Origin of the sequence: Mycobacterium sp. 852002-51961_SCH5331710 (assembly GCF_001665535.1) — a bacterium.
In the GTDB taxonomy this organism is placed as follows: Bacteria; Actinomycetota; Actinomycetes; order Mycobacteriales; family Mycobacteriaceae; genus Mycobacterium.
On sequence record NZ_LZSQ01000100.1, the window covers coordinates 1 to 113,076 of the forward strand.

General features: G+C 68.2%; 110 protein-coding genes, 1 tRNA gene, 1 other RNA gene and 1 pseudogene (1 of these 113 only partly in view). 61 read left to right on the forward strand and 52 right to left on the reverse strand.

All coding sequences use genetic code 11. The features are described from left to right. Window position 1 precedes the first annotated feature (1 nt). Window positions 2-433 (forward strand): annotated as a pseudogene (locus tag A5752_RS28320) (DEDD exonuclease domain-containing protein); the annotation flags it as partial. A gap of 573 nt (window positions 434-1,006) precedes the next feature. On the opposite strand, the gene trpD reads toward A5752_RS28320, so the two are convergent. Next, entirely contained in the window at window positions 1,007-2,074 is a 1,068-nt protein-coding gene (gene trpD / locus A5752_RS27175; protein ID WP_068293137.1) for an anthranilate phosphoribosyltransferase, read from the reverse strand. A 67-nt stretch (window positions 2,075-2,141) separates the two neighbouring features. Between trpD and ctaE the strand changes: the two genes are divergently transcribed. Genes ctaE through qcrB form a run of 4 tightly spaced genes read left to right on the forward strand, consistent with a single transcriptional unit; the run spans window position 2,142 to window position 6,548 of the window. Next, window positions 2,142-2,753 carry an aa3-type cytochrome oxidase subunit III gene (ctaE, locus tag A5752_RS16725; RefSeq protein WP_082963929.1) on the forward strand — a complete coding sequence of 204 codons (612 nt, stop codon included), beginning with the start codon at window positions 2,142-2,144 and terminating at the stop codon, window positions 2,751-2,753. Between the two features lie 44 nt (window positions 2,754-2,797). Then, window positions 2,798-3,619 (forward strand): cytochrome bc1 complex diheme cytochrome c subunit, encoded by an 822-nt coding sequence (gene qcrC / locus A5752_RS16730; protein ID WP_502686745.1) that lies wholly within the window; start codon window positions 2,798-2,800, stop codon window positions 3,617-3,619. Then, a complete protein-coding gene (gene qcrA, locus A5752_RS16735) occupies window positions 3,616-4,839 on the forward strand; it encodes a cytochrome bc1 complex Rieske iron-sulfur subunit (protein ID WP_067087747.1) in 1,224 nt (407 codons plus the stop codon). The genes qcrC and qcrA overlap by 4 nt, the downstream gene beginning before the upstream one ends. Then, the gene (gene qcrB, locus A5752_RS16740) at window positions 4,836-6,548 is read left to right on the forward strand and encodes a cytochrome bc1 complex cytochrome b subunit (RefSeq protein WP_067087749.1); all 1,713 of its coding nucleotides are present in this window, start codon (window positions 4,836-4,838) and stop codon (window positions 6,546-6,548) included. The genes qcrA and qcrB overlap by 4 nt, the downstream gene beginning before the upstream one ends. A gap of 27 nt (window positions 6,549-6,575) precedes the next feature. Here the strand turns inward: qcrB and A5752_RS16745 are convergent, their stop codons facing one another. The 4 genes from A5752_RS16745 to ctaC form a co-directional block, all read right to left on the reverse strand. Next, window positions 6,576-7,235: a DUF2561 family protein gene (locus A5752_RS16745; RefSeq protein ID WP_067087751.1), complete on the reverse strand. Its 660-nt coding sequence runs from the start codon at window positions 7,233-7,235 to the stop codon at window positions 6,576-6,578. Continuing rightward, window positions 7,235-8,101 (reverse strand): MmpS family transport accessory protein, encoded by an 867-nt coding sequence (locus tag A5752_RS16750; RefSeq protein ID WP_067087754.1) that lies wholly within the window; start codon window positions 8,099-8,101, stop codon window positions 7,235-7,237. Before A5752_RS16750 ends, A5752_RS16745 begins: the two co-directional genes overlap by 1 nt. 222 nt (window positions 8,102-8,323) lie before the next feature. Next, entirely contained in the window at window positions 8,324-8,743 is a 420-nt protein-coding gene (locus tag A5752_RS16755; protein WP_067087756.1) for a cytochrome c oxidase subunit 4, read from the reverse strand. 9 nt (window positions 8,744-8,752) lie between these two features. Then, complete coding sequence (ctaC, locus tag A5752_RS16760) at window positions 8,753-9,820, reverse strand: aa3-type cytochrome oxidase subunit II (protein WP_067087758.1); 1,068 nt, start codon at window positions 9,818-9,820, stop codon at window positions 8,753-8,755. 165 nt (window positions 9,821-9,985) lie between these two features. Here ctaC and asnB point away from each other — a divergent pair, with 165 nt between their 5' ends. Next, window positions 9,986-11,917: an asparagine synthase (glutamine-hydrolyzing) gene (gene asnB, locus A5752_RS16765; protein WP_067087759.1), complete on the forward strand. Its 1,932-nt coding sequence runs from the start codon at window positions 9,986-9,988 to the stop codon at window positions 11,915-11,917. A gap of 15 nt (window positions 11,918-11,932) precedes the next feature. Here the strand turns inward: asnB and A5752_RS16770 are convergent, their stop codons facing one another. Further along, on the reverse strand, window positions 11,933-12,907 hold the full coding sequence (locus tag A5752_RS16770) for a carbohydrate kinase family protein (protein ID WP_067087761.1): 975 nt from the start codon (window positions 12,905-12,907) through the stop codon (window positions 11,933-11,935). A 133-nt stretch (window positions 12,908-13,040) separates the two neighbouring features. Here A5752_RS16770 and A5752_RS16775 point away from each other — a divergent pair, with 133 nt between their 5' ends. After that, on the forward strand, window positions 13,041-13,670 hold the full coding sequence (locus A5752_RS16775) for an Rv0361 family membrane protein (protein WP_067087763.1): 630 nt from the start codon (window positions 13,041-13,043) through the stop codon (window positions 13,668-13,670). 21 nt (window positions 13,671-13,691) lie between these two features. Here the strand turns inward: A5752_RS16775 and A5752_RS16780 are convergent, their stop codons facing one another. Beyond that, window positions 13,692-14,066: a HesB/IscA family protein gene (locus tag A5752_RS16780; RefSeq protein ID WP_067087765.1), complete on the reverse strand. Its 375-nt coding sequence runs from the start codon at window positions 14,064-14,066 to the stop codon at window positions 13,692-13,694. 183 nt (window positions 14,067-14,249) lie between these two features. On the opposite strand from A5752_RS16780, the gene A5752_RS16785 reads away from it, so the two are divergent. The 5 genes from A5752_RS16785 (at window position 14,250) to A5752_RS16805 (ending at window position 17,605) form a co-directional block, all read left to right on the forward strand. After that, the gene (locus A5752_RS16785; protein WP_231983442.1) at window positions 14,250-14,873 is read left to right on the forward strand and encodes a DUF3043 domain-containing protein; all 624 of its coding nucleotides are present in this window, start codon (window positions 14,250-14,252) and stop codon (window positions 14,871-14,873) included. Between the two features lie 5 nt (window positions 14,874-14,878). Further along, window positions 14,879-15,409 carry a bifunctional adenosylcobinamide kinase/adenosylcobinamide-phosphate guanylyltransferase gene (locus tag A5752_RS16790; RefSeq protein ID WP_067087768.1) on the forward strand — a complete coding sequence of 177 codons (531 nt, stop codon included), beginning with the start codon at window positions 14,879-14,881 and terminating at the stop codon, window positions 15,407-15,409. Next, complete coding sequence (gene cobT, locus A5752_RS16795) at window positions 15,406-16,461, forward strand: nicotinate-nucleotide--dimethylbenzimidazole phosphoribosyltransferase (RefSeq protein ID WP_067087770.1); 1,056 nt, start codon at window positions 15,406-15,408, stop codon at window positions 16,459-16,461. Before A5752_RS16790 ends, cobT begins: the two co-directional genes overlap by 4 nt. Continuing rightward, entirely contained in the window at window positions 16,458-17,180 is a 723-nt protein-coding gene (locus A5752_RS16800) for an adenosylcobinamide-GDP ribazoletransferase (protein ID WP_067087772.1), read from the forward strand. Before cobT ends, A5752_RS16800 begins: the two co-directional genes overlap by 4 nt. A 98-nt stretch (window positions 17,181-17,278) precedes the next feature. Beyond that, on the forward strand, window positions 17,279-17,605 hold the full coding sequence (locus A5752_RS16805) for a DUF732 domain-containing protein (RefSeq protein WP_067087774.1): 327 nt from the start codon (window positions 17,279-17,281) through the stop codon (window positions 17,603-17,605). Window positions 17,606-17,628: 23 nt separating this feature from the next. Here A5752_RS16805 and A5752_RS16810 read toward each other — a convergent pair whose 3' ends face one another. Beyond that, window positions 17,629-18,747, reverse strand: coding sequence for a branched-chain amino acid aminotransferase (locus tag A5752_RS16810; protein ID WP_067087776.1), 1,119 nt, complete (start codon window positions 18,745-18,747; stop codon window positions 17,629-17,631). A gap of 22 nt (window positions 18,748-18,769) precedes the next feature. Continuing rightward, window positions 18,770-19,864, reverse strand: a complete 1,095-nt coding sequence (gcvT, locus tag A5752_RS16815) for a glycine cleavage system aminomethyltransferase GcvT (RefSeq protein ID WP_067087778.1) — start codon at window positions 19,862-19,864, stop codon at window positions 18,770-18,772. A gap of 45 nt (window positions 19,865-19,909) precedes the next feature. Between gcvT and A5752_RS16820 the strand changes: the two genes are divergently transcribed. Both A5752_RS16820 and A5752_RS16825 read left to right on the forward strand, forming a co-directional pair. Further along, entirely contained in the window at window positions 19,910-20,995 is a 1,086-nt protein-coding gene (locus A5752_RS16820; protein WP_067088065.1) for an adenylate/guanylate cyclase domain-containing protein, read from the forward strand. Between the two features lie 17 nt (window positions 20,996-21,012). Then, the gene (locus tag A5752_RS16825) at window positions 21,013-22,539 is read left to right on the forward strand and encodes a leucyl aminopeptidase (RefSeq protein ID WP_067088067.1); all 1,527 of its coding nucleotides are present in this window, start codon (window positions 21,013-21,015) and stop codon (window positions 22,537-22,539) included. A 21-nt stretch (window positions 22,540-22,560) separates the two neighbouring features. Here the strand turns inward: A5752_RS16825 and A5752_RS16830 are convergent, their stop codons facing one another. Together A5752_RS16830 and A5752_RS16835 are read right to left on the reverse strand one after the other, a co-directional pair. Next, window positions 22,561-24,327 carry an SDR family oxidoreductase gene (locus A5752_RS16830; protein ID WP_067088069.1) on the reverse strand — a complete coding sequence of 589 codons (1,767 nt, stop codon included), beginning with the start codon at window positions 24,325-24,327 and terminating at the stop codon, window positions 22,561-22,563. A gap of 50 nt (window positions 24,328-24,377) precedes the next feature. Further along, window positions 24,378-24,734 carry an oxidoreductase gene (locus A5752_RS16835; protein ID WP_067087780.1) on the reverse strand — a complete coding sequence of 119 codons (357 nt, stop codon included), beginning with the start codon at window positions 24,732-24,734 and terminating at the stop codon, window positions 24,378-24,380. A gap of 158 nt (window positions 24,735-24,892) precedes the next feature. On the opposite strand from A5752_RS16835, the gene sucB reads away from it, so the two are divergent. The 6 genes from sucB to A5752_RS16865 are packed head-to-tail and all read left to right on the forward strand — an operon-like array spanning window position 24,893 to window position 31,964. Continuing rightward, entirely contained in the window at window positions 24,893-26,728 is a 1,836-nt protein-coding gene (gene sucB, locus A5752_RS16840; RefSeq protein ID WP_067087782.1) for a 2-oxoglutarate dehydrogenase, E2 component, dihydrolipoamide succinyltransferase, read from the forward strand. A 30-nt stretch (window positions 26,729-26,758) separates the two neighbouring features. After that, window positions 26,759-27,664, forward strand: coding sequence for a TIGR01777 family oxidoreductase (locus tag A5752_RS16845; protein WP_067087784.1), 906 nt, complete (start codon window positions 26,759-26,761; stop codon window positions 27,662-27,664). Between the two features lie 10 nt (window positions 27,665-27,674). Further along, complete coding sequence (gene lipB / locus A5752_RS16850; RefSeq protein ID WP_067087786.1) at window positions 27,675-28,379, forward strand: lipoyl(octanoyl) transferase LipB; 705 nt, start codon at window positions 27,675-27,677, stop codon at window positions 28,377-28,379. Beyond that, window positions 28,379-29,371, forward strand: coding sequence for a lipoyl synthase (gene lipA, locus A5752_RS16855; protein ID WP_067087788.1), 993 nt, complete (start codon window positions 28,379-28,381; stop codon window positions 29,369-29,371). The genes lipB and lipA overlap by 1 nt, the downstream gene beginning before the upstream one ends. 4 nt (window positions 29,372-29,375) lie before the next feature. After that, complete coding sequence (locus tag A5752_RS16860) at window positions 29,376-30,128, forward strand: DUF4191 domain-containing protein (protein ID WP_067087790.1); 753 nt, start codon at window positions 29,376-29,378, stop codon at window positions 30,126-30,128. 57 nt (window positions 30,129-30,185) lie between these two features. Further along, window positions 30,186-31,964 carry an amidohydrolase gene (locus A5752_RS16865; RefSeq protein WP_197500654.1) on the forward strand — a complete coding sequence of 593 codons (1,779 nt, stop codon included), beginning with the start codon at window positions 30,186-30,188 and terminating at the stop codon, window positions 31,962-31,964. 18 nt (window positions 31,965-31,982) lie between these two features. Here A5752_RS16865 and A5752_RS16870 read toward each other — a convergent pair whose 3' ends face one another. Beyond that, on the reverse strand, window positions 31,983-32,465 hold the full coding sequence (locus A5752_RS16870; RefSeq protein ID WP_067087795.1) for an RDD family protein: 483 nt from the start codon (window positions 32,463-32,465) through the stop codon (window positions 31,983-31,985). A 154-nt stretch (window positions 32,466-32,619) separates the two neighbouring features. Here A5752_RS16870 and glnA (A5752_RS16875) point away from each other — a divergent pair, with 154 nt between their 5' ends. From glnA (A5752_RS16875) to A5752_RS16885, 3 genes are all read left to right on the forward strand, one after another. Next, on the forward strand, window positions 32,620-34,056 hold the full coding sequence (gene glnA / locus A5752_RS16875) for a type I glutamate--ammonia ligase (RefSeq protein ID WP_067087797.1): 1,437 nt from the start codon (window positions 32,620-32,622) through the stop codon (window positions 34,054-34,056). Between the two features lie 88 nt (window positions 34,057-34,144). Further along, window positions 34,145-34,669 (forward strand): DoxX family protein, encoded by a 525-nt coding sequence (locus A5752_RS16880; protein ID WP_067087799.1) that lies wholly within the window; start codon window positions 34,145-34,147, stop codon window positions 34,667-34,669. 58 nt (window positions 34,670-34,727) lie between these two features. Next, window positions 34,728-35,693 (forward strand): asparaginase, encoded by a 966-nt coding sequence (locus tag A5752_RS16885; protein WP_067088071.1) that lies wholly within the window; start codon window positions 34,728-34,730, stop codon window positions 35,691-35,693. On the opposite strand, the gene A5752_RS16890 is transcribed toward A5752_RS16885, so the two are convergent. The 7 genes from A5752_RS16890 to A5752_RS16920 are packed head-to-tail and all read right to left on the reverse strand — an operon-like array spanning window position 35,690 to window position 44,884. Then, complete coding sequence (locus tag A5752_RS16890) at window positions 35,690-36,550, reverse strand: TIGR03619 family F420-dependent LLM class oxidoreductase (RefSeq protein ID WP_067087801.1); 861 nt, start codon at window positions 36,548-36,550, stop codon at window positions 35,690-35,692. The genes A5752_RS16885 and A5752_RS16890 overlap by 4 nt on opposite strands. Continuing rightward, a complete protein-coding gene (locus A5752_RS16895) occupies window positions 36,547-37,179 on the reverse strand; it encodes a PaaI family thioesterase (RefSeq protein ID WP_067087803.1) in 633 nt (210 codons plus the stop codon). Before A5752_RS16895 ends, A5752_RS16890 begins: the two co-directional genes overlap by 4 nt. 16 nt (window positions 37,180-37,195) lie before the next feature. Next, window positions 37,196-40,162, reverse strand: a complete 2,967-nt coding sequence (locus A5752_RS16900) for a bifunctional [glutamine synthetase] adenylyltransferase/[glutamine synthetase]-adenylyl-L-tyrosine phosphorylase (protein WP_067087805.1) — start codon at window positions 40,160-40,162, stop codon at window positions 37,196-37,198. A 53-nt stretch (window positions 40,163-40,215) separates the two neighbouring features. Continuing rightward, window positions 40,216-41,556, reverse strand: coding sequence for a type I glutamate--ammonia ligase (glnA, locus tag A5752_RS16905; RefSeq protein ID WP_067087807.1), 1,341 nt, complete (start codon window positions 41,554-41,556; stop codon window positions 40,216-40,218). 59 nt (window positions 41,557-41,615) lie between these two features. Further along, window positions 41,616-42,812, reverse strand: coding sequence for a hypothetical protein (locus tag A5752_RS16910; protein WP_067087809.1), 1,197 nt, complete (start codon window positions 42,810-42,812; stop codon window positions 41,616-41,618). 12 nt (window positions 42,813-42,824) lie between these two features. Further along, window positions 42,825-43,964: a sulfotransferase family protein gene (locus A5752_RS16915; protein ID WP_067088073.1), complete on the reverse strand. Its 1,140-nt coding sequence runs from the start codon at window positions 43,962-43,964 to the stop codon at window positions 42,825-42,827. A gap of 5 nt (window positions 43,965-43,969) precedes the next feature. After that, window positions 43,970-44,884: an NAD-dependent epimerase/dehydratase family protein gene (locus A5752_RS16920; RefSeq protein ID WP_082963931.1), complete on the reverse strand. Its 915-nt coding sequence runs from the start codon at window positions 44,882-44,884 to the stop codon at window positions 43,970-43,972. 26 nt (window positions 44,885-44,910) lie between these two features. On the opposite strand from A5752_RS16920, the gene A5752_RS16925 reads away from it, so the two are divergent. The 4 genes from A5752_RS16925 to A5752_RS16940 all read left to right on the forward strand — a co-directional run bounded on the left by A5752_RS16925 (window position 44,911) and on the right by A5752_RS16940 (window position 47,936). Continuing rightward, window positions 44,911-45,507 carry a VOC family protein gene (locus A5752_RS16925; RefSeq protein WP_231983438.1) on the forward strand — a complete coding sequence of 199 codons (597 nt, stop codon included), beginning with the start codon at window positions 44,911-44,913 and terminating at the stop codon, window positions 45,505-45,507. Window positions 45,508-45,545: 38 nt separating this feature from the next. Then, complete coding sequence (locus A5752_RS16930) at window positions 45,546-46,478, forward strand: acyl-CoA thioesterase (protein ID WP_067087812.1); 933 nt, start codon at window positions 45,546-45,548, stop codon at window positions 46,476-46,478. Next, window positions 46,479-47,081, forward strand: a complete 603-nt coding sequence (locus A5752_RS16935; protein WP_067087814.1) for a TetR/AcrR family transcriptional regulator — start codon at window positions 46,479-46,481, stop codon at window positions 47,079-47,081. 93 nt (window positions 47,082-47,174) lie between these two features. Further along, window positions 47,175-47,936, forward strand: coding sequence for a hypothetical protein (locus A5752_RS16940; RefSeq protein ID WP_067087816.1), 762 nt, complete (start codon window positions 47,175-47,177; stop codon window positions 47,934-47,936). Window positions 47,937-47,939: 3 nt separating this feature from the next. Here A5752_RS16940 and A5752_RS16945 read toward each other — a convergent pair whose 3' ends face one another. Together A5752_RS16945 and A5752_RS16950 are read right to left on the reverse strand one after the other, a co-directional pair. Next, window positions 47,940-49,457 (reverse strand): alpha/beta hydrolase, encoded by a 1,518-nt coding sequence (locus A5752_RS16945; RefSeq protein ID WP_067087818.1) that lies wholly within the window; start codon window positions 49,455-49,457, stop codon window positions 47,940-47,942. Between the two features lie 45 nt (window positions 49,458-49,502). Continuing rightward, window positions 49,503-50,894 (reverse strand): WS/DGAT/MGAT family O-acyltransferase, encoded by a 1,392-nt coding sequence (locus tag A5752_RS16950; RefSeq protein ID WP_067088077.1) that lies wholly within the window; start codon window positions 50,892-50,894, stop codon window positions 49,503-49,505. A 162-nt stretch (window positions 50,895-51,056) separates the two neighbouring features. Here A5752_RS16950 and panB point away from each other — a divergent pair, with 162 nt between their 5' ends. Then, on the forward strand, window positions 51,057-51,893 hold the full coding sequence (gene panB / locus A5752_RS16955; RefSeq protein ID WP_067087820.1) for a 3-methyl-2-oxobutanoate hydroxymethyltransferase: 837 nt from the start codon (window positions 51,057-51,059) through the stop codon (window positions 51,891-51,893). Here the strand turns inward: panB and A5752_RS16960 are convergent. Beyond that, window positions 51,890-52,669 (reverse strand): enoyl-CoA hydratase/isomerase family protein, encoded by a 780-nt coding sequence (locus tag A5752_RS16960; RefSeq protein ID WP_067087822.1) that lies wholly within the window; start codon window positions 52,667-52,669, stop codon window positions 51,890-51,892. The two genes, panB and A5752_RS16960, sit on opposite strands and share 4 nt — an antisense overlap. A gap of 64 nt (window positions 52,670-52,733) precedes the next feature. Between A5752_RS16960 and A5752_RS16965 the strand changes: the two genes are divergently transcribed. Beyond that, window positions 52,734-54,230: a CYTH and CHAD domain-containing protein gene (locus A5752_RS16965; RefSeq protein ID WP_067087824.1), complete on the forward strand. Its 1,497-nt coding sequence runs from the start codon at window positions 52,734-52,736 to the stop codon at window positions 54,228-54,230. 31 nt (window positions 54,231-54,261) lie between these two features. Here A5752_RS16965 and rnpB read toward each other — a convergent pair. Further along, window positions 54,262-54,680: RNase P RNA component class A (gene rnpB / locus A5752_RS16970), an RNA gene on the reverse strand. Between the two features lie 59 nt (window positions 54,681-54,739). Between rnpB and A5752_RS16975 the strand changes: the two genes are divergently transcribed. Genes A5752_RS16975 through A5752_RS16985 form a run of 3 tightly spaced genes read left to right on the forward strand, consistent with a single transcriptional unit; the run spans window position 54,740 to window position 56,152 of the window. Beyond that, entirely contained in the window at window positions 54,740-55,195 is a 456-nt protein-coding gene (locus A5752_RS16975) for a helix-turn-helix transcriptional regulator (protein WP_067087826.1), read from the forward strand. A 9-nt stretch (window positions 55,196-55,204) separates the two neighbouring features. Then, complete coding sequence (locus A5752_RS16980) at window positions 55,205-55,642, forward strand: VOC family protein (RefSeq protein ID WP_067087828.1); 438 nt, start codon at window positions 55,205-55,207, stop codon at window positions 55,640-55,642. Between the two features lie 3 nt (window positions 55,643-55,645). Beyond that, window positions 55,646-56,152 carry a methyltransferase family protein gene (locus tag A5752_RS16985; protein ID WP_067087830.1) on the forward strand — a complete coding sequence of 169 codons (507 nt, stop codon included), beginning with the start codon at window positions 55,646-55,648 and terminating at the stop codon, window positions 56,150-56,152. On the opposite strand, the gene A5752_RS27530 is transcribed toward A5752_RS16985, so the two are convergent. The 3 genes from A5752_RS27530 to A5752_RS16995 all read right to left on the reverse strand — a co-directional run bounded on the left by A5752_RS27530 (window position 56,142) and on the right by A5752_RS16995 (window position 58,749). After that, on the reverse strand, window positions 56,142-56,381 hold the full coding sequence (locus A5752_RS27530) for a hypothetical protein (protein WP_156613941.1): 240 nt from the start codon (window positions 56,379-56,381) through the stop codon (window positions 56,142-56,144). The genes A5752_RS16985 and A5752_RS27530 overlap by 11 nt on opposite strands. A 130-nt stretch (window positions 56,382-56,511) precedes the next feature. Continuing rightward, the gene (gene lpqN / locus A5752_RS16990) at window positions 56,512-57,201 is read right to left on the reverse strand and encodes an envelope biogenesis lipoprotein LpqN (protein ID WP_067087833.1); all 690 of its coding nucleotides are present in this window, start codon (window positions 57,199-57,201) and stop codon (window positions 56,512-56,514) included. Between the two features lie 99 nt (window positions 57,202-57,300). Next, the gene (locus A5752_RS16995) at window positions 57,301-58,749 is read right to left on the reverse strand and encodes an HNH endonuclease signature motif containing protein (RefSeq protein WP_067087835.1); all 1,449 of its coding nucleotides are present in this window, start codon (window positions 58,747-58,749) and stop codon (window positions 57,301-57,303) included. 126 nt (window positions 58,750-58,875) lie between these two features. Between A5752_RS16995 and A5752_RS17000 the strand changes: the two genes are divergently transcribed. After that, on the forward strand, window positions 58,876-59,592 hold the full coding sequence (locus tag A5752_RS17000; RefSeq protein WP_067087838.1) for a 2OG-Fe(II) oxygenase: 717 nt from the start codon (window positions 58,876-58,878) through the stop codon (window positions 59,590-59,592). 22 nt (window positions 59,593-59,614) lie between these two features. Here the strand turns inward: A5752_RS17000 and A5752_RS17005 are convergent, their stop codons facing one another. Together A5752_RS17005 and A5752_RS17010 are read right to left on the reverse strand one after the other, a co-directional pair. Next, window positions 59,615-60,241, reverse strand: a complete 627-nt coding sequence (locus tag A5752_RS17005) for a class I SAM-dependent methyltransferase (protein ID WP_067087840.1) — start codon at window positions 60,239-60,241, stop codon at window positions 59,615-59,617. Further along, entirely contained in the window at window positions 60,228-61,184 is a 957-nt protein-coding gene (locus A5752_RS17010) for an NAD(P)/FAD-dependent oxidoreductase (RefSeq protein WP_067087842.1), read from the reverse strand. The genes A5752_RS17005 and A5752_RS17010 overlap by 14 nt, the downstream gene beginning before the upstream one ends. Window positions 61,185-61,231: 47 nt before the next feature. Here A5752_RS17010 and A5752_RS17015 point away from each other — a divergent pair, with 47 nt between their 5' ends. After that, window positions 61,232-61,804: a helix-turn-helix domain-containing protein gene (locus tag A5752_RS17015; protein WP_067087845.1), complete on the forward strand. Its 573-nt coding sequence runs from the start codon at window positions 61,232-61,234 to the stop codon at window positions 61,802-61,804. On the opposite strand, the gene A5752_RS17020 is transcribed toward A5752_RS17015, so the two are convergent. Genes A5752_RS17020 through cobC form a run of 4 tightly spaced genes read right to left on the reverse strand, consistent with a single transcriptional unit; the run spans window position 61,801 to window position 65,763 of the window. Continuing rightward, window positions 61,801-62,889, reverse strand: a complete 1,089-nt coding sequence (locus tag A5752_RS17020) for a bifunctional RNase H/acid phosphatase (protein WP_067087847.1) — start codon at window positions 62,887-62,889, stop codon at window positions 61,801-61,803. The two genes, A5752_RS17015 and A5752_RS17020, sit on opposite strands and share 4 nt — an antisense overlap. Beyond that, window positions 62,886-63,623, reverse strand: a complete 738-nt coding sequence (locus tag A5752_RS17025; protein ID WP_067087849.1) for a zinc ribbon domain-containing protein — start codon at window positions 63,621-63,623, stop codon at window positions 62,886-62,888. The genes A5752_RS17020 and A5752_RS17025 overlap by 4 nt, the downstream gene beginning before the upstream one ends. Before the next feature lie 2 nt (window positions 63,624-63,625). Then, on the reverse strand, window positions 63,626-64,744 hold the full coding sequence (locus tag A5752_RS17030; protein WP_067087851.1) for a Nif3-like dinuclear metal center hexameric protein: 1,119 nt from the start codon (window positions 64,742-64,744) through the stop codon (window positions 63,626-63,628). Beyond that, window positions 64,741-65,763: an Rv2231c family histidinol phosphate aminotransferase CobC gene (gene cobC, locus A5752_RS17035; protein ID WP_067087853.1), complete on the reverse strand. Its 1,023-nt coding sequence runs from the start codon at window positions 65,761-65,763 to the stop codon at window positions 64,741-64,743. Before cobC ends, A5752_RS17030 begins: the two co-directional genes overlap by 4 nt. Window positions 65,764-65,818: 55 nt before the next feature. Between cobC and A5752_RS17040 the strand changes: the two genes are divergently transcribed. From A5752_RS17040 to A5752_RS17050, 3 genes are read left to right on the forward strand one after another with little or no spacing between them, the layout of a single operon-like run. Further along, window positions 65,819-66,523, forward strand: a complete 705-nt coding sequence (locus tag A5752_RS17040) for an HAD-IA family hydrolase (protein ID WP_502686743.1) — start codon at window positions 65,819-65,821, stop codon at window positions 66,521-66,523. Continuing rightward, window positions 66,516-67,010 carry a low molecular weight protein-tyrosine-phosphatase gene (locus tag A5752_RS17045; protein WP_067087855.1) on the forward strand — a complete coding sequence of 165 codons (495 nt, stop codon included), beginning with the start codon at window positions 66,516-66,518 and terminating at the stop codon, window positions 67,008-67,010. Before A5752_RS17040 ends, A5752_RS17045 begins: the two co-directional genes overlap by 8 nt. Beyond that, window positions 67,010-67,837, forward strand: a complete 828-nt coding sequence (locus tag A5752_RS17050; RefSeq protein ID WP_067087856.1) for an SURF1 family cytochrome oxidase biogenesis protein — start codon at window positions 67,010-67,012, stop codon at window positions 67,835-67,837. The genes A5752_RS17045 and A5752_RS17050 overlap by 1 nt, the downstream gene beginning before the upstream one ends. Here A5752_RS17050 and A5752_RS17055 read toward each other — a convergent pair. Further along, window positions 67,791-68,762, reverse strand: coding sequence for a cobalamin biosynthesis protein (locus A5752_RS17055; protein ID WP_067087858.1), 972 nt, complete (start codon window positions 68,760-68,762; stop codon window positions 67,791-67,793). The genes A5752_RS17050 and A5752_RS17055 overlap by 47 nt on opposite strands. Window positions 68,763-68,798: 36 nt before the next feature. On the opposite strand from A5752_RS17055, the gene A5752_RS17060 reads away from it, so the two are divergent. Further along, complete coding sequence (locus A5752_RS17060) at window positions 68,799-69,626, forward strand: oxygenase MpaB family protein (RefSeq protein WP_067087860.1); 828 nt, start codon at window positions 68,799-68,801, stop codon at window positions 69,624-69,626. A gap of 25 nt (window positions 69,627-69,651) precedes the next feature. Then, window positions 69,652-70,047 carry a VOC family protein gene (locus A5752_RS17065; RefSeq protein ID WP_067087862.1) on the forward strand — a complete coding sequence of 132 codons (396 nt, stop codon included), beginning with the start codon at window positions 69,652-69,654 and terminating at the stop codon, window positions 70,045-70,047. 22 nt (window positions 70,048-70,069) lie between these two features. Here the strand turns inward: A5752_RS17065 and A5752_RS17070 are convergent, their stop codons facing one another. After that, a complete protein-coding gene (locus A5752_RS17070) occupies window positions 70,070-71,104 on the reverse strand; it encodes a hypothetical protein (RefSeq protein ID WP_067087864.1) in 1,035 nt (344 codons plus the stop codon). 54 nt (window positions 71,105-71,158) lie between these two features. Continuing rightward, window positions 71,159-72,679 carry a sodium/proline symporter PutP gene (gene putP / locus A5752_RS17075; protein WP_067087866.1) on the reverse strand — a complete coding sequence of 507 codons (1,521 nt, stop codon included), beginning with the start codon at window positions 72,677-72,679 and terminating at the stop codon, window positions 71,159-71,161. A gap of 218 nt (window positions 72,680-72,897) precedes the next feature. On the opposite strand from putP, the gene A5752_RS17080 reads away from it, so the two are divergent. Genes A5752_RS17080 through A5752_RS17100 form a run of 5 tightly spaced genes read left to right on the forward strand, consistent with a single transcriptional unit; the run spans window position 72,898 to window position 77,102 of the window. Beyond that, on the forward strand, window positions 72,898-73,458 hold the full coding sequence (locus A5752_RS17080; protein WP_067087868.1) for a hypothetical protein: 561 nt from the start codon (window positions 72,898-72,900) through the stop codon (window positions 73,456-73,458). A gap of 5 nt (window positions 73,459-73,463) precedes the next feature. Continuing rightward, window positions 73,464-73,871, forward strand: a complete 408-nt coding sequence (locus A5752_RS17085; protein WP_067087870.1) for a YybH family protein — start codon at window positions 73,464-73,466, stop codon at window positions 73,869-73,871. Further along, a complete protein-coding gene (locus A5752_RS17090) occupies window positions 73,844-75,211 on the forward strand; it encodes a Dyp-type peroxidase (protein WP_156613943.1) in 1,368 nt (455 codons plus the stop codon). Before A5752_RS17085 ends, A5752_RS17090 begins: the two co-directional genes overlap by 28 nt. Further along, a complete protein-coding gene (locus tag A5752_RS17095) occupies window positions 75,208-76,212 on the forward strand; it encodes a hypothetical protein (protein ID WP_067087874.1) in 1,005 nt (334 codons plus the stop codon). The genes A5752_RS17090 and A5752_RS17095 overlap by 4 nt, the downstream gene beginning before the upstream one ends. 23 nt (window positions 76,213-76,235) lie before the next feature. Continuing rightward, window positions 76,236-77,102, forward strand: a complete 867-nt coding sequence (locus A5752_RS17100; RefSeq protein WP_067087876.1) for a bile acid:sodium symporter family protein — start codon at window positions 76,236-76,238, stop codon at window positions 77,100-77,102. An 18-nt stretch (window positions 77,103-77,120) separates the two neighbouring features. Here A5752_RS17100 and A5752_RS17105 read toward each other — a convergent pair. The 4 genes from A5752_RS17105 to A5752_RS17120 all read right to left on the reverse strand — a co-directional run bounded on the left by A5752_RS17105 (window position 77,121) and on the right by A5752_RS17120 (window position 78,751). Next, a tRNA-Val gene (locus tag A5752_RS17105) sits at window positions 77,121-77,192 on the reverse strand. Between the two features lie 44 nt (window positions 77,193-77,236). Beyond that, entirely contained in the window at window positions 77,237-77,701 is a 465-nt protein-coding gene (locus A5752_RS17110; protein ID WP_067087878.1) for a peroxiredoxin, read from the reverse strand. Beyond that, window positions 77,698-78,126 (reverse strand): DUF3052 domain-containing protein, encoded by a 429-nt coding sequence (locus A5752_RS17115; RefSeq protein ID WP_067087880.1) that lies wholly within the window; start codon window positions 78,124-78,126, stop codon window positions 77,698-77,700. The genes A5752_RS17110 and A5752_RS17115 overlap by 4 nt, the downstream gene beginning before the upstream one ends. Window positions 78,127-78,250: 124 nt before the next feature. Continuing rightward, window positions 78,251-78,751: an Rv2240c family protein gene (locus A5752_RS17120; RefSeq protein ID WP_067088081.1), complete on the reverse strand. Its 501-nt coding sequence runs from the start codon at window positions 78,749-78,751 to the stop codon at window positions 78,251-78,253. A 251-nt stretch (window positions 78,752-79,002) separates the two neighbouring features. Between A5752_RS17120 and aceE the strand changes: the two genes are divergently transcribed. From aceE to A5752_RS17155, 7 genes are all read left to right on the forward strand, one after another. After that, window positions 79,003-81,792 (forward strand): pyruvate dehydrogenase (acetyl-transferring), homodimeric type, encoded by a 2,790-nt coding sequence (gene aceE / locus A5752_RS17125; RefSeq protein WP_067087882.1) that lies wholly within the window; start codon window positions 79,003-79,005, stop codon window positions 81,790-81,792. Between the two features lie 68 nt (window positions 81,793-81,860). Next, window positions 81,861-83,150, forward strand: a complete 1,290-nt coding sequence (locus tag A5752_RS17130) for a PucR family transcriptional regulator (RefSeq protein WP_067087884.1) — start codon at window positions 81,861-81,863, stop codon at window positions 83,148-83,150. 124 nt (window positions 83,151-83,274) lie between these two features. Then, window positions 83,275-84,186: an ACP S-malonyltransferase gene (locus A5752_RS17135; protein WP_082963932.1), complete on the forward strand. Its 912-nt coding sequence runs from the start codon at window positions 83,275-83,277 to the stop codon at window positions 84,184-84,186. A 75-nt stretch (window positions 84,187-84,261) separates the two neighbouring features. Then, window positions 84,262-84,564, forward strand: a complete 303-nt coding sequence (gene acpM / locus A5752_RS17140) for a meromycolate extension acyl carrier protein AcpM (protein WP_064420504.1) — start codon at window positions 84,262-84,264, stop codon at window positions 84,562-84,564. Then, window positions 84,561-85,811 carry a 3-oxoacyl-ACP synthase KasA gene (kasA, locus tag A5752_RS17145; protein WP_067087888.1) on the forward strand — a complete coding sequence of 417 codons (1,251 nt, stop codon included), beginning with the start codon at window positions 84,561-84,563 and terminating at the stop codon, window positions 85,809-85,811. The genes acpM and kasA overlap by 4 nt, the downstream gene beginning before the upstream one ends. Window positions 85,812-85,834: 23 nt before the next feature. Continuing rightward, window positions 85,835-87,088, forward strand: coding sequence for a 3-oxoacyl-ACP synthase KasB (kasB, locus tag A5752_RS17150; protein WP_067087890.1), 1,254 nt, complete (start codon window positions 85,835-85,837; stop codon window positions 87,086-87,088). 35 nt (window positions 87,089-87,123) lie between these two features. Next, the gene (locus tag A5752_RS17155) at window positions 87,124-88,548 is read left to right on the forward strand and encodes an acyl-CoA carboxylase subunit beta (protein WP_067087892.1); all 1,425 of its coding nucleotides are present in this window, start codon (window positions 87,124-87,126) and stop codon (window positions 88,546-88,548) included. 9 nt (window positions 88,549-88,557) lie between these two features. Here the strand turns inward: A5752_RS17155 and A5752_RS17160 are convergent, their stop codons facing one another. Then, a complete protein-coding gene (locus A5752_RS17160) occupies window positions 88,558-90,093 on the reverse strand; it encodes a glycerol-3-phosphate dehydrogenase/oxidase (RefSeq protein ID WP_067087894.1) in 1,536 nt (511 codons plus the stop codon). Further along, window positions 90,090-90,668, reverse strand: a complete 579-nt coding sequence (locus tag A5752_RS17165) for a TetR/AcrR family transcriptional regulator (protein ID WP_067087897.1) — start codon at window positions 90,666-90,668, stop codon at window positions 90,090-90,092. Before A5752_RS17165 ends, A5752_RS17160 begins: the two co-directional genes overlap by 4 nt. Before the next feature lie 59 nt (window positions 90,669-90,727). Here A5752_RS17165 and A5752_RS17170 point away from each other — a divergent pair, with 59 nt between their 5' ends. Next, window positions 90,728-92,308, forward strand: coding sequence for an FAD-binding oxidoreductase (locus A5752_RS17170; protein ID WP_197500659.1), 1,581 nt, complete (start codon window positions 90,728-90,730; stop codon window positions 92,306-92,308). Further along, complete coding sequence (locus A5752_RS17175) at window positions 92,305-93,216, forward strand: diacylglycerol kinase (RefSeq protein ID WP_067087901.1); 912 nt, start codon at window positions 92,305-92,307, stop codon at window positions 93,214-93,216. Before A5752_RS17170 ends, A5752_RS17175 begins: the two co-directional genes overlap by 4 nt. Window positions 93,217-93,345: 129 nt before the next feature. Here A5752_RS17175 and A5752_RS17180 read toward each other — a convergent pair whose 3' ends face one another. From A5752_RS17180 to A5752_RS17195, 4 genes are all read right to left on the reverse strand, one after another. Beyond that, on the reverse strand, window positions 93,346-93,858 hold the full coding sequence (locus A5752_RS17180) for a DUF3145 domain-containing protein (RefSeq protein ID WP_067088084.1): 513 nt from the start codon (window positions 93,856-93,858) through the stop codon (window positions 93,346-93,348). A 118-nt stretch (window positions 93,859-93,976) separates the two neighbouring features. Then, window positions 93,977-94,801, reverse strand: coding sequence for a serine hydrolase domain-containing protein (locus tag A5752_RS17185; RefSeq protein ID WP_067087903.1), 825 nt, complete (start codon window positions 94,799-94,801; stop codon window positions 93,977-93,979). 10 nt (window positions 94,802-94,811) lie between these two features. Further along, window positions 94,812-95,888 carry a class I SAM-dependent methyltransferase gene (locus A5752_RS17190; protein ID WP_067088086.1) on the reverse strand — a complete coding sequence of 359 codons (1,077 nt, stop codon included), beginning with the start codon at window positions 95,886-95,888 and terminating at the stop codon, window positions 94,812-94,814. A 68-nt stretch (window positions 95,889-95,956) separates the two neighbouring features. Next, complete coding sequence (locus tag A5752_RS17195) at window positions 95,957-96,733, reverse strand: dioxygenase family protein (protein WP_067087905.1); 777 nt, start codon at window positions 96,731-96,733, stop codon at window positions 95,957-95,959. A 37-nt stretch (window positions 96,734-96,770) separates the two neighbouring features. Here A5752_RS17195 and A5752_RS17200 point away from each other — a divergent pair, with 37 nt between their 5' ends. Together A5752_RS17200 and A5752_RS17205 are read left to right on the forward strand one after the other, a co-directional pair. Then, the gene (locus A5752_RS17200) at window positions 96,771-97,871 is read left to right on the forward strand and encodes an S-(hydroxymethyl)mycothiol dehydrogenase (RefSeq protein WP_067087907.1); all 1,101 of its coding nucleotides are present in this window, start codon (window positions 96,771-96,773) and stop codon (window positions 97,869-97,871) included. Continuing rightward, window positions 97,868-98,497 (forward strand): MBL fold metallo-hydrolase, encoded by a 630-nt coding sequence (locus A5752_RS17205; protein ID WP_067087909.1) that lies wholly within the window; start codon window positions 97,868-97,870, stop codon window positions 98,495-98,497. The genes A5752_RS17200 and A5752_RS17205 overlap by 4 nt, the downstream gene beginning before the upstream one ends. Here the strand turns inward: A5752_RS17205 and A5752_RS17210 are convergent, their stop codons facing one another. Next, window positions 98,498-99,262 carry an SHOCT domain-containing protein gene (locus tag A5752_RS17210; protein WP_067087911.1) on the reverse strand — a complete coding sequence of 255 codons (765 nt, stop codon included), beginning with the start codon at window positions 99,260-99,262 and terminating at the stop codon, window positions 98,498-98,500. A gap of 136 nt (window positions 99,263-99,398) precedes the next feature. Between A5752_RS17210 and A5752_RS17215 the strand changes: the two genes are divergently transcribed. Then, window positions 99,399-100,487, forward strand: a complete 1,089-nt coding sequence (locus A5752_RS17215) for a class I SAM-dependent methyltransferase (protein WP_067088088.1) — start codon at window positions 99,399-99,401, stop codon at window positions 100,485-100,487. A gap of 4 nt (window positions 100,488-100,491) precedes the next feature. Here the strand turns inward: A5752_RS17215 and A5752_RS17220 are convergent, their stop codons facing one another. From A5752_RS17220 to A5752_RS17245, 6 genes are all read right to left on the reverse strand, one after another. Beyond that, window positions 100,492-101,454: a GlxA family transcriptional regulator gene (locus A5752_RS17220; protein ID WP_067087913.1), complete on the reverse strand. Its 963-nt coding sequence runs from the start codon at window positions 101,452-101,454 to the stop codon at window positions 100,492-100,494. 55 nt (window positions 101,455-101,509) lie between these two features. After that, the gene (locus A5752_RS17225) at window positions 101,510-103,255 is read right to left on the reverse strand and encodes an acyl-CoA dehydrogenase family protein (RefSeq protein ID WP_067087915.1); all 1,746 of its coding nucleotides are present in this window, start codon (window positions 103,253-103,255) and stop codon (window positions 101,510-101,512) included. 27 nt (window positions 103,256-103,282) lie between these two features. Further along, the gene (locus A5752_RS17230) at window positions 103,283-105,058 is read right to left on the reverse strand and encodes an Hsp70 family protein (RefSeq protein ID WP_067087917.1); all 1,776 of its coding nucleotides are present in this window, start codon (window positions 105,056-105,058) and stop codon (window positions 103,283-103,285) included. Then, entirely contained in the window at window positions 105,058-106,086 is a 1,029-nt protein-coding gene (locus tag A5752_RS17235; RefSeq protein WP_067088089.1) for an NAD(P)H-dependent amine dehydrogenase family protein, read from the reverse strand. The genes A5752_RS17230 and A5752_RS17235 overlap by 1 nt, the downstream gene beginning before the upstream one ends. Window positions 106,087-106,220: 134 nt before the next feature. After that, on the reverse strand, window positions 106,221-107,288 hold the full coding sequence (locus tag A5752_RS17240; protein ID WP_067088092.1) for a glycoside hydrolase family 183 protein: 1,068 nt from the start codon (window positions 107,286-107,288) through the stop codon (window positions 106,221-106,223). A gap of 66 nt (window positions 107,289-107,354) precedes the next feature. Further along, entirely contained in the window at window positions 107,355-107,900 is a 546-nt protein-coding gene (locus A5752_RS17245) for a hypothetical protein (RefSeq protein ID WP_067087919.1), read from the reverse strand. Window positions 107,901-108,050: 150 nt separating this feature from the next. Here A5752_RS17245 and A5752_RS17250 point away from each other — a divergent pair, with 150 nt between their 5' ends. The 5 genes in view from A5752_RS17250 to A5752_RS17270 are tightly spaced (at most 24 nt apart) and all read left to right on the forward strand, a layout consistent with a single transcriptional unit that may run on beyond the window. Continuing rightward, window positions 108,051-109,571 carry an ABC transporter substrate-binding protein gene (locus A5752_RS17250; protein ID WP_067087921.1) on the forward strand — a complete coding sequence of 507 codons (1,521 nt, stop codon included), beginning with the start codon at window positions 108,051-108,053 and terminating at the stop codon, window positions 109,569-109,571. Beyond that, window positions 109,568-110,536: an ABC transporter permease gene (locus tag A5752_RS17255; RefSeq protein WP_067087922.1), complete on the forward strand. Its 969-nt coding sequence runs from the start codon at window positions 109,568-109,570 to the stop codon at window positions 110,534-110,536. The genes A5752_RS17250 and A5752_RS17255 overlap by 4 nt, the downstream gene beginning before the upstream one ends. Further along, window positions 110,533-111,402, forward strand: a complete 870-nt coding sequence (locus tag A5752_RS17260; protein ID WP_067087924.1) for an ABC transporter permease — start codon at window positions 110,533-110,535, stop codon at window positions 111,400-111,402. The genes A5752_RS17255 and A5752_RS17260 overlap by 4 nt, the downstream gene beginning before the upstream one ends. After that, window positions 111,399-113,012, forward strand: coding sequence for a dipeptide ABC transporter ATP-binding protein (locus A5752_RS17265; RefSeq protein ID WP_067087927.1), 1,614 nt, complete (start codon window positions 111,399-111,401; stop codon window positions 113,010-113,012). Before A5752_RS17260 ends, A5752_RS17265 begins: the two co-directional genes overlap by 4 nt. Window positions 113,013-113,036: 24 nt before the next feature. Continuing rightward, window positions 113,037-113,076, forward strand: partial view of an SDR family NAD(P)-dependent oxidoreductase gene (locus A5752_RS17270; RefSeq protein WP_067088094.1) — the 5' end (the start) only. It continues 701 nt past the right edge of the window; only the first 40 of its 741 coding nucleotides appear in the window; its start codon is at window positions 113,037-113,039; its stop codon lies off the right edge, out of view.

Genomic DNA, 113,076 nt, shown 5'->3' on the forward strand with positions numbered 1-113,076 from the left:
GGTGCTCTACGTCGGGACCGCCGTCAACCTGCGGCGCCGCGTCGGCCAGTACTTCAACGGCTCGGACTCGCGCACCCGCATCAAGGAGATGGCCTCGCTCGCCACGGCGGTCGACCACGTCGAGTGCGCACACGACCTGGAGGCCGGGGTGCGCGAACTCCGCCTGCTGGCCGCGCACGCCCCGCCCTACAACCGGCGGTCGAAGTTCCCGCAGCGGTGGTGGTGGATCACGTTGACCGACGAGGCCTTTCCCCGCTTCTCGATCGTGCGCACCCCGAAGCACGACGCGGTGATCGGCCCGTTCCGCGTCCGCGCCGACGCCGTCGACACCGCCGCGCTCCTGGCCCGGTTCACCGGTGTCCGGACGTGCACCAAGAAGCTGGGGCGCACCGCGGTGCACGGTCCGGCCTGCCCCGAACGCGAGCTGTCACCGTGCCCGGCGCCACGCGATGCGAGCGCCGCCGAGTACGCCGGGACGGTCGCACATGCCGCCGACCTGATGTCCGGCCGCGACAGCAGCGCCATGGTCGCCGTGCTGGCGCATATCGCGGACCTCGCCGACCGCGGCCGCTACGAGACGGCGGCGCGGGTGCGCGATCACGCCGCCGCCGCGATCGACGGGCTGTGGCGCGGGCAGCGGCTGCGGGCGCTGGCCGTCGTCACCGAACTCGTGGCGGCGCGTCCCGACGGCAGCGGCGGTTGGCACCTCGCGGTGGTGCGCAACGGGCAGCTGGCGGCCGCGGGCAACGCCCCGCGCGGTGTCCCACCCATGCCGGTCGTCGACGCGATCTGCGCTGGCGCACAAGCCGTTCTGCCGTCGCCGGCGCCGTTGGGCGGCACACTGGTCGAGGAGACCGCGTTGATCGCGCGGTGGCTGCATCAGCCCGGTGTGCGCATCGTGCGCGCCGACGACGGCTACTGCACGCCCTTGCACGCGGCGGGCCGGTGGGCGGCGTGGGCCGCGTCGGCGCGCTCGGCCCGTGTCGCCGCCGAGCAGATCGCCGGCTCAAGCCTGCTGACTGAACCGCACCCAACGCGCGAGGAGGTGTTCGGCCGCCCCGGAGTCGATGGCCTCGGCCGCCTTGGCCAGCCCGCTCTCCCAGGCGGGCAGCCATTTGGCGTCGCTGGCTAGCCCCGCGTGCGCCACCAAAGCGCCTGCGGCGTTGAGGATCACCGCGTCGCGCACCGCGCCCGGCGCACCGCCGAACACCGCGCGCACCGACGCCGCGTTGGCCTCGGCGTCGCCGCCGACGAGTTCGGAGATCTCCGCGCGGGCGAACCCGAATGCGGCCGGGTCGAACTTCAGCCGCTCGACCGTGCCCGCCTGCACCCGCCAGATCGTGCTGGTCGTGGTGGTGGTGAGTTCGTCGAGACCGTCGTCGCCGTGCACCACCAACACACTCGACCCCCGGCTCGCGAACACGCCGGCCATCACCTCGGCCAGCTCACCCCATGCGCACCCGACCAGCCCGGCCCGCGGCGAGGCCGGATTCGTCAACGGGCCGAGCAGGTTGAAGACGGTCGGCACCCCGAGTTCGCGGCGTACCACACCCGCGTGCCGGTACGACGGGTGGAAGTGCGGCGCGAACGCGAACCCGATCCCGACCTCGGCGACGCTGCGCGCGACCTCGTCGGGTCCGAGGTCGATGCGCACCCCCAGCGCCTCGAGCGTGTCGGCTCCGCCCGAGAGCGACGACGCGGCGCGGTTCCCGTGCTTGATCACCGGCACGCCGGCGGCCGCGACGACGATCGCCGCCATGGTCGACAGGTTCTGGGTGTTGGCGCCGTCCCCGCCGGTGCCCACCACGTCGACGGTCGCGGTGCCGATCACGTCCGTGGGAACCCGCCGCGCGTGTTTGAGCATCGTGTCGGCCAGTTCGGTCACCTCGGCCGAGGTCGGGCGCTTCATCCGCATCGCCACCCCGAAACCGGCGATCTGAGCGGGCGTGGCCGCGCCGGTCATGATCTGATCCATCGCCCACGCCGCCTGTCCGGTCTCGAGCGACTGGCCGGTGGTGAGCCGGCCCAGGATCCGGGGCCAGGTGAAGGGATCGGGTTTGTCCGTATGAGCCACCTCGCGATTATGACGAAACGCCGACCCGGGTGGAGATCGACAACTACAAAGCGTCATACTTGCTCCTGTGACGAGCGCTGTAGGGACCTCGGGAACCGCAATCACGTCGCGAGTACATTCGCTGAACCGGCCGAACATGGTCAGTGTCGGCACCATCGTCTGGCTGTCCAGCGAGCTGATGTTCTTTGCTGGCCTGTTCGCGATGTACTTCACCGCGCGTTCGCAATCGGGCGGCGAATGGCCGCCACCACCGACGGAGCTGAACCTCGCCCAGGCCGTGCCGGTCACCCTGGTGCTGATCGCGTCGTCGTTCACCTGCCAGATGGGTGTGTTCGCCGCCGAACGCGGCGACGTGTTCGGGCTTCGCCGCTGGTACGTCCTGACCTTCGCGATGGGCCTGTTCTTCGTCCTCGGCCAGGGCTACGAGTACATGCACCTGGTCCAGCACGGCACCACCCTCTCCAGCAGCGCCTACGGCTCGGTGTTCTACCTGGCCACCGGCTTCCACGGCCTGCACGTGATCGGCGGTCTCGTCGCGTTCCTCATCCTGCTGGCCCGAACCCGGATGAGTAAGTTCACTCCGGCTCAGGCCACCGCGGCGATCGTGGTGTCGTACTACTGGCACTTCGTCGACATCGTGTGGATCGCCCTGTTCGCCACCATTTACTTCGTCCGTTGATCGGCTCGCCGATGAGTCCGTTGACCGGCTCCGATACCGGTCCGATGAGAAGGGGTTCGATGACCGACAAGTCGCGCCGTCGGCTACGCAGGCGCCTGTCAGGTGCTGTGCTGCTGCTGCTCGGACTGGGCGTCGCGGGCGGTCTGGCCGCCACCCTCACGCCCTCGCCGCAGGTTGCGGTCGCCGACGAATCGCAGTCGGCGCTGTTGCGCACCGGTAAGCAGTTGTTCGACACCTCGTGCGTGACCTGCCACGGTGTCAACCTGCAGGGCGTGCCGGACCGCGGGCCCAGCCTCATCGGCGTCGGCGAGGCGGCGGTGTACTTCCAGGTCTCCACCGGCCGCATGCCCGCGATGCGCGGCGAGGCCCAGGCTCCACGGAAGGCGCCGGTGTTCGATGAGGCCCAGACCGACGCGCTCGGGGCCTATGTTCAGGCCAACGGCGGCGGCCCCGTCGTCCCGCGTGACGCAAATGGCGGGGTCGCGCAGGAGTCCCTGCTCGGCGACAACGTCGCCCGCGGCGGCGACCTGTTCCGGTTGAACTGCGCATCGTGCCACAACTTCACCGGTAAGGGCGGCGCCTTGTCGTCGGGTAAGTACGCGCCCGACCTCGGAGAAGCCAACCCCGCGCAGATCTACACCGCGATGCTCACCGGTCCGCAGAACATGCCCAAGTTCTCGGACCGGCAGCTGTCGCCGGAAGAGAAGCGCGACATCGTCGCCTACGTCCGCGAATCCGCGGAGACCCCTAGCTACGGCGGCTACGGCCTCGGCGGGTTCGGCCCGGCGCCCGAGGGCATGGCGGCCTGGATCATCGGCATGGTGGCCGTCATCGCCGCGGCCCTGTGGATCGGAGCGCGAGCATGAGCGAGCCGGGCAACGGCACCGAGAACACCCCGAAGGGCACCGACGCACCCGGCCAGGCCGGCGTGCCGGGACAGCCCACGGACGCCGAGCTGGCGTCGATGTCGCGTGAGGAGCTCGTCGAGCTCGGCGGCAAGCTGGACGGCGTCGAGATCGTCTACAAGGAGGACCGCTGGCCGGTCGCCGGCACCAAGGCCGAGAAGCGCGCCGGGCGCGTGGTCTCGTATTGGCTTCTGCTGGGCGGCTTTTCAGGCCTTGCCCTGCTGCTGGTCTTCCTCTTCTGGCCGTGGGAGTACAAGCCCTACGGGTCCGAGGGTGAGTTCCTGTTCAGCCTCACCACGCCGCTGTACGGGTTGACCTTCGGGTTGTCGATCCTCTCGATCGGCATCGGCGCGGTGCTGTACCAGAAGAAGTTCATCCCCGAGGAGATCTCGATCCAGGAACGCCACGACGGCGCCTCCCCCGAGATCCACCGCAAGACAGTCGTGGCGAACCTGACCGACGCCCTGGAGGGCTCGACGATCAAGCGCCGCAAGCTCGTCGGGCTCTCGCTGGGAATCGGCCTGGGCGCCTTCGGCCTCGGCACGTTGGTGGCGTTCGCGGGCGGCCTGATCAAGAACCCGTGGAAGCCGGTCGTGCAGACCGCCGACGGCAAGAAGGCCGTGCTGTGGACGTCGGGGTGGACCCCGCGGTACAAGGGCGAGACGATCTACCTCGCCCGCGCCACCGGCACACCCGGCGAGTCCCCGTTCGTCAAGATGCGGCCCGAGGACATCGACGCCGGCGGCATGGAGACCGTCTTCCCGTGGCGCGAGGCCGACGGCGACGGCACCACGACCGAGTCGCACCATCGCCTCTCCGAGATCGCCATGGGCGTGCGCAATCCCGTCATGTTGATCCGGATCAAGTCGCAGGACCTGCCCCGGGTGGTCAAGCGCAAGGGCCAGGAGAGCTTCAACTTCGGCGACCTGTTCGCGTTCACCAAGGTCTGCTCGCACCTGGGTTGCCCCTCTTCGCTTTACGAGCAGCAGTCCTATCGCATCCTCTGCCCGTGCCACCAGTCGCAGTTCGACGCGTTGCACTTCGCTAAACCCATATTCGGCCCGGCTGCGCGCGCGTTGGCGCAGCTGCCCATCACCATCGACCAGGACGGGTATCTCGTCGCCAACGGCGACTTCATCGAACCCGTCGGGCCGGCCTTCTGGGAACGGAAAACAGCATGAGTCCGAAATTGCCGAAACCGCCGAACGTCGCCGAAATCGCTGCCCACCAAGGGAATGCGATCGACTCGCGCTACCACCCGTCCGCGGCGGTACGACGCCAGCTGAACAAGGTGTTCCCGACCCACTGGTCCTTCCTGCTGGGCGAGATCGCGTTGTACAGCTTCATCGTCCTGCTGATCACGGGCGTGTACCTGACGCTGTTCTTCGACCCGTCGATGGCGGAGGTCACCTACAACGGCGTGTACCAACCGCTGCGCGGTGTGGAGATGTCGAAGGCCTACGCGTCGACGCTCGACATCAGCTTCGAGGTTCGCGGCGGGCTGTTCGTCCGTCAGATCCACCACTGGGCCGCGTTGTTGTTCGCGGCGGCGATCATGGTCCACCTGGCCCGCATCTTCTTCACCGGCGCCTTCCGGCGCCCGCGCGAGGCGAACTGGGTGATCGGGGCCCTGCTGCTGATCCTGGCGATGTTCGAGGGCTACTTCGGCTACTCGCTGCCCGACGACCTGCTCTCGGGCATCGGACTGCGGGCCGCGCTGTCGTCGATTTCACTCGGCATGCCGGTGATCGGCACCTGGTTGCACTGGGCGTTGTTCGGCGGCGACTTCCCGTGCGGCGGAGTCGGATACATGTGCAGCGAGGACGGATACTGGATCCCCAGGATGTACGCGCTGCACATCCTGCTGATCCCCGGAATCATGTTGGCGCTCATCGGGCTTCACCTGGCCCTTGTGTGGTTCCAGAAGCACACCCAGTTCCCCGGCCCGGGCCGCACCGAGACCAACGTCGTCGGCGTGCGCGTCATGCCGGTGTTCGCGGTCAAGTCGGGCGCGTTCTTCGCGATGACGGTCGGCATCCTCGGCCTGATGGGTGGTCTGCTGACGATCAACCCGGTCTGGAATCTCGGGCCCTACAAGCCATCCCAGGTGTCGGCGGGTAGCCAGCCGGACTTCTACATGATGTGGACCGAGGGTGTGGCGCGTATCTTCCCGCCGTGGGAGCTCTACTTGGGCAACTACACCGTCCCGGCCTCGACATGGGTGGCGCTGTTCATGGGCCTGGTGTTCACGTTGCTGATCGCCTACCCCTACATCGAGAAGAAGCTCACCGCCGACGACGCGCACCACAACCTGCTGCAGCGTCCGCGTGACGCTCCGGTGCGAACCGCGTTGGGCGCGGCCGCGATCTCGCTATACATGCTGTTCACGCTGTGCGCGATGAACGACATCATCGCGCTCAAGTTCCACATCTCGCTGAACGCGACGACGTGGATCGGCCGCATCGGCATGGTGGTGCTGCCCGCGATCGTGTACTACATCGCCTACCGGTGGGCCGTCGGCCTGCAGCGCAGCGACCGTGAGGTGCTCGAGCACGGCATCGAGACCGGCATCATCAAGCGGCTGCCGCACGGTGCCTACATCGAGCTGCATCAGCCGCTGGGGCCGGTGGACGAGCACGGTCACCCGATTCCGTTGGAGTACCAGGGCGCTGCCCTGCCGAAGCGGATGAACAAGCTGGGCTCCGCGGGAGCACCGGGTACCGGTGGCTTCCTGTCGGCCGATCCAATCGAGGAGCACGAGGCGCTCACCGCCGCTCTGCACGCCGGCGAGCGCAGGGCGCTCACCGCGCTGGCCAAGCACCAGGCGCGCACCGGCTCGTCGAACGGGCACGGCTCACGCGATGGGGATTCGTCCAACGGCCATCACTGACAGGCCGTTGGCACAAACGAAAAAGGACTACGCGCCCTGCTGATCGAGCAGGGCGCGTAGTTCTTTGAGGTAGAACCACGGCACGACCGGCATGGCGAGCGTGACCAGAGCGGTCAGCACGTAGAAGACCCACGCGGCGACGTCGCTGTCGATCGCCATCAGGTAAGTGGCGATACCGATGGTGACCATGGCGATGCCGATCGCGCACGCGATGACCGTCGCGCACCGCAGCCACAGCAGGTCGACCGCCGCCGAGCCCGGTTCCGGCGCCTCGAGCGTGCGCTGCTGGCGCGGCGCGGCGTACGGCAGCTTCTCGGTGGCAGGCGTCGGATCGACCCCCGGCGCGCGACCCGCGGCCGCCGGGGCGGGTCCCGTGCCCTGCGGCTGCGGCTCCTCCAGCGCTTCGCGCCGGGCCCGCAACAACAGCGGGACCGCGCCGATGATCACCACCGCGGAGATCCCGATGATGGTGTAGAGCAGCCACGGCGTCCCGGCGTCCCCGGAGGACTCGGCGTGCCCCCTGCCCAGGTCCACCAGCGCCACCGTCGCGGCGACTCCGGTGCCGAGCGCGACCAGCCAGATCGCCGCGCACGAGCCGAGCAGAATGCGGTCGGTGCGGTCGAGTTCGCTGGGATCCAGTGCGGGGGTCAATCGCGAGCGCCCCGACGCGTCGGTTTCGTAAGTCATCAGCAGCTGGTCTGTGCGGCGTTGTTGGTGTTCGAGGACAGCACGGTGCCGTCACTCGTGGTGATCGAGCAGTTGAGCCGGCTCACCAGGAACAGGCTCGACGCCTGCACCGACCCGACCTCGGACTGCGAGATCGGCGTGACGGTCAGCGACCACGGGATGTACACGTTGCGCTGCGTCCGGCTGCGTCCCGACGCGTCGATGTAGGTCACGGTGATGATGTCTCCCGGTGCTTTTGTTCCGGTCACCGAATAGGTGACCTGTCGGGGGCCCGAGCGTGTCGTGGTGGGCGGCGGCGCCGGTGGTGCAGTGGTCTCCGGCGCCGGCGGTGGCGGCGGCTCGGCGGGTGCGGGCGCCGGAGGCGGTGGCGGCGGCTCCTCGGTCACCGTGACCGTTTCCGGCGGCGGAGGCGGCGGCTCCTCGCTCGTCGGCGGCGGAGGCGGGGGTGGTGGCGTCGTCGTGGTGATCTCGTCCTGCACAGGGGGCGCCACCGTCGTAGTCGAGGTCTCCGGGGTGGCGAGGTTGTCGGTGTCGGTGCGGGTCACCAGCACCGAGACGGACGCCACCAGGGCGATCGCCGCGATGATCGCCGCCACGCCGACGACCCACGGCCACCGGGGCGGCGCGGGCTGGTCGACGGCGTCGGCCGGTTCGTAGTGGTCGTAGTCGTACAGCGACGAGTCGGCCGGCACATAGGGGCCCGCGGTGAAATGCTCCGACTCCGGCGCCGAGTACGCCCGCGAGTGCAAGTCGGTTTCGCTGGTGTCCGGCGCGGGTTGATCGCCGGCGATGGGATCCGGTTCGGAACCTCGCTCCTGGCCCGTCAAGTCCGAACCTTCGTCATCCGGGGGATTCGGCCCGCTCATCTACGCCTATCCTTCTCGACTACTCCACCGGCGCCTGCAGCGCATCGCCGACTCGGCCGGCGCGGTCCATTGCCCGCGCGGCCAGCGCGGCCGACCGTGCCTCGGCAACACTACCCAACGGCGTCACCGCGGGTGATCACCCGGCACGGTTGCCGCGCGAGTGGTGGCTCGATTGTGACCTTGCGCTGCGGCGCCGACCGGCAAGGTGGACGATCCGGCCGGTCAGTGCTTCTCGGGGCCGGTGTAGTACTCGAATGTCAGGGCCGCGACCGTCGTGATCACGAAGCAGGCACCGGCCACGATGAGCCACGGGAGCCAGATCGCCACGCCGACGGCAGTGATCGACACCGACAGCGCGATGAAGATCGGCCACCAGCTGTGCGGGCTGAAGAAGCCCAGCTCGCCGGCGCCGTCGCTGATCTCGGCGTCCTCATAGTCCTCGGGGCGGGTGTCGAGGCGCCGCGCCACGAACCGGAAGAACGTGCCGGTGATCAGGGTCAGGCCGGCGGTGAGCACCAGCGCGGTCGTGCCTGCCCACTCGATGCCGCCGTACTGGAACATCGCCGTCAGCACCGCGTAGACCACCGCGGCGAGGATGAAGAACGCGGTCAGGAACTCGAACAACCGGGCTTCGATATGCATGTGGTGTCCCTACTTGCTGGCCTGCGTGAGCTGGGGTGCCTGCTCGCCGCGGCGGGTGTCGAACGGCTTCGTGGTGACCGCGGTCGGCGGCTGGTTGATCGCCTGCAGCGCTTCGGCGTTCGTCTTACCGTCGATGCGCTGCTGCAGGTACGCCTTGAAGTCGTTGGGCTCCACCACACGCAGCTCGAAGTTCATCATCGCGTGGTAGGTGCCGCACATCTCGGTGCAGCGCCCGACGAACGCGCCGGTCTGGTTGATCTCGCTGATCTGGAACGTGTTGTCGGAGTTGTTGGCCTCCGGGTTCGGCATCACGTCGCGCTTGAACAGGAACTCCGGCACCCAGAATCCGTGGATGACGTCCGCCGAGGCGATCTGGAACTGGATGCGCTTGCCGGACGGCACCACGAGCACCGGGATCTCCGAGGACGTGCCGAGCGTCTCGACCTTGTCGAACGCCAGGTACGAACGGTCCTGCGGGTGCTTGCCGGCGATCACGCCGAATTCGCTGCCGTGTGAACCCTCTTCACCGCCGTGCTCGCCCTGCAGCCCCTCCGGGCCGGACGCCACCGCGGCGGCACGCTCCGGGTCGGCCCCGTCGTAGGTGAAGGTGCCGTCGGAGAAGTCGACCTTGTTGTAGCCGAACTTCCAGTTCCACTGGAAGGCGGTGACGTCGACGACGACCTCCGGGTTCGGCTCCTCGTGCAGCAGCTTCTCCTGCACCACCACGGTGAAGTAGAAGAGCACCGAGATGATCAGGAACGGGACGACCGTCAGCACCAGCTCCAGCGGCATGTTGTAGCCGAACTGGCGCGGCAACTCGGTGTCGGTCTTCTTGGCCCGGTGGAACGCCGAGGTCCAGAAGATCAGGCCCCACACGATCGCGCCAACGACGAGCGAGGCGATCACCGAACCGATCCACAGTTCGCGGTTGACGTGCGCTTCGGGCGTGATGCCCTTGGGCCATCCCAGGCCCAGCACCTCCGACCAGCTGCAGCCGCTGAGCAGCAACGCTGTAGCACCCAGGACGACTGCCAGCGACGCGGTTCGCGCCGCCGCCTTCAGCCCGCGAGGTGTCACGTTGGAGCCTCCTAGAAGTCAGTGACGCGCGACCGCGGTGCGGTCGTTTTCTGGAGCGAATACTACGCAGCGTAGACCACGCCCGGGTGGCGGTCTCAACACACCTCACCTTCTCGTATCTATCTCGCTATCTCGTGTGCGCGGGCCGTTAGGCATACTGGCGCCGTGTGCGGACTGCTGGCCCTGTTGCGTGACCCGTCCGCTGACGTCTCCCCCGCGCTGATCGACGCGGTGTCGGGCGCGTCGCACCTGATGCGCCACCGCGGCCCCGACGAGCCCGGGACCTGGTCGGATGACCGCGTCGTGCTCGGGTTCAACCGGCTGTCGATCATCGACATCGCGCACAGCCACCAGCCGCTGCGGTGGGGACCGCCGGAGACGCCCGACCGCTACGTGCTGGTCTTCAACGGCGAGATCTACAACTACCTCGAGTTGCGCGAGGAACTGACCGCCCGCCACGGCGTGGTGTTCAACACAGACGGCGACGGCGAGACGATCATCGCCGCGTACCACCACTGGGGCACCGACGCGTTGACCCGGCTGCGCGGCATGTTCGCGTTCGCGCTGTGGGACACCGTGAGCGGCGAGCTGTTCTGCGCTCGCGACCCGTTCGGCATCAAACCGCTGTACCTGGCCAGCGGTCCCGGCGGCACGGCGGTGGGCAGCGAGAAGAAGTGCCTCCTCGACCTCGCCGACGAGCTCGGCCTGGACCTCGGCATCGACCAGCGCGCCGTACAGCACTACACGGTGCTGCAGTACGTGCCCGAACCGGAGACCCTGCAGGTCGGCATCCGCCGGCTGGAGTCGGGAAGCTACGCCCGCATCCGTGCGGGGGCGCACCCCGAGGTGACGCGCTACTTCCATCCGCGGTTCTCCGCGGTGCCGTTCGTGGCGGGCAAGGAGTCCGAACGCTACGACGAGATCACCGCGGTGCTCGAGGATTCGGTCGCCAAGCACATGCGCGCCGACGTGACCGTTGGCGCGTTTCTGTCCGGCGGCATCGACTCGACGGCCATCGCAGCGCTGGCCATGCGCCACAACCCGCGGCTGATCACGTTCACCACGGGCTTCGAGCGCGAGGGCTTCTCCGAGGTCGACGTCGCGGTGGCCTCGGCCGAGGCGATCGGCGCCCGGCACGTGGCCAAGGTCGTCAGCCAGGGCGAGTTCGTCGCGGCGCTGCCCGAGATCGTCTGGTATCTCGACGAACCGGTCGCCGATCCTGCGCTGGTGCCCTTGTTCTTCATCGCCCGTGAAGCGCGCAAACACGTCAAGGTGGTGCTCTCGGGCGAGGGCGCCGACGAACTGTTCGGCGGCTACACCATCTACCGGGAACCGTTGTCGCTCAAGCCGTTCGAATACCTGCCGCGCCCGCTGCGCCGGTCACTCGGGCGGGCGTCGCGGCCGCTGCCGGAGGGGATGCGGGGCAAGAGCCTGCTGCACCGCGGTTCGCTCACGCTCGAGGAGCGCTACTACGGCAACGCGCGCAGCTTCTCCGACGAGCAACTGCGCGCGGTGCTGCCCGGTTTCCGCCAGGAGTGGACGCACACCGACGTGACGGCGCCGGTGTACGCCGCGTCGCAGGGCTGGGACCCGGTCGCGCGCATGCAGCACATCGACCTGTTCACCTGGCTGCGCGGCGACATCCTGGTCAAGGCCGACAAGATGACGATGGCCAACTCACTGGAACTGCGGGTGCCGTTCCTGGACCCCGAGGTTTTCGCCGTCGCCTCACGACTGCCGTATGACCAGAAGATCACCAGGGCGACAACGAAATTCGCGCTGCGACGGGCGTTGGAGCCGATCGTTCCCGAGCACGTGCTGAACCGGCCGAAGCTGGGCTTCCCGGTGCCGATCCGGCACTGGCTGCGGGCCGGGGAACTGCTGGACTGGGCGCACTCGATGGTGAACTCGTCGCAGGCGGGCGATCTGGTCGACCTCGCCGCGGTGCGCACCATGCTCGAGGAACACCGCAGCGGCACAAGCGATCACAGCCGCCGGCTGTGGACCGTGCTGATCTTCATGCTGTGGCACGCGATCTTCGTCGAGCGCAGCATCACTCCGCAGATCGGCGAGCCGACCTACCCGGTGCAGCTCTGATCCTCGAGCGCCGCCCTATTTGAGAGCGGAGGCGATCTCCGCCGCCGCTTCGTCGCCGTAGGCGTCGCCCAGTCGCTGAATCGCCTCCTCGCGGTTCCAGCTCCACTCCTGCGGGCCGGGCGCCTCGAACACGAGCACGGCCACCAGCGAGGCGAGCTGCGCCGAGCGCTCCAGGCTCAGCCCGGCGCTGCGCCCGGTCAGGAAGCCGGCCCGGAACGCGTCCCCGATGCCGGTCGGGTCGGCCTGGCGCTTCTCGGGAACCACGCCGACGTGGATGAAGGTGCCGTCGGAGCTGACCAGGTCCACACCCTTGGGGCCGAGCGTGGTGACGCGCAGCCCGATCTGGCTCATCACTTGGGCCTCGCTCCAGCCGGACTTCTGCAGCAGCAGATCCCATTCGTAGTCGTTGGTGAACAGGTAGGTGGCACCGTCGATCAGCTTGCGGATCTCCTCCCCCGACAGCCGCGCCAGCTGCTGGGAGGGATCGGCGGCGAAGGCCAGCCCGAGCCTGCGGCACTCCTCGGTGTGCAGGAACATCGCCTCGGGGTCGTTGGCGCCGACGATCACCAGTTCCGGCGTACCGACCCGCTTCGTCAGGTCCGCCAGCGAGATGTTGCGCGCCTCCGACATCGCACCCGGGTAGAACGACGCGATCTGCGCCATGGCCTCGTCGGTGGTGCAGACGAATCGCGCGGTGTAGGCGCTGTCGGAGACCAGCACGCTCTCGGTGTCGACGCCGACGGCCTCCAGCCAGCTGCGATAGTCGTCGAAATCGCGGCCGACGGCGCCCACGAGCGCAACGTCGCCGCCGAGCACACCGATCGCGAACGCCATGTTGCCCGCGACGCCGCCGCGGTGCACGACGAGATCGTCGACCAGGAAACTGAGTGAGACTTTCTGCAGGTGATCGGGCAGCAGCTGTTCGGAGAATTTCCCGGGGAACCGCATCAGATGGTCAGTTGCAATCGATCCGGTCACCGCAATTGTCACGAACTACACCCTTCATTTGTTAAGTCGCCTAGGTAATTCTAGTGCGCTAACCTGCGTACAGAAAGACATGTCCGCCTTGCAAGCAGCACTGTAGACAGGCACCTTCCTACACACATCTCGGGGGAGCAAATCTATGACCGGTCCGTACCCGCCCGATTACGGCGCTGGACCGACCGGCCCGCAAATGTATTCGCAATCACTTCCGTATCCGGAAAATGTGCCGTCGGCGTACCCGGCAATGCTGCCGCCGCCGGTGCCGTACCGGAAAAAGAGGCGGTGGCCGGTCGTTCTGGGCGCCCTGGTGGCACTCGCGTTGGTCGCGGCCATCGTCGCGGTCATCGCCAGATCGGGCGGCGGCGACGATGCCCCGGGTTCGAGTGCGCTCAGCGACTCGTCAGCGAGGGCCGCCATCCAGGATTATCTCGATGCGCTGACCAACGGCGACAACGAGACCGTCGCCCGGCACACCCTGTGCGGGCTGTTCGATGCGGTGAAGGAGAAGCGCTCCGATCTGGCGCTAGCCCGCCTGTCCGGCGACGCCTTCCGCAAGCAGTACCGGCAGGCCGAGGTCACGTCGATCGACAAGATCGTGCAGCCCTCACCCCACCAGGCGCAGGTGTTGTTCACGATGCGGGTGACGCCGGCCGGATCGCGGCGCAATCAGAGCGACACCCGCGAACAGCAGGCCGTCGCTCAGCTGTTGGCGCACGACAACGAGATCTTGGTGTGCTCCTACCTGCCGCGCACGTCGGGGCAGTACTGAGCGACTGCGATCAGCCGCGGATCAGTTGAACGAGTCGCCGCAGGCGCACGAACCCGTGGCGTTGGGGTTGTCGATGGTGAAACCCTGCTTCTCGATGGTGTCGACGAAGTCGATGGTCGCGCCCTGCACATACGGCGCGCTCATCCGGTCCACCGTCAGGTTCACGCCGCCGAACTCCGCGGTCAGGTCGCCGTCGAGCGACCGGTCATCGAAGAACAGGTTGTAGCGCAATCCAGCGCACCCACCCGGCTGCACGGCGATGCGCAGGGCGAGGTCGTCGCGGCCCTCCTGGTCGAGCAACGCCTTGGCCTTGGCGGCAGCAGCATCGGTCAGGATCACACCGTGGGTGGCGGTCGCCGTGCCCGGGGTTCCTGCCGACTCTTCCTGAACTGTCATTACGTCTCCTGTAGGCCTCATTGTCGTGGCGCGTACTGAATCAACGGTACCTCCTTTCGCCGCTATTCCCGAGTTTGTCCCCAGGCCGCCGCCGCCCGTCGGCGCGGAAGTAACCTGGCAGGCGTGAACCTGCTGGGCCGCAAGAAAGACGACAAGCCGAACACCGACGCATCGGATGCCGATGTGGCGGAGAACACGGATTCGGAGGCGCAGTCCGACCGGCCCGGCGGCACCACCCCACCCAAGGGCAGGCCGACGCCCAAGCGCGACCAGGCCGCCCGCAAGCGCGGACCGGTGGCGCCGGCCCCGATGACGGCCGCCGAGGCGCGGCGCCGCCGCAAGGAGATGCGCAACAAGATGAGCCGCGAGGAGCGGCGCGAGGAGAAGGCGGCGCGCCGCGAGCAGATGAACGAACGGCGCGACCGGATGATGGCCGGCGACGAGGCCTACCTGCTCCCCCGCGACAAGGGTCCGGTGCGCCGCTACGTCCGCGATGTGGTCGACGCCCGCCGCAACGTGCTCGGATTGTTCATGCCCTCGGCCCTCGGTCTGATCTTCGTGATGCTCGCGGTGCCCTCGGTCCAGGTCCAGCGGCTGATCTCACCCTTGATGCTCGTGCTGGTGCTGATCATGGTGATCGACGGCTTCATCCTCGGTCGACGGGTCAACAAGCTGGTCGACGAGAAGTTCCCGGACAACACCGAAGGCGGCTGGAAGCTCGGCTTCTACGCGGCCAGCCGCGCGTCGCAGCTGCGGCGCATGCGCGCACCGCGCCCGCAGGTGAACCGCGGCGAAAAGGTCACCTGAGCCCGGTGCGCACCCTGGTGCTCGGCGGCATCCGGTCGGGTAAGTCGCAGTGGGCCGAAACCGCACTCGCCGCCGAGGCGGCCGACGCGCAGCCGATGCGCTATCTCGCGACCGGACCCTCGCCCGCCGATGATCCCGAGTGGGCGGCCCGGGTGACGGCGCACCGAGAGCGTCGCCAGGATCGCTGGGAGACCGTCGAAACCACCGACGTGGCAACGCAATTGCGCACCCAGCCGATCGCGACCCTGGTCGACGACGTCGGCTCGTGGCTGACCGCGGCGATGGACCGATCGGATGCGTGGGCGGGCGGCTCGATCGCGGCCGACGTCGACGACCTGCTCGGCGCCGTCGACGGGTTTTCGGCTCCGCTGGCGCTGGTCAGCCCCGAGGTGGGGTTGACCGTCGTGCCCGCGACGGACGCCGGCCGCCGCTTCGCCGACGAGCTGGGCACGCTCAACCAGCGGCTCGCCGCGCTCTGTGACCGCGTGGTTCTCGTCGTCGCCGGCCAACCGCTCGCCGTCAAGGAGCCGGCGTGACGGACTTCCCGCCCGTCCAGCCGCCGGACGCGCAGGCGGCCGCCGCGGCGCGGGCGCGGCAGGACCGGCTCACAAAGCCGAAGGGATCGCTGGGCAGGCTGGAGGACCTCTCCGTGTGGATCGCCTCGTGTCAGGGCGTGTGCCCGCCGCGGCCGGTGCAGCGGCCCCGGGTCGTGGTGTTCGCCGGTGACCACGGCGTCGCCAAGGCCGGCGTATCGGCCTATCCGGCCGACGTCACCGCGCAGATGGTCGCCAACTTCGACGCCGGCGGCGCAGCGATCAGCGTGCTGGCCGAGACCGCGGGCGCGACCGTGCGCGTCGTCGACATCGCCGTCGACACCGACGAACCGCACTCAGCTGCGATCGGTGTGCACAAGGTACGCCGCGGCAGCGGCAACATCGCGGTCGAGGATGCATTGAGCCCCGAGGAGGTCGAGGCCGCGCTGGGGGCCGGCCGCCGCATCGTCGACGACGAGGTCGACTCCGGCGCCGATCTGTTGATCGCGGGCGATATGGGCATCGGGAACACCACTCCCGCAACGACTTTGATCGCAGCGCTCACCGACACAGAGCCGGTCGCGATCGTTGGGCGCGGGACGGGCGTCGACGACGCGGGCTGGGCGCGTAAGACCGCCGCAGTCCGCGATGCGCTGTACAGGTGCTGGGACAGCCGCACCGATCCCGTTGCGCTGCTGAGGATCTGCGGCGGGGCGGACATCGCGGCGATGACGGGATTCTGCGCCCAGGCGGCGGTGCGGCGGACGCCGGTGCTGCTCGACGGGCTGGTGGTGAGCGCGGCCGCGCTGCTGGCCGAACGCCTCGTGCCGGGCGCCCGCCAGTGGTGGCAGGCCGGGCACCTGTCCACTGAACCCGCTCACGAGGTGGCGCTGAACCGGCTGGGGCTGGAGCCGATCCTCGACATGCGCATGCGCCTCGGCGAAGGCACCGGCGCCGCGCTCGCGCTGTCGGTCGTGCGAGCCGCGGTCGCGACGTTGACGTCGATGGCGACGTTCGACGAGGCGGGCGTCACGGCCGAGGATCCTAGCTCGTGATCCGTTCGCTTGCAGGGGCTTTCGCGTTCGGCACCGTGGCGCCGGTGCGCAGCACGACCGCGGTCGGGCGCGGGGCGCTGACGGCGTTGCCGGTGGCGGGAGCGGTGATCGGCGCGCTGGCCGCGGGAGTGGTGTGGGCGGCGTCGTGGGCGTTCGGGGCGGGCGCGCTGGCCGGGGTGCTCGCGGTGGCCGTCATCGTGGGCGCGACCCGCGGCCTGCATATCGACGGGCTGGCCGACACCGCCGACGGTCTGGGGTGTTACGGCCCCCCGCAGCGCGCCCTCGAGGTGATGCGTGACGGCTCCGCGGGCCCGTTCGGGGTCGTCGCGGTGGTGTTGGTGTTGCTGGTGCAGGGCTTCACGTTCGGCGGGCTGTCTGCGGTCGGGCTGGTGGTCGCCGTCATGGCGGGCCGCGTCGCCGCGGTGCTGGCGTGCCGCCGGGGTGTGCCCGCAGCACAGGGAAGCGCGCTGGGCGCCGGGGTCGCGGGCACGCAGCCGGTGACGGTGGCAGGCGCGTGGGTCGTCGCGGTCGCCGGGCTCGCGGTCCTCGCGGGCCCGCGGCTCTGGCAGGGGCCGCTGGCGCTCGCCGCGGGACTGGCGTGCGGCGCGCTGCTGGTGGCGCACTGTGTGCGACGCTTCGGCGGCATCACCGGCGACGTGCTCGGCGCCGCGATCGAAGTGACGACGACGGTCACGGCGCTGGGGCTCGCGATCCGCTGAGCCGCGCCGGTCTCCAAGAAGTCGCCAAGAATCCGCCAAGGACGGCGTCGGAGCCTTTCGGTACCCGCAAGGGACCCACCATCGAAAGGAAGCCCGACATGTTCGATCTGAGCCGCATCGCCATTGCCGCCGCCGTGGGCGCGCTGGGCATCGCAGCCGTCGTGACCGCAGGCGCCGCCGCGGCCAACACCGTCGACGACACGTTCATCGACGTCCTGAGCCAGCAGGGCATCCAGCCACCGTCCGACTCCGAGGCGATCAGCGTCGCGCGCGACGCCTGCGCTGTGATCGACGGCGGGGGCGACCTCGCCGCCGCCGTCGACGCGGTCTCCAGCACCACCAAGCTGGATTTCGAGGACTCGGCGTTCTTCGTCGGCGCCTCGATCGCGTCCTATTGCCCCGAGCACGAGAGCCTGATCGGCTGACGGCGCGGTGCGGGTGGCCCGGCTCAGCCGAGCCGGGCCATCCAGCCGTGCGTATCGGCGAAGGTGCCGCGCTGGATCCCGGTCAACGTGTCGCGCAGCGCCATCGTGATCTCCCCCGGCCCGCCATCGGCGATGCTGAACTCACCCTCGGCGTGCTTGACCGTGCCGACGGGGGTGATGACGGCGGCCGTTCCGCACGCGAACACCTCGGTGATCTCGCCGGCGGCCGCCTTCTTCTGCCACTCGTCGACATCGATCTTGCGTTCCTCGACGGTGAACCCTGCATCGGTTGCCAACTGCAGCAACGAATCTCGCGTCACGCCGGGAAGGATCGAACCGCTGAGCTCGGGCGTGACCAGCCGCGCCGACCCACCGCTGCCGAAGACGAAGAACAGGTTCATCCCGCCCATCTCCTCGACGAAGCGCCGTTCGGCAGCGTCCAACCACACCACCTGGTCGCAGCCGTTCTCGGCGGCCTGCGCCTGCGCGAGCAGCGATGCGGCGTAGTTGCCCCCGAATTTGGCGGCGCCGGTCCCGCCCGGGCAGGCGCGCACATACTCGGTGGACAGCCACACACTGACCGGTTTGACGCCGCCCTTGAAGTAGGCGCCCGCAGGCGAACCGATGACCATGTAGCGGTACTGCGTCGCCGGCCGCACGCCCAGTCCGGGCTCGGTGGCGAACACGAACGGCCGCAGATACAGCGACTCCTCGCCGCCGGCGGGTGGCACCCACTGCTCGTCGACGGCGATGAGCCGGCGCAGTGACTCGATGAAAACGTCCTCGGGAAGCTCGGGAATCGCGAGCCGGCGCGCCGAGGTCCGCAGCCGGCGCGCGTTGGCCTCCGGCCGGAACGACACCACCGAACCGTCCGCCCAGCGGTAGGCCTTGAGGCCCTCGAAGATCTCCTGCGCGTAGTGCAGCACGATCGCCGACGGATCGAGTTCGATCGGGCCGTACGGGATCACACGCGCGTTGTGCCACCCCTCACCCTCGGCCCCGTCCTTGTGCCAGTCGATCGAGACCATGTGATCGGTGTGGTACCGGCCGAATCCGGGGTTGGCCAGGATCGACGCCCGTACCTCATCGCTCGCCCGGTTCGCATTGCGCTCAACCGTGAACTCGAGGGGGCCGTCAGTCATGCAGCGATTGTATATCCGGGCGCTAGCGGGTTTTTGCCGCGACGAACGGCGGCTTGACCACCTCACACTCGAGGGCGCGGCCTCGGACGTCGACTGCGACGCGTGCCCCGTCGGCGATGTCGGCCGCGGTGTCGATCAAGGCCAGCCCGATGCCGACTTTCAATGTGGGAGAGAAGGTTCCCGACGTCGTCACCCCCACGGGCCGGTCGCCGTCGAGCACCGTGAGGTCGGCCCGCAGCACTCCCCGACCGACGGCCTTCAGTCCACGCAGCAGCCGGGGCGGCCCGGCCTCCTTCTCGGCGAGCAGCGCGTCGCGGCCCCAGAACGCGTCCTTGCGCCAGCCGATGGCCCACCCGCAACGGGCCTGCAGCGGCGAGAAATCCAGCGACAGTTCGTGACCGTGTAGCGGATAGCCCATCTCGGTGCGCAGGGTGTCGCGCGCGCCCAGTCCGGCGGGCTCGCCACCCGCGGCCGTGACGGCCTCGAGCAGTGCGTCGAACACCACGTCGGACCGGTCCCACGGGGGAAGCAGCTCATAACCGTGCTCGCCGGTGTAACCGGTGCGGCACACCCGCACGGGCACCCCGGCGAACTCGGCGTCGGCGTAACCCATGTAGTCCATGTCCGTCGGCAGCCCCAACCCGCCGACCACCTCGGCCGACTTCGGCCCCTGCACCGCCAGCACCGCAAACGAGCGGTGCTCGTCGGTGATGGTGAGCCCGGCCGGTGCCCGCTCCTGCAGCGCCGCGACGACCGCGGCGGTGTTGGCGGCGTTGGGCACCAGGAAGATCTCCTCATCGGAGACGTAGTAGGCGATCAGGTCGTCGATCACGCCACCGGAGTCGTTGCAGCACAACGTGTATTGCGCCTTGCCCCGGCCGATGCGGCGCAGATCGTTGGTGAACGCGGAGTTGACGTAATCGGCGGCGCCCGGTCCACGCACCAGTGCCTTGCCCAGATGGCTGACGTCGAAGAGCCCGACGGTGTTGCGGGTGGAGGTGTGCTCGCTGACCGTTCCCGCGTACGAGACGGGCATCAACCAGCCGCCGAATTCGGCGAAGTTCGCGCCCAGTTCGCGGTGGCGGTCTTCCAGCGGGCCCTTCAACACGTTGGTCACGCCGATCCACCCTAATGGGGACGCTCAGTTGGCACACTTGTGCAGGTGGTCGATCTCGACGCGCTGCAAGCCGCCGGGATCGCCGACGCCCACGATCGGGCGGGGCTGATCGCCTACCTCGACTCGCTGGGGTTCACCGCCGAGGACATGGTCGAGGCCGAACGGCGGGGCCGGCTCTTCGGCCTCGCCGGAGACGTCCTGCAGTGGTCCGGCCCGCCCACCGTCACGCTGCGGGCGGCCGCCGAGCGGCTCGGGGTGCCGCTCGCCGATCTCACCCACGCCTGGCAGGCGCTCGGCCTGCGGGTCACCGGCCCCGACGTACCCGCACTGAGCACCGCCGACGTCGACGCACTGCAGTCCTGGCGCACGATCAGCGCGGTGACGGGCCCGGACGCCGCGCTCAACTTCTTGCGGATCATCGGTGCGACGATGGCGCGGCTCGCCGAGGCCAGCGGATCGATGATCCGGCTCGCCCAGCCGGACCTGCTGATGACCCACACCCACGACGAGCTCACCACCGCACGGGCCTACCGCGCCGTCGCCGAGCTGGTGCCCGGCATCTCGGCGCTGATGGACTCGGTGTGGCGCCACCACATCACCAGCGCCAGGGCCTACTTCGAGAACGTCATCCACGACTCGACGGCGATGGTGACCTGCGGTGTCGGGTTCGCCGACCTGTCCGGGTTCACGGTGCTGACCCAGCGCCTGAGCCCGACGGAGCTGTCCGACCTGTTGGTCGAGTTCAGCGGCGCGGTGAGCGACGTGGTGCACGGCGACGGCGGCCGGGTGGTCAAGTTCATCGGCGACGAGGTGATGTGGGTGAACTCCGACCCGGAACAGCTGCTCGAGGCGGCGAGGGACCTGGTCGACTATCCGCGGGCCCGCGAGAGCGGCCTGGGTGTGCGGGCCGGGCTCGGGTACGGCCTGGTGCTCGCCATCGGGGGCGACTACTTTGGCACCCCGGTCAACCTGGCCGCGCGGCTGGTCAGCGCGGCGGCCCCCGGCCAGATCCTCGCCGCGGGCGACGTGCTCGACGCGCTGCCCGGCCACCCCGCGACCCCGCTGGAACCCTTGACGCTCAAGGGGTTCGAGGGCCCGGTCACGGCCTACGACCTGCACGCCGGCTCCTGAAGCTAGGGTTGGGCTTCGTGAGCCCTGCAACCGCCGGATACCAAGCCCCCATCGTCACCGTCAGCTCCTCGCTGCCCAAACGCAAGGTCGACGCCTCGGTGCTGATCGTGCCCGTGGTCAACGGTGACGACGACTCCTCGGCGAAGGTGTTGGCCAGCCCGTTCCTCGACACGTCGGCCGTCGCCGAGATCGAGACCACGCTGGCGGCGCTCGGCGCCAAGGCAGGCAGCGAGCAGGTGACGCGCGTCGTGGCGCCGTCGCTCCCGGTGGGCAGCGTGCTGGCGGTCGGGCTCGGCAAGCGGCGCGACAGTTACTCACCCGACGCGGTGCGCCGCGCCGCGGGTGTCGCCGCCCGTTCGCTCAACGGCACCGAGTCGGTGGTGACCACGCTGTCGGGTGTGGACCTGACCGCGGCGATCGAGGGGCTGATCCTGGGCGCGTACCGGTTCAGCGACTTCCGCAGCGAGAAGACCGCCCCGAAGGACGCCGGCCTGCGCGAGATCACCGCGCTGGCTCCCGACACCAAGTCTCCCACCAAGGAGTCCGCGCAGCGCGCGGCGGACATTGCGACGGCAGTGGCCACCGCTCGTGATTTCGTCAACACGCCGCCCAGCCATCTCTTTCCCGACGAGTTCGCCCGGCGCGCAAAGGCTTTGGGTGATGCGGCCGGACTGTCGGTCGAGATCCTCGACGAGAAGGCGCTGGAGAAGGCGGGTTACGGCGGCATCATCGGCGTCGGCAAGGGGTCGTCACGGCCGCCGAGGTTGGTGCGGTTGACGCACAAGGGCGCCAAGCGCAAGGGCAAGGGCAAGAAGGTTGCGCTGGTCGGCAAGGGCATCACGTTCGACACCGGCGGCATCTCGATCAAGCCCGCGGCGAACATGCACCACATGACCTCCGACATGGGCGGCGCCGCGGCCGTCATCGCGACGGTCGTGCTGGCCGCCAAGCAGAAGCTGCCGATCGACGTCATCGCCACGGTGCCGATGGCCGAGAACATGCCGTCGGCGACCGCGCAGCGACCCGGCGACGTGCTGACCCAGTACGGCGGCATCACGGTCGAGGTGCTCAACACCGACGCCGAGGGCAGGCTCATCCTGGCCGACGCGATCGTGCGGGCCGGTGAGGACGAACCGGACTACCTGATCGAGACCTCGACGCTGACCGGCGCGCAGACCGTCGCGCTCGGCTCCCGCACACCGGGCGTCATGGGCAGCGACGAGTTCCGCGACCGGGTGGCGAGGATTTCGCAGGCCGTCGGCGAAAACGCCTGGCCCATGCCGTTGCCGGAGGAACTCAAGGACGACCTCAAGTCGACGGTCGCCGATCTCGCCAACGTCAGCGGATCCCGCTTCGCCGGGATGCTGGTGGCCGGCACATACCTGCGCGAATTCGTGCGCGAGGGCGTGCAGTGGGCCCACATCGACATCGCAGGCCCGGCGTACAACACGTCAGGCCCGTGGGGCTACACCGGCAAGGGCGGCACGGGTGTGCCGACGCGGACGATGTTCGCGGTCCTGGAAGATATAGCCGCGAGCGGCTGATCCGGTAGTAGCGGTGAGCGGCTAGAGGACCTTCCCGCGCGCGGTGCTGCGCATCACCTGCGGCAGCAGGTGCGCGACGCCGTAGACGATGTGTGCCTCGGGGGCGACGGGGCGGATCGGTTTGTTCTTCTTGACCGACGAGACGATCGCGTTGGCGACCTTGTCGGGACCGTACTTGCGCCGGGAGAACGCCTTCTCCAGCTGCGCGCGACGGGCTTCGACCTTGTCCAGCTTGGACGCGGGCGCGTCGAAGCGGGTGGTGTGCACGATGTTGGTGTCGATGACACCGGGGCACACGGTGGTCAGGCCGACACCCGCCTGATCCAGTTCGGCGCGCAGGCAGTCGCCGAACATGAACACCGCCGCCTTGCTGGTGGCGTACGCGTTCATCGACTGCTGCGGCGAGTACGCCGCCATCGACGAGATGTTCACGACGTGACCGCCCAGCCCGCGGTCGACCAGTCGGCGGCCAAATGACCTGCAGCAGTTGACGACTCCGCCGAAGTTGATGGCCAGCACGCGGTCGTACTCCTCGCGCGGGGTGTCGAGGAACATGCCCGCGTGCCCGACACCCGCGTTGTTGACCACGATGTCGGGCACGCCGTGATCGGCGCACACCTCGTCGGCGAACCGCTCGACGGCGTCGGCGTCGGACACATCGACGGTGTAGGCGTGCGCGACTCCGCCGCGGGCGGCGATCTGGGCCGCGGTCTCCTTCACGGTGCCCTCGTCGACGTCGCTGACGACGATCTCGGCACCCTCGCGGGCGAAGGCAAGCGCCGTCGCACGTCCGATGCCGCTGCCCGCACCGGTCACCGAAACCAGTGTGTCGCTGAAGTATTCGCGCGGCCGGCCGACCTGCGCGCGCAATAGCTCACGCGCCGATGGCTCGCCCTCGAGATAGTCGACGAGCTGCTCGACCGACGTGGCGACGGCCTGCGGATGCGACATCGGCGACCAGTGCCCGGCGGCGATGTCGCGGCGCCACAGCCGCGCCACCCACCGGCGGGTGTCCTCGTAGACGTGCGGCCGGACGAACGGATCTCTGGTGTTGACGATCAGCTGCACCGGAACGTCGACGTAGTGGTCCTTGCGTCCCGGCGCCATCGACCGCAGGTAGTTGGCGCCGTACACCTTGACGCCCTTCGCGGCGTCGGACTTGTAGGTCGCCGAATGGTGCAGTTGCTCGCGCGGGATGCCGTCGCGCACCAACAGGATCTGGCGCACGAACTCGGCGACGAAGGCGCGCACCGCCAGCGGGGCCACCACCGGAATCGAGAAGAACCCCATGTACGAGAACGACAGGAACTGGCTCAGCGCGCGCACGAACCGGCGCGGGCGCCACGGGCGCATCAGGGCGCCGGTGATGAAGACGTTGAGGTGATCGATGCTGGGACCCGAGATCGAGGTGAACGACGCGATCCGGTCGCCGGCGCCGGGCCGGGCCAGGTACTCCCACATGGCCGCCGAACCCCAGTCGTGGGCGAGCACGTGCACCGGCCCGCCCGGGCTGACCGCGGCGACGACCGCTTCGAAGTCGTCGGCGTACTTCGACATGCGGTAGGCCGAAACCCGTTTGGGCCCAGTCGATTCCCCGACGCCCCGGTTGTCGTAGCGCACGATGCGGAACCGCTCGGCCAGCAGGGGTACCACTCCGTCCCACAGGACGTGCGTATCCGGCCACCCGTGCACGAGAACCAGCGTGGGACGGTCTGGGTTGCCCTCTTCGTAGACCGCGATCCGCACGTCATCCGTGCTGTCGACGAATCGCTGCGCGATCTCCCCCATCACACCTCCCGTGAATTGGCGGAACCGCCGGTACCGTATCAGTGCTGCGGCTAGCGCTCCTCGAGTTCGCGCCGCACCGCACGTCGGCGCTCGATCCGGCGCCGCTCGTCGTAGTCGCGCATCCGCTGCGGATAGCCCACTTTCTGCACGTCATAGACGGGGATCTTCAGCCGATCGGACAGCTTGCGGGCACCCGCGTCTCCCCCGGCGCGACGCCGCGTCCACTCGCCGTCGGCGGCGACCAGCACGACGGTGACATCGGTGACGGTGGTCTTCGGTTCGACGAACGCTTCCACGCCGGTGTGGTCGGCGACCCACTGGCGCAGGTAGTTCAGATCGGCGGCGGGATCGTCGCGCGGGCCTTTGGACCCGCGCCTGCCGCGCCGGAACCTGTCGAGGACTCCCACTCCCGTCCGTTCTCCCTCCGATAGCTCTTTCGATAGTGCCAGAGCGTTGGGTCGGACAGTCTGCGGCGAACTGCGCGTCCGGACGTGACAGGATGGGTATGAAGACAATCACCCCAGCACGATCGACGACCGTTCAAGGGAGCGAGGGAGTCAATCACATGGCCATCTCTGTTCAGATGCCCGCACTCGGTGAGAGCGTTACCGAGGGGACTGTCACCCGATGGCTCAAGCAAGAGGGTGACACGGTCGAACAAGATGAGCCGTTGCTCGAAGTCTCCACCGACAAGGTCGACACCGAGATCCCCGCGCCCGCTTCCGGTGTCCTGAAGAAGATCATCGCCCAAGAGGACGACACCGTTGAGGTGGGCGGCGAGCTCGCGGTCATCGGCGACGCCGACGAGGACGGGGGTGACTCCGGAGGCTCCGACGAGGACGAAGGCGACACCGACGGCTCCGACGAAGCCGACGAGGAGCCCGAGGACCAGGAGGAGCCCGCCGAGGAGGAGAAGCCGGCAGAGGAGCCCGCCGCGCAGTCCGAAACCGCCTCCGAGGAGACGGAATCAGAACCCGAGCCCAAGGCCAAGCCCGCCGCGAAGTCCTCGGGTAAGGCGACACCGGTGCTGATGCCCGAACTCGGCGAGTCGGTCACCGAAGGCACCGTGACCCGTTGGCTGAAGAAGGTCGGCGACAGCGTGGAGGTCGACGAGCCGCTACTGGAGGTCTCGACGGACAAGGTCGACACCGAGATCCCCTCGCCCGTGGCGGGCACGCTGATCGAGATCGTCGCCGAAGAAGACGACACCGTCGAGGTGGGTGGCGAACTGGCCAAGATCGGCGATGCCGATGCACAGGCCGAACCGGAGCCCGAGCCCGAGCCCGAACCCGAACCGAAGCAGGAGTCGAAGAAAGAGCCCGAGCCGGAACCCAAGCAAGAGGCCAAGTCGGAACCCAAGTCGGAACCCAAGCCCGAGCCGAAATCCGACTCGAAGCCGGAGCCCAAGCCCCAACCGAAGTCCGAACCGGAGCCGTCGAGCGACTCGGGGTCCTACGTCACCCCGTTGGTGCGAAAGCTGGCCGCGGAGAACAACGTTGACCTCGCCAGCGTGAAGGGCACCGGGGTCGGTGGACGGATCCGCAAGCAGGACGTCCTGGCGGCTGCGGAGTCGAGCAAGGCCCCGTCGACCGAACAGGCCGCCGAGGCCCCGGGCAAGTCGCCGGCGGCGGCGGCGGCGCCTGCAGACGCCAATGCCTCGCGCGCATCGCTGGCACACCTGCGCGGCACCACGCAGAAGGCCACCCGCATCCGGCAGCTGACCGCCAAGAAGACCCGCGAATCTCTGCAGGCGACAGCGCAATTGACGCAGACCCACGAGGTCGACATGACCAGGATCGTGTCGCTGCGGGCGCGGGCGAAGGCCAACTTCGCCGAACGCGAAGGTGTGAACCTGACCTATCTGCCGTTCATCGCGGTCGCGGTCATCGACGCGCTCAAGGCGCATCCGAACGTCAACGCCAGCTACAACGAAGAGACCAAGGAGATCACCTACTACGACGCCGAGCATCTCGGCATCGCGGTGGACACCGAACAGGGTCTGCTCTCACCGGTCATCAAGAACGCCGGCGACCTGTCACTGGGCGGGCTGGCCCGAGCGATCTCGGACATCGCCGCGCGCGCCAGGTCCGGTGACCTCAAGCCCGACGAGTTGTCCGGCGGGACGTTCACCATCACCAACATCGGCAGCCAGGGCGCACTGTTCGATACGCCGATCCTGGTGCCGCCGCAGGCGGCGATGTTGGGCACGGGTGCGATCGTCAAGCGGCCGCGGGTGATCGCCGACGAGTTCGGCAACGAGTCGATCGGCGTGCGTTCGGTGTGTTACCTGCCGCTGACCTACGATCACCGGTTGATCGACGGTGCGGACGCCGGACGCTTCCTGACCACCGTCAAGCGCCGCCTCGAGGAAGGCGCATTCGAGGCCGATCTGGGCCTGTAGAAGGTTCCGAGAGAAGGGCTTACGCCTGTCGTGTCCGAAGCCGTAATCGCGATCGCGGGATCGTCCGGTCTGATCGGCACGGCTCTGGTCTACGCGCTGCGCGCCACCGACCGCCGTGTGCTCCGCATCGTCCGGCGCGCGCCGTCGAACGCCGACGAGGTGTTCTGGAACCCCGACACCGGAGAGTTCGACCCGGCGACGCTGGCCGGGGTGGATGCCGTGGTCAACCTGTGCGGGGTGAACGTCGGCGAGAAGCGGTGGTCGGGTGCGTTCAAGCAGAGCCTGCGCGACAGCCGCATCGGACCGACCGAGGTGCTGTCCACCGCCGTCGCGGAGGCGGGGGTGCCCGTGCTGGTCAACGCCAGCGCGGTCGGGTACTACGGCGACACGGGACCCCGCGTCACCGACGAGACCGCTCCGGCCGGCGACGGGTTCCTCGCCAATCTCTGCGTCGACTGGGAGGCCGCCACCTGGCCGGCTCGCCAGGACGGCGCCCGGGTGGTGCTGGTGCGGTCGGGACTGGTGTTGGCGCAGGCCGGAGGGATGCTGGGCAGGCTCAAGCCGCTGTTCTCCCTGGGTCTGGGCGCCCGGCTGGGCAACGGCCGCCAGTACATGCCGTGGATCAGCCTGGAGGACGAGATCCGCGCGCTGCTGTTCGCGATCTCGCACGACGAGCTGTCGGGTCCGGTGAACCTGACCGGCCCGGCGCCGGTCACCAACGCCGAGTTCACGACGGCGGTCGGCCGCGCGGTCAACCGCCCGACGCCGTTGATGGTGCCCGGGTTCGCGCTGCGCGCCGCGCTCGGCGAGTTCGCCGACGAGGGTCTGCTCGGCGGTCAACGCGCCATCCCGGCCGCGCTCGAACGGGCCGGTTTCGTCTTCCACCACAACACCATTGGTGAGGCATTGGCGTTCGCCACCGCGTCGCCGGAGTAGCGTCGTCGGTATGGCGGATTCGATTCGTTCGGCGACGGCGCCGGTCGACGTGCGCCGGCTGGGGTCGGTCGAGTACGAGAACGCGTGGCAGCTGCAGCGCACGATCGCCGACCAGCGGGTGGCGGGCGGCCCGGACACGCTCCTGCTTCTCGAGCACCCGCCGGTGTACACCGCGGGGCGGCGCACGCTCGCCGAGGAGCGGCCCCGCCCCGGCGTCGGCGCCACGCCCGTCATCGACACCGACCGCGGCGGGAAGATCACCTGGCACGGGCCCGGTCAGCTCGTCGGCTATCCGATCGTCGGCCTGGCCGAACCGCTGGACGTCGTCAACTTCGTGCGCCGCCTCGAGGAGGCGCTGATCAAGGTCTGCTCCGACCTGGGCGTGCCGGCCGGCCGCGTAGAGGGTCGCTCCGGGGTGTGGGTGCCTTCCGCGGCGAGCCGCGAATCCGGTACCGACGAAACCGGTCCGGCCCGCAAGATCGCCGCCATCGGGATCCGGGTGTCGCGGGCGACGACGCTGCACGGGTTCGCGCTGAACTGCGACTGCGACCTGTCGGCGTATTCGGCGATCGTGCCGTGCGGAATCGCGGACGCCGGGGTCACTTCGCTGACGGCTGAACTGGGGCGTCGCGTCGCGGTCGCCGACGTCGCCGACCCGGTGGCCGAGGCCGTGTGCGATGCGCTCGACGGTCGGCTGGTAGTAGCGTTGACGTAGTGACTGTCGCTCGTTCATCCAATGTCGCCGGCCATGCGGCTCCGGAAGGCCGGCGACTGCTGCGTCTCGAGGTCCGCAACGCCGAGACGCCGATCGAGCGCAAGCCGCCATGGATCAAGACCCGCGCCCGGATGGGTCCGGAGTACCAAGAGCTCAAGGCGCTGGTGAAGCGCGAGGGTCTGCACACCGTCTGCGAAGAGGCCGGCTGCCCCAACATCTTCGAATGCTGGGAGGACCGCGAGGCTACCTTCCTGATCGGCGGTGAGCAGTGCACGCGCCGGTGCGATTTCTGCCAGATCGACACGGGCAAGCCGGCCGAGCTCGACCGCGACGAGCCGCGCCGGGTCGCCGAGAGCGTGCAGGCGATGGGGTTGCGCTACTCGACGGTGACCGGTGTGGCCCGCGACGACCTGCCCGACGGCGGCGCGTGGCTGTACGCCGAGACGGTCCGCGCGATCAAAGCGCTCAACCCGAACACCGGCGTCGAGTTGCTGATCCCCGACTTCAACGGTGATCCGGATCTGCTGCGCCAGGTGTTCGATTCGCGCCCAGAAGTGTTGGCGCACAACGTCGAAACAGTTCCGCGGATCTTCAAACGCATCCGGCCGGCCTTCCGGTACGAGCGCAGCCTCGAGGTCCTGACCGCGGCGCGCGAATACGGGTTGGTGACGAAGTCGAACCTGATCCTCGGCATGGGCGAGACGCCCGAGGAGGTGCGCACCGCGCTGACCGATCTGCACGACGCGGGTTGCGACATCGTCACCATCACGCAGTACCTGCGGCCGTCGGTGCGCCACCACCCCGTGGAGCGCTGGGTGCACCCCGACGAGTTCGTCGAACACGAGCGGTTCGCGCAGGGTCTCGGCTTCGCCGGTGTGCTGGCCGGACCGCTGGTGAGGTCGTCATACCGCGCGGGTCGGCTCTACGCGCAGGCCAAGGCGATTTCGGAGACGGGAGCCGCGACGGCGCCGACATCGGACTCCGTATCCTGAAGCAATGGCGAAATCCCGCAACCCTGAGGCCCTGAAGGCCGCGAAGGCCGAGGCCAAGGCGGCCCGCAAGGCAGCGTCGAAAGAACGCCGCAGCCAGCTGTGGCAGGCGTTCCAGATGCAGCGCAAGGAGGACAAGCGCCTCCTGCCGTACATGATCGGCGCGTTCGTGCTGATCGTCGCCGCCTCGGTGGCTCTCGGCCTCTTCGCCGGCGGCTTCACCACCTACATGATGATCCCGCTGGGCATCGTGCTCGGCGCGCTGGTGGCGTTCATCATCTTCGGCAGGCGCGCGCAGAAGTCGGTGTACAGCAAGGCCGAGGGCCAGACGGGCGCCGCGGCCTGGGCGCTGGACAACATGCGGGGCAAGTGGCGCGTGACGCCCGGTGTCGCAGCGACGGGTCACTTCGACGCGGTGCACCGCGTTATCGGCAGGCCCGGCGTGATCTTCGTCGGTGAGGGTTCGCCGACGCGCGTGCGGCCGCTGCTGGCGCAGGAGAAGAAGCGCACGGCTCGGCTGGTCGGCGACACCCCGATCTACGACGTCATCATCGGCAACGGCGAGGGCGAGGTGCCGCTGGCCAAGCTGGAGCGCCACCTCAACAAGCTGCCCGCCAACATCACCGTCAAGCAGATGGACTCGCTCGAGTCGCGGCTGGCCGCGCTCGGCACGAAGGTGGGACCCGCCGCGATGCCCAAGGGTCCGCTGCCGGCACAGGCCAAGATGCGCGGCGTGCAGCGCACCGTTCGCCGCCGCTGACGGCACCGGCGCGCCGCCTTGCCGCCGCGTCGAACACTTCGCGATACTTCCCCGGCCATGTGTACCGCCTGCGAATGGGCACCCCATTTCTCCCGCCGGACAGTGCTGCGCGCGGGCGCGGTGGTCCTCGCGGCGACGGCGGCGAGCGCTTGCTCGGTGACGCCGGAACCCGAGACCGGCACCGAGAACGCAACCGCTGACGTCGTCTTCCGCAACGGCCCGATCTACACCGTCGCGGGACCGCAGCCCTGGGCCCAGGCGGTCGCGGTGCGGGGCAACACCATCGCCCACGTCGGTGACGAGGCGGGCGCGATGGCGCTCGTCGGCCCCGACACCCGGGTCATCGACTTGCAGGGCCGGTTGCTGATGCCCGGCTTCGTCGAGGGCCACATCCACCCGTTTCTCGGCGCCTTCCTCACCTCGGGCGTCGACCTGCAACTGCCGACCGGGGCCGATGCGCTCGCTGCGATCGAGCGGTACGCAAAGGAGCATCCGACCGGGCCGGTGCGCGGATTCGGTTGGCGCGTCGACATGTTCGGCCCCGACGGACCCGACCGGGCCGACCTCGACCGCGTGCTGCCCGACCGGCCGGGGTTCTTCTTCGCCATCGACGGACACAGCCTGTGGGCCAACAGCAAGGCGCTCGAGATCGCGGGCGTGCACCGCGACACCCCCGATCCGATTCCGGGGTTCAGCTACTACATGCGAGATCACAACGGCGACCCGACCGGATACGTGCTGGAGGTGAACGCGGTTCTCGGGCTGGTCGACGCGATCGAGCCGATCTCGCCCGAGACCATGGGACGCCTGCTCGAAACGTGGCTGCCGAAGGCGTCGGCGGCCGGCATCACGTCGGTCTTCGACGCCGGGGTGCCGCCGATCGGCGAGGACCAGGGTGCGCTGATCGGCCTGTACACCGACATCGAGAAGCGCGGAGCGCTGCCGTTCCGGGTGGTGGCGTCCTACAGCGTGCGATCGGCGCCGGTGGACGACGCCGTGCAGAAGCTGACCGATATCCGCGACCGGTTCGCGACCGATCTGGTGCGGGCCGACGTGGTCAAGATCGTCGGCGACGGGACCCAGGGCGGCTACACCGCGTGGTTGCTCGAGCCGTACGCGGACAAACCCGAGTCCTCGGGCGGATCGCCGTTCACCGAACAGCAGTGGCACGAGCTCATCGGCCGGGTCGACGCCGCGGGCTTCGACGTGCACGTCCACGCATGCGGTGAGCGCACCGCCCGCGTCGCGCTGGACGCGATCGAGCGGGCCGTCGCCGCCAATCCCCCGCGTGACCGCAGGCACGCCGTCGCGCACCTGGTGTACGTCGAGGACCCCGACAGCCGGCGCTTCGGCGAGCTCGGCGTCGTCGCGCAGTTCTCGGCCAACTGGATGTCCGCCGATCCCGACACGATGCAGAACATGGCCGCCCGCTACGGCTCGCCGCGCAAAGACATGATGTATCGCCCGCAGGACGTGCTGAAATCGGGCGGGCGCATCTCGCTGGGCACCGATTGGCCTGCGGCGGGCTACTTTTCGACGTACAAACCGCTCGACTCGATCCAGATCGGCGTCACACGTGCGCTCATCGGCGAGCCGGATGCGCCGGTGTTGGCGCCCGCCGACCAACGGCTGACCGTCGCGGAGGCGGTGCACGCGAACACGCTCGGCGCGGCCTACCAGCTCCGGATGGACGACAAGGTGGGCTCACTCGAGGTCGGCAAGCTCGCCGATCTCGTCGTGCTCAGCGAGAACATCTTCGATGTCGACCCGCACGACATCCACCGGGCCGACGTGACGCTGACGATGATGAACGGCCAGATCCGCCACGAGGCCTGATCTGCAGCCGCGAACGAACTACCGCCGGACCACCGCGGTGTTGGTGAAGCGGTCCTGGTATCCGCGGAAGTCCTTGTCGGTGAACAGCGCGGGGATGATGAAGAACACCAGCAGCCCGCGCACCGCGGCGCGGCCGACGCCGACGTGCTGGCGATGGTCGATCGAGGCGACCCGCAAACCCAGCGCCCACTGGCCGGGGGTGAACCCGTACAACCGCACCGAGACGATGCCGAGCAACAGCCACACCACCGCGATGGCCGTCGAGCCCAGCGGTGAGTACAGGAACGCATCCTTGCTGATCAGCCCGAGGTTGACGGCGAGCCCGACAAGCCCGTACGCGATGAACCAGTCAATCATCAGCGCGGCGATGCGCCTGCCGAAGCGGGCGATCGATCCGGGACCGGTCTCCGGCAAACCCAGGCGCTGACCGGGATAGTCGTTGGGTCCGGCGTCGCTGGTCGGATCGGGTCCCGACAGCCAGGACCCCAGTGTGCGGGCCATACACTGAAGGATATGGGACTCGACGAAGTCCATCGGCCGCCGGCGACAGGCACTGACGTGATTGCGTAACTTCAGCGCAACATTCGGTTGACGACCGTGCAACATCGTGTCCTTAGCGTCAACGCGCGAGTTACTGAATAAAGGAGAAAACTCAGTGGCAGAAAAGACGGCCGACGACATCCTCAAGCTGATCAAGGACCAGGACGTCGAGTACGTCGACATCCGGTTCTGCGACCTGCCCGGAGTCGTTCAGCACTTCTCGATCCCGGCTTCGGCCTTCACCCAGGATGTCTTCGAGGACGGCCTGGCGTTCGACGGCTCGTCGGTCCGCGGCTTCCAGTCGATCCACGAATCCGACATGATGCTGCTTCCGGACCCCGCGACCGCGCGCATCGACCCGTTCCGCGCCGCGAAGACGCTGAACGTGAACTTCTTCGTGCACGACCCGTTCACCCGCGAGGCCTACTCGAGGGATCCCCGCAACGTCGCCCGCAAGGCGGAGAACTACCTGGCCAGCACCGGCATCGCCGATACGGCGTACTTCGGCGCCGAGGCCGAGTTCTACATCTTCGACTCGGTGACGTTCGACTCCCGGATCAACGGCACCTTCTACGAGGTCGATTCCGAGGCCGGTTGGTGGAACACCGGTGAACCGGTCGAGGCCGACGGCAGCGCCAACCGCGGTTACAAGGTCCGGCCGAAGGGCGGCTACTTCCCCGTCGCCCCCTATGACCACTACGTCGACCTGCGCGACCAGATGGCCACCAACCTGATCAACGCCGGCTTCACCCTCGAGCGTGGCCACCATGAGGTGGGTACCGCCGGGCAGGCCGAGATCAACTACAAGTTCAACACCCTGCTGCACGCGGCCGACGATGTGCTGCTGTTCAAGTACATCATCAAGAACACCGCATGGCAGGCCGGCAAAACCGTCACCTTCATGCCCAAGCCGCTGTTCGGCGACAACGGCTCCGGTATGCACGCGCACCAGTCGCTGTGGAAGGACGGCCAGCCGCTGTTCCACGACGAGTCCGGTTACGCGGGTCTGTCCGACACCGCGCGCCACTACATCGGCGGCATCCTGCACCACGCGCCGTCGCTGCTGGCGTTCACCAACCCGACGGTGAACTCCTACAAGCGCCTGGTGCCGGGCTACGAGGCGCCGATCAACCTGGTGTACAGCCAGCGCAACCGCTCGGCGTGTGTCCGCATCCCGATCACGGGCAACAACCCGAAGGCCAAGCGCCTCGAGTTCCGCTGCCCCGACAGCTCGGGCAACCCGTACCTGGCGTTCGCGGCGATGCTGATGGCAGGCATCGACGGCATCAAGAAGAAGATCGAACCGCTGACGCCCGTGGACAAGGACCTCTACGAGTTGCCGCCGGAGGAGGCCGCCAACATTCCGCAGGCGCCCACCTCGCTGTCGGCGGTCATCGACAAGCTCGAAGAGGATCACGATTACCTCACCGAGGGTGGCGTGTTCACCGAGGACCTGATCGAAACCTGGATCTCGTACAAGCGCGAGAACGAGATCATGCCGATCCAGATCCGGCCTCACCCCTACGAGGTTGCGCTCTACTTCGACGTGTAACGCCAGACATGTAAACAGCAGTCGACACTTCGGGCCGGGCGGTCATTTCGCCCGGCCCGAAGCGCATCTGCAAGTAGGGTCAACACGCATGACGACCTTCGACGCACGCCTGTCCAGCTACTCGTCGCCATTTCTGAGCCTGTTCCGGATCATCGCCGGAATTCTCTTGGCACTGCACGGATCGCAGAAGGTGTTCGGCTGGCCGGTGGCGGCCCCGGTCCCGATCGAGGTTGGTTCGTGGCCGCTGTGGTGGGCCGGCCTCATCGAACTCGTGGCCGGTTTGTTGATTGCCGTCGGATTGTTCACCCGCATAGCGGCTTTCATCGCTTCGGGTGAAATGGCGGTGGCCTACTTCTGGCAGCACTGGCCTCCGCTCGAGGGCCCTCCGGCGAGCTTCTGGCCGATGGAGAACGGCGGCGAGGTCGTGCTCCTGTACTGCTTCGGGTTCCTCGCGATCTCCGCGCTGGGTGCGGGCGCCTGGTCGATCGACGCCCGGCGCGGTACGCGGATGGGTGCCGGCGCACCCGGTCGCGTGGTCAGCGGCACCGCGGCACCCGCCGGTTACGCCCAACCTGTTCGGCGCCGCGGTCTGCTGAGCCGCTTCCGGCGGTGACGCGCCGATGCGCAAGGGCCTTGCGGCGGCAGCGGTAGCCCTCGCGACGGTGACGAGCATGCTCGGCCCGTCGGCCTCCCCCGCCGGCGCCCAGAACGCCCGCCTCGTCGTCATCACCACCGGCGGCACGATCGCGACGAGCACCGACCCCAGCGGTGTGCGGCGTCCGACGGTCGGCGGCGCGGAGCTCGCCGCAGGCCTCGACGTCGAGATCGTCGATCTGATGAAGAAGGACAGCTCGCAGCTGACCCCCGCCGACTGGGATGCGATCGGGGCGGCCGCCAAGAACGCCGTGGCCAACGGCGCCGACGGCGTGGTCATCACGCACGGCACCGACACCATGGAGGACACCGCGATGTGGCTGGACGTCACCTATCGCGGTGGCCCGCCGATCGTGCTGACCGGGGCGCAGCGCTCCTCCGACGCCCCCGACGCCGACGGCCCGAAGAATCTGCGCGACGCGCTGACCGTCGCCGCCAGCCCCGCCGCTCGTGAGCAGGGCGTGATGATCGCGTTCGACGGCACCGTATTTCAGGCCCTCGGCACCCGGAAGATGGACACCGCGAGCCTTTCGCCGTTCGCGGGCGCTCCGATCGGCACGGTCAGCGGCGATGTCTTCAACCTGACCCAGCCCGCGCGACGCCCGTTCATCGCCGAGGTGTCGGCGGCCAACGCCCCGCGGGTCGACATCGTGGCGGCCTATCCGGGCGACGGCCCCGGACCGATCGACGCCGCCGTCTCCTCCGGTGCACGCGGAATCGTGGTGGAGGCGTTGGGATCCGGCAATGCCGGCGACGGCGTGGTCGACGCGGTTCGAAGGCACGCACCGGCCGGCGTCGCGTTCGCGATCTCGACCCGCGTCCCGACCGGACCCGTCGAGGCGGAGTACGGACCCGGCGACGACATGGTCAAGGCCGGTGCGGTGATGGTGCCGAACCTACGGCCCAGTCAGGCCCGGGTGCTGGTGATGGCCGCGCTCGCGGCGGGCCAACCGGTGGGCGGCGTGATCGCCCGCTGGGGCTAGCGGTCGAGCCCGAGGTCCTTGCGGAACCGTTTCATCCCGTCGATCTTCTCGGCCAGCGAGGCCTGCGGCCCGGCGTAGAACATCCACGGCATCGTGATGATGCCGGTGATGCCGCCGGCCTCCGCGCGGTCGTAGTGTTCAGGGGTGAACGCGTCGGTCAGCGGGGTCAGCACCTCGAAACCGTCCATCGTCAAACCCTTTTCGGCGCGCAGCTCACGCAGCTTGCCGATGCTTTCGAGCGCCCGATCAGTGGTGATCAGGTCACCGATCCAACCGTCGTGACGCGCCGCCCGGCGCAACGCGATGTCGGAAAGGCCGCCGACGTACACCGGGATCGGCGGAGGCGTGGGTTCCATCTCGAGCTTCGGCGTTTGGTAGAACTCGCCGTCGAACTCCGTCCAGCCCGGCTTCCAGAGCTCCTTCATCAGCTCCAGCATCTCGTCGGTGCGCCTACCGCGACGCGCGAACTGCTGCCCCATCAGCGTGAACTCTTCCTCGCACCAGCCCACCCCGATGCCCAGTTCGAGTCGCCCACCGGCCAATACGGCCGCGGTACCGATCGCCTTGGCCGCCGAGTACGGGTCCCGCATCGCGGGCAGATACACCGTGGTGACGAACCGCGTCCGCGACGTCACGAGCGCCAGCCCGCCGATCAGCACCCACGGATCGGGCCAGTCGGTGAACGCCTCCCAGCGCCGCTTGCCGTCCTTGGTGTAGGGATAGGGCGTGGCCAACGTCTCGAGGTTGACGACGTGGTCCGGGATGCCGAGACCTTCGTAGCCGAGATCGTCTGCGGCCTTCGCGATTTCGACGACCTCGGTGGTGTCGAGGAACGCCAGGCTGACGTAGAACTTCATCCGGCGTCTCGCGCCCACGCCGGCCGGATGAACACACCCTCCGCCTCGACCGTCGGGCCCTCGGCGTCGAGAAGATACCCCCGCGCGAACGTCTTGACACCTTCGACCCGCTCGACGTACGCCTCGGCCCGCAACTCTCCCAGCGGTGTCCCGCGCAGATAGCGCAGCGAGATCGTCCCGGTGAACTTCGGTTTGGTGAGGCCCTCGCTGGCCGCCTCCCCCAGCAGGTGGTCGAGCACCAACGCACAGATGCCGCCGTGCACCCAGCCCGGTGGCCCCTCGTAGGCGCCGCTCAGCGTGAACTCGCTCCAGCATCGGCCGTCGTCCTCGTGATGGATGACCATCGGAGGGGCGATTGCATTACGCAGTCCCACAGCCGGATTCGCCCAGGCCAGCGGGCGTCCGGTCTCCTCGTGGACCACCTGCACGCTGGAGCGCTGCTTGCTCTCGAGGATCTCCGCGACGGCCTCGATCTTCGCCTGCGCCTCCTCGACGGTGCCCGCGTCGATCTCGGTGTGCAAGCTCGCGTAGATCAGCCGGCGCACCGCCTCCGTCAGCGGCCCGTAGAGGGCACGTTGTCTCTCGTACTCCTCGTCGGTGATCACGTCGAATCCGAAATCCATGCTCATAGGCTGTGCCCGTCCACTATGTCTCGCCACCGAAAATCTTGCGCACCACGGCTTTTGCGCGCCTCGTCACCCGCAGGTAGTTGTCGAGGAACTCTCCGCCGTCGTCGGTGTCCCAGCCCGCGGCCACCGCAACGGCGTTCAACTGCCGCCCGGGTCCGGGTAGCTGATCGGTCGGCTTTCCGCGCACCAGCACCAGTGCGTTACGCGCGCTGGTCGCCGTCAGCCATGCCTGCCGCAGCAGTTCGACGTCGCCCTCGGCGATCAGTTCCGCAGCGCCGATCGCGTTGAGCGACTGCAGCGTCGACGTGTTGTGCAGCGCGGGCACCTTGTGCGCATAGCGCAACTGCAGCAACTGCACGGTCCACTCGATGTCGGCGAGGCCACCGCGCCCGAGTTTGGTGTGAGTGTTCGGGTCGGCACCGCGCGGCAACCGTTCGGCGTCCACCCGCGCCTTGATCCGCCGGATCTCCTGCACCGCCTCGGGTGACACGCCGCCGGGTGGGTAGCGGATCTTGTCGATCATCAACAGGAACCGCTCGCCGAGGTCGAGGTCGCCGGCCACCCGGTGAGCCCGCAGCAGCGCCTGCACCTCCCACGTCTGGACGTAGCGCTGGTAGTAGGCCTGGTACGAGGACAGGGTGCGCACCAGCGGGCCGTTGCGGCCCTCGGGACGCAGGTTCGCGTCGACCTCGAGCGGCGGATCCGAGCTCGGCGTCCCGAGCAGGGCACGCACCTGCTCGGCGATCGTCACCGCCCATTTGACCGCGGCCGATTCCTCAACGCCCTCTTCGGGTTCGCACACGAACATCACGTCGGCGTCCGAGCCGTAGCCCAGCTCGCCGCCGCCCAGCCGACCCATGCCGATGACCGCGATGCGCGCCAGCGGACCCCGGTCGGTGGTGTTGGCGCGGATGACCGCATCCAGCGCGGCCTGCAGCACCGCAACCCATACCGACGTCAGCGCGCGACACACCTCGGTGACCTCGAGCATGCCGAGGAGGTCGGCCGACGCGATGCGCGCCAGCTCGCGCCTGCGCAGCGTGCGCGCCGCCGCGATCGCACGCTGCGGGTCGGAATACCGTGCGGCCGAAGCGACCAGGGCCCGTGCCACCGCCTCGGGTTCGGCGTCGAGCAGCTTGGGCCCGTTCGGTCCGTCGGCGTAGGACTGGATGACCTCCGGCGCCCGCATGAGCAGTTCCGGCACGTAGGCCGAGGTGCCGAGCACCTGCATGAGGCGTTTGGCGACGGCGCCCTCGTCGCGCAGCGTCGCCAGGAACCACCGCTGTTCGGACAGCGCATCGCTGATGCGGCGGTAGGACAGCAGCCCCGCATCCGGGTCGGGCGTGTCCGAGAGCCAGTTGAGCAGCGTCGGCAACAGCACCTGCTGCACCCGGCCGCGGCGGGCGCTGCTGCCCGTCAGCGCCGCCAGATGCGTCAACGCGCTCTGCGGACCCTCGTAACCCAGTGCGGCCAGCTGCCGTTCGGCCGCCTTCTGCGTCATACCATCCGAAATGCTCACTGCCGGTTCGCCGACCGATTCCAGCAGCGGTTGGTAGAACAGCTTCTCGTGCAGCCGCGACACCCGAAGGCTCTGGCGTTTGAGCTCTTCGCGCAGCACACCCAGCGCGTCGCGCGTGCCGTCGGGGCGCATGTGGGCGGCCCGTGCCAGCCAGCGCAGCGCCTCGTCGTCGTCTTCGTCGGGCAGCAGATGCGTGCGCACCAGCCGCTGCAGCTGCAGCCGATGCTCGAGCAGCCGCAGGAACTCATAGGACGCGGTGAGGTTGGCCGCGTCGTCACGACCGACGTAGCCCCGCTCGCCGAGCGCGGCCAGTGCGGCGACCGTCGACGCGACGTGCAACCGCTCGTCGTTCCGGCCGTGCACCAATTGCAGTAGCTGCACGGCGAATTCGACGTCGCGCAAGCCGCCGGTGCCCAGCTTGATCTCCCGCGACCGCTGACCGGCGGGCACCAGCTCCTCGACGCGCCTGCGCATCGCCTGCACCTCGGAGACGAAGTCCTCGCGCTCGCAGGCCGTCCACACCATCGGCATCACGGCGTCGATGTAGGCCTGACCGAGCTCGGCGTCCCCCGCGGCCGGTCGCGCCTTCATCAACGCCTGGAACTCCCACGTCTTGGCCCAGCGCTGGTAGTAGGCGATGTGCGAGTCGAGCGTGCGCACCAGCTGGCCGTGTTTACCTTCGGGCCGCAGCGCCGCGTCGACCTCGAAGAAGGCGTCGGCGGCGAACCGCATCATCTCGCCGGCCACCCGCGTCGCCAGCGCGTCGGCGGGCTCGGCGACGAAGATGACGTCGACGTCGCTGACGTAGTTCAGTTCGCGCGCACCGCATTTGCCCATCGCGATGACCGCGATCCGGGGCGGAGAGTCGCCGCCCGTCGTCTTGATCGCGAGGTGCAATGCGGCGGCCAGCGCCGCGTCGGCGAGGTCCGACAGATGCTCGCCGACGGTCGGGAAGGGCAGGACGGGTTCGTTCTCGACCGTCGGCGCCAGGTCCAGGCTGGCCAGCACCAGCAGCCGGTCGCGGTAGAGCTTGCGCAGCGGCTGCAGCGCCGCCGAGGTGTCGGCCGATTCGTCGGCCAGCGCGACGAACATCTCGCGCAACTCATCGGCGGTCGGCAGCGTGACGTCGCCGGCGAGCAGCCGCCAGTTCTCCGGGTTCGCGATGATGTGGTCGCCGAGAGCCAGCGAGGAACCGAGCAGGCTGAACAGCCGCCCGCGCAGGCTCCGGTCGGTGAGCAGCGCGCGGGTGAGTTCGTCCCAGCCGTCGTTGAGGGCTTCGGCGAGCCGCACCATCAAGCGCAGCGCCGTGTCGGCGTCCGGTGCGCGCGACAACGACCACAGAAGCTCGACGTGGCCGTCGGTGTTCCAGCCCAACCGGTCGAGATCGGCGGGCGCGGTGGGCTCGACGAGACCCAGCCGGCCGACGCTCGGCAGCTTCGGACGCTGCGTCGCTGGTTTGGCCACGCCTAAAAGGTAGCGCAGCGCCTATGTCGGCTAAGCACCTACAGAGCCACGCCTTACAGAGACAGGTAGGCCTTCAGCTCGAACGGCGTGACGTGGCTGCGGTAGTTCTCCCACTCCGCGCGCTTGTTGCGCAGGAAGTAGTCGAAGACGTGCTCGCCCAATGCCTCCGCGACCAGCTCGGAGTTCTCCATCTCGGTGAGCGCGACGCCGAGGCTGCCTGGCAGCTCCTTGTAGCCCATCGCGCTGCGCTCCTCGGGGGTGAGCGTCCAGACGTTGTCCTCCGCCTCCGGCGGCAGCACGTAGTTCTTCTCGATACCGCGCAGGCCCGCGGCCAGCAGCACCGCGAACGTCAGGTACGGATTGCACGCCGAGTCGGGGCTGCGCACCTCGACGCGCCGCGACGAGGCCTTCCGCGGGGTGTACATCGGTACGCGCACCAGCGCCGAGCGGTTCGCCGCGCCCCAGGACGCCGCCGTGGGCGCCTCGCCGCCGTGCACGAGGCGCTTGTAGGAGTTGACCCACTGGTTGGTGACGGCGCTGATCTCCTTGGCGTGCTCGAGGATTCCGGCGATGAACGACTTGGCCACGTCGGACAGCTGCAGCGGGTCGTCGGGGCTGTGGAAGGCGTTGGTGTCGCCCTCGAACAGGCTCATGTGCGTGTGCATGGCCGAACCGGGATGCTCGGCGAACGGCTTCGGCATGAACGACGCCCGCACGCCGTCGCCGAGCGCGACCTCCTTGACGACGTAGCGGAACGTCATCACGTTGTCGGCCATCGACAGCGCGTCGGCGTAGCGCAGGTCGATCTCCTGCTGGCCGGGTGCGCCCTCGTGGTGGCTGAACTCGACCGAGATGCCCATCTGCTCGAGCGCGTCGATGGCGTGCCTGCGGAAATTGGGCGCCGAATCGTGCACGGCCTGGTCGAAGTAGCCGCCGTTGTCGGCGGGCACGGGCGGGGTGCCGTCGTCCTCGCCGGGCTTGAGCAGAAAGAACTCGATCTCGGGGTGCACGTAGCAGGAGAAGCCGAGGTCGCTGGCCTTGGCCAGCTGCCTGCGCAGCACATGGCGCGAGTCCGCCCACGACGGCGAGCCGTCGGGCATCGTGATGTCGCAGAACATCCGCGCGGAATGGTGTCGGCCGGAGCCGTCGGCCCACGGCAGCACCTGGAAGGTCGACGGGTCGGGACGGGCGACCATATCGGCTTCCGACACCCGGGCGAAGCCCTCGATCGACGAGCCGTCGAACCCGATTCCCTCTTCGAACGCGCCCTCGAGTTCGGCGGGGGCGATCGCGACCGATTTCAGGTATCCGAGCACGTCGGTGAACCACAACCGGACGAAGCGGATGTCGCGTTCCTCCAGCGTGCGCAGCACGAATTCCTTCTGCCGATCCATGACCGCAGCGTAGGCACCGGCTGTTAATTCCGTGTTACACGGCGGCTGCGTTTGCCGGGTCACCAGATGCGGCGCATCTGGGCCCCGGTACGACGGTGTCGCAGCTGGGCCCGGCGCTCCTCTGCGGTGAGCACCTCGGTACCCGCCGGGAGGTGGTCGAGCACGTCGGTGACCGGCACTTTCGTGACCGTGACGTCGGGAAAATCATCGGCCTTGTAGAAGCGCGCCTGCAGGATCCCCCACGGCCAGTCGGCCTTGTCGAGCCAGTTGTGCACGCCCGGGTCGCGCTTGGAGACCACGCCGCGGAACCAGCCGTCGGGGTCGATCCGCGCCTGGGTGTCGTTGAGGCTGGACTGCCGGTTCACCCAGTCGACGGTGGAGAAGCGGTCATCGGCCACCAGGATCTGCCAGTAGTAGCAGTTGGCCGACACCGGAAACTCGACGACCAGCGCCTCGTCGTCGGCGATCTGATGGATGCCGTCGTAGTAGGCCTGCTTGGTCGCCAGGCCGCCACCCTGCTGGATCCACTGGGACCGCAGCAGCACGTTGAAGCCGTGGTGCTCCCGGTAGTACCGGACGAGCTCCATGTCGAAGTCGATCATCCCCTTGATCCAGTCGCCCAGTTCCGAGAACCGGCGCGCGATCTCGACCGGCGACATGTCCTCGCCGCCGTCGTCGAGGCGGTTGATCGCGACCTGGGCGTCGATCTCGGTGTTCCAGTCACAGGCGCACTTGCGCATCAGCAGCTTGCCGACCTCCGGGTTGAGCGGCCACCAGTCACCGTCGTATCCCTCGGGGCGTTCGACGGACATGATCACCCGGAAGGTGCCGTCCTCAGCGATGGTCAGGTCGTCGAGGTCGTGGGTGATGGCCTGGAACTTCATCTGCCGTTCGACGCCCTTGAGGCTCTTCATCATTCCCGGCGCCTGCTGCGTGACCTCGACGAAGCGCACGGTGCCGCGGCGGCCGGTCAGCTCGTACACGCCGGAGCCGTCGACCTCGGCCGACAGGTAGACGTAGTCCGGGTTTGGCCCACCCTGGTTGCATGCGTAGTTCCACAGCGGCATGAACACCGGGCGCCGGGAATCGGTGTAGACGTGGCAGAGGTACCCGCACGCGAGGATCGACAGCGCGAGCTTGTTCATGTCCTGGATTTCGGCCTCCGAGGCGCCATCGGGTCGCCACGTCGCCAGCAGGTGGTCGGCGACTCCCTTGAGCGCCTCCATCTGCGTGTCCCAGCTGGGCAGGGTGGTCATACGCGAGCCTCCTCAGGCCTCCACGGCCACGTCGAAGTGACGGATGTAGAAGTCGTAGTCCGAGCGGATCTCGTCGACCGAGAGGCCGAACTGTTCCGCGGTGTAGGAGTGCGTCCCTTTGGCGCCCACCGCGTTGGCGTCCTGCCAGTCGAAGATCGTTTGCGCGACATCGGGTTTGAGCTCCAGTTGCAGCCAGTCGTAGACGCGGCGCACCGTGCCGCGCGGATCGGCCACCAACTCGCGGTGGTGAACGTCGAGGAAGCGGTCCTCGCCGATGCGGGCGCGTTCGGCGATGGCGCGCTCCATGCCCTCACGCAGATGCCTGCTCACCTCGCGGCCGAGTGCGCACAGGTCGCGCTCCCCCGCCGCGGGCGGGAAGATCGTCGACACCAGGCTGGTGTAGGACGGCACGACCTTGGCCGGGTCGCGGTGCGTCATAACGAACCGCACGTCCGGATAGGCCGCGGCGAGCGCCTCGAGGTGGAACTTGTGGTGCGGCGCCTTGAACAGCCACAGCCGCGGCGGGCATTTCGATCCGAGCAACTTCACCACCCTGCGGTGGTAGGCGTACGTCTCGGTCAGATCGGCGCCCCGCCACCACGATCGGTACCCCGCCACCGGCAGCGTCATCTGCTGGCCGTGGAAGGCCATCCCGAGGATCTCGGTGTCCTCCATGGTCGCGTCGACCTCGAAGATGTGCATGGCGGCCTGCGCGGCGGGCTGCTCCTCGTGCATCCGGATGAACGCCTGCCTGCGCGGGTCGTCGGCCTCGCCGCCGGCCAGCGGCGGCGGAACCGGTTGGTACTGCTCCCATCCGCGCAAGCATCGGAACTGCGGATCGAGGGACAACATGTCGGCCAGCGCGGTGGTTCCCGTGCGCGGCAACCCGTTGATGTCGACGGGCCCCTCGATGACGACGTCCTCGACCTCGGGATGGTCGCGGTAGTGTGCCTCGACCTCGAGGCGATTGACCAGCCTGCGGCGCAGGTCGCCGATCACGGCGGCGTCGGTGGCCGGGTCCAGGTCGCCGTCGCGTTCCAGGCTCTCCAGCAGCACGGTCAGCCCTTCGCGGAAGTCGCCGGGGCCGAAGTCGGTGTGGCCCGCTTCGGCGACCGCCTCGTCGAGCAGTCGTTGCGGCTGCGGATAGCGCATGGCCATCAGGTCCTCACGCGGTCGGGATAGTGGTGGGCGGCCATGGCGCGGAATCCGTCTCGCCAGTCGACCGTGCAGGTGCCGGTGATCGTCGTGCGCTTGGTGTGGTCGCCGACCGAACCGACGGATGCACCGGGAACGGGTTGCACGTCAATCCGCGGCGTCACACCGAGAAGCTCGCCGAAGTACGCACACCACTGCTGGACGCTGACCGGGGTGTCGCCGGCGAAGTTGACGATGGTCGCGGGCACGCTCGCCGCGTCGAGCAGTGCCGGTATCTGAGCGTTGATGTCGTCGTAGTGAATGGGGCTGTACGGCAACGGGTCCCAGCGAGCGATGACGGGTAGTCCCTCCGCGATAGCTTGCAGATGCCACAGCGGCAGACCGCCCCGCTCGCCGTACGCGCTGCCCATCCGGGCGATGACCGTGGGTATGCCGAATTCGCGCGCACAGTATCTGGCGACGGCCTCCTCGGCGATCTTGACGATCGAATACGGTTGCGGGCTGGGCAATCCGGCGTCGCCGATCGGATCGTCCTCGCGGAACGGATGCCAGGGGTCGGGGTGGGGTTTGTACACGGTGACCGTCGACATCACCAGCGCGGCCTTGGCGGCACGACAGTGCGACAGCAGCAGCCCGGTGCCCTCGGCGTTGACCCGCAACCCCTGCTCGTAGTCGTGGCCGAAGTCGGCGGCGATGTGCAGGAGGTAAGTGAAATTGGTTGGCAGATCGGTGAAATCACCGACACCGAGGTCGACGCGGCGGGTGGTCACGCCGAGCGCCTCGACCTCCTCGCGCGCAGCGGGATCGGAGAACCTGGCGATGCCCCACACCTCGTTGTCGCGCGCGAGCGTCTTGGCGACGCCGTAGGCGATCCGGCCAGCCGGTCCCGTGATGAGGACCCGTTCGCCGCTCAGCATCGCGCGGCCGTGCCATGATCGTGCGTATGGATCTCTTCGAACAGCCGTGGCCCGAAGGGGATTATCGATTCTTCCAACTCGGGCACGTCGTCGACGACGTGATCGAAGCCGCCGCGGGGTGGGCGCGGGTGTTCGGGGTCGGACCGTTTCACGTGTTGCCCGTCGTCGATCAGGAGACCGACTACGGAGGCGAGATCCGCACGGTCCGAATCCAGGTCGCGGTCGCGCAGGCGGGCCCGGTGCAGATCGAGTTGATCCAGCAGCACTGCCAGACCCCGAGCATCTACTCCGAGTGGAGCCGCGGCGGAACCAGTTCTTTTCATCAGATCGCTACGGTGACAAACGATTTCGATGCCAAGACAGCGCATTTCGCGTCGCTTGGCTATCCGGTCGCCGCCCAAAGCGTCGGCGGCGGTTTCCGCGTGGCCTACGTCGACACGGTGGCGGACTTCGGCTTCTACACCGAGATCGTCGACGCCCCGCCCGCCTTTCTCGACCACGTGCGCCGCATCTCTGCGACCTGCGCCGAATGGGACGGCAGCGACCCGGTGCGCATCATGCCCCGCGACGGCTACCGGGTGCCGGAGAATTCCAGGGGCCACCCCGGGACTCTAAAGTCTTAGAGACAACGGTGGCAAGCATCTGGCAGGATCCATCCGTGATGGCCACCGACGAGACCGACCCCCAGACCGAGCTGACCGGCCCACTCCAGGGCACCGCGCTGGAGAAGGCTGTACTGGAATCCCTCGACACCCTCGAGCGCGCGCTCGGCGTGCAGCCCATTACCGACGGCCGCTTCCGGGCGACTAACGAACGCGATCGCTTCGGCCGGATCTTCGGCGGTCAGCTGCTCGCACAGGCCCTGTACGCCGCCTCGCGCACCGTCGACCATCACGCGCCGCACTCCCTGCACGCCTATTTCGTCCAGACGGGCGCGTCGGACACACCGGTCGACATCGCCGTCGACACCGTCCGCGACGGGCGGTCGATGGCCACCCGTCAGGTCACGATCGCGCAGGGCGACCGCACCCTGCTCACGGCCCTCGCGTCGTTTCACACCAATCCCACCGAACCCGAACTCGATCACCCCCGACCGGACGCCCCGGCGCCCGAGGAGATGCCGCTGCTTCAGCACTGGGTGCACCAGGTCCCGCCTCAGCTCAAGGAGAACGCTCAGAACTGGATCGATGTCCCGCCCGCGGTGGAGATGCGCATCGCGGAGCCGACGAACTTCCTCGGCGGGCGCCAGGTTCCCGGGCCCCGGTCGCACTGGATGCGGCTGCCCCGGCCCATCGGCGACGATCCGGCGCTGCACAGCGCGATGCTCGCGTACGCCAGCGACTACCTGCTGCTGGACATGGCGTTGCGCAACCATCCGCATCGCGCCGACTACGCGTCTATCGCGGCGGTCAGCCTTGATCACGCGCTGTGGTTGCACCGCCCCGTCCGCTTCGACGACTGGCATCTCTACACCCAGGACACGGTCGCCGTCACCGGACACCGCGCGCTGATCCGCGGGACCATCCGCGACGTGGCGGGACGCACCGTCGCCAGTACGTCGCAGGAAGTGTTGATCCGCCCGATCGTGACGTAGATGGCCGAACGCCGGGCCCCGGACGGGCGACAACGTCGTCGCGAACTCTGCGACGTCGCGATCAAGCTGCTCGCCGAGCACGGCGCCAAGGGGCTGAGCCATCCGCGGGTCGACCGTGCGGCGGGCGTGCCGGAAGGGAGCACCTCGTACTACTTCCGGACGCGCAGCGCGCTGATCCACGCCGTCGCCGAGCGGGTTGCCGAGCTGGATCTGGCGGATCTGCGCTCGGTCGCCGAGGCCGACGCCGACACGTCCCGACAGGCCGCGGTCACCAGACTGGCCGCGGTGGTGATGAAATCGCTGACCGGCGACGGGCTCACCCGCACCCGGGCCCGGATCGAGCTGCTCCTACAGGCCAGCCGTGATCCGGCGATATCCGCTGTCTTTCATGCGAATTCGCAGACCTATCTGGCGTTGCATCGCGAGCTTGCGGAGCGCTCGCGAAGTTCGGACGTCGACCCCTCCGCCGTGGACGACCGGGCTCTGCTCACGGTGATGTTCATCAGCGGACTCATGCTCAGCGCGGCGGCGGGCAGTCAGCCGGCCATCGAGAGGGATCGGCTGGAGTTCCTGCTCGCCCAGATCGCCGAGAGCCGGTCCTGAACGGGTCGCCTGGGGTTTCGACAGCACGCTGCGTGGGTAGCTGACGTTCAATCGGGGGGTCGCGCCGCTGGAACCGATGCGAGGAGCGACCAAATGAATCTGAAGAAATCCGCATTGTCGATGAGCCTGGCCGGGGCCGTGTGCGGCTTCGCCGCGCTCGGCGCGAGTGTGGGCACCGTGCACGCCGACCCGAAGTTTCCGTCCCCGCCCGTGCCCCCCATTCCCGGGCCACCGCCGGTTCCCAAGGTCCACGTGCCGCGCGTCGAGGCACCACGGGTGCCGGACGTGAACGTGCCGCGGGTCGAGGCACCACGGGTGCCGGATGTCCACGTGAACGTGCCACCGGCCGAGGTGCCGCCACTGCCCAAGGTGAACGTGCCGCCGCCCCCAGCGCCCGCCGTCGACATCAACCTGCCCCGCCTGGCGCCCAACCTGCCCGACGTCGACGCCTACTTCGGCCTGCCGGGCGCTCGCATTCCACCGGGTCAACTGATGAACGCGGCCACCATCAACGGTGTCCCGAACCCGTTCTTCAAGATCCCGCCCGGGCAGCTCAAGAAGATGCGGACCGTCCAGGGTTATCCGAACCCGTTCTTCGACGAGGTTCCGGGCCACTGGGAGATCCCGGCGTCCGTCATACCCGACGCCTGGCCGGGCGTGCCGGGGATCAACGACTACTTCGGCCTGCCGGGTCAGCAGATCGGCCCGGTACAGCTGAGGGCGGAGGCCACCATCAACGGGGTGCGCAACCCGTTCTACGGCATTTCGGCCGATGAGCTGAGGAAACTTCCGACGGTGCAGGGCTTCGAGAATCCGTTCTTCGACGGCGCCCCCGGACACTGGGACATTCCGTAGGAGCTAGTCCGAGGAGCAGGTGGTGTCCGGCGGCGGCACCGTCACGTCGACGAGGTAGCGGGCGGCGATGTCGTCGATGCACTTGTTGCCCTGGAACACCACGGTGTGCTGGGTGCCCTGGAACGTCACCAACGTCCCCCCGAGCTGCTTGGCGAGCTCCACGCCCGCCTGGTACGGCGTCGCGGGATCGTTCGTCGTCGAAACCACCAGCGTCGGCGGCAATCCGTCGACCTTCAGCTCGTGCGGTTCGCTCGTCGGGGGCACCGGCCAGAACGCGCATGTACCCAGCGGAGCGTGCCCGGTGAATTCGCCGTAGCTCATGAACGGCGCGGCCTCACGCACCCGCCGGTCCTCCTCGGCGACCTTGGCCCGGTCGGTCACCGCCGGCTTGTCCATGCAGTTGACCGCGACTCGCACATCGGTGGAATTGTTGTAGTGGCCCTGCGCATCTCGTCCCATGTACAGGTCGGCCAGCGCGAGCATGGTGTCACCGGTTCCGCGCTCCATCTCGCTGAGCGCCTGCGTCAGATGCCGCCACAGGTTCGGCGAGTACAGCGGCAGGATCGTCCCCACGATCGCGTCGGAGTAGCTCAGCCCCCGCGGATCCCGGGTCTTGAGCGGCTTGTCCACCAGCGGGTCGACCAGGCTGTGGTAGACGTCGTTGGCCTTCGCCGGATCGGTGCCCAACGGGCAGCCCGGGTTCTTGGCGCAGTCGGCGGCATAGTCGTTGAACGCGGTCTGGAAGGCGGCGGCCTGCCGGACGTTGGCCTCGGTGGGATCGGCGTTCGGATCGACCGCGCCGTCGAGGATCATCGCGCGCACCTTGTCTGGATACGCCTCGGCGTACGTGGCGCCGATCCGGGTGCCGTAGGAGTAGCCGAGGTAGGTCAACTTCTCGTCACCGAGCGCCTGGCGCATCGCCTCGAGATCCTTGGCCACGTTGACGGTTCCGACGTTGGCGAGGAACTCCTTGCCCATCTTGTCCTCGCAGCGCTGGACGAACTCCTTGGTCTCCTTCTCGATCTCCGCGACGCCCTCCGGCGAATAGTCGACCTGGGGCTCGGCCCGTAGCCGGTCGTTGTCGGCATCGGAGTTGCACCACAGCGCGGGCGTGGAATTGGCGACGCCGCGCGGATCGAAGCCGACGAGGTCGAAGCGCTGCCGGACCGACTCGGGCAACGAGCCGACGACGCTGGCGGCGGCCTCCACACCGGACTCCCCCGGCCCGCCCGGGTTGATGATCAACGAGCCGATCTTGTCGCCGGTGGCCCTGAACCGGATCATCGCGATGCGGGCGACGTCACCGTCGGGGTCGTCGTAGTCCACCGGGACCGACAGCATGCCGCACTCCGCATCGGCGGGAATCCGCGACTCGTCGGGCTGTTCGGACTGGCACTTGGTCCACTCGATCGGGGTACCGGGCGGCGGAACCGCGACGACGGCGCGGCCGTCCACCAGATGGCTGCATCCGGTGGCCGCGAGCAGCACAGTGGCCGCGAGGACCCCGATCTTGGCGTTCATGGCTCAACATGCTGCCATGAACCCTCATCGCCCCTGGCTAGGGCGCTATCGCGTGGCGGCCAGCAACTCGTCGAGGGCGGCGGAGAAGTCGTCGGCCATATCCCACAGGTCGGGCAGCAGTTCCGGGCAGGACACGATGCCGACGTTCAGTGAGCCGGTCAGCGACATGACGGTGATGTTGAGTCCCGACCCGTGGAAGATCGGGCCGAGCGGGTACATCGCCTTGGCCTCGCAGCCCAGGTAGTACAGCGGCACCTGCGGGCCGGGCACGTTGGAGATGACCAAGTTGTGCACCGGCCTGGCCCCGCTGAGCCGGCTCGCGGCGTAGACGCGCATCGCGACACCGAAGACCGCAGGCGCGGCGAACTGCGTCCAGTCTTGCAGCAGGGTTGCGCCGATCGCCGAACTGTGTTGCTTGGCAACGGAATTCGATTCGGCGATCGACTTCAGCCGGGCGGCCGGGTCCTCGATGTGGGTTTCCAACCGCGAGAACATCCCCGACACTTGATTGCGGCCGGGCCGGTCGGATTTGTCGTGCACCGAGACCGGGACCATCGCCACAAGCGAGTTCTCCGGCAGTTGGCCGTGGTCGGCGAGGTACTTGCGCAGCACGCCGGACACCAGCGCCATGACCACGTCGTTGACCTTCACCCCGAAGTGGTTCTTGACGGTCTTGATGTCCTCGAGGTCCAACTTGGCGAACGCGACGTTGCGGTGCCCGGTGACGTTCATGTTGAACACCGTCCGCGGCGCGGCGAACGGCGGCGCCATCGACAGCCCGGAGCGGGCCCGGCGCACCGTGTCGACCACCGACGTCACCGTCACGGGCAACGCGTTGACCAGTTTCAACGGTCGGGTCGCGAACTTGACCGCGCCACTGACCGCGATCTCCAGCGAGCTCGCGTCGCCAGGACCGTCGACGGGGTCGGGCGGCGGTGCGTCGGGTTCGGTGCTGCACAGCTGCGACATCAGGCTCGCGCCGGTGACGCCGTCGACGCCGGCATGGTGGACCTTCGTCATGACGACGAGGCGCCCGCCGTCCTGCGGATTGGTGCCGTCGATGTTCTCGATCACCCACTTCTCCCACAGCGGGCGGCTGCGGTCGAGCGGGAGCGACGCGATGTGGCCGCAGATCTCGGCGAGCTCGCGCGGCCCGCCGGGCGCGGGCAGCCCGATGCGGTGCAGGTGCCGGTCGACGTCGAAGTCCTTGTCCTCCACCCACACCGGATGGTCGAGGTTGAACCGGCTGTCGGCGAGCTTCTCGCGGAATTCCGGCATCGCCTTGATGCGTTGGTTCAGCGCCTCGCGGAACCGATCGAACGTGTAGCCGCCGGGCATCGTCGAGGTGTCGAGTTCGAGGATCGAACACACATGCAGCGGCTGCTGCGCGGTCTCGAGGTAGAGGAAACTGGCGTCGAGCCCGCTGAGCCGTTGCATGCCGCCGATGCTATGCCCGGTGACGGCGGGTGTGAGCAAATCCACTCAACAGCCCTTTTAACATCTCGGACACCAAGTGGCAGACTTGGTGGGTCAGACGAACCCGGGGACCGTACATCGGCCTCGAGGATTCGACCCGACCCACCCAATTGGGGGACAACGATGTCTGAGCAGACCGTGTACGGGACTGCCTCGTCCGCTCCGCGCACCAAAACCCGCACTCTCCACCTCCAGAAGTGGAAAGCCGAAGGCCACAAGTGGGCCATGCTCACCGCCTACGACTACTCCACCGCGCGCGTCTTCGATGACGCCGGCATCCCGGTGCTGCTGGTCGGCGACTCGGCCGCCAACGTCGTCTACGGCTACGACACCACCGTGCCCGTCACGATCGACGAGCTGATCCCGCTGGTCCGCGGCGTGGTCCGCGGCGCCCCGCACGCGCTGGTCGTCGCCGACCTGCCGTTCGGCAGCTACGAAGGCGGGCCGCAGCAGGCGCTCGCGACCGCCACCCGGTTCCTGAAGGAGACCGGCGCGCACGCGGTCAAGCTCGAGGGCGGCGAGCGCGTGGTCGAGCAGATCGCGACGCTGAGCGCCGCGGGCATCCCGGTCATGGCGCACATCGGCTTCACCCCGCAGAGCGTCAACGGGCTGGGCGGCTTCCGGGTCCAGGGCCGCGGCGACGCCGGCGAGCAGACCGTTCACGACGCCATCGCCGTGCAGGAAGCGGGCGCGTTCGCGGTCGTCATGGAGATGGTGCCCGCCGAGTTGGCCACCCAGATCACCGGCAAGCTGACCATCCCCACCATCGGGATCGGCGCGGGCCCGAACTGCGATGCGCAGGTGCTGGTGTGGCAGGACATGGCGGGCATGACGAGCGGCAAGACCGCGAAGTTCGTGAAACGGTTCGGCGCCGTCGGTGACGAATTGCGCCGCGCCGCAGAGCAATACGCCGACGAGGTCGCCAGCGGGGTGTTCCCCGCCGACGAGCACTCGTTCTAGGCGAATTCCGCTTTCCGCTTGGCCAAAAAGGCGTCGACGCCTTCGCGTCCGTCGCTCGAGCCGGCACGTGCGGCGATCAGCCGGCCCTCGAGCTCCATCTGTTCTTCGAGGCCGTTGCCGAAGGTGCCGAGCAGCAACTGCTTGACCCCACCGTTGGAGCCGGCTGACGTGGCCGCCATCTGATCGGCGAGCTTCGCCGCCCGCTCGGCCAGTTCGCCGTCCGCAACGACCTCGGTCACCAGCCCCCACTGCCACGCCTCCTGCGCCGACAGGGTGCGGTTGGTCAGCATGAGCTCTTTGGTCTTGGTGATGCCGATGAGCCGCGGCAGGTAGTAGGACGCGCTGCCGTCGGGGCTGAGGCCGACGCGGGTGTAGGCCATGGTGAACGACGCGGACTCGGCGGCCAGCACCAGATCGCCCGTCACCGCCAGCGAAAACCCCGCACCGGCGGCGGTGCCGTTCACCGCGGTGATGACCACCGCGTTCATCCGGGCGAAGGTCGATATCGCGCGGTGCAGGTCGTCGGCGACGCCCTTGATGTGTGCACCGCGGTCGTCGGCGTCCGCGAAATCCTTCAAATCCCCGCCCGCGCAGAAGAACCGGCCCGATCCGGTGAGCACCACGACCTTCGTCGCCGCGTTGTCACACCGCTTGGCGGCGTCGGCCAGCTCACGAGTCATGGTGCCGTTCATGCCATTTGCCGCATTGGGTCGGTTGAGGGTGATGCGGGTTATGGCACCGGTCTGCTCGACGGTCAGCGTTTCGTAATCGGTCACAGTGGGACCTTATATTCGCCGCCCTCCCCCATGTTCACCTGCGTGTGGCAATCTGTCTCGCACCATGGGCAAATCGGGCGAGTCGGCGCGGCATCTGGAGGTCGAGCGCAAGTTCGACGTGGGCGAATCGACCGTGTCGCCGTCGTTCGAAGGTTTGTCGTCGGTGGTTCGCGTCGAACGATCGCCGGCACACCATCTGGAGGCCGTGTACTTCGACACCCCCGACCATGACCTCGCGTCGCGGCGCATCACGCTGCGCAGGCGCACCGGCGGCCCGGACGAAGGCTGGCACCTCAAGCTGCCCGCCGGGCCCGACGCGCGGACCGAGGTCAGGGAACCGCTGGGTGAGGACGCTCTGGGTGAGGACACTGTGGGTGAGGACGCTGGGGTGCCGGATGCGCTGCGCGACATCGTGCTGGCGATCGTGCGTGACCGTCCGCTGCAGCCGGTCGCCCGCATCTCCACCCGACGCACCGTCGACCTCCTCTATGGTCCCGACGGCGCGCCGGTGGCGGAGTTCTGCGACGACCAGGTGAGCGCCTCCGCCGAGCCCGACGGACCGGAGCAGGTGTGGCGCGAGTGGGAGCTCGAACTGGCCGACGGCGCCGACCGCGACCTGCTGGACCGGCTGTCTAACCGGCTGATCGACGCAGGTGCCGAGCCCGCGGCGAGCGGTTCGAAACTGGCGCGGGTACTGGATTCGGTGCAGGAGGACGCGTCGCAACCGTCGGACGCGGTGCACCGAGCGGTGGCTGAACAGGTCGAGCAGCTGATCGAGTGGGACCGCGCGGTGCGTGCGGACGTCGAGGATTCGGTGCACCAGATGCGGGTGACGACGCGCAGGATCCGCAGCCTGCTGCAGACCTCGCGCGAGGCGTTCGGCATCTCCGACGACGCGTGGATTCTCGACGAGCTGAGACAGCTCGCCGCGATCCTCGGAGTGGCGCGCGACGCCGAAGTGCTGGCCGAACGCTACGCGAAGGCGCTCGATGAGCTGCCGGAAGAGCTGGTTCGCGGACCGGTGCGGGAGCGCCTGGTCGACGGCGCCGAGCGGCGCTATGCGGCCGGGCTGCGCCGTTCGTTGATCGCGATGCGCTCGCAGCGGTATTTCCGGCTGCTCGACGCGCTCGAAGGGTTGGTCGCCGCAGAACCGGTTCCGGCGCAGGACGAGGATGAGCGCAGCCAGGCGACGATCGACGCGGCCTACAAACGTGTGCGCAAGGCGGCGAAGGCCGCCGCGGAGGCGGACGAGGACAAGGACGAGGCACTGCATCGAATCCGCAAGGGCGCCAAGCGGCTTCGGTACACCGCGGCGGCGACCGGTCAGGGCAAGGTGTCCGATCGAGCCAAGAAGATCCAGTCGATGCTGGGCGATCACCAGGACAGCGTGGTCAGCCGGACGCACCTGAGCCAGCAGGCCGAGGCGGCCCACACCGCGGGCGAGGACACGTTCACCTACGGACTGCTCTTCCGGATGGAGGAGGAACTCGCGCAGCGCTCGCGTGACCAGTTGGACCGCGCGCTCAAGAAGCTCGCCAAGGCGGTGCGCAAGGCGCGCTGACCGAGCCCGGACTGGCCGCGCCCGTGCAGGGCGGATGAGTTGGCCTGTAAGCCGGATTCTGTCCCTCACCACCGCGGCTGACCGCGGCGGCGAGGTGGCGACCATCCATCTGGGCACACCGTCACCGGGTGCCTCGAGCGGCCTACCCGCAGGCTCGGGCGAGCAACCCTCGGGCGCCTGCGCGGCCGCAACCAGGTTGCGGCCTTCTTGGCCTTGCTTCGGGTGGGGTTTGCCTAGCCACTCCGGTCACCCGGAATGCTGGTGCGCTCTTACCGCACCGTTTCACCCTTACCACCCCGAGTCCGAAGACCCGGTGGTGGCGGTCTGTTTTCTGTGGCACTTTCCCGCGAGTCACCTCGGATTGCCGTTAGCAATCACCCTGCTCTGTGAAGTCCGGACTTTCCTCGAAACCCAGGCGAACCTGGATCCCGCGGCCGCCCAGCCAACTCATCCGCTGGTTCAACGTAGCGCCTGTCGCCGCTGTTCCGCGAGTTCGACATACTTGGCGCATGGCGCAGGTGCCTCCGGCGCGCTATCTGATGCGCGCCAAGGATCTGGTCGACGCGCGGTACGCCGAGGCGATCACCGTCGACGACCTAGCCGCGGCCGCGGGTCTGTCCCGCGCGCACTTCAGCAGGATGTTCACCCGCACCTTCGGGGAAACGCCGCGGGCTTATCTGCAGACCCGCCGCCTGGAACGCGCCGCGGCGCTGCTGCGCAACACCGATCGCTCGATCGCCGACATCTGCGTGATGGTGGGGTTGCAGAGCGTGGGCTCGTTCACCACCAGCTTCGCCCGGGTGTACGGGCTGCCGCCTGCCGCGTACCGGGCCAGCCTGCCGCCGGCGGCGATCCACGCCCGGGTGCCGAGTTGCATCCTCAAGCGCGACACCCGGCCTCCCGCCGACAGCCGGGTGCGTAAGACAGCACACGGGGAGAAGACGCAGAACACCGACCGGCCGTAGCGTCGAGCCATGATCAAAATCGCAAGCGCCCACTTGTGGGTACACGACCAGGAAGCGGCATTGAAGTTCTGGACCGAGAAGGTCGGTATGGAAGTGCGGCAAGATGTTTCGCTGCCCGACGTGGACGGGCTGTTCCGATGGCTGACCGTCGGGCCGCCCGGTCAGGACGATGTGTCGATCGTGTTGATGGCCGTACCCGGCGAACCGGTCATGGACGAGGCGACCCGCAAGCAGGTGCTGGACCTGACCGCCAAGGGCTTCGCGGGAACGGTGTTCCTGACGACGGAGGACTGCCAGGCCTCCTATGAGGAAATGCGTTCGCGCGGAGTCGAGTTCACCGAGGAACCACACGAGATGCCCTACGGTGTCGACTGCGGGTTCCGCGATCCGTCCGGCAACAGCGTGCGCCTGACGCAACTCGCGGACCTCTCGGCCATCACGGGATAGCGCGTGCGGATCCCGACCGCTGCGCTCGCCTCGGCGGCGTTCTTCGTGGCCGCGCCCGGCACGTTCGTCGGGCTCGGTCCGTGGTTGATCACGCGTTGGGAGTTGTCCGACGCTCCGACATGGCGGATGGTCGTGGGCGGGATCGTGGTCATCGTCGGCCTGATCCCGCCCATCCACGCGTTCGTCGAATTCGTCAGGGCCGGTGGCACTCCCATGCCCGTCGCACCCACGCAACGTCTGGTCGTGACGGGCTTCAACCGGTTCGTCCGCAATCCGATGTACGTCGGGCTGATCGTCGCGATCCTCGGTCAAGCAGTGCTTTTCGGCAGCCTGTGGCTCGTGCTCTATGCGGCGATCGGGTGGGCGGTCACCGCGTCGTTCGTGCGTTGGTACGAAGAACCCACGCTGGTGCGAACGTACGGGGCGCAATACCAGACGTATCGCGAAAACGTGCGCGCGTGGCTCCCCCGGCTGACGCCGTGGACGCCGGTTGGGGACGTCAGCGGTTAGGCCACGTCGCGCGCGGCGCCGGTCCTCCCGGCGGGGCGGGCTTGAGGTTCGCGCCGGGAACCTGTGAGTTCTGCCAGGCCGACATGCACAGCCCGATCCTGCCGGGTTTACACCAGCCTCCCGTGCCCGGAATTCCGAGCGTGGTTTGGGATTGCGCCCAGCACACCCCGGTCCGCTGATCCCACACCTCGCTGGCCTTGCACTGGGCGTGCGCGGCCGGAGCGGTCACGAGGGGGGACGACAGCAGAACGGCGCTGCAGACCGAAGCCAGCAGGAGGACTGGTGCCGTGGTCCGGATTCTCATATCGATGCGTCTCCGTCGGTAAGCGGGGTCCTGGGGTCTCGGAGCGAGCGGCCGGTCATGACGGCGGGGTGATGGTCGTCTGTTCGTCGATGACCTTGATGGCGTCGAGCACGGCGTTCTGTTCGGTTTCGGGACTGTCCGCATTCAGCTGCAGGACGAAGATGCCGTCCGACGCCGGCACCACGACGGTCTTCTGGGCGACGAACCGCTTCTGGCCGTCGTTCATGAACGTGCCTGCGTACGAAAGGGCATCGAAGCCACCGAGTTTGCCCCTCTCGGGCGCCGCCAACGGCTTGAACTCGGCCATGTCCTCCAGCTGCTCCGGGGCGTATTCGAAGATCTTCGCCTGATCTACGTTGCCGGTGAGCTTCGAGGCGATCGCGTACATGTCCGGCGGGTCATTCGGATCCTTCGGGCTGTCGTAGGCGATGGCGCCGTAGGCCCATTCCGGCGTCGCCTCACCCGCGTCGCTCCATCCGGGCGGCAGCGGGAAGTCGAATGTCGGGGTCCCCGGTTCCCCCGGCTTGATCGGCGTTTCGGCGATCCCACTGTCGGTGATGTACTCGTTGATCGTGTCGTCGTCGTCAGCGGCGGGGCTGGGTGTGGCCGTCGCCGTGCCGGTCTCGCTGGTGGCCGATGTCGTGGTCGTTGCTGACGTATCAGCGTCGGAACCACAGCCGACGAGTCCAAAGCTCAGTGCGATGGCGAAAAGACCCGCCGCCGTCCCTACGGGGAGATACTTCATCGGCTCGCCGCCTCCTACGGTTCTTGTTCACACGCCGAGAATTGATCTTGAAAGCGAGCCTAATGGGTAAGCCCCGAAAATTCGCTACTTCGTCAATTTTCAGAACGGTGGGGGCTTGTAGATCGCCGCAAGCCATGCCTGATGCTGCCGCTCCTCCTCGGCGATCAGCTCGCGCCGTAGCCGCCGTTCGGCGTCGATGCGGTCGCGGCGATCTTGTTCTCGGGTTTGCCTGCGCCGAGGCATCATTGCCATGCGGTCGGGGTTCTCGGGCGGTGGCGCGGCGACCGTGGGGACGCCGGTGGGCTGCCCGAGCACGGGAAACATGCTCGCGCCGTGAGGTTCTGACCGGTACACGTGGCCGGTCGGAGCCGTGAGAACGATTGTGCCGTCGGTAAGCTGTTCATCCTTCCAGCCACCACTGCCGCAATAGAACGTCTTGATCAGATGGTGAATACGGCAGTAGTGCTTGGTGTTCGACGGATGCGTCGGACCGTACGGCCACGGCACCGTATGGTCCACATCGCATTTCGACACCGGCCTGTCGCATCCGGGCCAGCGGCACGTCAGATCCCGCCACTGTAGGAACTCGGTCAACTTGGCGCTGGGCCGATACCCGGTGCCGGCGTTCCCGTTCGCCATGGCAGCGTCGGCGGCCGGCACGTCAACCGGCTTGAGTTCGGCATTGCGCACAAGCCCGCGGACCGATTCGGCCGGCAGAATCCCGAAACCCGGCAGATATCCCGGCTTGTTCCCGGACCCGTCCACCGTGGCCTGCTCGGCAAGAACATGGATCACCGCCGCGGACGCCGCGGCGCGGTAGGCGGCCGCCGGGCACTCGTCGGAGCCACACTGACACGCCAACGTGGCCTCGAGCCGCGACAGCGGACCCACGGCGTCGGCACGGCGCTGAGACGTCGTCCGCGGATCGTTCTCACACACGGTGGCCGCCAACGCATCCAGCCGCGCATCCAAAGAGGCGCCGTCCTCGGCGCGCAGCTTGCCACCCAGGAACGCCAATCCCGCGGTATTGATGGGGCTGATCTCGACGTAGCGATGCTGATCGGCTTCCGGCGGTACCCGCACCGCAGCCGGATCAAATTCGGCGATGAACAGATCGATGCGGTCGCGCAGCTTGGGTTTGGACAGCTTCATCCACTTCTCGACCCGCCATGCCAACGCCTCATCGAGGTTCACCATGACGTCGTCCTCGACGTTCTCGGTGCGCGCGACGATCGCCGACACCATCCGATAATCGATCACACCCCGACAGAACCGCCTGAGGACCTGCGGCAGCCGATCCCGCAGTGCGATCGCGACCTCGACCTGACCGACCGCTCGCGCATGGCTGATGTTCTGCACCGGCGCGATCTCGGCCGCCACCGCCGCGACCGCATCGGCCACGTAGAACCGCGACTCGACCATCTCAGGATTGCGCCTGGCGAACAACTCACCGACCAACGACAACCGGCGCCCCATCGCCGCCGACTCCTCGCGCGCCTCTTCACCCATAAAGGTGATGAGATCGGCATCCGAGGCGTCTTCGAACATGCTTTCGATACTAGTTCTGCCCACTGACGTGTCGACACGAAAATCGTGACCCTGTGGATCAATTCGCTGTCTGGGAGAACCTCACGAAATGTCGATCGCCGGCGTCTTCTGGGTATGCATCGCCAAATGGCGCATACGCAATGGCACGCCCGTGTCGACGCCGCCAATTGGGACGCCGTCGTCACCGAACTCGACGCAACCGGCGGCGCCCTGCTTCCACGCCTACTGACCAAGCCCGAGAGCGCCGCGCTCAAGCGCCTCTACATCGACGACGACAGATTCCGTTCGACCGTCGACATGGCCCGCCACCGCTTCGGCGAGGGCGAGTACCGCTACTTGCGCGAGCCGTACCCCGAACCGGTCCAAGCGCTCAGGCGGGCGCTGTATCCGCGGCTCCTCCCGATCGCGCGGGACTGGTGGGCCCGATTGGGCCGCCCCGCGCCTTGGCCTGACCAATTCGACGACTGGCTCGACATGTGCCACGCCGCCGGCCAGACGAAACCGACCGCGCTCATGCTCAAATACGGACCCGGTGACTGGAATGCGCTGCACCGAGACCTCTACGGCGATCTGGTGTTTCCGCTACAGGTCGTGATCAACCTCAGCGAACCCGGCGTCGAGCACACCGGCGGTGAGTTCCTGTTGGTCGAACAACGCCCCCGCGCTCAGTCGCGCGGCACATCGACCCTGCTGCCCCACGGGCGCGGCTACGTCTTCACCACCCGGGAGCGGCCCGTGCGGTCGGCGTGCGGATGGTCGGCCGCGCCGGTGCGGCACGGGGTGTCGGTGGTGCGCTCCGGAGAGCGATACACGCTCGGGCTCATCTTCCACGACGCCGCATGAACCGATCGTTGCAGCGGGAAGCTCAGCGTCGCCGCAACACGATCACGTTGTCGGCCCACTGCGCAGTCTCGCCGTCCGGGGTCGTCACGTCACGCACCGGTTTGCGGATCTCGGCCGGATCCCATTCGGAATCAGGGAGATTCAGCGCTGCGACCACCTCCTCGGGCGGCGTGAACGTGTGGTGGTGGTCATGGAGCTCCGACAGCCACGGCGGCGGCGACCCGTGGTCGACGATCAGCAGGAGCCCGCCCGGACGGACCGCCCGTGCCGCAGCGCCGAAGATCGCCGTCCGGTCGAGCGGGAACGTGGAGTGCAGGAACTGAGCGTTCACCAGATCGAACTCGCCCTCGGGGAAACTCTCCAAGAGGTCGTGCTGTGCGAAGTCGATGCGGTCGGCGACCCTGCGCGCGGCGGCGTCTTCGGCGGCGCGCTGCAAGGCGGTTTCGGCGATGTCGACGGCGAGGACCCGCCAACCCCGTTCGGCGAGCCACATCGCGTCCCCGCCCTCGCCGCTGCCCAGGTCCAGCGCGGTCCCGGGCTCGAGGTTCGAGGCCACCTCGACGAGGCGAACGTTCGGCCGCCCGCTCCAGATCCGGTCCTGCGAGCTGTAGCGCTCTTCCCAATGTTGTTTGGCGTCAGGCGTTGACATATCCACTCCCTTCCAGCACGACCGCCGGGAATTCCCCCTCCATCAGGCTCTGCACGACGGCGGCGGCCGCGGCCGAGCCGGACGCCACCGCGGTGGCCACCTGCGGCATCTGGGCGACCACATCACCGGCGGCGAATACCCCATGCGCACTGGTCCGATACAGAGCATCGACCTGAACCGGATTTCGCGCCAGCGGCGTCGGCTCCGCCGCAGCGGCGCCCAGTTGCTCGGCGAGCGGCGACCGCTGATGCAACGTCGTCGCCACCAGAAGACCCTTGCGCGGCAACCGGTCGCCGTCGGCGAATACGACGGCCGCCAGATCTCCTGCCGCGGAATCTAATTCGGCTACCGGGCGCTCATCGATCATCACACCCGCCGCGGCCAGCCGTTCACGCTGCGCGTCATCGAGATCGGCCGGACCATCGGTCAGTAGAATGACGTCGTCGCTCCAGAGACGCAACAGCAGCGACGAATGCACCGCGCGCTCACCACGCGCCAGCACCGCCAGAGGCTGATCGCGCACTTCCCATCCGTGGCAGAACGGGCAGTGAAACACCGACCGTCCCCACAGCTCCGCCAGCCCAGGCAGTGACGGCGGCCGGTACTCCATACCGGTGGCCAACAACACCCGCCTGGTCCGCTCGACCCGGCCGTCACCCAAGCGCAGGACGTACCCGTCGTCGGCTCGCTCACCGGCGACGATGTCGCCCGCCACGACCTCCACCGACGGATACGCCGACAACTCTTCGCGCCCCAACGCGTACAGTTCCGCGGGCGGTCGGCCGTCATGGCCCAGCAGCCCCCCGATGCCATGCGCGGGCAGGTTGCTCTGCGCACCCGCATCGACCAGCAGTGTGCGGCGCCGGGCCCGGCCGAGCACCAATGCGGCGCTCAACCCGGCGGCACCGCCGCCGACGATCACGCAATCCCAATATCTGTCCATACGACCACCTTGCATTCGCTCCGCCCAGGATGCCAAGCTCTATTGCCATGCAGGCAAAAGATGAGGACGGCGTCGACGCCCGGGTGCGCCGCAGGCTGCGCGAACTGCGCACCCGGCACGGCCTGACCCTCGAAGAGGTCGCCCGGCGCTCGAACATCGACGTGTCGACGCTGAGCCGGCTGGAATCCGGCAAGCGCCGCCTCGCCCTGGACCACCTGCCGAGACTGGCCGCAGCGCTGTCGGTCAGCACCGACGAACTGCTTCGCGCCCCGGAAGCCGAGGATCCGCGGGTGCGCAGCGGATCTCACACCGCACACGGGATCACCTACTGGCCGCTGACCCGGCAGGCCGCCGGCGGTCTACACGCATTCAAGATCCGGATCAGTGCCCGGCGCCGCAACCCGCCCACCGAACTCCCCGTGCACGAGGGCCAGGACTGGATGTACGTACTGTCCGGTCAGCTGCGATTGATCCTCGGCGATCGGGACTTCACCGTGAAACCCGGTGAGGCGGTGGAATTCTCGACATGGACGCCCCACTGGTTCGGCGCGGTCGACGGCCCGGTCGAGGCCATCACCATCTTCGGGCCGCACGGCGAGCGGCTCCACTTACACGACTAGTCCAGGTACGCCGTCTGATTGACCAGCCGCACCGATGCCGCACCGTCGGGATAGAACTCGGCGATCGACAACGACGCGAGGTCGAGGTGCAGGCGGTACAGGATGTTCGGGCCCCCGTCGAGCGCCATCCGCAGCAGCGTCTTGATCGGCGTCACGTGCGACACCACCAGCACCGTCTCTCCCGCATGCTCGGTGACGATCCGCGCCCGAGCCCTTCCGACCCGCTCGGCCGCGGAATCGAAGCTCTCACCCTCCGGGGGCGCCAAGGAGGTGTCGCGCAGCCAGCGCCGGTGCAGATCCGGATCCCGTTCCGCCGCTTCGGTGAACGTCAGACCCTCCCACGCTCCGAAATCGGTCTCGATCAGATCGTCGTCCACGGTGACGTCGAGCCCCAGCACCTTGGCCGCCGCCGCCGCGGTGTCGTAGGCGCGCTGCAACGGCGACGTGACGACCGCTGCGACGCCGCCCCGCTGCCCGAGGTACTGCGCGGCGGCTTCGGCCTGACGGCGCCCGAGGTCGGTCAGCGCAGGGTTGCCGCGCCCCGAATACCGGCGGTCCACAGACAATTCGGTCTGGCCGTGGCGCAGCAACAGCAACCGCGTCGGCGCACCCCGCGCGCCGCTCCACGCGGTGGGGTTCGACGCCTGATGCGGCTTGGATTCCTCCCCACTCGTGGGCATTTCGGCCGCCGCGTCCATCGCCTCGTTGGCCAACCGGTCGGCGTGGCTGTTCTCCGCACGCGGAATCCACTGGTAGGTCACGCGGTCGAACCGGGCCGCCAGCGCCGTGGCCTGCTGGTGCAGAGGCGCGATGTCCGGGTGCTTGACCTTCCACCGGCCAGACATCTGCTCCACCACCAGCTTCGAGTCCATCAACACGTCGACCTCGGTGGCGCCCAGGCTCGCCGCCTCGCTCAACCCGGCGATCAGGCCGCGATACTCGGCGACGTTGTTGGTGGCGCGCCCGATCGCTTCCTTGCTCTCGGCGAGCACCGCGCCGTGGTCGGCCGACCACACCACCGACCCGTAGCCGGCCGGCCCGGGGTTCCCGCGTGAACCGCCGTCCGCCTCGACGATCACCTTCACGCGCCGAACCCCTTGACTCGCAACAGGATGGCACCGCATTCGGGGCAACGGAGCACCTCGTCGTCGGCCGCCGCGGAGATCCGCGCCAACTCCCCCTTGTCGATTTCGATCCGGCACGCGCCGCACCGGCGGCCCTGCAACTGACCCGCGCCCGCGCCGCCGCGGGCACGCTGGCGTTCGTAGAGCCCCACCAGATCGGCGTCGAGCGCCGCGACCAGCTCATCGCGCCGCGACAGGCTCTGGTGACGATGCTGGCCCAATTCGGAGCGCACTTCATCGCAGGCGGTCTGCGCGACGCCCAGATCGTGCTGCAGGTCGTCGATCTTCGTCAACGCCTCTTGTTGGTCGCGCTGCAACTCCTCGCGCCGCTCCATCACCTCGAGCTGAGAATCCTCCAGCGCGGCCTGCCTGCGCTCCAACGTGTCGAGTTCGTGCTGCAACTCGGTGAGCTGTTTGGCATCCACCGACCCTCCCGCGAGCAGCTTTCGGTCCCGCTCCTCGCGCTGGCGCACCGAATCGATCTCGGATTCGAACTTGGCGACCTGCGCGTCGAGATCCTCGATGGCGATCTGCAGTGCGGCCAGCCGGTCGTTGGCCTCCCGGTGCGCGGCCTGAACCTCCTCGAGCCGACGCTGTTCGGCGAGGTTCTTCACCCGGTACTCGAGGCGAGCGAGGGTGGCATCGAGTTCGGCCAACTCGAGTAGCGACTGTTGTTGTCCTACTTCAGCTTTCATGCTCAACTTTCGACATTCCATGGATCGGTGCGCACATCCGAGACCCGCACGGGCAGTGCGTCACCGAAGTGCGCCCGCAGCAGGTCCGCGGCCTGGCCGCACCACGGGTACTCGCTGGCCCAGTGGGCGACGTCCACGAGCGCGACTTCGGAGGCGCGTCGATGTTCGTCGGCGGGATGGTGCCGCAGATCCGCCGTCACGTATGCGTCGACACCGGTGCGGGCGACGAGGCCGAGCAGCGAGTCCCCCGCTCCGCCGCACACCGCGACGCGCGACACCTGCGCGTCCGGATCGCCGGCGGCGCGCACCCCCCAGGAGGTGGCGGGCAGCGCCCGACGCACGCGGGACACAAACGCCGACAACGGTTCCGGGCGGTCCAGCACCCCGATCCGCCCCAGGCCCGCATTACCCGGGATCGGTGCGAGCGCGAAGACGTCGAATGCGGGTTCCTCATAGGGATGCGCTCCCCGCATCGCGGCCAGCACATGACCGCGCAATCGCGCGGGGGCGATGACCTCCACCCGGTCCTCGGGAACGTGTTCGACGGATCCCACGCTGCCGATCGCCGGTGACGCGCCGTCATGCGGCAGGAACTGCCCCGTACCGGTCGTGGTCCAGCAGCAGTGCGAGTAGTCGCCGATGCGGCCGGCGCCCGCGGCGAACATGGCCTCCCGCAACGCCTCGGAGTTCTCGGCGGGCACGAAGACGACCCACTTGTCGAGGTCGGATTCCGCGCTCGCGGGGGCCAGCACCTCCTCGACGGTCAGCCCGAGCGTCTCGGCCAGCGCGTCGGAAACGCCGGGTGACGCGGAGTCGGCATTGGTATGGGCGGTGAACAGCGCCCGCCCGCTGCGAATCAGCCGGTGGATCAGGGCGCCCTTGGCGGTGCTGGCCGCCACGGTGTCGACCCCGCGCAGCAGAAGGGGGTGATGCGCGAGCAGCAGGCCCCGGTCGGGCACCTCGGCTACGACGTCGGCGGTGGCGTCGACGGCCACCGTCACCGTCTCGACCGTCTCCGACGGGTCCCCGCAGACCAGGCCGACCGAATCCCAGTCCTGCGCCAACTCCGGCGGATACGCCGCCTCCAACACGTCGATGATGTCGCCGAGACGCGCGCTCATCGCAGCGCCTCAGTCATCGCCTCGACCAGCACCGGCCATTCGGGCCGAACCGCCGCCCGCAGGAACTGGCCGTCGAGGCCGATGAACGTGTCGCAGCGGCGCACCGCAATGCCTCTGCGGTCCAGATGTTTTCGCATCAGTTCGGCATCCGGCACGGAGAACAGGACGAACGGGGCCGAACCGGGGACGACATGCACGCCGATGCTAGTCAACCCGGCCACCATCTCGTCGCGCACCTCCGTCAGGCGCCTGGCGGCACGGTCGGCCTCGGCCACCGCCTCCGGCGCGTTGCACGCGGCGATGGCCTCCAGTTGCAGCGTGCCCAGTGGCCAGTGCGGCCGGCGCGCCGTCAGCCGCGCCAACACCTCGGACGGGCCGAGCGCGTAGCCGACCCGCAGCCCCGCCAGCGCCCACGTCTTGGTCAGACTGCGCAGCACCACGACGTCGGGCAGCGCATCGCCGGCCAGCGATTCGGATTCGCGGGGTATCGCGTCGGCGAACGCCTCGTCGACCACCACGATGCGGCCCGGGCGCCGCAACGCGAGCACCTGGTCGCGGGTGTGCAGCACTCCGGTCGGGTTCGTCGGGTTCCCCACGACGACGAGGTCCGCGTCGTCGGGCACCGCGTCCGCGCGAAGGGTGTACGGCGGTTCGAGCACCACGTGGGTAAAGGGGACCCCGGCCGCGGCCAGCGCCGCCTCCGGTTCGGTGAACGACGGCGCGATCAGCGCGGCCCGCCGGGGTCGCAGGTCGGCCAGGCGCGCGAAGCCCTCGGCGGCGCCCGCCAGCAGCGCGACCTCGTCGACGGGACGGCCGTGCCTGCGCGCGACCGCCTCGAGCGCGCGCTGCTCGTCGGCCGCGCCCGGATACCTGCCCAACTCGCTCAGCCGGGCCGCCAGGCGGTCGACCAGCCACGACGGCGGCGCGTCGGTGCGCACGTTGACGGCGAAGTCCAGCATCCCGGGCGCGACGGCCTGGTCGCCGTGGTAGCGCGCGGCAGCGCGCGAAGGACTCGCCACAGCACGACACTAGTGCGCCGACCGGCGGAGTTCTGCGATCGGGGAGAATGGACGCGTGACCGACACGCTGTCGACCGGCCTGTCCACCGGCCCGTCCCCCGCGACCGAGGCGACCCGCCCCGAACTGGTGATCTTCGACCTCGACGGCACCCTGACCGACTCGGCGCAGGGCATCGTCTCGAGCTTTCGCCACGCGCTGGGATCCGTGGGCGCCGAGGTGCCCGATGGCGACCTCGCCACGATGATCGTCGGCCCGCCGATGCACCACACGCTGGGGCGCCTCGGCCTCGGGGCGAAGACCGACGAGGCGATCGCGGCCTACCGCGCCGACTACGTCGACCGCGGCTGGGCGATGAACGAGGTCTTCGACGGCATCCCGGCGCTGCTCGCCGACCTGCGCGCGGCCGGCGTGCGGTTGGCCGTCGCCACCTCGAAGGCCGAGCCGACCGCCCAGCGGATCCTCGCGCACTTCGGCCTCGCCGACTGTTTCGAGGTGATCGCCGGTGCGAGTGTCGACGGCACGCGCGCCCGCAAGGTCGACGTCGTCGCCCACGCGTTGACCCAACTCGGCACCGTGCCCGAGCGGACCCTCATGGTCGGCGACCGGTCACATGACGTGGAAGGCGCCGCCGCACACGGAATCGACACCGTGATCGTCGGGTGGGGCTACGGCAAGGGCGATTTCGACGAGCCCGACGCCGCCGCGCCAGCCGCGCACGTCGCGACGGTGGCGGACCTGCGTGAGGTGTTGGGTGTCTGAACTGCTGCACGTGACGTTCGTCTGCTCGGGCAACATCTGCCGGTCGCCGATGGCCGAGAAGATGTTCGCCCATCAGATCTCGGAGCGCGGGCTGGGCCATGTGGTCCGGGTGACCAGCGCGGGCACCGGCGGTTGGCACGCGGGTGAACCCGCCGACCGCAGGGCCACGCACGTGTTGCGCGAGCACGGGTATCCGACCGCGCATCGCGCCGCGCAGGTCAACGAGGATCACATGTCCGCCGACCTGGTGATCGCGCTGGGCCGCAACCACGTTCGAATGCTCAAGGACCTGGGTGTGCCCGCCGACCGGATCCGGATGCTGCGGTCGTTCGATCCGCGATCGGGCGCCCATGCGCTGGACGTCGAGGATCCCTACTACGGCGACCACGCCGACTTCGAGGACGTCTTCGCCGTCATCGAGGCGTCGCTGCCCGGCCTGCACGAATGGGTCGACGAGCAACTCGCCGGCAGGGGGCTCGCCAGCTGATGCGCCGGTGGACGTTCCTGCTGCGGCCGTCATGGCTGGCGTTGTTCGTCGTGGTGGCGGGCTTCGCCTACCTGTGCTTCACGGTGCTGGCACCGTGGCAGCTGGGCAAGAACTCCAAGACCTCGCGCGAGAACGCGCAGATCTCGCATTCGCTGAAGGCCGATCCCGTAGCGGTTACTTCTCTACTGCCAGAGCAGGATTCGACGGCACCGGAGGACCAGTGGCGACGCGTCACGGCGAGCGGCCGCTATCTTCCCGAGGGGCAGGTGCTCGCGCGGTTGCGCATGGTGGAGGGTGAACCCGCCTTCGAGGTGCTCGTGCCGTTCGCGGTCGACGGCGGGCCGACCGTCCTGGTCGACCGCGGATACGTCCGGCCGATACAGGCTTCGGGTGTGCCCGAGATCCCGGCGGTGCCGGACGGCACGGTCACCATAGCCGCGCGGCTGCGCGACTCCGAGGGGCTGGCCCAGGGCAAGGAGCCATTCCGCCAGGACGGCATCCAGCAGGTGTACTCGATCAACACCGGACAGATCTCGTCGCTCACCGGTATCCCGCTGGCCGGTTCGTATCTGCAGTTGGAGCCCGACCAGCCGGGTGGGCTCGGCGCGATCCCGCTGCCCCACCTCGACGCCGGACCGTTCCTGTCGTACGGCATCCAGTGGATCGCGTTCGGCATCATCGCGCCGATCGGGCTGGGCTACTTCATCTACGCCGAGGTGCGCCAGCGCAGGCTGGAGAAGGCCGCACGGGAGGCGGCGCAAGCCAAGCCCGACGCCCCGCTCAGCACCGAGGACAAGCTCGCAGACCGGTACGGCCGGCGGCGCTGAGCCCGATCGCGGCCAACGCCGCGGCCCCCTGAACCGCCCGCGACAACCGCGCGGCCCGCCGCAGATCGGCGGCCTGCGGCGGCGGACCGTCGCCGAGGGTGGGGCGGATCTCGAGTTCGTGGGCGTACTGCGTCGGCCCGCCGAGCCGCACCCCCAGCGCCCCCGCGAAGGCCGCCTCCGCGACACCCGCGTTCGGGCTGGGATGGCGTCGCGCGTCGCGCTTCCACGCGCGCAGGGCCGCGACCGGCGAGCCGCCCACCACCGGTGCGCACACGGCCGCCAGCACCGCGGTCACCCGCGCGGCGAGATAGTTCGCGGCGTCGTCGAAACGCGCTGCCGCCCAACCGAACCGCCGGTAGCGAGGCGACTTGTGGCCGATCATCGCGTCGAGGGTGTTCGCGCCGCGGTACACCAGGACACCGGGGACCCCGCCGACCGCCGCCCACAGCAGCGGCGCCACGTGCGCGTCGGAGGTGTTCTCCGCGACCGACTCGAGCGCGGCCCGCGCAAGTCCCGCCTCGTCGAGCACCGACGGGTCGCGTCCACACAATGAGGGCAGCAGGCGGCGGGCCGCGTCGACGTCGCCCCGCTCCAGGTGACCCGCCATCTGGTTTCCGGCGCGGGCCAGGGAGGTCCCGCCCAGTGCGACGAACACCGACGCGGCGGTGGTGACGACGACCGACGCAGCGCCCCGCCGCGACGCCCGCTCCGCCGCGATTCCGAGCAGCGAGAGCGTGCCGAGCAGGGCGGCGGTGTGCAGCGCGCCCGCCGCGCGGTCGTCGGCGTAGGTGCGACGCTCCAAAGCCGCTGCCGCACTGCCGAAGAGCGCTACGGGGTGTCCGCGACGGGGATCGCCGAACACCCGGTCGGCGGCATATCCGGCCGCAATCCCCACTGCGCGCGGGCGTGAGGTCTGCGCAAACACTCCGCGAGCGTCTCACAAGGTGATCTACTCGAACGCATGAGGTTCGGGCCACCGCGCCGCCCGAGGCGCGTCGTCGATCTGCTCAATCCCGCGGCCGTGCTGGCACCGGCGGCCAACGTGATCATGCAGTTGGCCTCGCCTGGGGTGGGTTACGGGGTGCTCGAGAGCCCGGTCGACAGCGGCAACGTCTACAAGCATCCGTTCAAGCGGGCCCGCACCACCGGCACGTATCTGGCGGTGGCGACGATGGGCACCGAGAGCGATCGCAGGCTGATCCGCGACGAGGTCGACCGCGTGCACGCGCTGGTGCGATCCACGCCGTCAAGCCCGGTGTCGTACAAGGCTTTCGACCCTCGGTTGCAGTTGTGGGTGGCCGCCTGCCTGTACCGCTACTACGTCGACCAGCACGAGTTCTTGTACGGCCCGCTCGACGAGGAGGCGGCCGACGCGATCTACCACGACGCGAGGAAGCTGGGCACCACACTGCAGGTGCGCGAGGACATGTGGCCGCCGGACCGCGCCGCGTTCGACGAATACTGGAAACGCTCGCTGGATGAACTGCGCATCGACGAACCGGTGCGTGAGCATCTGCACGGGGTGGCCGCGATGGTGTTCCTGCCCGCTCCGCTGCGGCTGCTGGCGGGCCGGTTCAACCTGTTCGCGACGACGGGCTTTCTGCCGCAGAAGTTCCGTGAGCACATGCAGCTGCCGTGGTCGGGCCGTCAGCAGCGCAGGTTCGAGACGCTGTTGACCGGGCTGCGCGTCGTCGACCGCGTCGTCCCGCGCGATGTCTGGCTTCTCGGCTACCGGTTGTACCTCTGGGATATGCGGACCCGGGCACGCCTCGGCAGGCGAGTCGTGTGAACCGATCAGAAAATCAGGAGGCACCATGCCCTTTCCGTCACTGAACCACGTCGCCCTGACCGTGCGTGACCTCGCGGTCAGCGCGCCCTGGTACCAGGAACTGATCGGGGAGGAACCGGCGCTCGACGAACACACCGACACCGGATTCCGCCATGTGGTCTGGCAATTCGACAACGGCACGCTGTTCGGCATCCACGAACACGACCGGTCGGTGCCCGACGAGCAGTTCACCGAATTCCACTCGGGTCTCGACCATGTCGGCTTCGGGTGCGCGAGCCGCAGCGAGCTCGAGGGCTGGGTGGAGCGCCTCGACAAGCTCGGCGTCGAACACGGGGACATCGTGGATGCGCCGTACGGTTCGGGGCTCAGTTTCCGCGATCCCGACGGCATCGCGCTGGAGTTCTTCGCTCCGCCGGGTTGACCGATACTTCGTTGAAGGTGCGTCAATCTGCTTGGTCGAACCGCTGGCGTTGCCGCACCCCGTAGGCGGCCGCCTTGACGGCATCGCCGTCCTCCATACCCGATCCCAGTGCACCGCCCAACGTGGCGACTGCCGCCACCAACCAGGCCACCACCAACACGGTTGGGAATTCGACGGGATGGCCTATGTTTCGAGCGACCAACTGCGGCGGGAGCGTCCACCAGGCCGTGAGCAGTATCAGGACGTAAAGCCCGATATGGAAGATGGCGACGCCGATCGTCAAAGTGACGAGAGTCGTTGCGTTGTACAACACGGCTCTCTTACGTTCGCCAACCGAATGCGGTCGTTCCCATAATTCGTGGTCGAGGATGAGCCACGCAATCAATGCGGCACTCGCCAACATGGTTGCCGCGGTCAGCCGCCAGGGGCCCATGGTGTCGGACAACTGCCAAATCGTCGGATAGGCAAGGCTCACGGCGCCGGCGGCGAACGCGGCCATCATCACCTTGGACAGGCCAGCGAGCAACCGCCACGGGCGGTTGGCATAAACCATGCCGCTCAAGAGTCGGAGACGGGACAGCGCAGACGGCGCGACGTAACGGACCAGGTCGTTTTCCTGAGTCCGCTTCAGCCGCTTCAATGCAGGGGTGGGCTTGTCCGATTGACGCTCAATCTCGGCCACGACGGTCTGCGCGAGTTTCCTTATCCGGCGATCGATGAATACGCCGCCAACCCCGGGAATCGAAATCACTCCCAACCTGTCAGGCACACTGATCTCGGCTATCACCGGCGTCTTCCCCTGCCGTCGGGCAAGATCCGTCAGGTAGATGACGATGCCTTCCGGGCTGTCACCCGGTTGGATGGTGCGGATAACCTGGGAGACTTCGGCGTACTCGTCGACCGGATACGCGTGACGTCGCACCGACACATCCCACGCGCTATCGGCCGAGGACTGGTCCGTCAGCGCATTTCGCAATGAATCCGACACACGCTCGGCGATTGCCGCCGGGGCGCCGGGATCCGCGATCAGCAGGATTGACGACGGTTCGTCCGGCATTCGGATCGCATACCCGTGCGCCGAACGACCAAACGCGGGCGGGCGCGCCGAACGTCAGGCCGACGTCGCGGATTCGTGTGCTTTCTCCGCCATCTCGGAGAATTCGCGCTGGATCTCGTCGTTCTCGCGGGCGGTCATCAGCGATACCGCGACGGCGACGACAAGACACGCGACGAAGCCGGGAACGATCTCGTACATCGCACTCGACAAAGCCTCGGTCTGACCCCAGACGCCGACCACCATGGCGCCGGCGATCATGCCGGCGATCGCACCGGCCGAGGTGAGCTTGCGCCAGAACAGCGACAGGATGATCAGCGGTCCGAACGCGGCGCCGAAGCCGGCCCACGCGAAGCCGACGAGATCGAGGATCGTGTCATCGGGGTTGAGCGCCAACAGGACCGCGACCACCGCGACCGTCAGGACCCCGAGCCGACCGTAGGTGACCAGCCTCGTCGGACTGGCCTCCTTGCCGAACGCCCGGTAGATGTCTTCGACGAGTGCCGACGAGCACACGATGAGCTGCGAGGAGATCGTCGACATGATGGCCGCCAGCACCGCTGCGAGCACGATCCCGGCGACGAGCGGATGGAACATCGCCTGCGCCAGGCGCAGGAACACGGTCTCGGGATTGTCCAGCGTCACACCTTCTTTGAAGAAGTACGCCAGTCCCACGAAGCCGGTGGTGATCGCACCCACCGAGGTGAGGACCATCCAGCTGATACCGATGCGACGACCGGCCTTGGCATCGGCCGACGAGCGCATCGCCATGAACCGGACGATGATGTGCGGCTGGCCGAAGTAGCCGAGTCCCCATGCCGCCGCCGAGACGATGGCGAGGAAGCTCCCCCCGAAGAACAGTGATGTGCGGTGCATTTCGTCACCGGGATCCGCGGCGTTGTGCGCGGCGTCCGCGGCACGGACCAGATCGACCACCTCGCCCGGCCCGCCGGTGACGATGATCGCGGCGACGGGGATCGTGACCAGCGCGGCCAACATCAGCAGCCCCTGCGCGACATCGGTGAGCGAGGCACCGAGGAAACCGCCGAACAGCGTGTAGCACAGGGTGACTCCGGCGACCAGCAGCATGCCCGTCAGATACGACGAACCGAACGACGACTCGAAGAACACACCGCCGGCGACCATGCCGGACGACACGTAGAACGTGAAGAAGACCAGGATGATGGTGCCCGCCGAGATCCGCAGGACATGGGACTTGTCGCGCAACCGGTTCTCGAAGAAGCTCGGCACCGTGATCGAGTTGTTGGCGATCTCGGTGTAGGTCCGCAGCCGCGGCGCGACGAATTTCCAGTTGAGCCAGGCGCCGATCACCAGGCCGATCACGATCCACGACTCGAGCAGGCCGGACGCATAGATCGCGCCGGGGACCCCGAGAAGCAGCCATCCGGACATGTCGGAGGCGCCGGCCGACAGGGCGGCGACGGTCGGAGGGAGCCTGCGTCCACCGAGCATGTAATCGTCGAGATCGCTGGTCTGCCGGTAGGCGTAGAAGCCGATCGCGAGCATCACGGCGAAGTACAGACCGATCGCCATCATCTGGAACGTGGTGTCGGATATGGGTCGTCTCGTTCCGTCGAAGGGACCTGCGGGCCATCCGATCGTATGAGAAATCAGGTGGGCGCGGACGGTATCGGCAGTCGTCGCACCTGCGTGCCAACCGTGTCGGCGCGCGCCTCCGGATTACGCCCGCGAAAGTTAATTGCCCCGCCCCGGTGTCAGTCCAGTGCTAGCGTTCAGACATCCGGGTTCATCCGGGTTCACGACAGGGGCCGGACATGTCCGCAGGCAACCCAGATTGGTCCACACCAGCCGCGATGGCCATCCCTGAAGAGGGTTACTTCGAGCTCAAACAAGGGCGCTACGGTCCGGTGTTCCCCCGAACACCGGCATGCTATGGCTTCTCGATCATCGCGAAGGTCAAAGAAGGCCGCGAGGAAGCCGTCCGTGCCTACGGCAAGACCATCGAGGAGACGATCGCGGCCAGTCCCGATGCGCTGGCTCCACTTCGTTTGCATTACCTGCGTTGGCAACTTTTCGACGTCGGCTCGGGACTGCATTTCCAATACCAAGGCATCTTCGACACCGACTTCGATAAGTACACCGAGGATGCCGTCCAGCTTTTCAGCGCCACGGGTATCACGACCGTGTTCACAAACCTTGAAGGGTTTCCCGAGGACTGGAAGGAAAATCCGGAGTCGTTCGTGAAATTCGTTCGTGAGCACCAGGTTCCGAGCTTCCTGGAGTATGGCGAGTACCCGTATGTGACCGCCGAGGAAATCAAGAAGGCGCTACGGCTCAAAGCCGCGTTCTCCACCATGCTCGATCAGATGCAGTAGCTGCCGTGGGCACGTCCGACCCTCTGGTCGCGGTCAGCCGCTATGTCGAAGCGTTCAACCGCGGCGACATCGCTGGCATGGAATCGGTGTTCGACTCCGAGGGTGTGATTTTGGACGGCATGGCGCCGCACGTCTGGTTGGGTCCGTCAGCCGCCCAAACTTGGTACCGCGACGTGCTGATCGAAGGCGAACATCAGGGCGCGTCCGGCTACGCCGTCACCCTCGGCGAACCGCGGCATCACGCAGTAACCGGTGATCGCGCCTACCTCGCGATGCCGGCGACGATGACCTTCAGCCTCAAGGGCACCACGGTGACGCAGACGGGCGCATTTTTCACAGCCGCCCTTCGCCGCGTGGGAAACGACTGGCGCATCACCGCCTGGTCATGGACGAAAGGCCCGCAGCAGCAGTGACATCGACAACCAGTGAACTCGAACTCGACGACATTCAGCACATCCTGCTGACCCGCACTCCGGCTATCACCGGACGGTACGAATTCCTCACATTCGACACGCCCGCAAGCGGGCGCGCCTACGTCACCGCGCTGCTTGACAAGGTCCAATCCGCCGCCGATGTCCGTACCACGATGGACACGTCGAACCGCTGGGTCACCCTGGCCTTCACCTGGCAGGGCTTGCGCGCACTGGGAGTTCCCGAGGACTCACTGGCCACGTTTCCTGATGCGTTCCGTGAGGGCATGGCGGCTCGTGCCGGCATCCTGGGTGACACGGGCGCGGCCGCACCGCAGCACTGGCTCGGCGGGCTCGCGGGCGACGATCTGCATGCCATTGCGATCCTGTTCTCGCGGACCGACGAGCAGTACCGAGTGTCCATCGCCAACCACGATGCACTCTTGGCGAGCTTGGACGGCGTACGCAGCCTCTCGCACTTGGACCTCAACGCGACTCCGCCGTTCAACTACGCCCACGATCACTTCGGCTTCCGCGACCGGTTGTCGCAGCCGGTTATGAAGGGCTCCGGCGAGGAACCGACGCCGGGGTCCGGTGCGCCGTTGGCGCCAGGCGAATTCATTCTCGGTTATCCCGACGAGAACGGCCCCGTCGCCGATCTCCCCCAGCCCGAGGCCTTGTCGCGCAACGGCAGCTATATGGCCTACCGCAGACTCGAGGAACACGTCGGCACGTTCCGTGACTATCTGCGCGCGAACTCAAAAGACGCCGACGAAGAAGAACTTCTTGCAGCGAAGTTCATGGGCCGCTGGCGAAGCGGCGCGCCCCTTGTCCTGGCACCTGCGAAGGATGATCCCGAACTCGGCGCCGATCCGATGCGCAACAACGACTTCAACTACAAAGAGATGGATCCGTTCGGGTACGCGTGCCCGCTCGGATCGCACGCCAGACGACTCAATCCCCGGGACACCGCCCACTATCTGAACCGCCGGCGGATGATCCGCCGTGGCGCGACCTATGGTCCCGCGTTAGCCGAGGGCGCGCCCGACGACGGTGTCGAACGTGGTATCGCCGCGTTCATCATCTGCGCCGACCTGGTGCGGCAGTTCGAGTTCGCCCAGAACGTCTGGATGAACGACAAAACCTTCCACGAACTCGACAACGAGCACGACCCTATCGCCGGAACGCAGGACGGCACATTGGACTTCACGGTGCCGAAGCGCCCCATCCGCAAGGTGCACAAGGGAATCCCGGCGTTCACCACGCTGCGAGGTGGGGCCTACTTCTTTCTGCCCGGTATGGGCGGCTTGAGGTACCTGGCAACACTGGGAGCAACATCATGACCACCGCTCGCACTTACAACCAAGGGCACGTCGCGCGCGCGCATGACGGCCGCCGACGGATCAGCATCTACTGGACTTGGAGCTACCCGTGGGAAGCGCAGCGCAGTCCCGGCGAGATGTACAACCGCTTTTCCACCATGACAGAAGTGCGAAACGCGTTGTGGCCCAACTACGAGACGGTCGAGTACGACGAAGCCCACTTCCTGCAGGGCATCGCCGGAACTCTGGAATTGTTCCACCGGTCGACGCTGGCCTTCCAAGATCTCGCCGGTGAGGCGACCGGCCATCCTGTGGCCGTGTTCCAGCGCATCGATCAAGCCGGCTATCAGCTGCCGATCGACGAACGCATCCTCGCCGACACCGACACACTGATGGTCTTCGGTCTCGACCACATCTTGTCGGAACAGGAGGCGACCGCTGACGAGATAGCCGCGATCAGGCAGTGGTTGCAGCGGGAGGGCACCTGCCTGCTGCTGGCGCCGCACCACGACGTCGGCTTCACCGACGACTTCGACCAGCGCGCCGTGGAATTCGCCCACCACGGCGACCCGCTGGTACCCCGCCAACAGCGGTTCGGCCAATACACCCGCTCGCTGATGAAGGCGCTCGACGTACCGGTCCACAACACATGGGGTTTACGCCCGGCGGTTGTCGAGGGCACCCGGGAGATTGCCCCGCTGAACGGATTTCGCGATCTTGACACCGCCCGACTGCTCGACAACGTCACGACCTTCAACTTCCACCCCCACCTACCGCACTACGACCTCACCGCACCCGAGAGCGACGGCCTGAGAGTGTTGGGGAGACAACGCGTGGACCCCCACAGACCGCACCCGTTCACCTCCGACGGCAACACCGAGTTCAATGCCCTGATTTGGATGCCACCTGCGGGTGAGCGAGCCGGCGACATCGTGCTGATCGACTCGACACACTTCACCACCCTCTTCGGCGGCACCGAAAGCCTGCGCAACCTCTGGCACAATCTCGCCGCCATGAGGTAAACGACCATGCAGTTAGTGGCCGGATGACCGGCCTGTTCGAAGTCCTCGAGATGGCCGTTCCAATTGCGACGGTTGTCTTCGTCGTGTCGAGCATGATCTCAATGGGGCTTGGGCTCAAGATCGCGCAACTAGCGGCTCCGCTGAAGAATCCTCGCTTGGTAATGATGTCGGTGCTGGTCAACTTCGTCGCGGTGCCCGCCGGCGCGATCGGGATCACCCGGATACTGCGACTCGACGAGCCCTTCAGCATCGGGTTGCTATTGCTGGGTGTGGCCGCCGGCGCTCCGTTTCTCCCCAAGCTCGCCGAGATCGCCCATGGAAACTTGGCGTTCGCGGTAGCCCTGATGGTGTTGCTGATGATCGTTACGGTGGGCTATCTGCCGCTCGTGTTGCCTTTGCTGCTGCCTGGCGTCTCGGTCGATCCGGCAAGAATCGCGCGATCGCTCGTCGTGTTGATGCTTCTACCCTTGGCGATCGCGCTTGGCATCAACGCGAAGTGGCCCGCTATCGCCGCGCGCACGAAACCGCTGTTCGACGGGTTGTCCAGCCTCGGACTTGTGCTCGTCGTGGTCCTGTTGATCGTGGTCAATTTCAGCAAGGTGCTTTCGGTATTCGGCACCCGCGCCATCCTGGCAGGCCTACTCTTCATCGCACTCGGATACGCCGTGGGATGGGCAGCCGGCGGACCAGGCGCTGACAACCGCGTCGTGCTCGGGCTGGGAACAGCGCAGCGCAATATCGCCGCCGCGCTTGTGGTTGGCGGCCAGAGCTTCAGCGACCCCGGCGTGGTGGTCATGGTGGTCGTCGTCGCGATAGCCAGTCTTCTGGCCCTCCTGCCGTCGTCGCGCTTCTTGGCAGGACGACGTCAGTCGCCGGAGGTGACCACGTGACCGTGAGCGAAAGAAGGGTGGGCGCGGACGGTATCGAACCGCCGACCGCTGGTGTGTAAAACCAGAGCTCTACCACTGAGCTACGCGCCCTTGCAGGGCAAGCTACACGGGCATGACCTGCGACAGGAAATCCGTTAGCCGGAGCGCAGCGCCGCCAGCGCGTCCGTCCACAGCGCCTGATCCCGGGCCTCCCCCGGCTGCTTCATCTCGGCGAAGCGGACGATTCCCTCGCGGTCGACGACGAACGTCCCGCGATTGGCGATCCCGGCGTCCTCGTTGAACACGCCGTACGCCGACGCCACCGCGCCGTGCGGCCAGAAGTCGGACAGCACCGGGAACGTGAACCCGCTCTCGGTCGCCCACACCTTGTGGGTGGGCGGCGGCCCCACCGAGATCGCTAGTGTCGCGGTGTCGTCGTTCTCGTACTCGGGCAGCCGGTCGCGGATCTCGTCGAGCTCACCCTGGCAGATGCCGGTGAACGCCAGCGGAAAGAACACCAGCAGCACGTTCTTCGAGCCGCGGAAGCTGCTCAGCGTGACGGGCTGACCGTTCTGGTCCTTGAGCGTGAAGTCGGGCGCTTCCGCGCCAACCGCGATCACCCTCTCCTCCCCGCGGCCTTCGACTTCGGCTGCACCAGCCGCGTGCCGATCCAGTCGCCGAGGTTGGCCGAGGACGTCTGCATCAGGCCGGCGGTGGGCGCCGACTCGGCGATCTCGGCCGGTTGGACGTGGCCGGGCTTGCCGGTCTTCGGGGTCACCACCCAGATGACGCCGTCGTCGGCCAGCGGGGTGATGGCGTCCATCAGCGCATCCACGAGGTCTCCGTCGTCGTCGCGCCACCAGAGCAGCACGACGTCGATGACCTCGTCGGCATCTTCGTCGAGCAGCTCACCACCGCACGCTTCCTCGATGTCGGCTCGGATGTCGTCGTCGACGTCCTCGTCCCAGCCCAGTTCCTGTACAACCTGATCTTTTTGGATGCCCAGTCTGTGGGCGTAGTTCGGGGCGTCATCCGCCGCGACCACGGTCGGTCCTCCTTCAGCCGGCTCGGGCGCACAATGCGCTCGGCGTTATCTTGCGCCCTATCGTCGCACGAAGCACTAGGCCCGCACGTGACTGGCGGCAAGGTTGGTCAATTATCAACGTTGGTCAGTACGCCGCGTCGCAAAGGTTGAGCGCAGTGGTCTTGGTGTCGTTGAGCCGTGTGATCGCGGCGTTGAACTCGTCGGGGCCGTAGTTGCCCTCGATCGCGGTGGCCACTCCCCTCGCGGCGTCGACCCAGCCGTTGAGCGCGTCCTTGAGTTCGGGGCCCACCGGATCGGCGATGCTGCGCGCGACCATGTCGGCGCTGTGGTTCAGCGCGTCGATCGCCGGTCCGGCCTTGGCGGGCACATCTCCCGCGCTGCGGTTGAACGCGTCGACGTAGGCGTTGACCGCGGTGATCGCGTCGACGCTGGTCGAGCTCAGCGTCTCGCACGACGAGTGGATCGCCTCCTTGGTGATCGACGACTGGCGCTCGGACTCCCTGGCGCTGGAACTGGCGGCCGACTCCTCCAGCGACGCCGTCACCGACGCCCGGTACACCGGCGCCTCGGCCTTGTCGACCTGTGCGGAGCCCTCGGTGACGCTGCTGCAGCCGACGACGACCATGACTGCGGCGGCCGACAGGCCGACCACGAGTGCGCCGATCCGCAGCGGTTTCTGCACCAGCGCACCGATCACCACGGCTGCAGACGTTACCGGGTCGCTCTCTCGATCGCCGGTTCATTCCAGTCGGCAGCCCCGCTGGTGCGTGTGGGGCAGGATGGGAGAAGGATGGGATCCGTCACTCACGGTTCAAGGGCAGAAAACATCTGCGCGAGGAGCGTGAGCACCTCAAACCGCCTACCAAGGAGCGGAAGTTGACCACCGAGTTCGCGCGCCAGGACCTGGCCCAAAACTCCACCACCGCAGCTGAACACGACCGGGTAAGGGTGATCCGCGAGGGCGTCGCGTCGTACCTGCCCGACATCGACCCCGAAGAGACCGGCGAATGGCTGGAATCGTTCGACCAGCTGCTCGAACAAGCCGGCCCCGCCCGGGCACGCTATCTGCTGCTGCGAATGCTCGAGCGCGCAGGCGAACAGCGCGTGGCCATCCCGTCGCTGACGTCGACGGACTACGTGAACACGATCCCCACCGAGCTGGAACCCTGGTTCCCCGGCGACGAGGACGTCGAACGCCGCTACCGCACGTGGATCCGGTGGAACGCCGCGATCATGGTGCACCGCGCGCAACGGCCGGGAGTCGGTGTGGGCGGCCATATTTCGACGTACGCGTCGTCGGCGGCCCTGTACGAGGTCGGCTTCAACCACTTCTTCCGGGGCAAGTCGCACCCCGGCGGAGGGGACCAGGTCTTCATCCAGGGTCACGCGTCGCCGGGCATCTACGCCCGCGCGTATCTGGAGGGCCGCCTGAGCGCCGACCAGCTCGACGGTTTCCGCCAGGAACACAGCCATCCCGGCGGCGGTCTGCCGTCGTATCCGCACCCGCGGCTGATGCCCGACTTCTGGGAGTTCCCCACGGTCTCCATGGGGTTGGGCCCGATGAACGCCATCTACCAGGCCCGGTTCAACCACTACCTGCACGACCGGGGCATCAAGGACACTTCCGATCAGCACGTGTGGGCGTTCCTCGGCGACGGGGAGATGGACGAGCCGGAAAGCCGCGGCCTGGCCCACGTCGCCGCGCTGGAAGGGCTGGACAACCTGACCTTCGTGGTCAACTGCAACCTGCAGCGCCTCGACGGCCCGGTGCGCGGCAACGGCAAGATCATCCAGGAACTCGAATCGTTCTTCCGCGGCGCGGGCTGGAACGTCATCAAGGTGGTGTGGGGCCGCGAGTGGGACGCGCTGTTGCACGCCGACCGTGACGGCGCGCTGGTCAACCTGATGAACAGCACTCCCGACGGTGACTATCAGACGTACAAGGCCAACGACGGCGCCTACGTGCGCGACCACTTCTTCGGCCGCGATCCGCGCACCAAGGCGCTGGTCGAGAAGATGTCCGACTCCGAGATCTGGAACCTCAAGCGCGGCGGCCACGACTACCGCAAGGTCTACGCCGCTTACCGTGCCGCCACCGAGCACAAGGGGCAGCCGACGGTCATCCTCGCCAAGACCATCAAGGGCTACTCGCTGGGCGCGCACTTCCAGGGCCGCAACGCCACCCATCAGATGAAAAAGCTTGCGCTGGAAGACCTCAAGTACTTCCGCGATGCGCAGCGCATCCCGATCAGCGACGCGCAACTCGAAGAGAACCCCTACCTCCCGCCGTACTACCACCCCGGCCCGGAGGCGCCCGAGATCCGCTACATGCTCGACCGCAGGCGCGCGCTCGGCGGGTTCCTGCCCGAACGTCGCACCAAGACCAAGACGCTCACGCTGCCCGGCCGCGACACCTACAAGGCCTTGAAGAAAGGTTCGGGCAAGCAGGAGGTGGCCACCACGATGGCCACCGTCCGGACGTTCAAAGAGCTGTTGCGCGACAAGGAGATCGGCTGGCGCATCGTGCCGATCATCCCGGACGAGGCGCGCACGTTCGGCATGGACTCGTGGTTCCCGAACCTCAAGATCTACAACCGCAACGGTCAGCTCTACACGTCGGTCGACGCCGAATTGATGTTGGCGTACAAGGAATCCGAGGTCGGCCAGATCCTGCACGAGGGGATCAACGAGGCCGGCTCGTCGGGCAGCTTCATTGCGGCGGGCACGTCCTACTCGACCCACAACGAGCCGATGATCCCCGTCTACATCTTCTATTCGATGTTCGGGTTCCAGCGCACCGGCGACAACCTGTGGGCGGCCGCCGACCAGATGGCGCGCGGCTTCCTGCTCGGCGCCACGGCGGGGCGCACCACGCTGGTGGGTGAGGGCCTGCAGCACGCCGACGGGCACTCGCTGCTGCTCGCGGCGAGCAACCCCGCCGTCGTCGCATACGACCCGGCGTTCGCCTACGAGATCGCCCACATCATCGAGAGCGGCCTGAGCCGCATGTACGGCGAGAACCCCGAGAACGTCTACTTCTACATGACGATCTACAACGAGCCCTACGTTCAGCCGCCGGAGCCCGAGGGCCTCGACGTCGAGGGCCTGCTGCGCGGGATCTACCGCTACCGGCCCGCACCCGAGAAGCGGTCCAACGCCGCGCAGATCCTGGTGTCGGGGGTGGCGATGCCGTCGGCCCTGAAGGCCGCCGAGCTGCTGGCCGAGGACTGGGATGTCGCCGCGGACGTGTGGTCGGTGACGAGTTGGGGCGAACTCAACCGCGACGGCGTCGAGATCGAGAAGCAGCGGCTGCGCCATCCGGATCAGCCAACGGGCACCCCGTACGTCACCAAGGCGCTCGCCGACGCCGAAGGCCCGGTCATCGCGGTGTCGGACTGGATGCGCGCGGTGCCCGAGCAGATCCGCGCGTGGGTGCCCGGCACTTACATCACGTTGGGCACCGATGGGTTCGGCTTCTCCGACACCCGCCCCGCTGCGCGCCGGTACTACAACACCGACGGCGAGTCGATCGCGGTGGCGGTGCTCGAGGGGCTGGCCCGCGACGGCAACATCGATCAGTCCGTCGCGGTGCAGGCCGCGGCGAAGTACGAGATCGACGACGTGCTGGCGGCGCCGGAGCAGACCTCGGATCCGGGCGTGGCCTAGTACTCCGGCGGAAGGGACGCGCAGGCGTCTTGGAGGTTTCCTCCATAGCGATGGCGTAACCTTTATAGGTGCCTGACAACCGGTTCGTGCCGCCGAAGTCGACGGTCGAGGTTCTCGAGACCGTGCCGGACTCCGTGCTGCGCCGGTTGCAGCAGTATTCGGGCCGGCTGGCCACCGAAGCGGTGCGCGTCCTGGAGCAGCGGCTGCCGTTCTTCGCCGATCTGGAGGCCTCCCAGCGCTCCAGCGTGCAGCTGGTCGTACAGACCGCAGTCAACAACTTCGTGGAGTGGATGCGCGACCCCGAGAGCAACGTCGGCTACACCGCGCAGGCGTTCGAGGTGGTGCCGCAGGACCTGCGGCGGCGCATCGCGCTGCGCCAGTCGGTGGAGATGGTGCGCACCACGATGGAGTACTTCGAGGAAGTGGTGCCGCTGCTGGCCCGCGACGAGAAGCAGCTGACCGCGCTGACCGCCGGCATCCTGCGTTACAGCCGTGACCTGGCGTTCGCCGCGGCCACCGCCTACGCCGACCAGGCCGAGGCGCGCGGTGCGTGGGACACCCGAATGGAGGCCAACGTCGTCGACGCGGTGGTACGCGGCGATATCGGCCCGGAGCTGCAGTCGCAGGCCGCCGCGCTGAACTGGGACGCCACCGCACCCGCGACCGTCATCGTCGGGCTCCCCCAGCCCGACCGGATCGACCTGGCCGCCGACGACGTCCACGACGTCGTCCGCCGCAACGGCCGGGCCGCGCTGTCGGACGTGCACGGGACCTGGCTGGTCGCGATCGTCTCCGGTGCGCTCTCCCCGACCGACCGGTTCCTCACCGACATGATGTCGGTGTTCGCCGACGGACCCGTCGTGATCGGGCCCACCGCCACCACGCTGGCAAGCGCCCACCGCAGCGCGACCGAAGCCATCGCGGGCATGAACGCCGTCGCGGGGTGGTCGAACGCGCCGAGGCCGGTGTCGGCGCGCGAGTTGCTCCCCGAACGCGCGCTGCTGGGCGATGTGTCGGCAATCGCGGCGCTGGAGACCGAGGTGATGCGGCCGTTGGCCGACGCGGGCCCGGCGCTGACGGAGACGCTCGACGCCTATCTCGACTCCGGCGGCGCAATCGAGGCCTGCGCACGCAAATTGTTCGTTCATCCAAATACCGTCCGGTATCGCCTCCGGCGAATCGCTGACTTCACCGGGCGCGATCCGGCCCTTCCACGTGATGCCTACGTGCTGCGGGTGGCCGTCACCGTCGGGCGTCTGGGACGCCAGCCATACCAGACGAACACAGCGAACATGATCAATGCGGCCCGTCCGGGGCTGCGACCAGCACAGCTCGCCCCTGCTCACGAAGGGGCTTAGATCGCGGGCAGATTTCAGTAAAGTCGCATCACAGGCGATTTTGTGGGGTCTCCACAAAAACATAAGACGAGGTTCATAATCTCTTACACCGCGCAAAACCGTCTTCACAGTGTTCTCTTAAAGAGTGCTTGCACTTCTCGCGCCCGGACAGGGCTCTCAGACACCTGGCATGCTCGCCGCATGGCTGGAGCTGCCCGGCGCCGCCGAGCGCCTCGCCGGCTGGTCCGAGATCAGCGGGCTGGACCTGGCGCAGTTGGGCACCACCGCCTCGGCCGAGGAGATCACCGACACCGCGGTGACCCAGCCACTGGTCGTCGCGGCCACGCTGCTCGCTCATGAGGAACTGACCCGGCGCGCGCTGATCGCCGATAAGCAGACCGTGGTCGCGGGTCACTCCGTCGGTGAGATCGCGGCGTACGCGATCGCCGGCGTCATCTCCGCCGACGACGCGGTCAAGCTCGCCGCCACCCGCGGCGCCGAGATGGCCAAGGCCTGCGCGGTCGAGCCGACCGGTATGGCCGCCGTGCTCGGCGGGGAGGAAGCCGACGTGCTGGCCCGCCTCGAGGCGCTCGACCTGATCCCGGCCAACCGCAACGCGGCAGGCCAGATCGTCGCCGCCGGTGCGGTCGCGGCCCTGGACAAGCTGGTCGAGGATCCGCCGGAGAAGGCGCGGGTGCGCAAGCTGGCCACCGCGGGTGCCTTCCACACGCACTACATGGCCTCGGCCCTCGACGGTTACGCCGCCGCGGCCGACGGTGTAACGAGCGCCGACCCGAACACGACGCTACTGTCGAACGCGGACGGCCAGCAGGTGGATTCGGCCTCCGACGCCATGAGCAAGCTGGTGGCGCAGATGACGCGCCCGGTGCGCTGGGATCTGTGCACCGAGACCATGCGCAAGCTCAATGTGACCGCGATCGTCGAGTTCCCGCCCGCCGGGACGCTCGCCGGGATCGCGAAAAGAGAACTTCGGGGGGTTCCGACGCATGCCGTCAAGTCCCCCGCTGACCTGGACGGGCTCGCCGAGCTCTCATAGCGGACCTGAGCCAGACACAACCACATAAAGATCGTCATTTCCCATCAAGTAACACCACTAATAGAAGGAGCCACCGTGCCCGCCAGTCAGGATGAAATCATCGCCGGTCTCGCCGAGATCATCGAAGAGGTCACCGGTATCGAGCCGTCCGAGGTCACCCCGGAGAAGAGCTTCGTCGACGACCTGGACATCGACTCGCTGTCGATGGTCGAGATCGCCGTTCAGACCGAGGACAAGTACGGCGTGAAGATCCCCGACGAGGACCTCGCCGGTCTGCGCACCGTCGGTGACGTCGTCACCTACATCCAGAAGCTCGAGGAAGAGAACCCCGAAGCGGCCGCGGCCATCCGCGCGCAGATCGAAGCCGATCGGGCATGAGTAGACCTTCCACTGCTAACGGCGGTTTCCCGAACGTCGTCGTGACCGCCGTCACGGCGACCACGTCGGTCGCGGCGGACATCGAGAGCACGTGGAAGGGCCTGCTGGCCGGCGAAAGCGGCATCCGCGTCCTCGAGGATGAGTTCGTCACCAAGTGGGACCTTCCGGTCCGCATCGGTGGTCACCTCGTCGACGCGATCGATGACCACATGACGCGACTGGACATGCGACGGATGTCGTATGTCCAGCGCATGGCCAAGTACCTCAGTGGCCAGCTCTGGGAGACCGCGGGCGCGCCCGAGGTCGATCCGGATCGCTTCGCCGTGGTCGTCGGCACCGGTCTGGGTGGCGGCGAGAAGATCGTCGAGACCTACGACGCGATGAACGAGGGCGGCCCCCGCAAGGTGTCGCCGCTCGCCGTGCAGATGATCATGCCGAACGGTGCGGCCGCGGTGATCGGTCTGCAGCTGGGCGCCAGGGCCGGGGTCATCACCCCGGTCTCGGCGTGTTCGTCGGGTTCGGAGGCCATCGCCCACGGCTGGCGCCAGATCGTCATGGGTGACGCCGACATCGCGGTCGTCGGTGGCGTCGAGGGCGGAATCGAAGCGCTGCCGATCGCGGCGTTCTCGATGATGCGCGCGATGTCGACCAAGAACGAGGACCCCGAGGGCGCCTCGCGGCCGTTCGACAAGAACCGTGACGGTTTCGTCTTCGGCGAGGCCGGCGCGCTCATGATCATCGAGACCGAGGAGCATGCCAAGGCCCGCGGCGCCAAGCCGTTGGCCCGGCTGATGGGTGCGGGCATCACGTCCGACGCCTTCCACATGGTTGCTCCCGCGTCCGACGGTCTTCGGGCCGGCCAGGCGATGAAGCGTGCCATGGAGACCGCGGGCCTCGAGCCCAAGGACATCCAGCACGTCAACGCCCACGCCACGGCCACGTCGATCGGCGACGTCGCCGAGGCCAACGCCATCCGGTCGGCCGGGGTCGAGCACGCTGCGGTCTACGCGCCGAAGTCGGCGCTCGGCCACTCCATCGGAGCGGTCGGTGCGCTGGAGTCGGTCCTGACCGTGCTCTCGCTGCGTGACGGCGTCATCCCGCCGACACTGAACTACGAGACGCCCGATCCTGAGATCGATCTCGATGTTGTTGCAGGCGAGCCTCGTTATGGCGACTACCAGTACGCCATCAACAACTCGTTCGGCTTCGGCGGACACAATGTCGCCCTGGCCTTCGGGCGTTACTGAGCGGAAGGAACTCCTCAGCAGTAATGGCAGGGTTATCGACGGGGGCCGGTTTCCCCAACGTCGTCGTCACGGGCATTGCCATGACGACCGCCCTGGCCACCAGCGCGGACGACACCTTCAAAAAGCTGCTGGACGGCCAGAGCGGCATCCGCAAGCTCGAGGACCCGTTCGTCGAGGAGTATGACCTGCCGGTTCGCATCGGCGGTCATCTCCTCGAGGATTTCGACCACGAGTTGACGCGGGTGGAACTGCGTCGGCTGTCGTATCTGCAGAAGATGTCGACCGTGCTGGGCCGGCGGGTCTGGGAGAACGCCGGGACCCCCGAGGTGGATCCCAAGCGGCTGATGGTGTCGATCGGCACCGGCATGGGCTCCACCGAGGAGCTGGTGTTCAGCTATGACAACATGCGCTCCAAGGGCCTGAAAGCGGTTTCGCCGCTGGCCGTTCAGATGTACATGCCCAATGCCGCCGCCGCCGCGGTGGGATTGGAACGCCAGGCCCGCGCCGGGGTGGTCACTCCGGTGTCGGCTTGCGCATCGGGTTCGGAGGGCATCGCGCACGCCTGGCGCAACATCGTGCTCGGCGAGGCCGACATCGCGATCTGCGGTGGGGTGGAGACGAAGATCGAGGCGGTCCCGATCGCCGGGTTCGCTCAGATGCGAATCGTGTTGTCCACCACCAACGATGACCCGGCCGGCGCTTGCCGGCCGTTCGACAAGGACCGTAACGGGTTTGTGTTCGGCGAGGGCGGTGCGCTGATGGTCATCGAGACCGAAGAGCACGCCAAGGCCCGCGGCGCCACCATCCTGGCTCGGATCATGGGGGCCAGCATCACCTCGGACGGCTACCACATCGTGGCGCCGGATCCGAACGGCGAGCAGGCCGGTCACGCGATGACGCGTGCGATCCAGCTCGCCGGACTGCAGCCCACAGACATCGACCACGTCAACGCGCACGCCACCGGCACCAGCGTGGGCGACGTGGCCGAGGGTAAGGCGATCAACAATGCGATGGGCGGCCACAAGCCGGCGGTCTACGCACCGAAGGCGGCGCTCGGCCACTCGGTCGGCGCGGTCGGTGCCGTGGAGTCCATCCTGACCGTTATGGCGTTGCGCGAGGGCATCATTCCGCCGACGCTGAACCTGCGCAACCTCGATCCGGAGATCGATCTGGACGTGGTCGCCGGTGAACCGCGGTCGGGTAACTACCAGTACGCGATCAACAATTCGTTCGGATTCGGTGGGCACAACGTTGCGCTCGCTTTCGGGAAGTACTGACACTCCCCGGAATCCAGCGCTACAGGAGGAATTGAATGACGACCATGGCGCCCGAGACAATCGGTGAATCGCTCGACCCTCGAGATCCGCTGCTGCGTTTGAGCACGTTCTTCGACGACGGCAGTGTCGAGTTGCTGCACGAGCGTGACCGTTCGGGCGTCCTCGCCGCCGCCGGAACCGTCAACGGAGTGCGCACCATCGCGTTCTGCACCGACGGCACCGTCATGGGTGGCGCCATGGGCGTCGAGGGGTGTGCCCATATCGTCAACGCATACGACCAGGCCATCGAGGAGCAGAGCCCGATCGTGGGCATCTGGCACTCGGGTGGTGCCCGGCTCGCCGAGGGCGTCAAGGCACTGCACGCGGTCGGCCTGGTCTTCGAGGCGATGATCCGCGCGTCGGGCTACGTCCCCCAGATCTCGGTGGTCGTCGGCTTCGCCGCCGGCGGTGCGGCCTACGGGCCCGCCCTCACCGACGTGATCGTGATGGCGCCCGAGAGCCGGGTCTTCGTGACCGGGCCCGACGTGGTGCGCAGCGTCACCGGCGAGGACGTCGACATGGCGTCGCTCGGCGGCCCCGACACCCACCACAAGAAGTCCGGTGTGTGCCACATCGTCGCCGACGACGAGCTCGACGCCTACGAGCGCGGCCGCCGGCTGGTCGGATTGTTCTGCCAGCAGGGCCATTTCGACCGGGCCAAGGCCGAGGCGGGCGACACCGACCTGCACGCGCTGCTTCCGGCGTCGGCGCGGCGCGCCTACGACGTGCACCCGCTGGTCGAGGCGCTGCTTGATGAGGGTGTGCCGTTCGAGGAGTTCCAGGCCAAGTGGGCGCCGTCGATCGTCATCGGCCTGGGCCGGCTGTCGGGCCGCTCGGTCGGCGTGATCGCGAACAACCCGCTGCGCCTCGGCGGCTGCCTGAACTCCGAAAGCGCCGAGAAGGCAGCGCGATTCGTGCGCCTGTGCGACGCGTTCGGCATTCCGATCATCAACGTCGTCGACGTCCCCGGCTACCTGCCCGGCGTGGACCAGGAGTGGGGCGGCGTCGTCCGCCGCGGGGCCAAGCTGCTGCACGCGTTCGGTGAGTGCTCGGTTCCGCGCGTCACGCTGGTGACCCGCAAGATCTACGGCGGCGCCTACATCGCGATGAACTCCCGCTCGCTGGGCGCGACGAAGGTCTACGCGTGGCCGGACGCCGAGGTGGCGGTCATGGGCGCCAAGGCCGCGGTCGGCATCCTGCACAAGAAGAAGCTGGCCGCCGTCGAGGATCCCGCCGAGCGCGAGGCGCTGCACGAGGAGCTCGCCGTCGATCACGAGAAGATCGCTGGCGGAGTCGATTCCGCGATCGAGATCGGCGTCGTCGACGAGAAGATCGACCCCGCGCACACCCGCAGCAAGCTGACCCAGGCGCTGGCGGAGGCACCGGCACGCCGCGGCCGGCACAAGAACATCCCGCTGTAAGCCGGTAGGTCAGACGGCCGCGAGCATCTCCTCGGCCGTCGCCACCACCCGCTCGCGGTCGGCCTTCACCAGCCCGATGCGGGTGCGACGGTCCACGATGTCGTCGACGGTCAACGCGCCCTCGTGGCTGACGGCGTGCTCGAACTCCGCACGGATGACGTCGATTCCGTCGGCGACCGGTTCGGTCGGCCGCTCACAACCGGCGGCGGCGATCACGTTCGGCGCCTCGGCGCCGAATCGGGCCACCAGCGACCCGGGCATCTCCGTCGGATGCCGCAGCGTGGCAACGGGATTCGACGGCGCACCCACCAGCGGCAGGTTGCGGGTGCGGCAGTGCGTCGCGCTCAGCCCACGCAATTCGATCGCGCGGTCGAGCACGTCCTCGGCCATGAAGCGGTACTCGGTCAGCTTGCCGCCGATGACGCTGATGACCCCGGAGGGCGATTCGACCACCGCGTGTTCGCGGGATACGTCGGCCGTGCGGCCCGCGCCGGTGTCGATCAGCGGGCGCAGACCCGCGTAGGCGCCGATGACATCCGACGGGCCCAGAGCGACGTCCAGTGCGGTGTTCACCGTGTCCAGAAGGAACGTGACCTCGTCGTCCGTGGGTTCCGGCACGTCGGGGATCGCACCGGGTGCGTCCTCGTCGGTCAGGCCGAGGTAGACCCGGCCCAGCTGTTCGGGCATCGCGAACACGAAACGATTGATCTCGCCGGGAATCGGAATGGTCAGCGCCGCAACCGGATTGCCGAATGCCGCCGCGTCGAACACCAGATGCGTTCCGCGGCTGGGCCGCAGCTTGATCGACGGGTCCACCTCCCCCGCCCACACTCCGGAGGCGTTGATCACCGCGCGCGCGCTGACATCGAAGGACTCGCCCGTCAGCTGATCGGTCAGCCGCACCGAGGTCCCGGTGGCCTGGGACGCCGCCACCCGCGTCAGCACCCGGGCGCCGTGCTGGGCGGCCGTCCGCGCCACCGCGGTGACCAGGCGGGCGTCGTCGATCAACTGCCCGTCATAGGCCAGGAACGCACCGTCGAGACCGTCGCGCCGCACGGTGGGCGCCAACTCGATGGCCTGCCGTGCGTCGATACGCCGCGAGCGGGGCAGCACCGACGCCGGCGTGCCCGCGAGCTTGCGCAGCCCGTCCCCGGCGGCGAAGCCGAAGCGCACCAGTGCCCGCGACGCGGAGTTCATCGACGGGAGCAGCGGGACCAGCTGCTGCATGGCCTTGGCCAGATGAGGTGCGTTGCGGGTCATCAGGATTCCGCGTTCGACGGCGCTGCGCCGGGCGATGCCGACGTTGCCCGTCGCCAGATACCGCAGCCCGCCGTGCACGAGCTTGGAGCTCCACCGGCTGGTGCCGAACGCCAGGTCGTGCTTCTCGACGAGCACGACGCGCAGGCCGCGGGTCGCGGCGTCCAGCGCGATACCCGTGCCGGTGATGCCGCCGCCGATGACGATGACGTCGACCTGCTCGCCTTCGGCCAGCGCCGCGAGTTCGGTGGCGCGGCGCGCTGCGTTCAGTGCCGTCGAGCCGGTCACGGCGCCAGGTATCCGTTGAGGGCCCGCGCCAGTTCGGCGTTGAGCGCGTCGCGGTCCAGAAACTTCTCGACCATCTGCGCCGACTGGATCGTCGACTGCGTGATGAGCAGGCACATGGCGCCCATCTGCTGCGGATCGCCGGCCCGCACGCTGCCGTCGTCCTGAGCGGATTTGATCGCATGGGCGAGCGCGTCGACGAGGATCATCTGGCTCGTGCCCAACCGGTCGGCGATGTAGACCATCGCGAACTCGGGCGCGTCATGCAGCACCGACATGACGACCTCGTCGTTGCGCAGGTGTTCGGCCACCGCGACCACGCGCTCGACCAACGCCGCGCGGTCGACCCCGGCGTCCGGGATCGCATCGAGCACGCCGGCGATACGGGACGTCATCAGCGCCGCGAGCACACCGTTGGTGTCTGACCACCGGCGGTAGATCGTCGGTCGGCTCATCCGTGCCCGCCGAGCGATCTCGGTCAGCGTCACCCGTTTGACGCCGACGGCCAGCACGCACGCCGCCGCCGCCTCGAGGACTCGGTCCTCGACGGACGACTCAGAGTTACGGATTGACGACATATGTAATACTGTAACGCATGACGCGTCCCGATGCTCAGCAGACCGCCCTCCTGCCCCCGATGAAGTGGAACGCCTGGGGCGATCCGGCCGAGGCGAAACCGCTGTCCGACGACATCCGGACGCTGCTCGAACAGGCGCTCGGGGTCGAGGCGTCGGCCGGAGAAGAGCTCCAGGCCGAGCAGGTGCGGTTGCGGCCGTCGGCGCTGTCCGACGCGGACCGCGACGCGCTGGCCGGCATCGTCGGGCCGGACCACTGCCGCACCGACGAGCAGGGCCGGCTGCTGCGGGCCGGCGGAAAGTCCACCCTCGACCTGCTGCGCCGCCGCGACCCCGGTGAACAGGACGCACCGGATGCGGTGGTGCTGCCAGGCAGCGAGGACGAGATCGACGCGATCCTGCGTTTGTGCAGCGAGCACCGCATCGCGGTCGTGCCGTTCGGCGGCGGCACCAGCGTCGTCGGCGGACTCGACCCGCTCCGCGGCGACTTCCGCGCGGTGATCTCGCTGGACCTGCGTCGCCTCGACGAACTGCACTTTCTCGACGAGGTCTCCGGCGAAGCCGAACTCGGCGCGGGACTGTCCGGGCCCGACGCCGAACGCCTGCTCGGCGCGCGCGGCTTCTCGCTCGGCCATTTCCCGCAGAGCTTCCAGTTCGCCACCATCGGCGGCTTCGCTGCGACGCGGTCGTCGGGCCAGGACTCCGCAGGCTACGGCCGGTTCAACGACATGGTGCGCGGCCTGCGGGTCGTGACGCCGGTCGGCCTGCTGGACCTCGGCCGCGCCCCCGAGTCGGCGGCGGGACCGGATCTGCGGCAGCTGCTGATCGGCTCGGAGGGCGTACTGGGCGTCATCACCCGCGTGCGGGTGCGGGTGCACCCGGTCCCCACGGCCACCCGCTACGAGGCGTGGTCGTTCCCCGACTTCGCCACCGGCGCCGACGCGTTGCGCGCCGTCGTTCAGACCGGCACCGGCCCGACCGTGATCCGGCTGTCCGACGAGGCCGAGACCGGGGTGAACCTCGCGACCACCGAGAGCATCGGCGAGCAGCAGATCACCGGCGGGTGCCTGGCGATCACGGTGTTCGAGGGCACCGAAGCGCACGTCGCCAGTCGGCACTCGGAAACCCGGGCGGTTTTGGAGGCCGCGGGCGGCACCTCGCTCGGCGAGGAACCCGCTCGCGCATGGGAGCACGGCCGGTTCGGCGCGCCGTATCTGCGCGACTCGCTGCTGTCGGCGGGAGCGCTGTGCGAGACGTTGGAGACGGCCACGAACTGGTCCAACGTTCCGGCGCTCAAGGCGGCCGTCACCGAGGCGCTGACCAACGCGCTGACCGAAACCGGCACACCGTCGCTTGTGCTGTGCCACATTTCGCATGTGTATCCCACCGGCGCGTCGTTGTACTTCACGGTCGTGGCCGGGCAGCGGGGCAATCCGATCGAACAGTGGCGCAAGGCGAAAGCCGCGGCGTCCGACGCCATCATCCGCACCGGCGCCACCATCACCCACCACCACGCCGTCGGCGCCGACCACCGGCCGTGGATGCGCGACGAGATCGGCGACCTCGGCGTCGCGATCCTGCGCGCCGTCAAAGACACGCTCGACCCCGCGGGAATCCTCAACCCCGGCAAGCTGATCCCATGACGGTCGGCGGCCGCATCACGATGCTGACCAACCCCGCCTCGGGGCACGGCAGCGCTCCCCATGCGGCCGAACGCGCTGTCGCCCAGTTCCATCGGCGCGGCGTGGACGTCGTCGCGATCGCGGGCACCGACGCGGCGCATGCCCGCACCCTCGTCGAGGGTGCGCTCGAACGCGGGATGGACGCGCTGGTCGTCGTCGGCGGTGACGGCATCATCTCCCTTGCGCTGCAAGTGCTTGCGCAGTCCGACATACCGCTGGGCATCATCCCCGCCGGCACGGGCAACGACCACGCGCGCGAGTTCAAGATCCCGACACGCGATCCCGAGGCCGCCGCCGACGTGGTGGTCGACGGACTGGTTCAGGGCGCCCGGACCATCGACCTCGGCCACATCCGGAGCGCGGACGGCACGCAGAAGTGGTTCGGCACCGTGATGGCCGCCGGCTTCGACTCGCTGGTGACCGACCGGACCAACCGGATGCGGTGGCCGCACGGCCGAATGCGGTACAACCTCGCGATGGTCGCCGAGCTGTCGCAGTTGCGGCTCTTGCCGTTTCGGCTCTCGTTCGACGGCGCGGAGATGACGACCGAGCTGACGCTGGCGGCATTCGGCAACACTCGCAGCTACGGCGGCGGTATGCGGATCTGTCCGGGAGCCGACCCGACCGACGGTCTGCTCGACGCGACGATGGTGGCGTCGGCGTCGCGCACCCGGCTGATCCGGTTGTTTCCCACCGTGTTCAAGGGCACCCACGTCGACCTCGACGAGGTCCGCACCGCCCGCGCGAAGACCATCACCGTCGACTCGCCCGGCATCAACGCCTACGCCGACGGCGAGTACATGTGCCCGCTACCGGTCGAGGTGTCGGCCGTCCCGGGCGCGCTGCGGATCCTCACGCCTCAGTTGTAGCGCCGACCTTCTACCGCGAGCACCTCCTACCGCGAGCAGACGCATAACTGCCCAAATTTCGCCGAAACTGGGCAGGTTTGCGTCTGTTCGCGGGAGAGAGTTACCCGACTCCCGGCTGAATGTCGTCGGCTACCCGACTCCGCGGCTCAGCCAGCTGACCTCCGCGCCCGCACCGCCGTCGCGGTACGGCTCCAACGCCTCGTCCCACGCGGTGCCCAGCACCGAATCCAGCTCGGCGGCGAGCGTGTCGGCACCGGACGCCATCAGCGCGCGCAGCCGCATCTCGCCGACGATCACGTCGCCGTTGGCGCTCATCGATCCGCTCCACAGGCCGAGCTGAGGCGTGTGGCACCAGCGGTGACCGTCGACGCCGGGACTGGGATCCTCGGTGACCTCGAACCGCAGCACCGACCACGAGCGCAGCGCGCTCGCCAGCGCGGCGCCGGTCCCGACGGGACCGACCCAGTTGGTGACGGCGCGGAGTTGTCCGGGCATGGCCGGCTGCGGCGTCCACTTCAGGTTCGCCCTCGCCTGAAGGGTCGACGACAACGCCCACTCGACATGCGGGCACACCGCAGCGGGTGACGCGTGGATGTAGACCACGCCCGTCGTCGCTTCGGCGAACTGGTTCGACGCACGCATTTGCCACTCCTTCGGCTCCACGAGGGACGTCTTCCCCAAGCGGCCTCTTGGATCCGAAACTTCCGCAGCAAAATATGTGTCGTGCGTGTCTATTGTGCCTTGTGAGGCGCCTGTTGCGCTAGTCTGCGGCAAATTCTCTCAGGACTTCGTCAGACAAAGCCCGCCACCGCTCGTACGCCCAGTCGCCGAAATCGCGGTCGGTGAGCACGACGAGCGCCAGATCAGCGCCCGGATCGACCCACAAAAACGTCCCTGACTGGCCGAAATGCCCGAATGTGCGCTCGGAGTTCGCCTCGCCCGTCCAGTGCGGGGACTTGCCGTCGCGGATCTCGAAACCCAGCCCCCAGTCGTTGGGCCGCTGCACGCCGAATCCGGGCAGCACCCCGTCCAGACCGGGAAACTGCACCGATATCGCCTCGGCATGCAGCTGCTCGGACACCGTGGCCGGCTGCAGTAGGTCCCCGGCGAAGGCCGCCAAATCGGCCACCGTGGAAGTCGCGCCGTATCCCGCGGCGGCCGCACCGCCGTCGAGCGCGCTGTCGGTCATGCCCAGCGGTTCGAACACCGCTTCGGTCAGGTACCGGTCGAACGCGATGTCGGTCGCCTTCTCGAGCGTCTCGGCGAGCACGCCGAACCCGTAGTTCGAGTACACGCGGCGGGTCCCGGGTTCGGCCATCGTCTCCGCCGAGCGCATCGAGTATCCGGACGCGTGCGCGAGCAGGTGACGCACCGTCGACCCGGGCGGGCCCGCCTCGGTGTCGAGTTCGACGGCGCCCTCCTCGACGCCGACGTGCAGGGCTCGCGCGGCCAGCGGCTTGGTAACCGATGCCAGCGGAAAGCGGCGCCGTTGGTCGCCGTGCTCGGCCAGCACCCCGGAGGGGCCGATGACCGCCGCGGCCGCGTTGTCGACCGGCCAGTCGGTCATGGCATCCAGGGCGCTCATCGCGCCGAGCCTACTTGCGCGCGATGTAGTAGCTGTTGATCGGATCCGACTCGATCTCGCGCACCTCGACGTGGTCGAAGCCGGCCTCGGCGAGCATCGACGCGGCGAGTTGATGACCCCAGCATGTTCCCAGCCCCGCGCCGTCCAGCCCGAGCGACACCGTCATGCAGTGCATCGTCGACACCGTGTAGAGGTACGTGGCCAGGGGCACACCGACGTTGTCTTCCAGTCGGCTCGACGCCTTGACGTCGACCATGAGGAAGGTTCCACCCGGCCGCAGCGCCCGGTAGATGTTCGCCAACACCGCCGCCGGTGCGGCCTGGTCGTGGATGGCGTCGAAAACCGTTATCACATCGTAACTTTCGGCCATGTCCAGTTCGGCGACGTCAGCGGCGACGAAGTCGGCGTTGGTCAGTCCGAGGCGGGCCGCCTCCGCACGACCCGCGGCCAGGCCCTCGTCGCTGAAATCGATGCCGGTGAACCGGCTCGCCGGGAACGCCTGCGCCATCAGGTTGATCGCGTGCCCGCTGCCGCAGCCGATGTCGGCGACGTCGGCGCCCTCGCGCAGCCGTTCCGGCAGTCCGTCGGCCATCGGCAGGATGACGTCGACGAGCGCGGCGTCGAACACCTCACCGCTCTCCTCGGCCATCAGGGTGTGGAACCGCGGATACTCGCTGTACGACAACCCACCGCCGTTGCGGAAGCAGCCGATGATCTTCTGCTCGACCTCGGCGAGCAGCGGGATGAACTGCGCCACCCGCGCGAGGTTGTCCGGTCCGGCGGCGCGGGTCAACACCGCCGCGCGGTGCTGCGGCAGCGAGTACGTGCCCGCCGCCGGGTCGTAGTCGACCACCCCGGCGGTGACGACGCCGCCGAGCCACTCCCGCACGTAGCGTTCGTTCAACCCTGCGGCCGCGGCGATCTGTGCGCTGTTGCCCGGCGCCGACGCGGCCATGGTGTCCCACAATCCGGTCTGATGGCCGATCGACATCAACAGCGCCAGGCTGGCGTTGTCGATGGCGGCCACCATCCGCGCGGCGAACTCATCGGTGGTGTCGGAGGCTGGTCTGTGGTCGATATCCGTCATCGCGGTGTCCTTCCGGCGTGCTGACACTCCCATTGCACAACGGACTCCGACGCCGGGCGGTTCAACCGTCAAATCAGTTCGACCGATCTCTTGGCCAGCCCCATCCAGTAGCCGTCTATCACCTGTCGCGCCCGCTGACCGGGGTCGCGCGACGCGCCGAGCGCGACGAACAGCGGCGACCAGTGCTCGATCGTCGGATGCGCGTACGGCATGCCCGGCGCGCGGTGACGGAAGTCGATCAGCGCGTCGACGTCGCCCGCGGCGAACGCCTCGGCGGCCCACCGGTCGAACTCCGTCGACCAGTCCGGTGGCTCCGCGGCCGGCGACGGGTCGTCGAGGAACGGCAGACCGTGTGTGGTGAAGCCGGATCCGATGATCAGCACGCCCTCGTCGCGCAGCGGCCGCAGCCGCGAGCCCAGTGTCAGCAGTGCCTGGGGATCGAGCGTCGGCATCGAGATCTGCAGCACCGGGATGTCGGCGTCGGGATACATCACGGTCAGCGGAACGTACGCGCCGTGGTCGAGCCTGCGGTCGGGATCGTGGCGCACCGGCTGGTCGGACAACAACGCCTCGACGGCCGCGGCCAGGTCGACGGCGCCCGGCGCGTCATAGGTGGTCTGGTAGTAGCGGTCCGGGAAACCCCAGAAGTCGTAGGTCAGCGGGGTCCGCGCCGACGTCGACCCGATTGTGAGCGGCGCGGACTCCCAGTGGGCCGACACCACGAGGATCGCCGCCGGCCGCGGCAGCTCTACCGCCCACGCCGCCAACTGGCTCACCCACAACTCGTCGTCGACGAGCGGCGGCGCTCCGTGGGAGAGGAACAGCGCGGGAAGCGAATCGGTCATATGACGAGTGTTCCCCCTCAGCCGTTAGGTTGTACGCATGAGTCAAACGGTGCGCGGAGTGATCTCACGCAAGAAGGGTGAGCCAGTCGAGGTCGTGGACGTCGTGATCCCCGACCCCGGTCCGGGTGAGGTGGTGGTCGACATCATCGCCTGCGGGGTCTGCCACACCGACCTGACCTACCGCGAGGGCGGTATCAACGACGAGTTCCCGTTCCTGCTGGGCCATGAGGCCGCGGGCACCGTCGAGTCCATCGGCGTCGGGGTCACCAACGTCGAGCCCGGCGACTTCGTGATCCTGAACTGGCGCGCGGTCTGCGGCCAGTGTCGGGCCTGCAAACGCGGTCGTCCGCACCTGTGTTTCAACACCCACAACGCCGCGCAGAAGATGACGCTGACCGACGGCACGGAGCTGACCCCGGCCCTGGGCATCGGCGCGTTCGCCGACAAGACGCTCGTGCACGAAGGCCAGTGCACCAAGGTCGATCCCGCCGCCGACCCGGCCGTCGCCGGCCTGCTGGGCTGCGGCGTGATGGCGGGACTGGGCGCGGCGGTCAACACCGGCGCCGTCGGCCGCGATGACACGGTCGCGGTGATCGGCTGCGGCGGCGTCGGCGACGCGGCCATCGCGGGTGCGCGACTGGTCGGCGCCAAGCGCATCATCGCCGTCGACACCGACGACAGGAAGCTGGACTGGGCGCGCGACTTCGGCGCGACCCACACCATCAACGCCCGCGAACTCGACCCGGTGGAGACGATCCAGGATCTCACCGACGGGTTCGGCGCCGACGTGGTCATCGACGCCGTCGGCAGACCCGAGACCTGGAAACAGGCGTTCTACGCCAGAGACCTGGCCGGAACCGTTGTGCTGGTGGGTGTTCCGACACCGGACATGACGCTGGAGATGCCGCTGATCGACTTCTTCTCCCGCGGCGGTTCGCTGAAGTCGTCGTGGTACGGCGACTGCCTGCCGGAACGCGACTTCCCCACCCTGATCAGCCTCTACCTGCAGGGTCGGCTGCCGCTGGACAAGTTCGTCACCGAACGCATCGGTATCGACGACGTCGAGGAGGCGTTCCACAAAATGCACGGCGGCTCCGAAACAGACCCGGTGCTCCGATCGGTGGTGGTGTTGAAATGAACGGCGGACCGATCGGCCGGGTGGTCACGCACGGCACATTCGAACTCGACGGCGGCAGTTGGGAAGTCGACAACAACATCTGGATCGTAGGCGACGACTCCGAGGTGATCGTCTTCGACGCCGCACACGATGCGGGGCCGATCGTCAACGCCGTCGGCGGCAGGCACGTGGTGGCGGTCGTCTGCACGCACGGGCACAACGACCATGTGACGGTCGCGCCCGAGCTGGGCCAAGCGCTCGACGCCCCGGTGCTGATGCACCCGGCCGATGACGTGCTGTGGCGAATGACACACCCGGACAGCGACTTCCGCACCGTCGCCGACGGCGACACCCTGCGGGTGGCGGGCACCGAGCTGCGCGCCCTGCACACCCCGGGTCACTCGCCGGGTTCGGTGTGTTGGCACGCGCCCGAGCTGAACGCGGTGTTCTCCGGCGACACCCTGTTCCAGGGCGGTCCCGGCGCGACGGGGCGGTCGTTCTCCGACTTCCCCACCATCCTCGAGTCGATCTCGGGCAGGTTGGGGAAGCTACCCAGCGAGACCGTCGTCTACACCGGTCACGGCGATTCGACCACCATCGGTGACGAGCTCGTCAACTACGACGAGTGGGTGGCCCGCGGGCACTAGCTAGTTCCCGCGCGAACCCGTGCCCCACTTCAGGATTCGGCGCTTCTCCGCCTCGAACTCGGCCTCGCTCAACGCCCCCGAATCCCGAAGGGCGGCCAGCTGCTTGAGCTGCTCGAGCCGCACGCCCGACTCATCCGGCTGGTAGGCCGACGCGGGGCGTGACACCGCGTGAAGCCTCGGTGGCCCGTCCACGTCGACGACCTCCTCCGGCGCCAGTGGCCGCGCGGCCTTGGCCGCCCGTGCCGACCAGAACAGCGCCACGATGAGCCCGAGCAGGCCGAGCGCGGCCAACCCGCCGCAAGCCCACGCCAGCCAGCCGTACGTGCTGCCGTGCCCGAAGGCCAGCCGCGGGTTGATGTATCCGTTGACGCTGCCGTCGGTCGAGACACGATACGTGCCTGGCTCGGCGATCTGCGCAACCCAGATCCGCACGTGTGTGTCGCTGTTCACGGTGGTTGTCCCACCGATACTTTCGGTCACCGGCGGATCGGCGACCCCGTCGGGTGCGTCGATGTTGACGCTGATCGCCGGGATCGGGAACCCACTCGTCGGCTGGCCGGTGGTCAGGGTGCGGAAACTGACCGTCACCTCACCCGCGGGCAACTCGATGCTCTCGGCGCCCGGGATCGGGACCTCGCCGTAGGCGTCGAAATCGTCGAGGACGAACGCGTTGAGCACCAGGGTGACGATGAAACCGGCGACGGAGATCACGAGCGTCAACACGGAGACGACGACGGCGACGCGCGGGCCGGTCCTTCCGCTCATGGGCAGAGTTTGGCATGCCCGAGTGCGCGTGGCGTGCTGTTGCGGCGGATAGGTCGACCTCCGTCGGCGTCGGCGGCCAACGGGGACTACCGTCGGAGTGGACCGAATCTGTTGTCCGCACGTCACGGAGGTCGCGATGCCCGAATCCAGCATCGTCGTGCGGCCCGAGCCGATGGAGAGCGGGTCGTACACGGCCGGTTCGCGTCTACAGGCCGCCGGCCTGCAGGGCGCGATCAAGCTCTTCGAGGAGGCGGCCGCGGCCGTACCGGTCCCGCGGCTGCCGCAACCGTTCGTCATCGCCGACTACGGCGCGTCGACCGGTCACAACTCGCTCCTGCCGATCTGCGCCGCAATCGCGGTGCTGCGCAAGCGGACCCGCACCGACCAGCCCACCCTCGTCGTGCACACCGATGTGCCGGAGAACGACTTCACCGCGCTGTTCCGCACGCTCGCCGAGGATCCGGACACCTATTTGAGCAAGGATTCCGCGGCTTTCGCCTCGGCGATCGGCCGGTCCTTCTACTCGCAGATCATGCCGTCGAGCAGCGTGAACCTGGGGTGGAGTTCGTGGGCGATCCATTGGCTCAGCCGTGTCCCCGCGCCGATCCCCGACCATGTGCACGTGGCGTACAGCCGCGACGAGAGCGTGCGCGCCGCGTACGCCCGGCAGGCCGCCACCGACTGGCACGAGTTCATCGCGTTCCGCGGCCGTGAACTGCGTCGCGGCGGGCGTCTGGTCGTGATGACGACCGCGGTCGACGAGAACGGGGACATGGGTTACCGATCGGTGCTCAACGCGCTCGCCGACGCGATCGGCGAGTTGGCCGCGCAGGGGTTGCTGACGGCCGATGAGGTGCGCCGGATGGGCATCCCGATCGTCGGCAGGCGGGAACAGGATTTCCTGGCGCCGTTCGCACCGAAGGGCCGCTTCGAACAGCTCGAGATCGAGCACCTCGAGATCTTCAACGCCGAGGACCGTTTCTGGCAGCAGTACCAGCTCGACGGCAACGCAACGGCTTTCGGTGCGCAATGGGCGTCGTTCGCCAGGGCGTCGGTGTTCCCCGTGCTGGCGACCGCACTCGAGGGTGGTGCCGCCGATCCGCGGTCGGGTCAGTTCTTCGATCGCCTCGAGACCGGTCTCGCGGCTCGGTTGGCCGCGGCTCCCGAGCAGACCCAGATCCCGATGGCGCACCTGGTGTTGACCAAGCGGCCGAGGACGCCCTGAGCCGTCAGCTCGCGATGCGATCGCGAAATGTGTTGCGGTAGCTCTGCGGCGACACGCCGGTCAGTCGCCGAAACTGCTCGCGGAAGTTCGCCGCCGAGGTGAAGCCCACCTCACGCCCGATCCGTTCGACCCCGTGGCCGGTGCTCTCCAACAGCTGCTGCGCGTGCCGGATGCGCACGCCGGTCAGCCACTGCATCGGCGTCTGCCCCGTCTCGGCCTGAAAGCGCCGGTTGAGTGTGCGCACGCTGAGCGCCGCGTGCGCGGCGAGGTCGTGCAGCGTGAGGTCGCGGTGCGCGTTGTGTTCGATCCACGCCAGCAGATCGTCGAGTGTGGTCTGCTCGGCAATGCTGTTGAGCACCGGGCGGTTTCGGACGATGAACTGGGCCTGACCGCCGCTGCGGTGCAGCGGGGCGACCGCCATGCGGGCCGCGTCCGCGGCCACCGAGCTGCCGTGGTCGAGTGCCACCATGTGCAGGCACAGGTCGAGCCCGGCCGATGCGCCCGCCGACGTCAGGATGTCGCCCTCGTCGACGTAGAGGACGTCGGGATCGAGGTCCACCCCGGGGTACCGCGCGCGGAACAGGTCAGCGGCCACCCAGTGCGTGGTGGCGCGCCTGCCGTCCAACAGCCCGGCCTCCGCGAGCGTGAACGCCCCCGTGCAGATCGAGGCGATCCGCGCTCCCCTGCGGTGCGCGGATCTCAGCGCGTCGACGAGCGCGTCGCACGGCGGGGTGTCCAGGTCGTCGCGGCCGGGCACCACGATGGTGTCGGCGCGCCGGAGGTCCCCGATGCCGTGGTCGCTCGCGATGGCGAGCGGACCCGCGGTGACGACCGGGGCCGTCCCGCACACGATGACGCGGTAGCCCGGCTCCCCGGACGCCAACCGGACGCGGCCGAACACCTCGACCGCCGTGCCCAAGTCGAACGCGATGGTGTCGGGCAGCGCGACGACGGCGACCGTGTGCATGGCGCCACCCTAACAGCGAGTGGCAATTTTTACACCTACTGCTGAGATCTTGCCATCAGGGGTTCATCTCGTATGCACCGTCGTATGCCCTCACCCGCTCCCACACCCGGTCGAACCGCGCGGCGTCGTGCTGGGGCGCGCGGATCGCACCGAGCGCCCACGACTGCTGATCGGGCGTCGCGGTCGGCTTACCGTGCAGTGCAACGGCATACATGTTGAAGTCGCGGATCTGGAAGTCGAAGATCTGGTCGATCAGATCGCGGTCGAGGTCGGTCAGCGCGGCCTGCTCGAGGATGAGCTGACCGTAGACGATCAGCGAGAACAGGTGGCCGACGTTGAGCAGGAAGTCGAGGTCCTTCTGCTGGTCGGCATCTGGCGCCGCGGTCAGCAGCAGGTCGCGAAACGCCTTCGCCTGGTCGTAGAACACCGCGACGTTCGGGATGTCGAGGGCTCGCTCGTAGACCGGCGTCCAGTCGGCGAACTGCACGTTGCCCGCGCCGCGGGTCGGTCCCTGGTTCCAGAAGAATGTGTCGTCGGCGGCGTCGTCGCGAGTGGGGATCTCCGGATACTGCGCGGGGTTGAGCATGTAGTTCGGCATGAACTTCAGCACCAGCCCGACGTTGACGTGCACGGTGCCCTCGAGGCGGGGCAGCGTCCCGATGAGCTGGGCGACCTCGCGGAACATCGTGTTCTTCTCATAACCCTTGGCGGCGATGACGTCGTGCAGCGCGCGCAGCACGGTCTCGCCCTCCATGGTCACCTTGGCCTTGGTCATCGGGTTGAACAGCAGATAGCGCCGATCGTCGAGGCTGGCGCTGCGGAAGTAGTCGACGGCGCGCCCGCTGAACAGCTTCATCGCGACCAACCGGGAGTATGCATCGACGAAATTCGCTCGCACGTGCGAGAAGTCGGTGACGGGGTTGCCGTAGAGAATGCGGTTCTGCGCGTGGGTGATCGCCTCGTAGAACGCGTGCTCGGTCATCCCGATCGAACAGGTGCACAGGTTGAACTTGCCGACGTTGACCGTATTGAGCGCGGCGGCAAAGGCTTCCACGCCCGTGTGCAGGATGTCCTGTTCGCGTACCGGGTAGTTCTCGAGCCGGAATGTGCTCACATAGATCTGCATGTGCACGACGTTGTCGATCAGGTGGTAGTCCTCGTGGCGGCTGTCGACGGCGAAGAACACGTACGAGTCCTGGCCATCGATGTCACCGCGACGGCCGAACACCGACACCATGCTGGCGACGTTGCCGTTGCCGATGTAGTACTTCTCTCCGGTGGCGCGGTACAGAATTCCGTTGGCGCGGTCCTCCTCGCTTGCGGGTGTGAGCACCATGTCGGTGTTGTAAACGTCGGCGCCGTGGGCTCGCTCGGACAGTCCGAAGGCCATCACCTCGCCCGCTTCGAGGTCGTCGGCGGCCTGCAGCTTGGCGTCCTTGTTCTCGCTCTGCCAGATCGGCCCGAGGCCGAGGATGGTGACCTGTTCGGTGTACCAGTACGTCAGCCCGTAGAAGCCGAGGATCTCCGACAGCGCGGCGTTGCGGGCGGCGTCCCACCGCTTGTTCGGATCACCGTCGGCGAACTCCGACGGCGTCAGGAAGGTCGCGAACAGTCGTTCGCGCCTAACGAATTCGATGAAATCCGCGGGCCAGTGGGCGGACAGGTCGTCGTCGAGGATGCGTTTCTTGCCGAGGCCCTCGAAGAAGTCGATCGTGGCGCGCAGCAGCCTGCGGGTTTCGGTGTCGAACTGTTGCGGATCGTAGGTGTGCGGGTTGAACAACAAGCCGTCCGTCTGCGTCATTGCGCAAGCGTAGGGCGCGGATCGGCGCTACGGAGCCGGTTGACCGGGCAGCTGCGGGGCCGGCACCCACGGAAGACCAGGGATGGTCGGATACGGCGCGGTCGGGCTCCACGGCGGCGGCTGGGTGGTCGGCGGCGGTTCCGTCGTGGCGGGCGGCGGCTCGGTCGTCGGCGGCGGTGGTTCCGACGTCGGCGGCGGCGGTTCCGACGACGGAGGGGGCGGCTCGGGCGACTGGGGCGCCTCGGTGACCGTCCGGGTCACCGGCGGAGGCGGCTGGTAGACCGTCTGCGGCGCCTGCGTCGCCGGCGGGGGCGGTTCGGCGGTGGTCGTCGTCGCGGGTGGCGGGGTGGCCGTCGGCGGCGTGGTGGTCGATGCGGGCTCGGGCGCGGACTCATCGCCGGACATCACCCACACCACCGCGGCCACCAGAGCGGCCAGCACCACGAGGACACCGCCCGCGAGCGGCACCGCCGGATTGCGGTACCAGGGCACCGGCCGCTGCGGCACGTCGTCCCAGGACTCGTCCTCGAACTGCATCTGCGGACGCACGTCGGCCGCGGCGGGAGATGAGTAGTCATAGGGGTCGGTGGCCATGGCCTCGGGCACGTCGGGGACGTCGTCGGCGTCCGACCACGCCAGGGCTCCGAACGACCCCGACTGTGGCGACGCCTCATCGCCTTGGGCACTGACCTCGGGGGCCATCGCGGTCGCTGCCGCGGCGGCTGCGGCGGCGCCTGGAGCCGCGGACATCGCCGTCATCCCCTCTTCGACGGTGCCACGGACCGCGGCCAACCCGCCGCCCTCGGCCGCGGACAGTTCGGGATGGGCCGACGTGATGACCGGCGCCCGGAACCGCTCCGAGAGCGTGGTGGTGATGACTGGGATACGCGCGCCGCCACCCACCGATGCCACGGCGGCGAGCTCTCGAACACCGTTGCGCTGCAACGTGTCCTGCAGGACATCGGCGAAACCGGCGAGCGGCCCGCGCAGCGCCTCGTCGAGTTCGGTGCGGGTCAACCGCACGTCGCTGCGGTGCCCGGGGAGTTCGGCGACCAACGACGTGAACGCCGCGGTCGACAGCCGTTCCTTGGCCCCGCGGCACTGCGCACGCAGCCGCGACAGCGATCCGATCGCCGAGGTGCTCGACAGGTCGACGGCGCCGGCCGCCGACAGGTCCTCGATGACGTGGGTCAGCAGCGCCTGGTCGACCAGGTCACCGGACAGGTCGTGGTGGCGGACGGTTTCGCCGATCTGCGCGTAGCCGTTGTCGGCGTCGAACAGGCTGACGCTGGTGCCGGTGCCGCCGAAGTCGCAGAGCGCGATGACGCCGTGGGCCGGCACCCCCGGCTCGTTCTTGAGCGATGTCAGCGCGGCCACCGCATCGGAGACGACGGGCGCGGGCTGGGGCCGCTGGAATTCGGGAATCGCGGCCAGGGCACCGCGCAGGGCGTCGACCGAGGCGGGCCGCCAGTGCGCCGGATGCGTCACCGCGATCTGGCCGACGGGACTGCGCCCGCCCCCGACCGCGCGCAGCATGGCCCGCAGGGCGTCGGCGAGCACGACTTCGGCCTTGTGACTGGTGCCGTCGGCGGCCACGATGTCGACCGGATCCCCGACGCGGTCGACGAAATCGGTCAGTATCAGGCCGCGTTCGTTGAGGTTGCGGTTCTCGCTGGGCACGCCGACCTCGGGCGGCCGATGGGGAAACAGGGTCAGCACCGGAGACCGGGTCAGGGCGGCCCTGCCCACGACGACGGCCGCCAGATTGGTGGCGCCGACCGAGAGCCCTACGCCGTCAGCCATCAGCGGATGGTGCCTGCGCCCGGAATCAAAGGCAAATCCAACGCCGTCACCCAGCCGGGTGAGAGGTCGTTGACGGCGGGTACGGCGTTGAGTGCGCGCAGGCCGGTCGCGAGGCAACCGGCCGCGGCGGCGTCGCGGCCGGAGCCGTCGGTGAACCGGAACGCCGTCTCCTGGAAGATGCTCGGCGTGCCCTCGATGTCGACGCGGTAGACGTCGTTCTCGTTGCCCGACGGCCAGTCGGGTGCGGCGTCGTTGCCGATGCGGTTGACGTGTTCGAGCTGGATCCGCGTCTCGCCCTGGTACACGCCGTTGATGGTGAACCGCACCGCCGCGACGTTTCCGGGCGCGATGACTCCCTTCGCGGTCTTGCGTTCGGTCGGCGTCACCCACTTGTCCCATGTCGTGGTGATCTCGTCGAGCATGATCCCCACGGCATGCGCGATCATCGGAACCGTTGCCCCCCAGGCGAATATCAGGATGTCGGGGTTCTCCAGCAGCGGCCGGTACTCGGGCGGTTTGCCGATGCCCATCTCGCGGTCGTAGTCGCCCTCATAGTTTGTGTAATCCAGCAGTTCCGAGGCGCGGACCTTGCGGACCTCCGAACACAGGCCCATCAGCGTCATCGGGAAGAGGTCGTTGGCGAATCCGGGGTCGATACCGGTGGTCAGACACGACGACTCGCCGAGTTCACAAGCCTCGGTGATGGGTTCGATCCAGTTCGGCGGATTGAGGTGCATGGTCGGCCAGATCCACGGCGTCATCGCGGTCGAGCAGACGTCGATGCCGGCCCGCAGGAACCGGGTGATCAGCGCGATGTTGTCATCGGCGTGGTTGGCGGTCGGCCCGTAGTGCACCAACGCATCGGGTTTGAGCGCGATCAGTGCGTCGACGTCGTCGGTCGCGGTCAACCCAAGCGGGGCGCCCAGCCCGCAGATCTCGCCGACGTCGCGGCCCACCTTCTCGGGGTTGCTCACCCCGACGCCGACCAGCTCGAACAGCGGGTGTTTGACGATCTCGGGGATCACCATCTTGCCCACGAAGCCGGTGCCCCAGACGACCACGCGTTTGGCGCCAGAATCCCGAAATCTCCCAGCCACTGCTCGCCTTCCACTCGGCCCCGCACTACACGATAGGGGCGGTCACCGTCCGATCGGATCGGACGCTACAGATTGATCGGATCGGGCCCATCCTTCGTTTTGGTGCTGTCTTTGAGCGCGGCCTTGAACTGCATCGTGCGATACGGCCAGCCCGTGGCCGTATTCCACTGCGAGACAACCAGTCCGACACCTCCGTCGATGTCGAAGCGCGATCCCGGCAGCAGGTAGCCACCGTAGAGCTGGGCGACCCGGCTGCCGAAATGGTCTTCGCCGTCCCAGCCCGATCCGAGGACGGGCATCTGGATCGGGGTGGTGTGCATGTTCGCCACCGGCGACGACGCGACCCGGTAACCGAGCGCGTACTTCGAGGCGAGGAAGCCGCCCAGCACCCACTTTCCGGGCGCGATACGGCGGAAGGTGAGCTCGCCCCAGCGCTCCTCGACGGGGGTGATCGGCGTCGCGGACGTTCCCCACGACCACCGTGTCCCGTCGAATCCCCAACTGAGATAACGCCTCCGGTCGCCGATGTGCTCGGGGCGCACCCGCATCAACACGATGCCCTTGTCGCGTTGGAAGCCGGTGGCCGCCACGTACACCCAGCCGTCGTCAGGGTCGTGATCCCATGCCCAGCACTGTGCGTGACCGTTGTGCAGGTCCGCGGGGAACTTCGCCTTCTCCCCCAGGTGCGTCCAGCTCACGCCGCTGTCGCGGGACCGCCAGATCTCGGTCCAGACGACGGTGCCGAAGCCGCGGTTGACGATGGCGTGCAGGTACATCTCGTCGCCGACGGTCAGCAGGTCCGACGGGATCACGGTGCTGATACCGCCGCGGCGCCAGCCGGATCCCGCGTCGTCGTGCTCGTAGTGCCACAGTTGGCGCGCGTAGTCCGGGTCGCTGCCGCCGGCGCGTTCATAGACGATCGGATGGTCGGCGTCGCCGGTGCCGATCAGGATGACCGGCGAGCGCCAGTCTCCCTCGCCGACCCGGGTGCCGGAGAAGGTGTCGCCGAACACCGACACCAGCTTTCCGTTCGGCGCGATCACCGACGCGCCGAGGTCGGTGCAGGTGACACCCCATCGATCGGTCAGGCCGGGACCGGTCAGGTCGAGGGCTTTGCCGTTGAGAAGCGGCAGCCGGGCCCGCCCGGTGGGTTCGAGCCCGCGCCCGGCCGCATGGCCGATCGACGGATCGTCAGGCACCTAGAAGCAGCGGCGCAGTCCGCCGGGCTCGCAGATCAGCGGATACGGGGTGACCGGGATGGCCAGGGGCTGCTTGAACGTCAGCGTCAGCGGCAGTTCGACCATCCCGGGCTGCTCACCGCAGACCGCGTCGTGGATGATCCTGACCCGGCCCTGGAGCGTGGACCCGTTGAACGAATAGATCTCTTTCTGCAACGCGGTGCTGCCGTCGGGGCAGTTGCGGATCGAGTCGAAGGTGTTCGACTTGAACGTCCAGTCGCCGCCGACCATGTCGGCCTCGGCGCCACCGCGGCCGGCCGGCGTGACCTTCAGCCGGCAGCCGACCGGCAGGATCAGCGGCTCGCGCAGATCGCCAACGGTCGGCACGCAGATCGGGAAGATCTCCCAGGTGGTCTCGGCCTGACCGGCGATCTTGACGGTGTAGACCCCTTCGGGGGTGTCGGGAGACTTCACGTCGCCCTGACCGGCGGCGACGCCGGCGGCGCCGAACACCAGCGCAAGGATGAACGCGGCGAGGCCCAGCGTCCGCGCGATCGTCTTGGTCACCTCGTGCCCCTTCAGCCGTCTACGGTGGTTCGAGTATCTCAGTGTGCACGGGGCGTCGTCACCGCTTTCCCCGGCTCCGGGTTTTGATGATCAACTACGGCGGGTAGAGCCGACGGGTAACGACGACGCACGCGAGCGGCGGGTGAGGGAATGAAGCGACTGGTGGCGTGGATCGCCATCGTGGCCGTGACCGCGCTGGCGGGCTGCTCCACCGGACGGGGCGTCGATCTCGGCGATTCGTCGAACAACCTCGTCGCTGCGATCGCCGGCGAACCCGACCAGCTCGACCCGCACAAGACCAGCGCGTTCTTCTCGTTCGAGGTGCTCGAGAACGTCTTCGACACGCTCGTCGAGCCGGACGCCAACCTGGAGATGCGGCCGGCCCTCGCGGAGTCGTGGGAGGTGAGCCCCGATCAGTTGTCGTGGACGTTTCATCTGCGACCGGGTGTGACGTTTCACGACGGCAGCCCGTTCACCGCCGATGACGTCGTGTTCTCGTATCGGCGGATCATCGACGAGCAGTTGGCCAACGTCGACAAGTTCAGCGCCGTCACCGATGTGCGGGCCGTCGACCCGATGACGGTGGTGATCGATGTCAAACACCCGACGCCGAACCTGTTGACCAACATCGGCGGGTTCAAGGGCATGGCGATCGTCCAGCGCCGCAACGTCGAAAGCGGTCAGATCGCCACTCATCCGGTGGGCACCGGGCCGTTCGCGTTCCGGTCGCAGAAGAGCGGCGACTCCATCACGCTGATGGCGAATCCGTCGTACTGGGGCGGTGAACCGAAGGTGGCGGGCGTGACGTTCCGCTTCATCTCCGAACCGTCGACCGCGTTGTCGGCGCTGCAGGCCGGTGAAATCGACTGGACCGACTCGATTCCGACGCAGCGGGTGGCACAGCTCCGCGACGACGACTCGCTGCACCTCGCGGTGACCGCAAGCAACGACTACTGGTATCTCGCGCTCAACGAAGCCCATAAACCGTGGGACGACGTGCGGGCGCGCCAGGCCGTCGCGTACGGCATCGACCGCGCCGCCATCGTGCAGGCCACCAGCTACGGCACCGCTGCGGCCAACCAGCTCGCCATCCCGGAGGGCAACCCGTGGTACACCCCATACGACCGCTACCGCTACGACACCGACGCCGCGCGACGGCTTTTCGACGAAGCGGGTGTCGGCAATGTCGACCTCGACATGCTGGTCACCAGCGACTACCCCGAGACCGTGACCGCGGCGCAGGTCATCGCCGATAACCTTGCGCCGCTGGGTATCACGGTCAACATCCGCACCGTCGACTTCGCGACCTGGCTCGATGAGCAGAACTCAGGGCACTTCGACATGTTGATGATGGGTTGGCTCGGCAACATCGACCCCGACGACTTCTACTACGCCCAGCACCACACCAACGGGACCAGCAACGCCCAGAAGTTCTCCAACCCGGAGGTCGACCGCCTGCTCGACGCGGGCCGCGTGGAGACGAACCGGCAGGCCCGCTTCGACGATTACCGGCGCGCGGCGACGATCATCGCCGACGAGGTCAGCTACATCTACCTGTACAACCCCTCGGTGATCCAGGCGTGGGTGAGGAACCTGTCCGGTTACGAGGCCCGCCGCGACGGCGCGGTGCGGTTCCGCACCGCCAGCCTCACCGGAGACGAAACGTCATGACGCGCCCGCTGACTCATCCGATCGTGCGGTTTCTCGCGCGCCGACTGGTGTATTCGGCGGTGGTGCTGCTCGGGGTGCTCGTCGTGAGCTTCGCGCTGGTGCATCTGGTTCCCGGCGATCCGGTGCGCATCGCGCTGGGAACCCGATACACGCCGCAGGCCTACGAGGCGTTGCGCTCGGCGAGCGGGCTGGACAAGCCGATCGTCGAGCAGTTCTTCGCCTACATCGGCAAGGCGCTGACCGGTGACCTCGGGGTCAGCTTCCGCAACGGCGATCCGGTGACACAGATCCTTCTCGAAAGGCTGCCCGCCACAGTGTCGTTGGCGGCCGTCGGGATCGTGATCGCGCTGCTGATCGCGATCCCGGCCGGGATCTGGTCGGCCCTGCACGAAGGCAGGCTCAGCGACGCGATCGTGCGGGTGGGCAGCCAGTTCGGGGTGTCGATCCCCGACTTCTGGATGGGGATTCTGCTCATCGCGCTGTTCGCCTCGACGCTGCACTGGCTGCCCACGTCGGGGTACCGGCCGTTGTTTGACGACCCGGGCGGGTGGTTGCGCCATCTGGTGTTGCCTGCGCTGACCGTCGGGTTGGTGGCAGGCGCGATCATGACGCGCTACGTCCGCTCGGCCGTGCTCGAGGTCGCCGCGATGGGCTATGTACGCACCGCGCGATCGAAAGGGCTTGCGCCGCGGGTGGTCACGCTGCGCCACACCGTCCGCAACGCTTTGATCCCGGTGCTGACCATCACCGGCATTCAGCTGGCCACGATCTTGTCGGGGGTCATCGTCGTCGAGGTCGTGTTCGCCTGGCCGGGCCTGGGCCGGCTGGTCTACAACGCCGTGGCCGGACGCGACTACGCGGTCATCCAGGGCACGGTGCTGTTGATTGCGGCGCTCTTCCTGTTGATCAACCTGATCGTGGACGTGCTCTACGCCGTCGTCGACCCGAGGATCCGGCTGTCATGACCGCTCCTGCCAGGGTGTCGTCGCTGCGGCTGCTGATGGCCAACCCGGTCACCGTGGTGAGCACCGGTCTGCTCCTGCTGATCGCGTTCGTCGCCGTCACCGCCGATTGGATTGCGCCGTACGAGATCAACGACGTCGACGTACCCAACGCGTTGCGCCCGCCCAGCGGATCGCACTGGTTCGGCACCGACGAACTGGGTCGCGACGTGTTCTCCCGGGTGTTGGTGGCAACGCAGGCGTCGATGCGGGTTGCGGTCGTCAGCGTGGCGTTCGCCGCGGTCGTCGGCGTAACGGTCGGCCTGGTGTCGGGGTATCGCGGCGGTTGGCTCGACACCGTCTTCATGCGCGTGGTGGACGTGATGTTCGCGTTTCCGGTGCTGCTGCTCGCGCTCGCGGTGGTCGCGATCCTCGGTCCGGGGGTGACGACGACGATCCTGGCGATCGGCATCGTGTACACGCCGATCTTCGCGAGGGTGTCGCGGGCCAGCACGATGAGCGTGCGCGTGGAATCGTTCGTGTCGGTGTCGCGCAGCATGGGCACCGGGCATCTGTACATTCTCGGTCGACACATCCTGCCGAACATCGCCGGCCCGCTGCTGGTGCAGACGTCGCTGTCGTTGGCGTTCGCGATCCTGTCCGAGGCCGCATTGTCGTTCCTGGGATTGGGGATTCAGCCGCCGCAGCCGTCGCTGGGACGGATGATCTTCGATTCGCAGGGCTTCGTGACGATGGCGTGGTGGATGGCGGTCTTCCCGGGTGCCGCGATTTTCGTCGCGGTGCTGGCCTTCAACCTGCTGGGCGACGGTCTGCGCGACGTGCTCGATCCCCGGCAGCGCACGATGATCGAGGCCCGAAGGAAGCAATGAGCGAACCGGTGTTGAGCGTGCGCGACCTGCGGGTGAGCATCGGCCGCCGGGAGATCGTGCACGGCGTCTCGTTCGACGTGCACCGCGGGCAGACGTTGGGCATCGTCGGCGAGTCCGGTTCGGGCAAGTCGATGACCGTACTGGCCGCGACGGGCCTGCTCGACGCTCCCGGCGCGAGCGTCGACGGAACCAGCACGCTGACAACCGAATCCGGCCGTACCCAGCTGGTCGGCGCGTCGGACCGGGTGCTGCGCAGCGTGCACGGCGGTTCGATCGGTTTCGTGTTCCAGGACCCGGGAACGTCGCTGAACCCGCTGTTGACGCTGGAGCGGCAGATCACCGAATCGCTTGAGGCACACCGCCGGATGACGCGGCAGCAGGCGCGTGGCCGCGCGCTCGAACTGCTGGAGGCGGTCGGGCTGCCGGATCCGGAGACGCGGTTGCGCGCGTATCCGCATCAGCTCTCGGGCGGACAGAAGCAGCGCGTGATGATCGCGATCGCGATGGCGTGCGATCCCGCGCTGCTGATCGCCGACGAACCGACGACCGCCCTCGACGTCACCACCCAAGCTCAGATCGTCGACCTGGTCGCCGATCTGCAGCGCGACTTCGGCACCGCGGTGGTCTGGATCAGCCACGACCTCGGCGTGATCGGCCAGGTGGCCGAGGACGTCACGGTGCTGCGCGGCGGCGAGGCGGTCGAACAGGCCTCGATCACAGACGTTTTCGATCGGCCCCGCCATGAGTACACCCGGGAATTGCTCGCCGCGCGCCCACTGGTCGGGCGTCCCGGCCCGCCTCCGGTGCCGGACGCGCCGGTGCTGCTCGACGTAAACGGCCTCGACGTGCGGTTCGAGGTCAGCACACCGGTCGGCAAGTCGACCGTGCACGCCGTCAAGGATCTGTCATTCCAGATCCGGCGGGGCACCACGCTGGGCCTCGTCGGCGAGTCGGGTTCGGGCAAGTCGACCGTGGCGTCCGCGCTCACGGGCCTGGTGCGGCCCGACGCAGGCAGCGCGACGCTCGGCGACTCCGACGTGTTCGGCGTCCGCGGATCGGCGGAGAAGGCGCTGCGCAGGCGCATCGGGCTGGTGTTCCAGGACCCGTTCTCGTCGGTGAATCCGCGGGCCCGCGTCGGTTCGGCGATCGGCGAGCCGCTGATCGTGCACCGGCTCGCGAAGGGCCGCCGCGGCCGCGCAGCCAGAGTCGCCGAACTTCTCGAACTGGTCGGACTGCCAACGTCATTCGCGTCGCGCTATCCGCACGAGCTGTCGGGCGGTGAACGCCAGCGGGTGAGCATCGCCCGCGCCCTGGCCGGTGAGCCCGAGCTGTTGATCCTCGACGAAGCGACCGCGGCGCTCGATGTTTCGGTGCAGGCCAAGGTGCTCGACCTGCTGGCCGGCCTGCAGCGCGAGCTGGGGCTGACCTACCTGTTCATCGCGCACGACCTCGCGATCGTGCAGCAGGTCAGCCACGACGTGTTGGTGATGCGCGACGGCGCGGCGGTCGAGTACCGGCCCGCAGACGAGTTGTTCGCCTCGCCGCAGGACGACTACACCCGTGCACTGTTGGCCGCCGTACCGCCGGAGCGTCCGCGCGTCTCGGCCTGACCGCCGCATGAGATGGTCATGATCATGACTCAACTCAGCGGCAAGGTCGCATTGGTGACGGGCG

What these genes read in the sequence shown, in the direction of transcription:
- qcrC (WP_502686745.1), top strand. Translation starts at nt 2,798, where the DNA reads ATGAGAAGGGGTTCGATGACCGACAAGTCGCGCCGTCGGCTACGCAGG.
- qcrA (WP_067087747.1), top strand. Translation starts at nt 3,616, where the DNA reads ATGAGCGAGCCGGGCAACGGCACCGAGAACACCCCGAAGGGCACCGAC.
- qcrB (WP_067087749.1), top strand. Translation starts at nt 4,836, where the DNA reads ATGAGTCCGAAATTGCCGAAACCGCCGAACGTCGCCGAAATCGCTGCC.
- A5752_RS16745 (WP_067087751.1), bottom strand. Translation starts at nt 7,235, where the DNA reads ATGACTTACGAAACCGACGCGTCGGGGCGCTCGCGATTGACCCCCGCA.
- A5752_RS16750 (WP_067087754.1), bottom strand. Translation starts at nt 8,101, where the DNA reads ATGAGCGGGCCGAATCCCCCGGATGACGAAGGTTCGGACTTGACGGGC.
- A5752_RS16755 (WP_067087756.1), bottom strand. Translation starts at nt 8,743, where the DNA reads ATGCATATCGAAGCCCGGTTGTTCGAGTTCCTGACCGCGTTCTTCATC.
- A5752_RS16775 (WP_067087763.1), top strand. Translation starts at nt 13,041, where the DNA reads ATGACCGGTCCGTACCCGCCCGATTACGGCGCTGGACCGACCGGCCCG.
- A5752_RS16780 (WP_067087765.1), bottom strand. Translation starts at nt 14,066, where the DNA reads ATGACAGTTCAGGAAGAGTCGGCAGGAACCCCGGGCACGGCGACCGCC.
- A5752_RS16805 (WP_067087774.1), top strand. Translation starts at nt 17,279, where the DNA reads ATGTTCGATCTGAGCCGCATCGCCATTGCCGCCGCCGTGGGCGCGCTG.
- A5752_RS16810 (WP_067087776.1), bottom strand. Translation starts at nt 18,747, where the DNA reads ATGACTGACGGCCCCCTCGAGTTCACGGTTGAGCGCAATGCGAACCGG.
- A5752_RS16830 (WP_067088069.1), bottom strand. Translation starts at nt 24,327, where the DNA reads ATGGGGGAGATCGCGCAGCGATTCGTCGACAGCACGGATGACGTGCGG.
- sucB (WP_067087782.1), top strand. Translation starts at nt 24,893, where the DNA reads ATGGCCATCTCTGTTCAGATGCCCGCACTCGGTGAGAGCGTTACCGAG.
- lipB (WP_067087786.1), top strand. Translation starts at nt 27,675, where the DNA reads ATGGCGGATTCGATTCGTTCGGCGACGGCGCCGGTCGACGTGCGCCGG.
- A5752_RS16860 (WP_067087790.1), top strand. Translation starts at nt 29,376, where the DNA reads ATGGCGAAATCCCGCAACCCTGAGGCCCTGAAGGCCGCGAAGGCCGAG.
- A5752_RS16865 (WP_197500654.1), top strand. Translation starts at nt 30,186, where the DNA reads ATGTGTACCGCCTGCGAATGGGCACCCCATTTCTCCCGCCGGACAGTG.
- A5752_RS16870 (WP_067087795.1), bottom strand. Translation starts at nt 32,465, where the DNA reads ATGGCCCGCACACTGGGGTCCTGGCTGTCGGGACCCGATCCGACCAGC.
- A5752_RS16880 (WP_067087799.1), top strand. Translation starts at nt 34,145, where the DNA reads ATGACGACCTTCGACGCACGCCTGTCCAGCTACTCGTCGCCATTTCTG.
- A5752_RS16885 (WP_067088071.1), top strand. Translation starts at nt 34,728, where the DNA reads ATGCTCGGCCCGTCGGCCTCCCCCGCCGGCGCCCAGAACGCCCGCCTC.
- A5752_RS16890 (WP_067087801.1), bottom strand. Translation starts at nt 36,550, where the DNA reads ATGAAGTTCTACGTCAGCCTGGCGTTCCTCGACACCACCGAGGTCGTC.
- A5752_RS16895 (WP_067087803.1), bottom strand. Translation starts at nt 37,179, where the DNA reads ATGAGCATGGATTTCGGATTCGACGTGATCACCGACGAGGAGTACGAG.
- glnA (WP_067087807.1), bottom strand. Translation starts at nt 41,556, where the DNA reads ATGGATCGGCAGAAGGAATTCGTGCTGCGCACGCTGGAGGAACGCGAC.
- A5752_RS16910 (WP_067087809.1), bottom strand. Translation starts at nt 42,812, where the DNA reads ATGACCACCCTGCCCAGCTGGGACACGCAGATGGAGGCGCTCAAGGGA.
- A5752_RS16915 (WP_067088073.1), bottom strand. Translation starts at nt 43,964, where the DNA reads ATGCGCTATCCGCAGCCGCAACGACTGCTCGACGAGGCGGTCGCCGAA.
- A5752_RS16920 (WP_082963931.1), bottom strand. Translation starts at nt 44,884, where the DNA reads ATGCTGAGCGGCGAACGGGTCCTCATCACGGGACCGGCTGGCCGGATC.
- A5752_RS16925 (WP_231983438.1), top strand. Translation starts at nt 44,911, where the DNA reads ATGGATCTCTTCGAACAGCCGTGGCCCGAAGGGGATTATCGATTCTTC.
- A5752_RS16930 (WP_067087812.1), top strand. Translation starts at nt 45,546, where the DNA reads ATGGCCACCGACGAGACCGACCCCCAGACCGAGCTGACCGGCCCACTC.
- A5752_RS16935 (WP_067087814.1), top strand. Translation starts at nt 46,479, where the DNA reads ATGGCCGAACGCCGGGCCCCGGACGGGCGACAACGTCGTCGCGAACTC.
- A5752_RS16940 (WP_067087816.1), top strand. Translation starts at nt 47,175, where the DNA reads ATGAATCTGAAGAAATCCGCATTGTCGATGAGCCTGGCCGGGGCCGTG.
- A5752_RS16945 (WP_067087818.1), bottom strand. Translation starts at nt 49,457, where the DNA reads ATGAACGCCAAGATCGGGGTCCTCGCGGCCACTGTGCTGCTCGCGGCC.
- A5752_RS16950 (WP_067088077.1), bottom strand. Translation starts at nt 50,894, where the DNA reads ATGCAACGGCTCAGCGGGCTCGACGCCAGTTTCCTCTACCTCGAGACC.
- panB (WP_067087820.1), top strand. Translation starts at nt 51,057, where the DNA reads ATGTCTGAGCAGACCGTGTACGGGACTGCCTCGTCCGCTCCGCGCACC.
- A5752_RS16965 (WP_067087824.1), top strand. Translation starts at nt 52,734, where the DNA reads ATGGGCAAATCGGGCGAGTCGGCGCGGCATCTGGAGGTCGAGCGCAAG.
- A5752_RS16975 (WP_067087826.1), top strand. Translation starts at nt 54,740, where the DNA reads ATGGCGCAGGTGCCTCCGGCGCGCTATCTGATGCGCGCCAAGGATCTG.
- A5752_RS16980 (WP_067087828.1), top strand. Translation starts at nt 55,205, where the DNA reads ATGATCAAAATCGCAAGCGCCCACTTGTGGGTACACGACCAGGAAGCG.
- lpqN (WP_067087833.1), bottom strand. Translation starts at nt 57,201, where the DNA reads ATGAAGTATCTCCCCGTAGGGACGGCGGCGGGTCTTTTCGCCATCGCA.
- A5752_RS16995 (WP_067087835.1), bottom strand. Translation starts at nt 58,749, where the DNA reads ATGTTCGAAGACGCCTCGGATGCCGATCTCATCACCTTTATGGGTGAA.
- A5752_RS17000 (WP_067087838.1), top strand. Translation starts at nt 58,876, where the DNA reads ATGGCGCATACGCAATGGCACGCCCGTGTCGACGCCGCCAATTGGGAC.
- A5752_RS17005 (WP_067087840.1), bottom strand. Translation starts at nt 60,241, where the DNA reads ATGTCAACGCCTGACGCCAAACAACATTGGGAAGAGCGCTACAGCTCG.
- A5752_RS17010 (WP_067087842.1), bottom strand. Translation starts at nt 61,184, where the DNA reads ATGGACAGATATTGGGATTGCGTGATCGTCGGCGGCGGTGCCGCCGGG.
- A5752_RS17015 (WP_067087845.1), top strand. Translation starts at nt 61,232, where the DNA reads ATGCAGGCAAAAGATGAGGACGGCGTCGACGCCCGGGTGCGCCGCAGG.
- A5752_RS17025 (WP_067087849.1), bottom strand. Translation starts at nt 63,623, where the DNA reads ATGAAAGCTGAAGTAGGACAACAACAGTCGCTACTCGAGTTGGCCGAA.
- A5752_RS17030 (WP_067087851.1), bottom strand. Translation starts at nt 64,744, where the DNA reads ATGAGCGCGCGTCTCGGCGACATCATCGACGTGTTGGAGGCGGCGTAT.
- A5752_RS17050 (WP_067087856.1), top strand. Translation starts at nt 67,010, where the DNA reads ATGCGCCGGTGGACGTTCCTGCTGCGGCCGTCATGGCTGGCGTTGTTC.
- A5752_RS17060 (WP_067087860.1), top strand. Translation starts at nt 68,799, where the DNA reads ATGAGGTTCGGGCCACCGCGCCGCCCGAGGCGCGTCGTCGATCTGCTC.
- A5752_RS17065 (WP_067087862.1), top strand. Translation starts at nt 69,652, where the DNA reads ATGCCCTTTCCGTCACTGAACCACGTCGCCCTGACCGTGCGTGACCTC.
- A5752_RS17070 (WP_067087864.1), bottom strand. Translation starts at nt 71,104, where the DNA reads ATGCCGGACGAACCGTCGTCAATCCTGCTGATCGCGGATCCCGGCGCC.
- A5752_RS17080 (WP_067087868.1), top strand. Translation starts at nt 72,898, where the DNA reads ATGTCCGCAGGCAACCCAGATTGGTCCACACCAGCCGCGATGGCCATC.
- A5752_RS17090 (WP_156613943.1), top strand. Translation starts at nt 73,844, where the DNA reads ATGGACGAAAGGCCCGCAGCAGCAGTGACATCGACAACCAGTGAACTC.
- A5752_RS17095 (WP_067087874.1), top strand. Translation starts at nt 75,208, where the DNA reads ATGACCACCGCTCGCACTTACAACCAAGGGCACGTCGCGCGCGCGCAT.
- A5752_RS17100 (WP_067087876.1), top strand. Translation starts at nt 76,236, where the DNA reads ATGACCGGCCTGTTCGAAGTCCTCGAGATGGCCGTTCCAATTGCGACG.
- A5752_RS17120 (WP_067088081.1), bottom strand. Translation starts at nt 78,751, where the DNA reads ATGGTCGTCGTCGGCTGCAGCAGCGTCACCGAGGGCTCCGCACAGGTC.
- kasA (WP_067087888.1), top strand. Translation starts at nt 84,561, where the DNA reads ATGAGTAGACCTTCCACTGCTAACGGCGGTTTCCCGAACGTCGTCGTG.
- kasB (WP_067087890.1), top strand. Translation starts at nt 85,835, where the DNA reads ATGGCAGGGTTATCGACGGGGGCCGGTTTCCCCAACGTCGTCGTCACG.
- A5752_RS17155 (WP_067087892.1), top strand. Translation starts at nt 87,124, where the DNA reads ATGACGACCATGGCGCCCGAGACAATCGGTGAATCGCTCGACCCTCGA.
- A5752_RS17165 (WP_067087897.1), bottom strand. Translation starts at nt 90,668, where the DNA reads ATGTCGTCAATCCGTAACTCTGAGTCGTCCGTCGAGGACCGAGTCCTC.
- A5752_RS17170 (WP_197500659.1), top strand. Translation starts at nt 90,728, where the DNA reads ATGAAGTGGAACGCCTGGGGCGATCCGGCCGAGGCGAAACCGCTGTCC.
- A5752_RS17175 (WP_067087901.1), top strand. Translation starts at nt 92,305, where the DNA reads ATGACGGTCGGCGGCCGCATCACGATGCTGACCAACCCCGCCTCGGGG.
- A5752_RS17180 (WP_067088084.1), bottom strand. Translation starts at nt 93,858, where the DNA reads ATGCGTGCGTCGAACCAGTTCGCCGAAGCGACGACGGGCGTGGTCTAC.
- A5752_RS17185 (WP_067087903.1), bottom strand. Translation starts at nt 94,801, where the DNA reads ATGAGCGCCCTGGATGCCATGACCGACTGGCCGGTCGACAACGCGGCC.
- A5752_RS17190 (WP_067088086.1), bottom strand. Translation starts at nt 95,888, where the DNA reads ATGACGGATATCGACCACAGACCAGCCTCCGACACCACCGATGAGTTC.
- A5752_RS17195 (WP_067087905.1), bottom strand. Translation starts at nt 96,733, where the DNA reads ATGACCGATTCGCTTCCCGCGCTGTTCCTCTCCCACGGAGCGCCGCCG.
- A5752_RS17200 (WP_067087907.1), top strand. Translation starts at nt 96,771, where the DNA reads ATGAGTCAAACGGTGCGCGGAGTGATCTCACGCAAGAAGGGTGAGCCA.
- A5752_RS17205 (WP_067087909.1), top strand. Translation starts at nt 97,868, where the DNA reads ATGAACGGCGGACCGATCGGCCGGGTGGTCACGCACGGCACATTCGAA.
- A5752_RS17210 (WP_067087911.1), bottom strand. Translation starts at nt 99,262, where the DNA reads ATGAGCGGAAGGACCGGCCCGCGCGTCGCCGTCGTCGTCTCCGTGTTG.
- A5752_RS17215 (WP_067088088.1), top strand. Translation starts at nt 99,399, where the DNA reads ATGCCCGAATCCAGCATCGTCGTGCGGCCCGAGCCGATGGAGAGCGGG.
- A5752_RS17220 (WP_067087913.1), bottom strand. Translation starts at nt 101,454, where the DNA reads ATGCACACGGTCGCCGTCGTCGCGCTGCCCGACACCATCGCGTTCGAC.
- A5752_RS17225 (WP_067087915.1), bottom strand. Translation starts at nt 103,255, where the DNA reads ATGACGCAGACGGACGGCTTGTTGTTCAACCCGCACACCTACGATCCG.
- A5752_RS17230 (WP_067087917.1), bottom strand. Translation starts at nt 105,058, where the DNA reads ATGGCTGACGGCGTAGGGCTCTCGGTCGGCGCCACCAATCTGGCGGCC.
- A5752_RS17235 (WP_067088089.1), bottom strand. Translation starts at nt 106,086, where the DNA reads ATGGTGATCCCCGAGATCGTCAAACACCCGCTGTTCGAGCTGGTCGGC.
- A5752_RS17250 (WP_067087921.1), top strand. Translation starts at nt 108,051, where the DNA reads ATGAAGCGACTGGTGGCGTGGATCGCCATCGTGGCCGTGACCGCGCTG.
- A5752_RS17255 (WP_067087922.1), top strand. Translation starts at nt 109,568, where the DNA reads ATGACGCGCCCGCTGACTCATCCGATCGTGCGGTTTCTCGCGCGCCGA.
- A5752_RS17260 (WP_067087924.1), top strand. Translation starts at nt 110,533, where the DNA reads ATGACCGCTCCTGCCAGGGTGTCGTCGCTGCGGCTGCTGATGGCCAAC.
- A5752_RS17265 (WP_067087927.1), top strand. Translation starts at nt 111,399, where the DNA reads ATGAGCGAACCGGTGTTGAGCGTGCGCGACCTGCGGGTGAGCATCGGC.